We start from the raw sequence: 111311 nt of genomic DNA, 5'->3' as shown, positions 1-111311 counted from the left end.
TCATCTTCGCCGGGCTGGTCGGGGCCATCGTCTGGAACCTGGTGACCTGGCTGATCGGGCTGCCGTCGAGCTCGTCGCACGCCCTCTTCGGCGGGCTGATCGGCGCCACCTGGATCGCCTCGGGCTCCGACGCCGTCCACTTCGGGAAGGTCGTCGAGAAGGTCCTCATCCCGGCGCTCGCCTCGCCGATCGTCGCGGGCATCGTCGCGACGCTGGGCACTTTCCTCGTCTACCGGATCACCGCCCGGGCCAAGGAAGGCACCGTCGGCCGCACCTTCAAGGCCGGCCAGATCGCCTCGGCGTCGCTGGTCTCGCTCGCGCACGGCACGAACGACGCGCAGAAGACCATGGGTGTCATCACGCTGACGCTGATCGCGTCCGGCTCGCTCCCGGCCGGCTCGGGCCCGCCGATCTGGGTGATCCTGACCGCCGGCGCCGCGATCGCGCTCGGCACCTACCTCGGCGGCTGGCGGATCATCCAGACGATGGGCAAGAAGCTCACGGAAATCCAGACGCCGCAGGGCTTCGCGGCCGAGACCAGTGCCGCGGCGGTCATCCTGACCTCGGCCCACCTCGGCTTCGCGCTGTCCACCACGCACGTCTGCTCGGGCGGCATCATCGGGTCGGGCCTCGGCCGGCGGCTCGCCGAGGTCCGCTGGGGCGTCGCGGGCAAGATGGTCGTGGCCTGGGCGCTGACGCTGCCGGCCGCCGCGATCGTCGGCGCGGTCGCCGCCGAGGTCTCGACGCTCGGCAGCTGGGGCACCGTCGGAATCGGCATCGCCGGCGTGGTCATCGCGGTGGGCATCTACCTCGCGTCGCGGCGGAACCCGATCAACGCCAACTCCATCACCGAGCCCGAGCCCGGCGTGCAGGCGCCGGCCACCGCCTGAGGAGCGTCGTGAACATCGATTGGGGTTCCCTCGGTCTCGTCTTCGTGGTCGCGCTCGTCGCGGTCGTGGTGCTGACGAGCCTCTTCTCCTTCGGCGTGGTGGGCCTGTCCCAGCGCGAGTCGGCCCGCGAGGCGGGCGGCTCCGGCACCGGCCCGCTGGTCGGGTCGGTCATCTGCTTCGTCGTCTGCCTGGCGATCGTCGCCTACGGGATCTACTTGATCGTCGCCTGAGCGCGTGCGCGCAGTCCTTCCGGGAGCCCGCCGAGCAACGGCTTGACCGTCGCCCGGCGGGCTTCGTTCAGGTGGCCCAGCAGGTCCAGGGCGGGGACCCAGAGGTCCTCGTCGGCGCCGGCCGCGGTGATCAGCCGGCCGAGTCGGTGGGCCGGCAGCAGGCCGACGACGTGGTCGATGCGGCTCTTGTCGTCGAGCACGAACGCGATCCGCAGCAGGCCGGGGTCGTCGATCTCCTCAAGCGCGCGGCGCACGGTCGGGTCCGGCAGGTGCCCGACGAACCGGCCGAGGGTGATCCAGTCCGCCTTGCCCGCCAGCTCGTTCGCCACCGCGAGCACGGTGTCCAGCGGGATGCGCGAGATGATCGCGCTCGCCCGCCGCGGGTCGAGGTCCGCCGCGACCTCCGCCAGGAATCGGGGGCTCAGGCGCTTCGCGACGTCGACCCCGCGGGCGACGTCGACCACCCCGGCGATCCGGGCGCACAGCAGCGGGCCGAACACCTTCTCGGCGATCTTGGCGAGCACCCCGCCGGGCAGCAGCCGCGCCGCGAGCGCCATCCGCTGCAGCACGGCGATGTTCGCGTCGAACAGCGTGTCGGTGACCTGGTCGCGGAACGCCCGCAGGTCGACGGCGTCGACCCGGGCGAGGTACTCGAGCCGCTCCGGCTCGACGCCCAGGACGCGGGCCAGCTTGAGGATCTCGGCTTCGGCCTCGTAGTCGGTCACAGGCCGACCGCCTTCCGGACCGCGCCGCGCAGCAGCGCGGGGACGTACCGGAGGCCTTCCTCGCCCGCCTCGGCGAGCGCTTTCGCCTGCCGCCTGCGCGCGTCACGCAGGGCGTCGGCGAGGTCCTGCCGCTCGTGCTCTTCGAGGGCCTCGATGCCTTCGGGGAGGGGACCGCCCAACTGCTCGGCGAGTGTGCGCTCGGCCATGGTGGATCATGATGCATCATGCGGGGCATGAGCATCGAGACGTCCACGGTCCGTGTCGGCGACCTCTCCGCGTACCTGGCCCGCCCGGACGGCGGGTCGTCGGCCGGAATGCTGCTCCTGCCGATGATCACCGGCATCGGCGCGCAGGTCCGGGCCTGGGCCGGCGAGCTGGCGGAGCGCGGGATCACGACGTTGACCTGGGACGTCTTCCACGGCGCGAGCACCGACAACACCTCCCGTGAGGACCTGGGCGCCAAGCTCGGCGAGCTGCGCGACGAGGCCGCCCTGGCCGAGCAGACGGTGCTGCTCGACCACCTCCTCGGCGACCTCGGCTGCACGTCGGCCGGGGTCATGGGCTGGTGCCTCGGCGGCCGGTTCGCGCTCCTGCTCGGGGCGCGTGACCAGCGGCTTTCCGGGGTGGTGGCGTACCACCCGACGGTCCGCGACCCGGCGCCGCCGAACCACGACCTGGACGCGGTCGCTTTGTCGACAGAGATCACCGCGCCGGTGCTCGTCGCCTACCCGGAGGCCGACTCGGTCGTTTCGCACGAGACGTTCGCCCGGCTGCAGACGGCATTGCAGTCCCGGCCGGGCGGCGCGACGTTCACCCAGCACTTCCCGGGCGCCGAGCACGGCTTCAGCGACTCCTCCCGGCACGGGACGGCCGTCAACGCCGACGCCTTCGCGCTGTCCTGGCCGCAGACCCTGGTGTTCCTCGACACGCTCAAGGGTTGACTTTCGGCAGTGGTCCGCGCCGGTCACGGGTTGTAGCTTCGGTGCGGTGCGAGAGGTGACGAAGCGCAGGTGGCGCGTGGTGCTGGACGTGCTCCTCGGCGCGTTCCTCGCCTTCATCGTCGCCACCGACACCGTGGGCACGCAGTCCTGGTGGGAGCTGGCCGGCGGGCTCGCCGTGGTCGCCGGGTCGGTCGCGACCGCGCGGCGATACCCGGCCGTCTCGCTCGGGATCGCGCTGGCCGGGGCGCTCGCCGTGCCGTTCCCGTACCGCGACCGCGTGCCCGTGTGGGTGGTGTTCGTGCTGGTCGCGATGAGCTACCTCGCCGCGTTGCGGATGGACCGGGCGCGGCCCGGCCTGCTGATCGGCGCGGCGGTCGTGGTGGCCGGGCTGCCGCTGGCGCTGGTCGCCGGCCCGGACGGGGTCGGCGACTGGGCCACGATGGTCGCGATGCTGGTGTTCGCCGGGCTGTCGCCGTGGCTGCTCGGCCGGTACGTCCGGCTGCGCGGCGAGCTGGCCCGCACCGGCTGGCGCCGGGCCGAGGAGATGGAGAGCCGGCAACGGCTGGTCGCCGACCAGGCGCGGCTGCGCGAGCGCGCGCGGATCGCCAGCGACATGCACGACTCGCTCGGCCACGAGCTGAGCCTGATCGCCGTCCGCGCCGCGGCGCTCGAGGTCGCGGGCGGGCTCGACGACGTCCAGCGTGACGCCGCGACGCAGCTGCGGACCAGTGCCGCCGCCGCGACCGAGCGGCTGCGCGAGATCATCGGCGTGCTGCGCGAGGACGCCGCGCCCACCGAACCCGTGCAGGGTGACCTCGGCGAGCTCATCTCGCGCGCCCGGGCGTCCGGCCTGCTCATCGAGGCAGGAGTGGACATCGGCGCGGCCCCGCCGATGGTCGCCCTCGCGGCTTACCGCGTGGTGCAGGAGGGCCTGACCAACGTCGCGAAGCACGCGCCCGGCGCGGCCGTGACCGTGCGCGTGACCAGCACCGGCGCGCGGACCGACGTCAGCGTGGTCAACGAGCCGCCGCCCGCCGGGCCGCTGCCGGGCGCCGCCTCCGGGCACCGCGGGCTGATCGGCCTGCGGGAACGTGTCCGGCTGGTCGGCGGGACGCTGCAGGCCGGGCCGCGTGAAGGCGGGTTCGCCGTCACCGCGGCCCTGCCGCACGACGCCGCGCCGGTCGAGGAGAGCGCGGAGCTGCGGGAGGCCGCCGACGACGCCGTCGGGCAGTCGACGTCGGCCCGCGCGCTGGAGCTGGCCCGGCGGGACGTGCGGCGGAGCCTGATCCTCGCGGTCGCCGTGCCGCTGGCGCTGTTCGGGCTGGTCCTCGCGATCGGCGGGATCGTGTTCCTCTACCAGTGGAACTCTTCGGAGTTACCCGGTCCGGCCTACGACGCGATGCGGCTCGGGCAGGCGCGCGCCGACCTGGTGCCGCGGCTGCCGGAGAACCAGCGCCTCGCCCGGCCGACGCGCGGCGAGCCGGCGCTGCCGGCGGTGGCCGGGGTCGTGTGTGAGTACTACGGCGCCGGACGCACCTGGCTCAACGACGACTACGCCGCGTACCGGCTGTGTTTCGCCGACGGGAAGCTCGTGTCCAAGGACTGGTTCGCCGAGGGGGCAAAGTGATCAGGGTCGTGCTGGCCGACGACGAGGCGATGATGCGCGCGGGGGTGGCGGCGATCCTCGGCGCGGACACCGGGATCGAGGTGGTCGCCGAAGCCGCCGACGGCCGGGAGGCGGTCGAGAAGGTGCTCGGCACGCAGCCGGACGTCGTGCTGCTCGACATCCGGATGCCCGGGCTGGACGGCCTGGGCGCGGCGGCCGAGATCCGGCGGCTGCTGCCCGCGGTCGGCGTCATCATGCTGACGACGTTCGGCGAGGACGAGTACATCGAGCGGGCGCTCGGCCTCGGCGCGGGCGGGTTCCTGCTCAAGTCGGGGGACCCGCGGGAGCTGCTGGCCGGCGTCCACGCCGTCGCCGACGGGGCTGCGTTCCTCTCGCCGAAGGTGGCTCAGCGGGTGATCGCGCGGCTGTCCGGCGGACAGCTTTCGCGCGCCGCCGCGGCGCGCGAGCGGATCGCCGTGCTGACCCCGCGCGAGCGGGAAGTGCTGACGCTGCTGGGGTCCGGACTGTCCAATGCGGACATCGCGGCGAAGATGTTCGTCGTCGAGGGCACGGTGAAGGCGCACGTGAGCACGATCCTGACCCGGCTCGGGGTGAAGAACCGGGTGCAGGCGGCGATCACGGCGTACGAGGCGGGGCTGGTCGGGGGAGACGCGGAGGCCGCCAGCCGCTGATCGAGGCGCCGGAGCGGGCCACCAGCTTCGACGGGACGAGCCGCGCCAGCGTGGTGCGCAGGGCGATCGCGACGGGGTTGGTCAGCTGCGGCCCCACCTTGCCCGCGCGGACGGACGCCTGTGCGACGTGCTGGCTGCGCGGCCGCCGCTCGGCGTCGTAGCGCCGCAGGGCGGCCTCGGCGGAGTCCACTGTGGACACGGCGTGCGCGAGCACTATGGCGTCTTCGAGGGCCTGGCAGCCGCCCTGGCCGAGGAACGGCGGCATGGCGTGCGCGGCGTCGCCGAGCAGGGCGACCGGGCCCCGGACGTACGTCTTCAGCGGCGTGCCGAGGTGGTAGAGGTCGTGGTAGAGCAGGGCTTCCGGCGGCGTGGTGTCGATCAGCTCGGGGATCGGGTCGTGCCAGTCGCCGAAGTGCTCCTTCAGGTACGCCTTGAGATCGGCTGGGCGCGCGTCCGGCTCGGTGACGTAGGAGACCCACCAGTAGACGTCGTCGCCGGTCAGCGGGAGCACACCGATCTCGGTGCCGCGGTCGAAGCTGGTGCTCAGCCCGGGTTTCCGCGCCGGCCGCGCGATGCCGCGGAACGCCGTGCTGCCGCAGTGGACCGGCTCCGGGTGGTCCGGGAAGAGTGCGTGGCGGACCGGGCTGCGGATGCCGTCGGCGGCCACGACCAGGTCGGCCCGCAGCTCTCCGCCGGTGAAGCGGACCAGGCCGTCCTCGGTCACCTCGGTGACTTCGGCGCCGGTGCGGAGGCGGTCGGCGGGCAGCGCGTCGCGGAGCCCGGCGATGAGGTCGGCCCGGTGGATCCCGGTCAGCGGCCGTCCGTGGTAGCGCTCGAACGCGGCGGCGTCCCAGCGCGCGAGCCAGCGGCCCCGGCGGTCGCGGAGCCCGGCCTGCGTCTGGACGGCGAGGCGGTCACCGAGGTCGACGCCGAGCTCGTCCAGGCAGCGCAGGGCGTTCGGCCAGAGGGAGATCCCGGCGCCGACGTCGCCGAACTCCGGCGCCTGCTCGAGCACGGTGACCGCCCAGCCGGCCCGGTGCAGCCCGATCGCCGCGCCCAGCCCGCCGATGCCCCCGCCGACCACAACCGCGTGCATGACCCCTCCTCTACATCTGTAGAGCACTCTACACCTGTAGAGTGGTCGGGTGGAACGGGTGGACGTGATCGGCGACGCGGCGATCGAGGTGATCGCGGCGGCGGGCATGCGCGGGCTGACGCACCGGGCGGTCGACCGTGCGGCCGGGCTCCCGGTCGGCTCGACGTCGTACTACGCCCGCACGCGGGCGGCGCTGCTGGAGCTGACGATCACCCGGATCATCAAGCTGGACCGCGTCGAGGCCGCCCCGCCGCCGGGCGGGCTGGCCGAGTACATCGCGCAGTACGCGTTCGAAGCGATCACTTCGGGGCGGACGCGGATGCTGGCGCGGTACGAGTTCGCCCTGGAGGCGACCCGGCGCCCGGAGCTGCGGGCGGCGTACGACGAAGGCGGGTTGCTGCTGCGCCGCCGCGCCGCGGAGGTGCTGGCGCAGTACGGCTCGACGCAGCCGGAGCGCCACGCGACGCTCGTCATCGACTGGATGGACGGGACCATCTTCAGCGCGCTCGCCGGGGCGGGCACCGCGCCGACGCGGGAGGCGCTGGTCGAGAGCGCCCGGGAGATCCTCGCCGGCATCGGGGTCTGACGGCTACCAGGGCACCACCTCGCCATGGCGGTCCAGGAACCGCAGGCCCGGCGTGCCGGCCTGTGCCTCGAGGACGTCGACGACGGCCGGGATGCTCTCCTCGGGCGCCAGGGGCGCGTCGGGGCCGCCGAGTGCGGTCCGGTTGTGGCCGGGGTCGACGAGCAGCTGGGTCCGGCCGTCACCGGCCTGGCGGGTGGCGTAGCTGCGCATCAGCTGGTTCAGCGCGGCCTTGCTGGCCTTGTAGAGGTCGTAGCCCGGCTCGGTGTTCCGCGTCAGGCTGCCCTGCTCCGACGACATGACCGCGACGGTCCCGCCGGGGACGACGAGGTCGTGCAGCGCCTCGACGACCCGCATCGGGCTGAGCGCGTTGGTGACCATCACCTCGGTGAAGACGTCCGTGGCCACCTCGCCGATCGGCTCGTTCCCGCGGTTGACCGCCGCGTTGACGAACAGCAGGTCGAGGCGGGTGCCGGCCAGGCGTTCGCGCAGCGCGGCAATCTCTTCGCGGCTGGTCATCTCCAGCGGTTCGACCCGCTGTCCCTCCGGGACGCTTTCCGGCGGCTTGCCGTCGCGTGTCGTGACGACGACCTGCCAGCCGCGGCGGCCGAGCTCGGTGGTGAGGGCGAGACCCAGCCCCCGGGACGCTCCGACGACCAGAGCTTGCATTGGTGCTCCTCGGTTTGCCTAGACGAGACGTTGCGTCTAGACAGTAGCACGGCTCGGCGGCCTGATCACGGCCTCGGCGGCGGGTAGGGTGCCCGGCATGGCCGCCGCGAACTCCCAGCCCGCCCGCGCGCGCTCGGGGAACCGGCGCGACGAGGCCGCGCGGCTGGCCGTCCTGCACGCCGCGGACGACCTGCTCGTCGAGCACGGCTTCGGCGGGCTGACTGTCGAAGCGATCGCGCGCCGGGCCGGGGTCGCGAAGCAGACGATCTACCGCTGGTGGCCGTCGAAGGTCGAGATCCTGCTCGACACGCTCATCGAGGACAGCGAGAAGCGCCTCCCCGTGCCGGTGGAAAACCCCACGGCGGACGGCATCCGCGCCTACCTGCGCGGGTTCGCGCGGTTCCTCACCCGCGACCCGGCCGGCAAGGTCCTGCTCACGCTGATCGGCCAGGCGCAGCACGATCCCGGCACCGCCGAAAGCTTCCGCACGCGCTACCTCGGCCCGCGCCGCGAGCGGGAACGGGCAATGCTCACGCGCGCGACCGAAGCCGGCGAGATCTCACCCCAGCTCGGCCCGGACGCGACCCTCGACGCCCTCCTCGGCCCGATCGTCTACGGCGCCCTGACCGGGGCGAGCGTCCCCAAGGGACTGGTCGACACGCTGGTCGAAGACCTGCTCAGGCCGGCCTGAGCAGGTCTCCGAAGTCAGGCGTCCCGGCGGCGCAACACCGCGGTGCCCGCGAGCAGCGCGGCCGCCGCCCAGGCCGCGCAGATCAGCAGCCCGGCCCACGGCGCGTACGGCGCCGCCGCCATCGTGATCGGGTTCGGCTGCCCGGCCTCGACCATCGCGTTCACCCCGGCGATCCCCGGGAAGTACGGCACGAGGTCCGGCAGCCCCAGCGACGCCACGATCAGCGGCAGCGGCACCAGCAGCACGATCACCGTCACCAGCGTCCCGGCCGCGCTGCGCAGCGCCCACGCGACACCGGTGCACAGCAGCCCCAGCAGCGCGAAGTACCCGCCCATGCCGGTCGCCGTCGTGAAGCCGCCCGCGAAGCTCGTCGGCAGGCCGTGGCCGTCCTTGACCGCGCTCGCCAATGCCATGCCCGCGCAGGAAAGCACCACGCCGTAAGCGAAGAGCACCGGCACCAGGACCGCCGCCTTCGCGAGCACGACCCGCTCGCGGACCGGCGTCCACAGCAGGCTCGAGCGGATGCCGCCGCTCGCGTACTCGCTCGTCACGAACAACGCCGCCAGCGCGATGACTGCGAACTGTGCCAGGTAGAAGCCGCCGCCGAGGGCGATCGTGTTCGCCGCCTGCGGGTCGTCGTCGAAGCGCTGGGCGATCCCGGACAGCGTGCTGTACCCCAGCAGCAAGGCCGCCCCGCCTGCCAGGCACCACCAGGTCGCCCGGACCGACCAGAACTTCGTCCACTCCGCGGCGGCCGCGCCGGACAGCCCGCCGCCGCGCGCTTCCGTCGTCGTCATGCCGACACCCCGTATTCCACCGAAGAAGCGGTCAGTTCCAGGTAGGCCTGCTCGAGAGACGCCGTCCGCTCGGCGAGGCCGTGCACACGCACGCCCAGCTCGTGCGCGAGGTCGCCGACGCGGGTGACGTCGAGGCCGTCCACGAGCAGTTCGCCCAGCTCGCCGGACTGCGTCAGGCCGCCTTCGGCGCGCAGCCGCGCGTCGAGCTTCGCGCGTTCACCCTCGACCGGGACGCGCACCGAGACCGTCGTCCGCGAGTTGCCGGCGATGAACTCCGCGACCGGCGCGTCGGCCAGGAGCTTGCCCTTGCCGATCACCACGAGGTGGTCGGCGGTCAGCTGCATCTCGCTCATCAGGTGGCTGGAGACGAACACCGTGCGCCCCTCGGCGGCGAGCGACCGCATCAGCTGCCGCACCCAGCGGACGCCGTCCGGGTCGAGGCCGTTGACCGGCTCGTCGAACATCAGGACGCCGGGGTCGCCGAGCAGCGCGCCCGCGATGCCGAGGCGCTGTCCCATGCCGAGCGAGAACTGCCCGGCGCGCTTGCCCGCGACGTCCGAAAGCCCGACGGTCGCCAGGACTTCTTCGACGCGGCTCGTCGGGATCCCGTTGCTCTGCGCCATGGCCTTCAGGTGCTTCCCGGCGCTGCGGCCGGGGTGCAGCGCCTTGGCGTCGAGCAGCGCGCCGACCTCGCGCAGCGGGTGCCGCAGCTCGGCGTACCGCTTGCCCCCGACGAGCACCTCGCCCGCCTGCGGGTGGTCGAGCCCGACGGTCATCCGCATGGTGGTCGACTTCCCGGCGCCGTTGGGCCCGAGGAACCCGGTCACCTGGCCCGGCGCGACGTCGCAGGTCAGCGTGTCGACGACGGTCTTTTCGCCGTACCGCTTGGTCAATCCCCTGAGTGTGATCATGCGTCGGAGTCTGCGGTTTCCGGCCCTCCCGGGGCATCGGCCGACGGTCGCGGGCCGCCCCCGACTTTCGTCAGGCCCGGCGGCGGGTGTGCCGCGTCGGCGCGGCGGTGGCCGGGTCCTCCGGCCACGGGTGCTTCGGGTACCGGCCGCGCAGGTCGGCGCGCACGGCCGGGTAACCGCTGGTCCAGAACGACTTCAGGTCGGCGGTGATCGCGGCCGGGCGGCCGGCGGGGGAGAGCAGGTGCAGGACCACGGGGACGCCGGCGAGGGTGGGCGTCTCGGTCCAGCCGAAGGTCTCCTGCAGCTTGACGGCGAGCACGGGCTGGTCGGCGCGGTAGTCGACGCGGATGTGCGAGCCGGACGGGACTTCGAGGCGGTCCGGGGCCAGGTCGTCCAGCTTGGCCGCTTCCGGCCAGGGGAGGAGCGCCTTCAGGGCCTGGCCGGCGTTGATCGTCGCGAGGTCGGCCTTGCGGCGGGCGTTCGAGAGGTCCAGCCACCGGTCCACATCGGACAGCAGCGCGGTGTCGTCGACCGCGGGCCACGGCTCGCCGACGACGCGGTGGAGGAAGGCCATCCGCTCGCGCAGGTGGGTCGCGTCCTGCGTCCACTTCAGGAGGCCGAGGCCGTTCTCGCGGAGGCCGGTCACGAGGGCGTCGTGGACGTCGGCGTTCTGCAACGGCTTCGACGACAGCGTGATCGCGCCGAGCTTGCGCACCCGCCGGGCGACGACGTCTCCGTCCCAGGCGACCTCGTCCACTTCGGACACTTCGCCGACGCGGGTGGCGAGCCGCTCGTCGGCGGCCGCGGCCAGCCGGATCGTGCCGTGGACGCGGCCGGGGTCGCGGGTCGCTTCGGCGACGGCGAGCCATTCGGCGTCGAGTCCGCTGCCCGGCGGGAGCTCGGCCGCGGTGCCGCCGGCCATGAGGTAGACGGGTGCGCCGCCGGACCGTCGCCGGGCCAGCCGCTCGGGGTGCGCGAGCGCGACGACCAGCGCGGGATCCGGCTTTCCGCTCCCGGTCACGAGCTTCGCAAGCCGTTGTGCGTCACGCTTCCAGCGGCGCGCGGGTTCGTCGGTCGCGGACCGCAGCCGCCGCAGTTCGGCCTCGACGTCGGTCAGCGTGGCGCCCGCGTCGAGCAGCGCCACCACCTCCGCCGCGTTCCGCGCGCCCACCGCTTCCGCGCCGTCCAGCAGCGCCCGGGCCAGCCGGGGGTGCAGTCCCAGCTCCGCCATCCGCCGCCCGCGAGCCGTCACCGTTCCGTCGGACGCCGTCGCGCCCAGCGCCCGCAGCAACGCGCGTCCCGCCGCCAGCGCGCCCTCGCCCGGCGGGTCCCACCAGGCCAGGCCACTCCCGTCGGGGGTCGACCAGCACGCGAGCTCCAGCGCCAGCCGCGCCAGCTCGGCCGTCCGGATCTCCGGCTCGGGGTACGCCGGGAGCAGCGCCTGCTCGTGCTCCGCCCAGCAGCGGTACGCCCGGCCCGGCGCCTCGCGGCCCGCGCGCCCGGAGCGTTGCACGGCCACCGCCGACGACACCCGGACCGTCGCCAGCCCGGGCAGCCCGCGCCGGTGGTCGACGCGCGGCACGCGGGCCAGGCCCGAGTCCACCACCGCACGCACCCCCGGGACCGTCAGGCTCGACTCCGCCACCGCCGTCGCCAGCACGACCCGCCGCCGGGCGCGGGGCCGCAGGGCGTCGTCCTGGTGGGCCGCCGAAAGCCGCCCGTGCAGCGGGAGGACGTCCACATCGGACAGCGACAGCATTCCCGAAGTCCGCGCGATCTCCCCGGCGCCGGGCAGGAACGCCAGCACGTCACCTTCCCCTTCGGACAGTGCCGTCCGCACCGCACGGGCCACCGAAGCCTCGACGCGTTCGCCCCGCGCGGGCGGCAGGTACGTCATGGAGACCGGGAAGGTTCGCGCTGTCGCCGTCACCACCGGGGCGTCACCCAGGAGCGTGGCCAGCCGCCCGGCCGCGACCGTCGCCGACGTCGCCAGCAGCCGCAGGTCGTCGCGCAGCCCGGCGCGGACGTCCAGGAGCAGCGCCAGCAGCAGGTCCGCGTCCAGGTGCCGCTCGTGGCACTCGTCCAGCAGCACCGTCGACACGCCCGGCAGCTCCGGGTCGCCCTGCACCCGTCGCACCAGCAGCCCGGACGTCACGACCTCGATCCGCGTGCGCGCCGACACCTTCCGGTCGCCGCGCACCGCGTAGCCCACCGTCTCGCCGACGGGCTCACCGAGCAGGCCCGCCATCCGCGCCGCCGCGGCCCGCGCCGCCAATCGCCGGGGCTCGGCGACCACGACCCGGCCCTCGGCGCCCGAGGCGAGCGCGAGCGGCACTAGCGTCGTCTTCCCCGTCCCGGGCGGCGCGACGAGCACCGCGGTGCCGTGGGCGTCCAGCGCCGCGAGGACGTCCGGCAGCACGGCACGGACGGGCAGGTCGGGCAGCTTCACTTCTCGGTGACCTCGGGGGGAGCGGGCAGCTGGTAACCGGACGGCCCGATGTTCTCGTTGAGCGAGCGCAGCCACTCGCCGGAGGAGATCATCTTCCGGATCGCGTCGTCGACCGCGCCCACCCCCTGCGTGTCGCCCCTGCGCAGGCCGACGCCGTAGCTCTCCTTCGAGAACGGCTTCCCGACCACCTTCAGCAGCTCCGGGTCGCGCGCGACGTACCCGGCGAGGATCACCCCGTCGGTCGTCACGGCGTCGATCTGCCCGGCGAGCAGCGCGGTGACGCAGTCCGGGTAGCGCGGGTACTCGACCAGCTGCACGGCCTGGGCGAACTTGTCCTTGACCTGCTGCGCCGGCGTCGAGCCGGTGACCGAGCACAGCCGCCGCGCGTTGAGCGCCTCCGGCCCGGTGATGTCCGGGGACGTGCGCCGCACCAGCAGGTCCTGGCCGGTCGTGAAGTACGGCCCGGCGAACGCCACGACCTGCTTGCGCTTGTCCGTGATCGAGTAGGTCGCGACGACCAGGTCGACCGCGCCCGACGTGAGGTCCGTCTCGCGCGTCGCCGACGTCGTCTCGCGCCACGTGATGTCCTTCGCCGCGACACCCAGTTCCGAGGCGACGAAGGTCGCCACATCGACGTCGAACCCGACGAACCGCCCGTCGACCGTGCGCTCGGAAAGCCCCGGCGCGTCGAACCGGATGCCGATGGTCAGGTGATCCGTGGCACTGGCCCTGGTGACCAGCGAGTCGCTCGGCGAGACCTGGGCCGGACCGCACGCCGCCGCCGTGACCAGCAGCAACGCCGAGCAGAGGAGCATGCGCAGCCGCATCGCGCCCCTCCCTTCGCCGTCGCCGTGCCCTCACGTGGTTCTCAGGTCCTCCCGTTAGCCTAAGTGCGTGGTGCGACCGTCCCAACCCGTGCTGGACGCCGTCGGCACGCTCGCCCGGCTCGGGCTGGCAGCCGTCTGGCTCGTTTCCGGCGCGCTGAAACTGGCGGATCCGGGTCAGACGTTGATCGCCGTGAAGGCGTACGACGTGCTGCCGGACGCACTCGCCAACGTGGTGGCCATCGCGCTGCCGCTCGTCGAGCTCGTGCTCGGGCTGTTCCTGCTCGCCGGCCTGGCGACCCGCTGGGTCGCCGGCGCCGCGCTGGTGCTGCTCGTGGTGCTCATCGCCGGGATCGCCCAGTCGTGGGCGCGCGGGCTGAGCATCGACTGCGGGTGCTTCGGCGGCGGTGGCCAGGTGGCGGCGGGGCAGACCGAGTACCCGCAGGAGATCCTCCGCGACTCCGGCTTCGCGCTGCTGGCCGGGTGGCTGCTGGCGCGGCCGCGCACCTGGCTGTCGCTCGACGGCTGGCTCGCGCGAGGTCGCGGGAACTCCACCGAGCCCGGGAACGACTACTCGGGTATCGCGGAAGGGAACTGATACACAGTGGGTGGAGCTGAGCGGACCGCTCGGAAGCGTCGGCAGGCCGCGCAGGCGGGCGGAGCGAAGGCGGTGGCCCAGGCCAGGGGCAGCGCCGGCGACAAGCGGAAGTGGATCATCGGGATCTCCGCCGTGGTCGTCGTGGCAGCGCTCGTGATCGGCGGCGTGATCTGGACGATCTCGGACCGGAACAAGACCGAGGGCCAGGTCATCAACCCCGGCGAGACCACGAGCTCGCTGGCCGGGGACGTCACGCAGAAGCGCGACGGCGTCGTCGTCACCGTCGGCAAGGCGGGCGCGAAGGCCTCGATCGACGTCTACGCCGACTTCCTCTGCCCGATCTGCGGCCAGTTCGAGAAGACCTACAAGACCCAGATCGAGCAGGCCGTCAACGACGGCAAGCTGCAGGTGCGCTACCACATGGTGCCGCTGCTCAACGACCGCTCGAACCCGGCGGGCTACTCGCTCGACTCGGCGAACGCGGCGCTCGCCGCGGCCGACGCCGGCAAGTTCCTCCAGTTCCATGACGCGCTGTTCGCGAACCAGCCCGAGGAGGGCAAGCGCGGCTACGACAAGGCGCAGCTGGTCAAGCTCGGCCAGGACGTCGGCATCACCGACCCGAAGTTCGCCCAAACCGTCAACGCGGGCACCTACGACCAGCAGATCAACGATGCCTTCCAGCAGATCGGGAACGACCCGAAGCTGGCGCAGGACTTCGGCAACGGACAGAGCGGGTTCGGCACGCCGACGGTCACCTCGAACGGCTCGATCGTGTCGTGGCAGGACCCCGGCTGGCTCCAGAAGGTCACCGGCTGAGTCCGGGCAATTCGCCCACCCGGGCACGGACCGTGGTCTAGGCTGAATCCCGGACCAGGGGAACCGGGGGTGGCGAGCGCACGTCGCACCCTCGGTGACAGGGAGGGCCAGTGGACGGTTCGCATCAGGGGTTTCACGTCGACGACGGCGCGTACTCGCGGTACGCGCGTGAGGTCGACCCGCTCGGTGAAGACGTCAAGGGCGCGGCCGACAAGCACGTCGGCCCGCACGTGACGCTCGGCGGCCACGGCTTCTCGGAGATGGGCGGCGAGTCCGGTTTCTCCGGCGCCTACAGCGGCCGGATGCGCGGGCTGCAGGAGAAGATGCACCGCGTCGGCGGCGGCTGGCGGCAGGTCGGCGAAGCCGCCCGGCAGACCGACCGCAACTACTCGGCCGTCGAAGCCGAGCACGGTGACGTCGTCCGGCGGCTCGGCGGGGACCTCGGGGATCTCGCGTGACCGAGCACGCCGACCAGCTCGTCCGGCACGGCCTGGACGTGCCGAACCAGTTCGCGCAGAAGCTGCGCCACGACCCGGCCGCGATCGGCGGCGCGCGGGACGCGCACGTCGCGCTGCAGACGTCGGTGGGCAAGACCCGCGACGTCGCCTCGGACCAGCGCGTCAACCTCGCTTCGGCGACTTCGGGCTCGACGACCGACCGCGCGACCGCGACGTCGAAGAGCCTGGAGCAGGAGGTCCAGGACCTGCTCGACGAGAGCGCCGAGATCGAGAAGGCGGTCGCCGAGGCCGCCGAGACGCTGAACCTGGGCGAGATCAAGAACGACCAGGTCCGCGACCAGATCATCAAGGAGATCTCGGCGTCGATGAAGGCGCTGGCGGCGGTGAAGTCGATCCAGCCGCCGGAGAGCCGCGCGGCCGCGTCGCGCGACATCCTGATGAAGCTGCAGACCAAGATCAGCCAGCTCACCGGCCAGGCCGCGACCTTCAGTGAGCAGACGATCAACCAGCTCACCGACATCGGCACCCGGCTGGGCGGCGGCGAGCAGACGACGTCCTCGAGCAGCGCGGCGCCGACGAAGGTGGCGTCCTCCTTCAACTCCGATAGCGGCTACTCCGGCGGTGGGGACTCCGGCGGCGGCGGTGGTGGGGGAGGCGGCGGTGGCGGGGGCGGTGGCTCCGTCTCGAAGCCGCGGCTGCCAATCGCGATCCCGCCGCAGCCCGGCACCGGCGTAGGCATCAACCTGCCCGGCGGCAAGCAGGTCATGGCGCCGAACGAGACCGCGGCCAAGGCCGTGCGCGCGGCGCTTTCGCAGCTCGGCGTGCCGTACGTGTGGGGTGGCACCGCGCGCGGCCAGGGCCTCGACTGCAGCGGGCTGACCATGACGTCGTACCAGGACGCCGGCCTGCAGCTGCCGCGCACGGCGAAGCAGCAGACCGTGGGCGCCGAGGTGCCGTCGATCGACCAGCTGCTGCCCGGCGACCTCGTGGTGTGGTCCGGCCACGTGGCGATGGTGATCGGCGACGGCCAGATGGTCGAAGCCGGCGACCCGGTGCAGATCAGCAAAATCCGCACCACGAACGCGGGACAGCAGTTCATCGGCTTCTACCGGCCGACGGGGTAGCTTCACATCGTGGCTGAATTCGACGTGGATCTGGCGGTCGCCCGGGCCGCCGAGCAGGCGGAACGGGCCGGTTCGGATGCCGAGGCGCGCTTCGCTCGTTCGGGCCCGGTGGTGGGCAAGGCGTCGACGGACGCCATCGAGGTCCAGGTGGCGCCGGGCGGGCTGCTGACCGGGCTGACGATCCACCGGTCCGCGCTGCGGAACACCTCGGCGGTGCTCGCCGACCAGATCTTCGAGCTGGCCCAGCGTGCCACGCGCCGCGCGGGCGACAAGATGTACCACGCGCTGGCCCCGGTCGTGGACGCGTCGCAGCTGGAAGTCCTGGGCTACGAGCCGATCCCGGACGACGACCCGGACGCCGACACCTACTCGTACGGAAGGTGACCGCGGTGATCACGACCCGCCAGCTGATCGCCGAAGCCCGCGCCCGCGAAGAGGCGATGTCCCGAGTGGAGGAGCTGCTCGCCTCGGCCTCGGGCACGGCCCACGACCTCGACGGCCAGGTCGAGGTGACGGTCGACGCCCGCGGCAAGCTCCTGCGGCTGTGGCTGGCACCGTCGGCGGTGAACCTCGGCGAGCAGCTCGGCCCCCTGGTGGTAGAGATCGCCCAGGCGGCCATGCGCGAGGCGACCCAGGACGGGTACAACAAGGTCGCCCTGCTGCTGGGCGAGGACATGACGTTCATGATCGAGCAGATGACGGGCATGCCGGCGCCGGCCCGGGCGGAGGACGACGACCCGGGGATGACGGTCGAGGAGTTCCAGCGGCAGCGGGAAGAACGGCTGGGTGCTGCTGGGGAAGCGCCGGCGCCGGCTGCCTCGAGTGTTGAAGATGAAGACGCGTATTGGGATTCCTTCGACCCGGCGTCGTTGCGCTCGGACCGCTGACCTGCGTGCTACTGTGGCGTCGCCCGAAAAGGGCGGCGGTCTGCGTGAAGGACCGTGACGGCATTGGCGGAAGCGGCTCCGGCGCCACACCGCAGACAAGGCCGAGGGTGTAGTGCGCCCGCTTCACGTGATCTGAGCTTTGTCCATGACTGCCGTGACCAATTGCGGGCCGGAACGCAAGAATGGATCACGTGTGCCTCATTCTCCTCGCCGTTCGCTTCGCGAGACCCGCCGGGCCTACACGGGTGAAGACAAGACAGCTGCCGGAGCCGGAGTCGCTCGTGGCGATCTCGGCGTGACCGACTGTTCTCCTCGACAACGGCGGTTTCGTGCGATGCTGGCCGTGCATCTCTTCAACGAGAACAACGGCAGCAGCCCGTTCTCGGAAGCTGATTTGCACAGTGCTCGTGCCTTCCTTTCGTACACAATGACTGTTTCGCCGAGGTATGACGAGCTCGTTTGCATCGTCGCTCACGCACTTGAAAATGCTCTCGGTCGGTTGCTCTCCAGCTCTCCCAATCCCAGCCACTTCATACCGGGATTGCGGGTGTCGGCAAGCGCGGACTACCAGGTCTACCACCTTGTGGACCTTGTCACGGGTGGACGGCTGACTCTTGCCAGGCAGTCGGCGTACCCATCCATTGCGGCCGTCCAGGCTGGCAAGTCAGGTCGGCATTCATCCTGGATTCGCCGATTTCCCGCTGCCGACATTGCGATCTCTTCCGCCGAACGCGCCGCGCGAGCTCGAATTCCGCCGATGACGGTGGAGATCGAGTCTCTTCTCAGTGCGCTCGTCGGCTGCCTGGACGTTCGCGACCCGGCAGGCAGCTGGGCGCTCGGCCTTTGGTGGACGGATCCCTTGAGGCGGCCGTATCCGATCGACCACGGCGGCCGGATATCGCTCTGGGGCTCAGGCGGGCAATGGGAGTTGTGCTGGGCTGAGCACCCCTATCCGGACGACATCGTCGGCTGTTTGACCGATCCGAACATCGGTGTCCGCGGTGCGTCCGCCACCAGGCTCTCCGACTATGACCATGAAATCCGCCTCGGATCTTCTGTGTTGAGCCTGCGCTACGGGGTTTCTCGCGATGTCCGTGGTTGAAGTAGCCCTGCTGGTCATCGGCCTCCCCGTCGCCGCCTACCTCGGAATGGCGGTGTCGGTCGCGCTGTTTCACCCGCACGAGCGCCGTCGAGCAGATGCACTCGCTGTTCTCCGGTGCTTGATCTCCCTTCTGCGCAGGCCAAAGGCTCCGAAGTAGTCAGGCGCTCAGCTGGGCGGTGGAGTTCGCCCCGTCCAGCGACTCCCGGATGATGTCCGCGTGCCCGGCGTGCTGCGCCGTCTCGTGGATCAGGTGGAGCACTATCCTCCTGGCCGACCAGAACTGGGGCTCCGGCGGGGACCACGGCGTCATCGGCAGCTGCACCGAAACGTCCAGCGAAGGCAGCGACCGCACGTACTCGTCCGTCGAAGCGGCCGCGGCCGAGTACTCCGAAAGCCAGTACGGCAGCGTCTCGCTCATCGAGTACTGCGCCGTGTCCAGCATGCCGTCCGGAAGGGAACCGTCGGCGGACTTCAGGACCTGTAGCCACATGCGCTCGCCCGTGGCCAGGTGGCGGATCAAGCCACCCAGCGTCAGCTCGCTGACCGTCGTCCGGCGGGACGCGTCGGCGTCCGAAATGTCCCGGGCCGGGATCAGCAGGCGCTTCCGGACCTCGGTCAGCATGTCCAGCAGGTCTTCGTGTTCGCGGGTCATGGGGCGACCGTAGAGCCGAATTAGGTCAGCTACTGACCGCAGCCGCCAATCCCGCTGAGCGGAAACCGAGTTCGGTCAGAGGTCTGGACCAACGCCGAAAGCCTGTGTCTTAATTCAAGGCGTGAATTTCGGTCTCTCGACGAGGAGGACCCGGATGGGTCTCGGACGCAGACTGGGTATCGGCGCACTGGCACTGGGGTTGCTGGTGGCGTCGGAGACCCCCGCCCTCGCCGGGAACGGCCCGGCGTACAAGGATTCCTGGCGTCCGGTGAAGGTCCGGGTCGCCGACCTGATGTCCCGGATGAGCCTCGACGACAAGCTCGGCCAGATGATGCAGGCCGAACGCCTCGGGGTCACGAGCCCCCAGGACGTCACCACCGGACGGCTCGGTTCGCTACTCTCCGGCGGCAGCTCGCAGCCGACGCCGAACACGCCCGTCACCTGGGCCGACATGTACGACGGCTTCCAGAAGGCCGCGCTCGCCACCCCGCTCGGCATCCCGCTCATCTACGGGGTCGACGCCGTCCACGGCCACAACGGCCTCTACGGCGCCACTGTCTTCCCGCACAACATCGGCCTCGGCGCGACGCGGGATCCGAACCTCGTGCAACGCATCGGCCGCGCCACCGCGGAAGAGGTCTCCGGCACCGGCATCGACTGGGACTTCGCGCCCTGCCTGTGCGTCGCCCGCAACGACCGCTGGGGCCGCACCTACGAGTCCTTCGGCGAGGTTCCGCAGCTGGCCACCGAGATGACGTCGATCATCACCGGCCTGCAGGGCCGGAGTCTCGACCAGCCCGGCTCGGTCCTGGCCACCGCCAAGCACTACGTCGGCGACGGCGGCACCACCGGCGGGGTCAACGAGGGCAACACCGAGATCAGTGAGAAGGAGCTGCGCCAGATCCACCTGCCGCCGTTCAAAGCCGCCGTCCAGCGCGGGGTCGGCTCGGTGATGATCTCCTACAGCAGCTGGAACAGCGTCAAGATGCACGCCGGCTCGTACCTGATCAACGACGTCCTCAAGAAAGAACTCGGCTTCAAGGGCATCGTCGTCTCGGACTACAACGGCGTCGACAAGATCGACGGCAAGACCGGCTTCACCCCGGAAGAGGTCGAGGCCTCCATCAACGCCGGCATCGACATGGTGATGGTGCCCTTCGAGTGGCAGAAGTTCATCAACACGCTGCGCACGCTGGTGCAAGAAGGCCGTGTGCCGATGTCGCGGATCGACGACGCCAACAAGCGCATCCTCACGAAGAAGTTCGAGCTCGGCCTCTTCGAGCACCCGCTCACCGACCGGCGGTTCCTCATCACCATCGGCAGCAAGCAGCACCGCGACCTGGCACGCCAGGCCGTCCGCGAATCCCAGGTGCTGCTGAAGAACGAGCACAACGTTCTGCCGCTTTCCCAGCGGGACAAGATCTTCGTGGCCGGCAAGAGCGCGGACGACATCGGCAACCAGTCCGGCGGCTGGACCGTCGGCTGGCAGGGCACCAGCGGCCCGGTCATCCCGGGGACCACGATCCTGCAGGGCATCAAGAGCAGCTCGTCGAAGGTGACCTACGCCAAGGACGGCGAAGGGATCGACAAGAGCTACGACGTCGCCGTCGCGGTCGTGGGGGAGACGCCGTACGCCGAAGGCAAGGGTGACCGTCCACAAGGGATGGGTCTCGACGCGACCGACCTCGCGACGCTGCAGAAGCTGAAGGACTCCGGGGTGCCGACGGTCGTCGTCCTGGTGTCCGGGCGGCCGCTCGACATCTCGGCGCAGCTGCCGGACTGGGCCGGGCTGGTCGAGTCGTGGCTGCCGGGCAGTGAAGGCCAGGGTGTCGCCGACGTCCTCTTCGGCGCCTACAACCCGTCCGGCAAGCTGCCGGTGACCTGGATGCGCAGCGCCGACCAGCAGCCGATCAACGTCGGCGACGGCAAGCCCGCGCTGTTCCCCTTCGGCTACGGCCTGCACTACTCGCGCCACTGGTGACCCTTTCCCCGCCCCCACCGGAAGGAACACGCATGCCGTCCAGAACCCGCCGCCCGTTGGTCCGGATATTGGCCTTCTTCGCCGCGCTGCTGGGGCTCAGCCTCGGCAGCCCGGCGGCCCCGGTCGCGCAGGCCGCGACGCCGTTCAAGGTCCTCGCCTTCTACAGCGGCACCTACGACGCCGCGCACATCAGCTTCGAGAAGGAGGCCAATGTCTGGTTCCCGCAGCAGGCGGCGGCCAACGGCTTCACCTACACCGCGACGAACAACTGGAACCAGCTCACCAGCATCACCCCGAGCCAGTACCAGGTCGTCATGTTCCTCGACGACCAGCCGCAGTCGCAGGCGCAGTTCCAGGGCTTCCAGCGGTACATGCAGGCCGGCGGCGCGTTCTACGGCTTCCACGTCACGGCCTACAACGACAGCTCGACGCCGTCGTACGCGAACTGGTTCCACAACGACTTCCTCGGCACCGGGCGCTTCACGTCCAACACGTGGGGCCCGACGCCGGAGACACTGAAGATCGAGAACCGCACGCACCCGTCGACGGTGAACCTGCCGGCGACCATCAAGTCCTCGACGTCCGAGTGGTACGCCTGGCAGAACGACCTTCGCCAGAACAGCAACATCACCATCCTGGCGGCGATGGACCAGTCCACCTTCCCGATCGGCACCGACCCGAACCAGACCTGGTACAGCGGGTACTACCCGATCTCGTGGACCAACAAGAACTACAAGATGATCTACTCGAACTTCGGCCACAACGCGATGAACTACGACACGAACACCGCGCTGTCCTCGACGTTCGAGAGCGCCGACCAGAACCGGTTCCTGCTCGACGGCCTCAAGTGGCTGGGTGGCGGCGGCACGACCACCCCGCCGCCGGACGGCACGATCGACCCGAGCGCCTGGTACGCCGTCACGAACAAGGCGTCCGGCAAGTGCGTCGACGCGAAGGCCGCGGCCAGCGCCAACGGCACCGTGATCCAGCAGTACACCTGCAACGGCACCACGGCGCAGCAGTACCAGTTCGCCCCGACCAGCGGCGGGTACGACCGGATCAACAACCGGACCAACCCCGCCCAGGTCATCGATGTCGCGAATGTGGCAACGACCGACAACGCCGGCCTGCAGCTGTGGGCCTACAGTGGCGGGAACAACCAGCAGTGGCAGCCGGTGTCGGAAGGCAGTGGCTACTACCACTTCGCCGTCCGCCACACCGGCAAGTGCCTGACCGTGCCGGGATCGTCCACTGCGGACAGTGTCCAGCTGGTCCAGTCGACCTGCAACGGCAGCGCCGCTCAGTCGTTCAAGGTCGGCTAGCGCGCCGTCGTCCTGATCCGCACGACCAGGACGGCGAGCGTCAGGAGCAGCAGGGCGAACAGGGCGCCCGCGGAACGTGTGTTTTCGCGGGCGCCCCACGCCGTTCCGGCCGGCAGCACGACCAGCGACGTCGCCAGGTACGCCAGGTGCGTTCCGGGTTCCGCCGGGTGGTCGCCGACCGCGCTCGCGATCGCCTGCGCCAGCAGCGCGAGTTCGATCAGGACGGCGAGCGGGCGCCAGTTCGGCCAGCGGTAACGCCCGGCCGCCGTCACGACCAAGGCGGTGAGGCCGGACAGCAGGCAGACGACCGTCGTCGCGAAGGCCAGGGGCTCGATCACGCCCGGCGCGCTTTGCGGCGGCGGCGTTTGGTGCCCATGCGGAAGAGCCACGTCGAGATGCCGGTGAGCATCAGCGCCAGCGGCGCCAGGCCGAGGACGACCCAGACGAGCCGCCACCAGCCGTCGACCAGCCAGCCGAAGTGCGCGGCCTCGAAGACCTTGCTGTAGAAGCGGTTCGCCGCCGGCTCGGCTTTGGCGTCCACAGAGGACACGTGGGCGGCGTCGTGGCTGTCGACGTACACCGTGCGGTCGCCGCCGAAGAACGCGCGGGCGCCGTAGGGCTGGTAGCCGTCGTCCGCGATCGACACCGAGTAGTAGTCCGTGCCTTCGGCCGGCGGGACGAGGTAGCGGATCGTGCCGGGAGACGCCGCCAGCGCGGCCGACGACGCCTGGTCGATGCCGATCACGGGGGTGCCGGGCGCGGCCGGGTTCGCCGTGAAGCTGTACTTCGCCTCGTCCGGCGCCGAGCCGCCGGTGATCGCGAGCCACGCGTTCTCCACCGGGGGCAGGTAGAACGCGGCGCCGGTGACACCCCACATCAGCACGAACGGGACCGACACGAGCCCGATCACGTTGTGCAGGTCGTAGTCGCGGGCGAAGCGGCCCTTGCCGAGCCGGACGCGGAAGCCGTGCGAGAACTTCTTGAAGCCCGGCCACCAGACGACGATCCCGGTGATCGCCAGCAGGATCATCAGCAGCCCGAGCACAACGAGGACGAGCTCACCCCAGTTCGTCTCCGGGATCGGTGTCGGCGCGGCCAGCCACGAGACGTATCCCGGGTCGTCCTGGCAGGTGAACGCGCAGTCGTGGAGGTTGGTCAGCCAGCCCATGACACCGTCGGTGAGCTTCTGCGGCCCGGTGATCCGCCCGCTGCCGGGGTCGACCGCATACGCCTCGGTGTAGTTCGTGTCGCCGACCGCGATGATCCCGCCGTCGTTGCTGACCCAGGCCGCGGAGAACTCCGGATGGGCCTGCTTGACGAGGTCCCGCGCCTGCTGCAGGCCGATCGGGTGGGCGCTCTCGGTGTGGGCGTAGAAGTCCGCGTGCGTCGCGCGGAAGTACTCGGCGCGGTACAGCAGGATCACGCCGGCCGTGGTCTCGAGGACGAGCAGCAGCCCGAGCACGAGCGACGTCCACCGGTGCGTGACGACCAGCGCGCGGCGCACGGGCTTGCGCCGGTACCAGCGCCGGGCGGCGCGTTTTGGTGGAACAGCCCTGGTCAGGGTGGGTGCCTCTGCGGTCATGACGTCCCCCAGCTTCGTGAAGATCGAAGTGAGGTTAGCCTTGCTTAACCTTGGTTGTCTTCCGTCCTTCGGAGGATGTGCGGCGAGTCACCGCGGCGCTAACATGAAGTTCCTTCATGAATGGGGGAGCGATGCGGCGCACTTCAGTCCTCGTGGTCCTGACGGTGCTCGCGGGTCTCCTCGCGGGGACGTCGCCGGCGGTGGCCGTCACCCAGCCGTTCTTCTGGGGTGTCGCGACGTCGGGTTACCAGGCCGAGGGCTCGGCGCCCGACAGCAACTGGCGCCGCTACGAGCAGGCGAAGACGTCGTCGATCAAGGAGCCCTACCGCGAGTCCGTCGACTTCCGGCACAACTACGTCGCCGACATCGACCGCGCGAAGCAGCTCGGGGTGAACGTCTTCCGCTTCAGCGTCGAGTGGGCTCGCATCGAGCCGCGTCCGGGCCAGGTGGACCAGGCCGAGCTGGCGTACTACGACGACGTCGTCCGGCACGTCGTCGACGCCGGCATGCGGCCGATGATCACCCTCGACCACTGGGTCTACCCGGGCTGGGTCGCCGACCAGGGCGGCTGGGACAGCGACCGCACGGTTGACGCGTGGCTGGCCAACGCCCGCCGTGTCGTCGAACGCTATCGCGGTCTGGGCGTGCTGTGGATCACGATCAACGAGCCGACCGTCTACCTGCAGAACGAGACGGCCAACGGCGGGCTCGCCGGATGGAAGCTGCCGTGGGCGCAGGCTCGGCTGGTGCGCGTCCACCGTGCCGCGTACGACCTCATTCACCAGCTGGATCCGGGCGCGCTCGTCTCCAGCAACACCGCGTACGTCCCGGCGGTGCAGGGTGTGCTCGACGCGTCGTTCCTCGACCAGGTGCGTGACAAGCTCGACTTCGCCGGGCTGGACTACTACTACGGCGCGAGCCTCGACAACCTCAGCGCGATCCATGCGGCAAGCGGCGAGTTCTGGAAGGTGACACCGCAGCCGGACGGGATCTACTACGCGCTGCGGTACTACGCGCGGAAGTTCCCGGGATTGCCGCTCTACGTCGTCGAAAACGGCATGCCGACGGACAACGGCAACGCGCGTCCGGACGGCTACACGCGCTCGGACCACCTGCGTGACCACATCTACTGGGTGCAGCGCGCGAAGGCCGACGGCATGAACGTGATCGGCTACAACTACTGGAGCCTCACGGACAACTACGAGTGGGGCAGCTACCAGCCGCGGTTCGGACTGTACACAGTGGACGCTCGCTCGGACGCCACGCTGACCCGGCGGCCGACTGACGCCGTCGCGGCGTACCGGCAGCTGATCGCGGGTCACGGCGTCCCGGGCGGGTACACGCCGGTGCGGCCGCCGGGCTTCTGCTCGGTCGTCGACGGCCTCGGCAGCTGCCTCGACCCGGCTCGCTACCCGGGTCCGCTGGCTCCGCTGGGCTGAATTTTGTGCCACCGACCTGCGGGTCCGTGGTTCGGTCTTGATAAATACATGCCGGTCTGTATGTTTGTTGCATGACGAACAGGGTGTACGTCGTCGGCGTCGGGATGACGAAGTTCGAGAAGCCCGGGCGGCGCGAGAACTGGGACTACCCCCAGATGGCGCGCGAGTCCGGGACCAAGGCGCTCGAGGACGCCGGGCTGGGGTACGACGCCGTCCAGCAGGCGTACGTCGGGTACGTCTACGGCGAGTCGACGTCCGGGCAGCGTGCCGTCTACGAGCTGGGGATGACCGGGATCCCGGTCGTGAACGTCAACAACAACTGCTCCACCGGCTCGACCGCGCTGTACCTGGCCGCGGAGGCGATCCGCGGCGGGCGCGCGGACTGCGTGCTGGCGCTGGGCTTCGAGAAGATGAAGCCGGGCTCGCTCGGCTCGACGTTCGACGACCGTGAGCAGCCCATGGGCAACCACATGCAGGCGCTCGCCGAGATCTCGGAAGTCCTGTTCCCGCCCGCGCCGTGGATGTTCGGCGCCGCCGGCCGCGAGCACATGAAGCAGTACGGCACGACCGCCGAGCACTTCGCGAAGATCGGCGAGAAGAACCACCGGCACTCGGTGAACAACCCGTACGCGCAGTTCCAGGACGTCTACTCGCTCGACGACATCCTGGCGTCGCGGATGGTCTACGACCCGCTGACCAAGCTGCAGTGCTCACCGACGTCCGACGGCTCCGGCGCGGCCATTCTGGCCAGTGAGTCCTTTGTGGACGTCAATGGCCTGGCCGGGCGGGCCGTCGAGATCGTCGGGCAGGCGATGACCACGGACTTCCGCAGCACCTTCGACGGCAGCGCGAAGAACATCGTCGGGTACGACATGACGCGTCAAGCGGCCACGCAGGTCTACGAGCAGGCCGGGTTGGGGCCCACGGACTTCCAGGTCGTCGAGCTGCACGACTGCTTCTCCGCCAACGAGCTCCTGACGTACGAGGCGCTCGGGCTCTGTCGCGAAGGCGAAGGCGGGTCGCTCGTCGACGCCGGGGACACGACCTACGGCGGCCGGTGGGTCGTGAACCCGTCCGGTGGGCTCATTTCGAAGGGCCACCCGCTCGGCGCGACCGGGCTCGCCCAGTGCGCCGAACTGACCTGGCAGCTACGCGGGGACGCGGACGCGCGGCAGGTTTCGGGAGTTCAAGCCGCGTTGCAGCACAACATCGGACTCGGTGGCGCCGCCGTCGTCACCGCCTACCAGCGAGCTTAGGAGAGAACGTGGGTCAGATCAGCGCGTCCGTCGAGCTGCCCGCCGCGCCGGACAAGGTGTGGGCGGAGTTTTCCAACCCCAACAACTTCGAGAAGTGGCTGACCATCCACACCAAGTGGAAGGGTGACGTCCCGGCGGAGTTCTCGCAGGGTTCGCAGGTGTCCGAGGTTGTCACGATGCTCGGGATGGCGAACACGATCACGTGGACCGTCGACACCTATGACGCGCCTTCGCAGCTGGTCATTTCGGGCACCGGGATGGCCGGAGTGAAGATCAGCTTCTCGCTGTCGGTGGCGGCGGCCGGCGCGGGCTCGACGGCTTCGATCGACGCCGAGTTCACCGGCCAGATGATCGTCGGAGCGCTCGGGAAGGCCGTCGAGAAGGACGGCAAGAAGAACCTCGACGAGTCCCTCGAGAAGTTCAAGGCACTGGTCGCATGAAGTTCGACCCCGCCGGCCTGGACAAGTGGACGTCGCCGGTCTCGTTCGACGTCACCCGCGCAGCGTTGGCCGAGTACGCGGCGGCGACCAACGACCCGATCCCGGCGCACCGCGCGGGGGACGTCGCGAGCCCGGTGTTCGCGATCGTGCCGGTGTTCCAGTCGCTGCTCGAACCGGCGCTGGAAGTCGTGCCGACGTCGTTGTTCGGGCGGGTGCTGCACGGCGAGCAGGACTTCCGGTTCCACCGCCCGATCCGGCCCGGGGATTCGCTGGTGTCGCGGGCGAAGATGACGGGCTTCGAGGGGCTGCCGAAGGGCACGCGAGCGACGGTCTACCTGGAATGCCGTACTGCTTCGGGCGAGCTGGTCAACGAGCAGTACGTGACGTTCTTCGTGCGCGGCTTCGACACCGGCTCGAAGGAGGGTTCGCTGGGGCCTTCGCACCGGTTCGACGAGGCTTTGCGGTCGTCGGCGCCGGTGGCGAAGGTCAGCCAGCACGTCGACGACGACCAGACGTTCCGCTACGGCCCGGCCGCCGGCGACCCGATGCCGATCCACCTCGACGACGAGGTCGCACGCGCCGCGGGACTGCCGGGGATCATCGCGCACGGGCTGTGCACGATGGCGTTCACGTCGTGGGCGGTGCTGACGGAGGTCGACGCGTCGTCGGTCGAGCGCCTGCGGCGGCTGGCCGTGCGGTTCGCGTCGCCGGTGCTGCCGGGTCAGGACCTCTCGACGTCGATCTGGTCCGCCGGCGAGGGGCGCTACGCCTTCGAAACCAGGGTAGGAGACACACTCGTGATCAAAGACGGACTTGCGGAGCTGTGATGGGTGCACTCGACGGGCGCGTCGCGCTGATCACCGGCGCGGGCCGGGGGATCGGCCGCGAGCACGCGCTGCTGTTCGCGCGGGAGGGCGCTTCGGTGGTCGTCAACGACATCGAGCCGGACCCCGCGGTGGTCTCGGAAATCCGCTCGTCCGGCGGTTCGGCGGTGGCGAACACGTCGGACGTGGCGTCGTGGGCGGGCGCGGCGGAGCTGGTCGACCAGGCGGTGTCCGAGTTCGGCCGGCTGGACGTGGTGGTGAACAACGCGGGCATCCTGCGGGACGGTTTTGTCGCGGGCCTCACCGAACAGCAGTGGGACGAGGTGATCGCGGTCCACCTCAAGGGCCACGCGGCGGTCCTGCACCACGCGGCGGCGTACTGGAAGTCGCTTTCGAAGGCGGGTACCCCGGTCGCGGCCTCGGTGATCAACACGGCATCGGCATCGGGGACGACGGTGCCGAACCCGGGCCAGCTCAACTACGGCGCGGCCAAGGCGGGCATCGCGGCGATGACCCTGGTGGCGGCGGCCGAGCTGGAGCGCTACGGGGTGCGGGTCAACGCGATCGCCCCGATCGCCCGGACCCGGCTGACGTTGGCGACTCCTGGGATGGGAGCGATCTTCGCTTTGCCCGTGGAGGAAGGCGAGTTCGACGCGTTCTCCCCGGCGAACATCTCGCCGTTGGTGGCTTACCTGGCTTCTTCGAAGTGTTCCCTGACGGGCAAAGTGTTCGCGGTCCAGGGCGGAGCGATCTCGGAGCTCGGCGGCTGGCACGACGTGAAGGTGATCGAGACCGAGGGTCCGTGGGAGATCAACGACATCGCGGCGAGGCTGCCGTGATCGAGTGGTCCGAGACGGTGTCCTGAACTTTGCATTCTTCCGGATATCGGTGAGCCGGCCGATGTGGAGGTCGGATCACCGGACCACCGCGTGTTGCCTGGCGGTTAACACGCATAGTGGATGAGCTAGCCTGTCATCTATCGGCAGCGTCAGAGCCGATAGATGGGTGGCCGGGGCCCGACGTGTCGGAACCCCGGCCCGGTTTCACTTGACCAGGTGGTGCCATACCTCCTTTGCGAGGTCGTACACCGGTCGGGCAAGTGCGGCGAGGATGGGTAGCCAGTGGGCGGATGCGACCCGCTTCCACTGGCCCGCGCCGCGGCGAACCACCGCGGCGCGGACCCCATGTCTTGTCCTGCCGGCTGCGTCTGTGCAAAACGACTCCTGAGGCGCATCCGGGAAGCGGCTGCCTCCCTTCAGAGGTCTACCGAATCTTAGCGACAGATTCCTCAACCAGGGAGCGGGTGACGATTCGGCTGGTTTGCGTCGACCGGGCCATGGTATCGGTTCTGAAGTGCCATTTTGGAAGGTTGGAATTCAACTTTCGAATTTCCTGCCGAAGACGAGCTCGATGTGTTGCGACGGTATCGGGACGACGGCGCGTACGACAAAGGCCGTCATCAGAGCGCTCAGTCCCTGATGACGGCCTTCGGCGGTTGATCCGTCAGTCTCGCTCGATGAGGTGGCCCACCACGTCCGGACCCGGGTGGGCGTGACCCGACCCATCTCGGCGGACGTCGATCTCCGGGAGCTCCACCGGATCGCCGTTGCGCGCCGCACCTGCCGGGCGCGGGCCGATCCATGCCACCCGCAGCGCCGTCTCGCCCTTCAAGAACCGCTGCGCACGGACACCGCCCGTGGCCCGGCCCTTCGCCGGGTACTCGCTGAACGGCGTCACCTTCACACTCGCGCCCGTTGACGTGATCACCAACGGCTCGCCGTGCTCGTCGTCGTCCGTGCGGATTGCGCCGAAGAAGACCGCCGAACCCGCTCCTACGTTGATGCCTGCCATGCCGCCGCCCTTCAGGCCCTGGGGGCGGACCAGGGATGCCGCGTACTTCAGCAGCGACGCTTCCGACGTCACGAACGCCAGCGTTTCCGAGCCGTCGCGAAGCCACGTGGCACCGACGACCTCGTCGCCGTCCTTCAACGAGATCACTTCGAACTCGTCCGAGCGGACCGGCCACTCGGGCGAGCACACCTTGACCACGCCGGCGCGGGTTCCCAGGGCCAGGCCCGGGGAGCCCGCCGCCTGGTCGCCCAGGGGCGCGATGCCGATGACCGTCTCGCCCTTCTCCAACGGCACCAGCTCGCGAGCTGCCATGCCGCCGCGCAGCGAGACCGTGCCTGCCTGCTCTGGGAGGACCGGCAACGGCAGGACGTCCGTCTTGAACGCTCGCCCTCGGCTCGTCACCAGCAGGATCTGGCCGCGCGCCGTCGTGTGGACCACCGCCGCCACCGCGTCGTGCTTTACGCGGCCGTTGCGCCTGCGCGTCTCCGTCGACTCCTCGGACTCCGCCGCCGTGCGTGCGACCAGGCCGGTCGCCGACAGGATCACCTGGCACGGGTCGTCGGTGACCTCCAGCGGTCCGGACGGCTTCGACGCGGCCAGGACCTCCTTCAGGTCGCCGTCGATCAGGGCCGTGCGGCGCTCGGTCGGGAAGTCCTTAGCGATCTTCGCCAGCTCCGACGAGACCAGCTTCTTCAGCACCGACTCGTCGTCGAGGATCTTCGACAGCTCCGCGATCTCCTCGCGCAGCCGGTCCTGCTCCGACTCCAGCTCCAGGCGGTCGTACTTGGTCAGCCGGCGCAGCGGCGTGTCCAGGATGTACGTCGCCTGGATCTCCGACAGCTTGAAGCGCGTCATCAAGCCGTCCTTCGCGGCCTGCGCGTTTTCGCTTTCGCGGATGAGCTTGATGACCTTGTCGATGTTCAGCAGCGCGACCAGCAGGCCGTCGACGAGGTGCAGCCGCTCTTCACGCTTGCGGCGCCGGTACTTCGTGCGCCGCGTGACGACCTCGTAGCGGTGCCGGAGGAAGACCTCCAGCAGCTCCTTGAGACCCAGCGTCTGCGGCTGGCCGTCGACGAGCACCAGGTTGTTGATGCCGAACGACTGCTCCAACGGCGTCAGCCGGTACAGGTCCGCGAGCAGGGCCTGCGGGTTGACGCCGACCTTGCACTCGATGACCAGCCGCGTGCCGTTTTCGCGGTCGGTGAGGTCCTTGACGTCGGCGATGCCGGTGAGCCGCTTGGACTTGTTGACCTCGTCGGTGATCTTCTCGATCACCTTCTCCGGGCCGACGCCGTAGGGCAGCTCGGTGACGGTGATCGCCTGCCGCCCGCGGCTGCCTTCGAGGGGCCCGGTCTCGCAGTTCGCGCGCATCCGGACCACGCCGCGGCCGGTTTCGTACGCGCGGCGGACCTCGTCGAGGCCCAGCAGGCTGCCGCCGGTCGGCAGGTCGGGGCCGGGGACGAACTCCATCAGCTTGTCGAGCGTCGCCGACGGGTGCGTGATCAGCCACCGCGCCGCCGCGACGACCTCGCCGAGGTTGTGCGGGATCATGTTGGTCGCCATCCCGACCGCGATCCCGGACGTGCCGTTGACCAGCAGGTTCGGGAAGGCCGCGGGCAGGACCGAGGGCTCTTCGAGGGAACCGTCGTAGTTCGGCCGGAAGTCGACAGTGTCTTCGCCGAGCTCGCCGACCAGCTGCATCGCCTCGGGGGACATGCGGGCTTCGGTGTAACGCGAAGCAGCCGGTCCATCGTCTGGGCTACCAAAATTGCCATGCCCGTCGATCAGCGGGACGTTCAGCGAGAAGTCCTGCGCCAGCCGGACCATCGCGTCGTAGATCGCGACGTCGCCGTGTGGATGGTACTTGCCCATTACATCCCCGACCACGCGCGACGACTTCACGTACGCGTGCGTCGGGCGGTAGCCGTTCTCGTTCATCGAGTAGAGGATCCGGCGGTGCACCGGCTTCAACCCGTCCCGCGCGTCCGGCAGGGCGCGCGAGTGGATGACCGAGTACGCGTACTCCAGGTAGCTGTCTTCGATCTCGGTCTTCAGCGAGTTGTCGAAGACGTTCGCACCGGCGGAGTCGAACGCGCTGGGATCGACCTTGGTGGTGGTGCCCTTGCGGCGTGCCACGGCAGAACTCCTTGGTAGCTACGAAAACTTAAGCGTCGATGGCGTCGCGGTCGATGCGGTCCGAAGAGGCGACCAGCCAGTTCCGCCGGGGCTCGACCTTCTCGCCCATCAGCAGCTCCAGCGCGCCCTCGGCGGCTTCCGCGTCGTCCATGGTGATCCGGCGGACCGAGCGGCTGGCCGGGTTCATCGTGGTGTCCCACAGCTCGTCGGCGTCCATCTCGCCGAGACCCTTGAACCGCGGCACCGGTGTGACGATGCTCTTGCCCGCCCGCTCCAGCTCCGCGTACTTGGTTTCCATCTCCTGCTGCGTGTACGTGAAGTGCGTTTCCGGGTTGCGGCCCTTGGTGACGAGCTTGTGCAGCGGCGGCATCGCCGCGTACAGCCGACCGTCCTCGATCACCGGACGCATGTACTTCGCGAACAGCGTGATCAGCAGCGTGCGGATGTGCGAGCCGTCGACGTCCGCGTCCGCCATCAGGATGACGCGGCCGTAGCGCATGGTCGTCAGGTCGAACGTGCGCCCGGTGCCCGCGCCCAGGACCTGCACGATCGACGCGATCTCGGCGTTCTTCAGCGTGTCGCCCAGCGACGCCTTCTGGACGTTCAGGATCTTGCCTCGCAGCGGCAGCAGCGCCTGGTACTCGGACACGCGCGCCATCCGCGCCGACCCCAGCGCGCTGTCACCCTCGACCAGGAACAGCTCGCTGCGGGAGACGCCGGTGGTGCGGCAGTCGACCAGCTTCGGCGGCATCGCCGCGCCCTCGAGCGCGGTCTTGCGCCTCGCCGCGTCCTTCTGCTGCTTCTGGGTGAGCCGGACGCGCGAGGCGTCGACGACCTTCTGCAGCACGACCTTGGCCTCGGACTTCGTCTTGCGGTCCTCGGTCCAGGCCTTCACGTGCTTGTCGACGATGCCCTGGATGACCCGGGTGATGCCGGCGGTGGACAGCTCGTCCTTCGTCTGGGACGTGAACTGCGGCTCCGGCAGCCGGACGTGCACCACGGCCGTCATGCCCTCGAGGACGTCCTCGATCGTCGGCATGTCCTCCTTGGGCTTGAGCAGCCCGCGGGTCTTGGAGATCGCGTCCTGCAACGCCTTCGCCATCGCGCGGTCGAAGCCGCGGCGGTGCGTGCCGCCGTGGACGTTGCGGATCGTGTTGGTGAAGCACTCGACCGTGCGCTCGTAGCCGGTGCCCCAGCGCAGCGCCACCTCGATCTCGGCGTGACGCTCCACATTGGACTGCATGACGCCGGCCGCGTCCGCCGCGTTCTCCTTGTACGTGCCTTCGCCGGTGATCAGCAGCGTGCCGCAGACCGGCTTTTCGCCCGACGGCGTCAGGAAGTCGACCATGTCGACCAGGCCGTGCGGGAAGTGGAAGGTCTCTTCGTTGATCGTGTCTTCGATGGCCGTGCGCAGCACGTACGTGACACCCGGGACGAGGAACGCCGTGTTGCGCAGCTTCGCCCGCACGCCCTCGACGTCGAGCGCCGCGCCGGACTCGAAGTAGCGCGAGTCGTACCAGTAGCGGATCGACGTGCCGCTGCGCTCGCCGCGTTTCATCTTGCCGACGAGGTTCAGCCCGGAGTGGCGGGTGAACTTCGCCTTCGGGCCCGGTGCGTCGAAGTTGCCGGGGATGCCGTGCTTGAACGACATCTGGTGGACTTTGCCTTCTTGCTTCACCGTGACGTCGAAGCGGTGCGACAGCGCGTTGACCGCCGAAGCGCCGACGCCGTGCAGGCCGCCGGAGGTCTTGTAGCCGGAGCCGCCGAACTTGCCGCCGGCGTGCAGCCGGGTCAGCACCAGCTCGACGCCGGACAAACCGGACTTCGCGTGGGTGCCGGTCGGGATGCCGCGGCCGTCGTCGTCGACCTGGACGCTGCCGTCGGCGTGCAGGGTGACGACGATCTTCGTGGCGTGACCGGCGACACCCTCGTCGGTCGAGTTGTCGACCACCTCGGAGAAGAGGTGGTTGATGCCCCGGCTGTCGGTGGAGCCGATGTACATCCCGGGGCGTTTGCGGACGGCTTCGAGACCCTCGAGGTGGGTGAGGTCGTCGGCCCCGTACAAGGTCTCGGCAGTCACAGGGTCGTTCTCCCGGATCGTGGCTCGCGGAAAGGTGTGGTGAGGTGCGGACTCGGCCTGCACCGCAGGAGCAGGATATCCGCCCACCCCGACAACTTCCGCGCGTCCGTCCCCCGGTGTGGCGTGGAGCGCTCCCTAGCGGGGGTCGAAACCGAGGTCGGGCCACAGGCCCAGCAGTGCTTCGATCTTCCGCGGGACCTGGAAGCTGTTCCGGAAGTTCGGCTTCTCCCCGATCGTGGCGAGGCCCTTGCGGAGCTCGCCGAACGCCGGCTTCGCGGCCGTCTCCCGGGTCAGGAGGTAGCAGTACGTGCGACGCGGGTAGGCGAACTCGTCGACGTACGCCTGCAGCACGAGACCCGGCGGCTCGGTCCGCGACCCGACCAGGGCGCGGCCCTGTTTCTGGCTGTACACACGGATCACGTGCACGCCCGGGCGGAGCGTGCGCGGCGGGTCCTGGCCCTGGCCGTCGTCGGCCCAGAACAGCTCGACCCGGAACGGTGACTCGCCGTTCTCGCCCGGGTGGGTGTATTCGCGGGTCAGCTCTTCGAGCCGGTACTCGGCCTCGGCCGACGGCTCGCCGCCCTCGACGAGGCTGACGAGGTACAGCTCGGCCGGGCGCGGCCAGTTCGGGCGAGGGACGTCGGTGGCTTCGGCCGTTTCGGTTTCGGCCGGTGCCGCAACCGGTTCCGCGGCGGCGGGCGCCGGGACTTCCTCGGCCGGGCCGGGCGTGTCGGCGGCCGCGGCCGGCGCGGAGACGGGCGTCTCGGGTTCGGGTGCCGGCGCAGGCTCGGGGCGGACCGGCGACGCGGCCGGGGGAGCGGGCCGGACCGGCGACGGCGCGGGGGTGGCCGGGCGGACCGGGGACGGCGGCGGGGCGGGCGCGGCCGCGGGCCGGACCGGGGGCGCCGGGCGGCTCGTGACGACCGGCCGCGCGGGCGGGGCGGACCGGGTGGCCGCCGGGCGCGGCGCGGTGACCGGCTTGCCGGCGCCGTACTGCTCCAGGAGCGGCTCCAGGTCACCCGCGGTCAGCGCGGGCCCGGCGAGGTCGCACCATTCGAGCCAGGCTTCCTGGGCTTCTTCGACCGTGTGCTTCTCGTGCGAGACGGTGACCGCCTCGAACAGCTGACGCGGGCCCGCCGCGGTGACGTCGGCCGAGCCGACCACGACGAACGCCGGGTCGTCCTCGGCGATCACCAGCTTCGCGTTCAGCCCGCGCAGCGAGTGCACGAGCACGCCCGCCTTCACCCAGTGCAACAAGGCGTGCGGGCTCGTCGCGCCGGACAGCACCGTGTCCAGGCTCGCGTCCGTGATCACCGTGTCGCCGGGCTGCAACGGCAACAGCGCGGCCGCGCCGGGACCGACGTGACCGAAGGCGGCCACCAGGTTCCGGCGAGGCGCGAGCAGTGGGGTGATCGAGCCCCAGATGTCGCGGCCCGTGAGAAGTCGTACCGAACGTTCTGCCAGACCCAGCCGACCGAGCTCCGCGTCCATGCCCCTGACCTTACTGGGTACCCCCTGCGGCATTGACGGCCGGAATATCTCTTGCTTGGAAGTAGTTGAACGCGCATGTAAGATGGCGGTGCGAAGGGAGCAGGTCATGCAGTTCGGAATCTTCACGGTGGGCGACGTCACGACCGATCCCACGAACGGCACCACGCCGACGGAACACGAGCGGATCAAGGCGATGGTCCGCATCGCGCTCAAGGCCGAAGAGGTCGGTCTCGACGTCTTCGCGACCGGTGAGCACCACAACCCGCCGTTCGTGCCGTCGTCCCCGACGACGATGCTCGGCCACATCGCCGCGCGGACGTCCAAGCTCATCCTCTCGACGTCGACGACGCTGATCACCACGAACGACCCGGTGAAGATCGCCGAGGACTTCGCGATGCTGCAGCACCTCGCCGACGGCCGCGTCGACCTGATGATGGGCCGCGGCAACACCGGCCCGGTCTACCCGTGGTTCGGCGAGGACATCCGCCAGGGCATCCCGCTGGCCATCGAGAAGTACGCGCTGCTGCGCCGGCTCTGGCGTGAAGACGTCGTCGACTGGCAGGGCAAGTTCCGCACGCCGCTGCAGGGCTTCACGTCCACGCCGCGCCCGCTCGACGACGTCCCGCCGTTCGTCTGGCACGGCTCGATCCGCAGCCCGGAGATCGCCGAGCAGGCCGCGTTCTACGGTGACGGCTTCTTCGCCAACCACATCTTCTGGCCGAAGGAGCACTTCCAGCAGCTGATCGCCTTCTACCGCGAGCGCTTCGAGCACTACGGGCACGGCCAGGCCGACCAGGCCATCGTCGGCCTCGGCGGCCAGGCCTTCATCCGGCCTAAGTCGCAGGACGCGTGGAACGAATTCCGGCCGTACTTCGACAACGCGCCGGTGTACGGGCACGGCCCGACGCTGGAGGAGTTCACCGACCAGACGCCGCTGACCGTCGGCAGCCCGCAGGAGGTCATCGACAAGACGCTGACCTTCCGCGAGCACTTCGGCGACTACCAGCGCCAGCTGTTCCTGATGGACCACGCCGGCCTGCCGCTGAAGACCGTGCTGGAGCAGCTCGACCTGCTCGGCGAAGAGGTCGTCCCGGTGCTGCGCAAGGAGCTCGACGCGCTACGCCCGGCGCACGTGCCGGACGCGCCGACCCACGAGTCGCTCAAGGCGGCTTCGGAGAAGGTGCCGGCATGAAGCTCGCAGTGGTGACGGCCGGGTTGTCCGTGCCGTCCTCGACCCGGCTGCTGGCCGACCGGCTGGCCGCGGCGACCGTCGCCGCGGCCGGGTCGCCGGTCTCCGTCGACGTCGTGGAGCTGCGGGACATCGCGCTCGACGTCACGAAGAACCTGCTGACCGGCTTTCCCAGCCCGGAGCTGCGGGCCGCCATCGAGACGGTGACCGGCGCGGACGCGCTGATCGTCGTGACGCCGGTGTTCACCGCCGGGTACAGCGGCCTGTTCAAGTCGTTCTTCGACGTGCTCGACGCGGACTCGCTGGCCGGCAAGCCGGTGCTGCTCGGCGCGACCGGCGGCACCGAACGCCACTCGCTGGTGCTCGACTACCAGCTGCGGCCGCTGTTCGGATACCTGAAGGCGGACCCGGTCGCGACGGGTGTGTACGCGGCTTCGTCGGACTGGGGCAGCGGAGAAGGCGCGTTGCAGCGGCGGATCGAGAAGGCCGGCGCCGAGCTGGCTTCGCTCGCCGCCGGACGGCAGGCCCCGCCCGCCGAGCCGGACTTCGTGCCCTTCGACCGGCTCCTGGCGGAAGTGTCCACTCAGGACCGGTAGCGCACCCGGTAGCTCAGGTGCGTGACGCCGTCACCGGCGACGACCTCGACCCGCTCCAGCTCGGCGCGGCCGGGGTCGACGTCTTCGAAGTAGCGGACGCCCTCACGCAGGAACACGGGCACGAGATCGATCTTCAGCTCGTCGAGCAGGCCGAGCTCGAGGCACTGCCGGGCGATCGACGGGCCGGAGACGCCGACGTTGCCGTCCCCGGCCGCCTTCGCCTGTTCGATCGCGCTGCGGACGTCCGAGACGAACGTGAAGGGCGCCAGGTTCGCCTCCGGCCAGCCGGGCGGTGGGCGATGGGTGACGACGAACGCCCGGCCGCCGCCGGGCGGGTTGCCGCCCCAGCCGTGGGTGTAGTCGAAGACGGTTCGGCCGCAGACGAACGCGCTGTGCGCGGCTTGGTCCAGGTGCCGCTTCAGGTAGCCCGCGCTGGCGGGGGCGACGTGGAAGGTGATCGGGTAGCCGACCATCGGCACCTCGACGTCGCCGCCTTCGTACCAGTCGAACAGCGGCCCGACGCTGTTGTCGGGTCGCGCGACGAACCCGTCCAGGGACATGCAGAAACTGGCGACGACCGTCATGCCAGCACCGCGTCGAGGCGCTCGTAGGACTCCGTGATGCCCTTGCTCATGCCGCTTTCGACGGCCGCGTCGCGGGCTTCGACGGACGGGAAGACCGAGCGGCCCTCGATCCGCGTGCGGCCACCGAGGTCGACCAGGGTCATCGACTCGAGCGTGACCTCGCCGGGCGCGCCGTCGAACTCGAAGGTCTGGATGATCCGGTCCGCGCTCACCGTGTGGAAGACGCCGCGGAAGCGGTACTCGCCGCGGTCGTCGCGGTGGACGTAGTGGTAGCCGCCGCCCGAGCGGGCGTCGAACTCCAGGATCTCCATCTCCATGCCGTGCGGGCCCAGCCAGCGGACGACCAGCTCCGGGTCGGTGTGGGCGCGGAACACGGCGGCCGGTGACGCGGCGAACTCGCGCGTGACCTCGATGAACGGGGTGCCGGGGCGGGCGGTGATCGTGGTGCTCATTCGGTTTCCTCCAGGGCTTCCAGGACGGCGTCGAGCTGCCGGTAGCTGCGTTCGGTGGCCAGCCGGTAGGTGTCGATCCAGCCGGTGAGGGCTTCCAGCGCGGCCGGCACGAGGTGGCACGGCCGGCGCTGGCCGTCGCGGCTGCGCGTGATCAGCCCGGCCTGCTCCAGGACCTGGATGTGCCGGGAGATCGCCTGCTTGGTGATGGCGAAGGGCTCGGCCAGCTCGTTGACCGTCGCTTCCCCGCGGGACAGCCGCGCGACGATCGCCCGGCGGACCGGGTCGCCGAGCGCGGTGAACGCCCGGTCCAGCGCCGCCTCGTCAACCGTCATCTTTATCAACCAATCTCTTTATCAACTGATGTGTTGACTATGGCAGAGTGGCCCGACGGCGTCAACAACCTGCCGAAAGTAGGGGGTGCCCGACGTCGTCCGGCAGCGGTGGGCGACCCCCGGAGATCCTTACTTTTACCCGCATGACCAGGCTCTTCCTCGTGCTCGCGGCCCTGCTGCTGGGCACCGCGACGCCCGCCGCCGCCGCGGCCCCGGCACCCGACGTCGACGGATACGTCCGCGCCTACCTCGACCACACCGGCTTGCCCGGCGCCGCGGTCGCGATCACCCACGGCGCCGACGTCGTCCGCGTCGCGGGATACGGCGCGGTCAGCGCGTCGACACCGCTGCCGATCGCGTCGCTGAGCAAGTCCATGACGGCGTTCGCGGTGCTCCAGCTCGTCGAGGCCGGTCGTGTCGGGCTGGACGAGCCCGTCACGCGTTACCTGCCGGAGTTCCGGCTCGCCGATCCGCGCGCCGCCCGGATCACCGTCCGGATGCTCCTCGACCAGACGTCCGGGATGGCCGACTCGGCGTTCCCCGACCTGAAACTCGCCCAGCCGCACACCCTCGCGGAAGCGGTCGAGCGCCTGCGTGACGCGCCGCTGGCGAGCGAGCCCGGCGCCGAATTCCACTACCACAACCCGAACTACGAGGTCGCCGCCCGGATCGTCGAGGTCGTCGCCGGGCAGCCGTTCGCCGGCTACCTGAGGACCCGGCTGTTCGCGCCGCTCGGGATGACGTCGAGCACCACCGTGGACACCCCGCCGGCCGGGACCACCGGGTACGTCCGGGCGTTCGGGTTCGAGGTCCCGGTGTCCGAACCGGACTGGTTCACCGGCGGCAGCCACGGCGTCCTGAGCACCGCCGGCGACCTGGCCCGGTGGCTGCTCGCGCAGCGTGACGGCGGCGGTGTGCTGTCCCCGGCGTCGGTCCGGGCGGCGCACACCGCGGCGCCCGGGCGCGACTACGCGCTGGGCTGGAGCATCCGCGACGGCCGCGCGTCGCACACGGGCGAGTGGTTCAGCCACACCGCCGCGCAGATCCTGCTCCCGGACGGGTACGGCATCGCGGTGACGACGACCATGGGGATGGCGCTCGACAACGAGGCCGAGGTGCTGGCCCTGGGCCTCGCCGACCTGGTCGAGGGCGGTGCGCCGGAGCCCGCGCTGCCCGCCGGGGTGATCGCGGACCGGGTACTGGCCGCGCTCGCGCTGCTCGCGGTGGGACTCGCCGTTCTCGGCGTCCGGCGGGCCGGCCGCAAGCCCCGCTGGTGGCGGGTCGTGCCGCCGGTGCTGCCGCTCGTCCCGCTCGTGTTCCTGCCGCAGCTGCTCGGGGTGGTGTTCGCCGGCCGGCGGGGTACCTACAGCCAGGTGCTCTACGTCTGGCCGGGGCTCGTGGCCGCGCTCGGCGTGGTCGCGCTGGCGGGCCTGACCGTCGCGGCGGCGCGGGTCCGGGTGCTCGCGAGTGGCACGCGGCGCCGCAACCAGGAAGAATCGGGCGAAACGAGGGGAGACGCCCAGTGGGCATCGGCAAACAGGCGAAGCGGATCCTGATCATCGTGGCGGGCGCGATTCTGCTGCTGGTCGGGGTGGCGCTGCTCGTGCTGCCCGGCCCCGGGCTGCTGCTAGTGCTCGCCGGGCTGCTGCTGCTCGCGTCGGAGTTCCCGGCGCTCGAGAAGTACGTCGACCCGGTGCGCGACCGGGCGATGAAGGCGGCCGAGGACAGCGTCTCGTCCCCGCTGCGGATCGCGGGCTCGGTGCTGGCCGGGCTGGCGCTGCTGGCCGCGGGGATCGTCTGGGGCACGGTGAAGTCCCTGCCGTTCGCGGGCTGGAGCACCGGGTCGAGCCTGATCCTGTCGTCGGTGATCCTCTTCGCGCTGCTGATCTGGAGCTATCGCCGGGTCAAGTCGCGCCGGGCGGAGCCCGCCGCTCCCCAGACCTGACCGGTAATCTCGGCGCCATGAGCGCCGGATTCCAGCGCGCCCGCCGTCCCGAGCAGGTCGAGGCGCGGCGCACCGCGATCCTCGCCGCCGCGCGGGAGCTGCTCGCGGAGCGGCCGGTCGCCGAGATCAGCCTGCGTGAGCTGGCGTGCCACGTCGGGCTCGCGAAGTCCAACGTGCTCCGCTACTTCGACAGCCGCGAGGCGGTCTTCCTCGAGGTCCTCGACGGCGAGTGGACGGACTGGCTCGACCACCTCGACGGCGCTTTCGGCGAGCCGGTGGACCACGAGCGGGTCGCGGCCACCATCGCCGGGACACTCGCCGGGCGAAGGCTGCTGTGCGAACTGGTCAGCTCGATGGCCCCGGTGCTGGAGCGCAACATCTCGCTGGAGTTCGCCCGCGACTTCAAGCGCCGTGCGGCGGCGAACACCGGTCGGCTCGCCACGCTGGTCCGCAAGCAGATGCCGGAGCTGTCGGACGACGCCGCCGCGCACTTCGCGCTCGCGGTCGTGGTGCTGGTGTCCGGGGCCTGGCCGCTGGCCAACCCCACGGACGTGGTGGCGGCGGCCGCCGCCGAGCTGGGCGGCGTGCCGTCGTTCGCGGACGGGCTGGCCGAAGGCCTCACGAACCTGCTGGCCGGGCTCGTCGCGCGGCGGCGGTGACGATGTCGGTGTTCTCGAGAACGCTCTTCTCGTACCCGTTCTCGGCGACCTCCAGCATCGCCAGGCCGATCTCCTGGTTGGTCGTGACGAAGCCGGGGAACAGCCGCCGCAGCACCGGGTACAGCGGCATCGCGACGCGGTAGAGCGTGCGGTACAGCGTGGTCTTCGACGTGATCCCGTGCATCGGCTGGATGTAGCCGGGCCGGAAGGAGAACGTCTTGAGCGGCAGCTTCGCCAGCGCGTTCTCCGTGGCGCCCTTGACCCGCGCCCAGCGGACGCGGCCTCGTTCGCTGCTGTCGGTGCCCTGGCCCGAGACGTACCCGAACGTGGTGCCCGCCGGCAGCTTCCCGGCCACCGAAAGGGTGAGCTGGTAGGTGACCCGCTCGTACTCCTCCGGTTTCATGCCCACCGAAGACACCCCGAGGCAGAAGAAGCAGACGTCGTACCCGGTGATCGGCTCGAGCGCGAAGAGGTCCTTCTCGACGACCTCGGTGAGCTTCGGGTCGGTGACCCCGAGCGGCGTCCGGCCGACCGCGAGCACCGCTTCGACCCGCTGGTCGAGCAGGCATTCCCGGAGCACGCCTTGCCCGACCATGCCGGTCGCGCCGAACAGGATCACCCGCACGAGCCCACCTCAGTCCGCGGTCACCGGCAGCAGTCCCCGCTCGCCGAAGACCTTCTTGGCCGTGAAGGTCGCGTTCAGCGCCTTCGGGAATCCACAGTAGACGGCCGAGTGCAGGAGCGCTTCGACGATCTCCGCCGGGGTGAGCCCGACGTTGAGCGACGCGTTGACGTGCACCTCCAGCTGCGGCTCGCACCCGCCGAGCGCGGTGAGCATGCCGAGGGTGACCAGCTGCCGGTCGCGGGGCGCCAGCCCGGGCCGGGCGTAGATCTCGCCGAAGCCCCACGAGACGACGGCCTCGGCCAGCGCGGGGGAGACGTCGGCGAGGTTGTCGAGCACACGCTGCCCGCTGTCGCCGTCGATTTCGGTCAGGGTCTTGAGGCCGAGTTCGAAGCGCTCGTCGGTCATTTCGGGTTCCTTTCCCCAGTTCGTCGTGGCCGGAACCGACGCTAGGGGCTGGAGTGCGCTCCAGGACAACCGTGACGGCCACCACGTCCGGTGGCCGTCACGGCGCCCGGTGTCAGATCGCCAGCGAGGTTCCCCGGGCCGACGAGCCGGTGTTCACGTAGACGGAGAAGCTGGTTCCGGTCTCCTCCGTGCGGGTGCCCGCCGTGTTCGTGCTCCAGAACCGCAGCTGCACGGACGACCCGTTCGGCTGGTCGGCCGGCACGTCGAAGCCGATCGTCGCCGTGCCGTCGGGGCCGGGCGCCACCGTCGTCTCCGGGCCGGAGCCGAGCGCGTACCCGTAGGAGGCGAGGTTCGCCTGCACCGGCGTCAGGGTGCACTGGATGTGCTGCCCGGGTGACACGGACCAGCCGGGGACGTCACACGAGAACCGCGGCGCCGAGTAGTTGACGTAGAACGTGTAGCCACCCTGCTCGGACACCGAGCCGTCGGCGAACTTGGTGGTCACCCGAACGCCGTTGATGTAGGGGACCGTCGGCGCGAAGACGACGCTCGCGGTGCCGTCCGGCCCCGCGGCCACCGTCCCGGAGGGACCGTTGTCGAAGGCGTAGGTGTAGCTGACCGCGCCCGGCACGGGCGAGGAGAACACGAACGTGCCCGGGCTGCCGACCGCGCCGGTCATGTCGCCGCCCTCCGGGTACTCCGCGCTCGTCACCTTCGGCTTGTTCGAAGCGACCGAAACGCTCACGCCACCCCAGCCGGAGTTCTGGCCCGAAGCGGTGGTGGTGTAGCCGTAGAGCGAGCCCGAGAACGACGTCGTCGGCGTGATCGTGACGGTCGCGGTGCCGTCCGCGTCGAGCGGCACGGTGACCCATTCGCCGTCGTTCCAGTGGTAGGTGAACGACACGGACCCGGGCAGCACGGCGTGGGCCCGGAACTGCGCGGGCAGACCCTGGATCGGGTTAGCGGTCAGCGACTCGACCTCCGGCTCGCCCGGCTCGACCAAGACCGCTTCGGTGCTCTCCGACGTCAGGTAGCCGTCGGCGAGCTTGGCCTGCACGGACAACTGGACGTAGGTGAGCTGCGGATCGGTCGGGGTGACCTGCACGGTCGCCGTCCCGTCGGCGCCGGCGGCCACGGTGTCCTCCGGCTGGTCACCCAGGTGGTACACGTACGCCGTGACCGGGGTGCTGCCGACGGGCGTGAAGGTGCACGTCCGCGTCACACCGACGTAGTCGTCGAACGGCGCGCAGGTGACCCCGGGCTGGTTGGAAGCCACCCAGAACCGGTAGCCGGCCGAAGGCGACTGGTTGCCCGCCGCGTCGACGGACACCGCGCCGATGCTCACCGGCCCGCTGCTGCGGGGTGCGTACCGGACGGTCGCCTTGCCGCCCTTGCGGTCGGCGGCGACGTACCCGCCGTCCCACTGGAAGCCGACGACGTCCTTGTCCCCCTTGGCGTCGAACACGAACGTGCCCGGCACGCCGGTGCCGCCGGTGCCCGGGTACTCGTAGACGTAGTCGGGCGAGGTGATCACCGGGGCCGCCGCGGGCGGGGTGAAGTCCGTGGTGAACTTGCAGGTCCCGCTCCACGGTCCCCAGACACCCTGGTAGTCCTTGCCCCGCGCCTGCCAGACGTAGGTGACGCCTTCGGTGAGGAACGAGTCCGCGTCGGTCCAGATCTCGCCGTTGAAGCCGGCGCCCATGTTGCCGATCGTCTTGCGCTGGTCCGGCGCGTCGGCGGGCCAGAACGCGAACTCCCCGTTGATGATCGAGTCGTCCCCGTCGGGCACGGTGGCGCTCAGGTGCGGGCGCGAGACGACGAGCGGTTTCGCCGTGCACGCCTGGTAGTTGACGGTCAGCCCGGACGGCTTGCCCGGCACCTTGTCGAAGGTGAGCCCGAGCACCGCCTTCGGGTCGTACTCCCGGCCGAGCGCCAGGTCGTTCTGCTGGTTGTCAGGCAGCCGCACGACGAACGTCGCCGTGGTGCGGCCGGCGTCGAGCGCGGCCTGGATCGCCGCGGTGACCGTCCACGTCACCTTCGGCGACGGGCACGAGGAGTCGATGTACGGGCCGGTGGCCTTGACGAGCTCCGCCGGCTGGCTGTTCCAGGTCGGCTTCTTCGCCGGGTCGGTCAGCCAGACCTCGGTCGACCGCGGGTGGGAGCAGTCGGTGACCGCGGTTTCGCCGATGCTCACGTACGCGCGCTCGAGCGGGTTGCCCTTCAACGCGGAGATGTCGAAGGTGAAGTAGGACTTGGACACGTGGTTCGTGCCGCCGGCGTAGACGTGCGCGCCGACCGGCGCGTTCCCGCGCGGGTTGACGAAACTCGCCTTCGGCGTCGCCGAATCGACGTAGGCCCACGACGAGGCCGCGGTCTCGGTGACCGTCTGCGCCGAGGCCGGGCTCGCGGTGAGCACCGCGGCGCCGGCCGCGACCAGCGTCGTGACGAGTGTGAGGACGCCCGCTCTGGCGGGCCGGAACGATCTTCGAGAGCCCAAAAGGCTCACCCCCTGTGCGTGTGCACCCGGTGGCCGCGGACTACGGCCATACCGCTATCGCACACGCACAGGGGGTGTTACCGGTTGCCTTTACTTCCCGCTGGAGTACAACGCGCTCACGTCCGCGTCGGACAACGTCCGGTCGTAGACGTGGACCTGGTCGACCGCGCCGTTGAGGTAGTCGACCGGGCCGCCGCCGTACTTGCCGCGCCCGATCACCGTGTGGCCGGTGGACGGGTCACCGAGGCAGACGCTCTTCGTCGCGGCCAATTGGCCGTCCACGTACAGCTTGAGCGTGCCCGCGGCCGCGTCGCGGACGCCGACGACGTGGTACCAGCGGTTCGCTTCCGGAGCCGTGGGCGCCAGCGCCCGCGTGCCCACGAAGCTCATCGCGAGCCGGTGGTCCGCGCCCGAGTACTGGAGGAAGAAGGCGCTGGTGCTGTCGCCGTCCTGGCTGACGATCGTCTGGAAGCCGTCACCGACGGCGGTGAACTTGACCCAGGCCGCCGCGCTGTAGCTGCCTTCGGTGTTCACCAGGGTCGCGTTCGTGTCGGCGAACTGGCCGGAACCGTTGACGGCCAAGGCCGAACCGCTCTTGCCCTCGGTCCAGGACGCGCCGCCGACGAGCGTCGCGTCGTGGTCGCCGACGGAGTCCGCGGCCGTCGTGCCGGTGTTCTCGTCGAACCCGTACGCCGCGATGCCGTCGATGCCCGGGGTGCCCGCGGGCACCGAAGGCCCGGCCACCGGCTTGCCCGTGGCGCCCTTGATGACCGCCTCGTTGGCCGCGCGGACCGCCGCGAAGTCCATCTTCTTCACCTGCCGGTCGTAGGTGAAGAAGCCGTTGACCTCCTTCTCGACGTCGGTGGTCTGCGTGTAGACGCCGGCCGAGACACCACACCGCTGGGCGACCAGCAGCAGGCGCTGCTGGAGCTCGCCGTAGCGCCGGGTCAGCGTCGCGCTGTCGGGCTCCATCTCGTAGGCGAAGCTGCCCGCCGGGTCGAACTCGTGCCCGGCGACCTTCAGGCCGAGGCCGCCGTACTCGCCGTCGACGGCCGCGCGGGTTCCGGTCTGCACCGGCGTTCCCGGCCCGGTGTAGGTGTGGTCGTCGTAGATGTCACCTTTGCCGCTGTCCGGTTCGGACCGGCAGCAGTTGACGCCGGACTCGGCGTTGACCAGCCGGGAGGGATCCCATGACTTGACCTCGTCGGCGATCCGGCCGACCTCGTAGTCACCCCAGCCCTCGTTGAACGGCACCCACGTGACGATCGACGGGAAGCTGCGGTGCTGGTCGATCATCCGGTGCATCTCGGACTCGTAGTTGACGCGCGACGCGGGCGTCGGCTCGACGTCGTCCTTCATCGCCGGCATGTCCTGCCAGACCATCAGGCCCAGCTTGTCGGCGTAGTAGTACCAGCGGTCCGGCTCGACCTTGATGTGCTTGCGCACCATGTTGAAGCCGAGCGCCTTCTCCTGCTGCAGGTCGAACTTCAGCGCCGCGTCGGTCGGCGCGGTGTAGATGCCGTCCGGCCAGAAACCCTGGTCGAGCGGGCCGACCTGCATGACGAACTTGCCGTTGAGCAGCATCCGCTGCTTGCCGTCGGCGGTCTTGCCGACGCTGATCGACCGGAGGCCGAAGTAGGAGCCGACTTCGTCTCCTCCTGCCAGGCGCACGCGCAGGTCGTAGAGGAACGGGTCGTCCGGCGACCACAGGTGCGGCCGGTCCACCTTGAGCTTCAACGGCTTGTTCGCGTCACCGGACACCCGCCCGACCGGGCGGCCGTGGTCGTAGGCGATCGCTTCGACGCGCTGCTTGACCGGCCCGCCGACCACGGCGTTCACCGTGACCGAGCCGCTCGCGACGTCCGGTGTCACGTCGAGGCGGTCGATGTGCGCGGACGCCACCGGCTCCATCCAGACGGTTTGCCAGATGCCGGACGACGGGGTGTAGAAGATGCCGTCGCCGGGCTGGCGCTGCTTGCCGATCGGCTGCCCGCCCTGGTCGTTCGGGTCCGCGACGCCGACGACGATCTCCTGCGTCTTCTTGGTGGTCAGCGCGTCGGTGACGTCGACCGACCACGCGTCGTACCCGCCGGTGTGGCGGCCGACGGTCTTGCCGTTGACGATGACCGTCGCGTCGTAGTCGACGGCCTGGAAGTGCAGCTGCAGCCGCTGTCCCTTGCCGATCTGCCAGTTCTTCGGCACCTCGAACGTGCGGCGGTACCACATGTTCGTCTCGTGGCGCATGATCCCGGACAGCGCGGACTCCACCGGGTACGGCACGAGGATGCGCTCTCCCAGCGACTTGCCGACCGGAGCCGCTTCGCCGGGTTTGGCCGAGGCGAACTCCCAGACACCGTTGAGGTTCTGCCACTTGTCGCGGGTCAGCTGTGGTCTCGGGTAGTCGGGGAGGGCGTTGGTGGGGGAGACCTCGCCGGTCCACGGTGTGCTCAGCGGTGGGGTGAGCCGCTGCCACTGCGGTGGCGAAGCGGCCTGGGCTGTCGGGACCGTGAGTCCCGTGAGGGCCAATGCCAGGACGGCGGCCCAGCGGGCAGGGCGGAACATCGTTGAACCTCCTGGTAGGGGACAGGGGTCAGCGGGTTCGGGAGCGCGCCAAGAGGCGCTGGATCACCACGACGACGAGCAGGAAGGCCCCGCTCACCACCGTCTGGTAGTTGGAGTCGAGGGTGCCGATCTGGTTGATGACGTTCTGGATGAGCGTGCGCAGCAGCACGCCGACGAGCGTGCCGATGATCGTGCCGGCGCCGCCGGTGAGCAGCGTGCCGCCGATGACGACGACCGAGATCGCGTCCAGCTCGGTGCCGACGCCGATCACGGTGACGCCGGACTGCAGGTACGCGGCGGTGAGGATGCCGGCGAACCCGGCGAGCGCGCCGCTGAGCGTGTAGAGGCTGATCTTGGTGCGGGCCACCGGAAGGCCCATCAGCATCGCGGAGTTCTCGGCGCCGCCGATGGCGAACACGGACTGGCCGAACCGGGTGCGGCGCAGGAGAAGGCCGCCGAGGGCGAACAGGATCAGGGTGATGTAGACCGGGACGCCGATGCCGAAGATCGTGCCCTGGCCCAGCCAGAGGAACGCCGAGCCGGGCTCGACCTTGTACGTCGTCGAGCCTTCGGACGTCAAGGCCAGCAACAGTCCCCGGGCGAACAGCAGCGTCGCCAGCGTGACGATGAACGGCGCCATCCCGGTGCGGGCGATGAGCAGGCCGTTGACCAGTCCGATCGCCGAGCACACCGCCAGCGGCAGCAGGATCGCCACGACGAAGCCGTACTGCGCGCCGTACGCGGCGAGGACGCCGCCGAGCGCGTAGTTCGAGCCGACCGAGAGGTCGATGCCGCCGGAGATGATCACGAACGTCATGCCGAGGGCGATCACCGCGAGGAACGAGCCCTGCAGCACGAGGTTGCGGAGGTTGTCCGGGGAACCGAAGTGCGGGAAGGCGAACCACGAAGCGAAGATGCCGAGCACGAGGACGACGGCCGCGCCTTGGCGCTGCAGAACCCCGGCGAAGGCCGCGTTGCGGGCCTGGGTCTGGGTCGCGGTCATTTGCTGCTCCGCTCGCGTGCGACGTAGACCGCGACGACGATGATGGCCGCCTGGACCATCTGCGCGGTGGAGTCCGGCAGGTTGTGCTTGATCAGGGTGGCCTGGACGAGCTGCATGAGCAGCGCGCCGAACACGGTGCCGAGCACGCGGACCCGGCCGCCGGTCAGCGGGGTGCCGCCGACGACCACCGCGGTGATCGCGGACAGCTCCATGAGCAGGCCGACGTCGCTCGGGTCGCTGGCGGCCAGCCGCGACGTCGCCAGCACGCCGGCCACCGCGGCCAGTGCCCCGGAGATGACGTAGACGCTGATGAGCACCCGCTTCACCGGCAGGCCGGCCAGGCTGCTGGCGGCGCGGTTGCCGCCGACCGCGACCAGGTGCCGGCCGAACGTCGTGCGCTGCACGACCAGCCCGGCCAGCACCGCGAGCACGCCCGCGACGATGACCATGATCGGGACGCCGAGGAAGTCGCCGGTGCCGAGTTCCAGGAAGTCCTGGTTGTGCAGCTGGACGAGCTGGCCGTGGGCGATCACGAGCGCGAGCCCGCGCCCGCCCACCAGCAACGCCAGCGTCGCGATGATCGGCTGGATCCCCAGGTAGGCCACCAGATAGCCGCTGAAGAGGCCGGACACGATGCCCGCGATCACGGCGACGATGACGGCCATCATCGGCCCGGCCCCGAGGTAGAGCGGGATGAGCGCGGCGGCGATCGACATCACCGAGCCGACCGACAGGTCGATGCCCTCGGTGCCGATCACCAGCGCCATGCCGAGCGCGACGATGCAGACCGGCGCCGCCTGCACCAGCTGCGTGCGGAAGTTGGCCGCGGACAGGAAGTTCTCGGTGAACAGGACGTTGAACAGCAGCAGCACGACGACGGCCAGGTAGACGCCGTAGTTCTGCAGCCACGCGGTGACTTTCGCGCGGTCGGGGGTTCGGGTCAGGGTGGCGCTAGACATCGTTGTCACCCTCAGCTGCGATAGCGGTCAGGACGTTCTCCTCGGTGATGCCCTCGCCGGTCAGCTCCCCGACGACCGAGCCGTCACGCAGCACGACCACGCGGTCGGAGCCGTCGATCAGCTCCTCCAGCTCGGACGAGATGAGCAGCACGCCGAGGCCTTCCTGCGCGAGCTCGTCGATCAGCGCCTGCACTTCGGCCTTGGCGCCGACGTCGATGCCGCGCGTGGGTTCGTCGAGCAGCAGGATCTTCGGGCCGGTGGCGAGCCAGCGGGCGAGCAGCACCTTCTGCTGGTTGCCGCCGGACAGCTCGGACACCTTCTGCTCCGGGCTCGACGCCTTGATCCGCAGGCGGTCCATGAAGATCTTGACCACCTTGTCCTGCTTGGCCTTGCTGACCAGGCCGAACGGCGAGAGCGTCGGCAGCGCGGCGAGCACGATGTTCTCGCGGACCGACAGGTTCGGGATGATCCCGTCGGTCTTGCGGTCCTCGGCGAGCAGCGCGATCCCGGCTCGCATGGCGGCCTTGATCTTGCCCTTGCGCAACGGTTTCCCGGCCAGCAGCACGCTTCCGCCGTCCAGCGGGAAGGCGCCGACGATGGCCCGCGCCGTTTCGCTGCGGCCGGAGCCGAGCAGCCCGGCGAGGCCGACGACCTCGCCGGGCCGGATGCTCACCGAGACGTCGTGCAGCCGCCGCATGCCGCTCAGGTTTTCGGCTTTGAGCAGTGGCTCGCGTTCGACGTCGTGTTCCTCGCCGAACGCCGTGACGCCCTCTTCGCGGATCTGCTTGATCTCCCGGCCGAGCATCTTGGACACCAGCTCGATGCGCGGCAGGTCCTTCAACGGTCCACTGTGGACGACCCGGCCGTCGCGCAGCACGGTGACGCTCTGGCAGACCCGGTACAGCTCGTCCATCCGGTGGCTGACGTAGATGATCGCGATGCCCTCGCCGTGCAGGCGGTTCAGCACCTCGAACAGCGTCTCGACCTCACGCGGCTCGAGCGACGACGTCGGTTCGTCCATGATGACGACCTTGGCGTCGGTCGAGACCGCGCGGGCGAGCGCGACCATCTGCTGCGCGCCGACCGCCAACGTGTGCAGCGGGCGCTTGACGTCGTCGTGGATGCCGTAGCCCTTGAGCAGCTCGCGGGCGTCGGCGTACATCTTCGACCAGTCGACCAGCCCCGCCCTGGTCCGCGGCTCGCGGCCGAGGAAGACGTTGCCGGCGATGCTCATCAGCGGGACGAGGTTGACCTCCTGGTAGATCGTGGAGATCCCGGCCCGCTGCGCGTCGATCGGCTGCTTGAACGTGACGGGCGCGCCGAGGTGGCGCACCTCGCCCTCGTCCGGCTGGTAGACGCCGGTGAGCACCTTGATCAGCGTGGACTTCCCGGCGCCGTTCTCGCCGACCAGCGCGTGGACCTCGCCGGGCCGCAGCGCGAAGCTGACGTCGTCGAGCGCGAGGGTGCCGGGGAACCGCTTGGTCACCCCGGCCACCTCGAGCACCGGTGCGGTCGTCATGGCGACGTCCTCTTCGGTGGCTGCCGTCATCAGTACGCGTTCCCGACCTTCTGCGCGGCGTTGGTCTCGTCGTACTGGTCGTCGGTGATCACGATGCTGGCGGGGATGGCCTCGCCGCTCTCGAACTTCTGCAGCGTCTGGAAGGCCAGCGGGCCGAAGCGCGGGTTGGACTCGATCACGGCGTTGTAGCTGCCGTCGGCGATGAGCTGCACGGCGTTGCGGGTGCCGTCGACCGAGACGATCTTGACGTCCTTGCCCGGCGCCTTGCCCGCGGTCTTGAGCGCGTTGACCGCGCCGACGCCCATTTCGTCGTTTTCGGCGTAGACGGCGGTGATGTCCGGGTGGCTCTGGATGAGCTGCTCCATCACGGACTGGCCCTTGGAGCGGTCGAACTCGCCGGTCTGCTCGACGACCACGGACAGGCCGGGCGTCTTCGCGAGCTCGTCCTTGAAGCCCTGGGTGCGGTCGGTGGTCACGTTGTTGCCCGAGGAGCCGAGCAGGATGGCGACCTTGCCGTTGCCGCCCGTCGCCTTCGCCATGGCCTGCGCGGCGCGCTTCCCCTGCTCGACGAAGTTCGAACCGATGAAGGTCAGGTAGTCGGTGCAGGCCTGCGACGTCACCTTGCGGTCGATGGTGACGACCGGGACCTTCTTGGCCTTCGCCGCGTCGAGCGCGGGCTGGAGGCCGTCGGAGTTCAGCGGCGCGACGACGAGCAGCTGCGCGCCCCGGTCGAGCATCGACTTGATGTCGCTGATCTGCTTGTTCAGGTCGCTCTGGGCGTTGGTGACGAGCAGCTTGTCACTCGCGATGCCGAGCTTGGCGGCTTCGTCGCGAATGGACTGCGTCTCGGCGATCCGGAAGGGGTTGGCTTCCTTTTCGGACTGGGAGAAACCGACCACCGCGGTTTTCAGGTCGACCTTGGCGTAACCGGTCTTGTCGAGCGTGCAGCCGTCGGCGCTGGGGGCGGCGGACTGCGCGGACGCGGCCGGCCCGCTCCCGTTCGAGGGGGCGGCGGGCGTCTCCTCACGGGAGGTGCAGGAGGTGAGGGTGAGCGCGGCGGCGGCCGCGGTGACCAGGACCAGGCGGGGACGGGTGGACAGCGGCACGGTGACTCCTCGGGCAGCGACGGTGGGGCCCGCTCACCGGGGTGATCGGAGTCACCGCGGGAGCCTTGAGGTACTTTTTACATCGTTGGAACAACGTTGTAAACCGGCAAAATGTCGCTATGCTTCGTGCTCACCACCGGAGAAGGAGCCGCCCGTGACCGTGACGCTCAAAGACGTCGCCACGCTCGCCGGAGTGTCGGTGAAGACGGTGTCGAACGTGGTCAACGGCTATGCCTTCGTGAAGCCGGAAAACCGGCGGCGCGTCGAGGAAGCCCTGGCGGCGACCGGGTACCGGCCCAACGTCGGCGCGCGCAACCTGCGCCGCGGCCGCACGGGGTTCCTGGCGCTGATGGTGCCGGAGCTGTCGATCCCGTACTTCGGCGAGCTGGCGGGGCTGGTCATCACGGCGGCGCAGCAGCGCGGCTGGAGCGTCCTGATCGAACAGACGCAGGGAACGCGCCAGCGCGAGCGGGCGACGCTGTCGTCACTCGGCCCGCACCTGGTCGACGGGGCGCTGGTGCACCCGGAAGCCCTGGAGGCGGCGGACTTCCCGTCCCCGGGCGAGATCCCGCTGGTGATGCTGGGCGAGCACGCGGTCGACGTCCCGATCGACCACGTGGCGATCGACAACGTCCTGGCGGCGCACACGGCGGTGTCCCATCTGACGTCGCTGGGCCGCCGCCGGATAGCGGCGATCGGCCGCAACCCGGCCCGCGGGACGTCTTCCCAGCGTCTGGCGGGGTACCGGTCGGCGTTGTCCGAGGCGGGACTGTCCTATTCGGACGAGCTGGTGGCGCCGGCGGAGAAGTGGCACCGCTCGGTGGGAGCGGCGGCGATGCGTTCGCTGCTGGCGCTTCCTTCGCCGCCGGACGCGGTGTTCTGCTTCAACGACCTCCTGGCGATCGGCGCGCTGCGGGCGGTGGCGGAGCTGGGCCTGCGGGTCCCGGAGGACGTGGCGATCGTGGGCTTCGACAACAACGAAGAGAGCGCGTTCTCCCTCCCGGCGTTGACCACGATCGCCCCGGACAAAACGGCATTGGCCGAGGCGGCGATCGACCTGGTCCACCGGCGGATCACGGGGGACAAGACCCTGCCGGCGCAGGACATCCAGACTCCGTTCGCGCTGGAGATCCGGGAGAGCACCAAGGGCCGCTGAGCGTCAGCAGGGCGCGACGGCCCCGGTCGTCCCGACCGCGCACCAGCCGGGGTGGGTCGCGAGCCAGGCGTCGCGCTCCCGGTCGACGTCCTTCTGAGACAGCCCGCGGGCCGCGTTCAGGCAGCCGCCGGTCTGGCAGTCCTCGGCCTTGGGCCGGGTCGTCTTGGGCGCGGCCTTCGTCTGCGTGACCACGCTGGTCACTGTTGTGGGCACGGTTTCGGTCGTGGTGGCCGTGACGGTCACCGGCTCGGCCGTGACGGTGACCGTCACGGGCTGAGGAGCCCGCGCGGCGGGCGCGGCAGTGCAGCCACCGGCCAGCACAACGGCGGCCAGCACCCCGGCAGCGGTGACGAAGTGACGCATGGTCGGAACTTTCGGACGCGGCGGACGATCCACCCAGCATCCGCCCCGGCAGTCGAGGTCACCAGGGCCGTTGGACCCAGACGAACCAGCGAACTCACGCACCCAGCAGGACGACTCGCGTACCTGCGCGGACGACTCGCGTACCCGGATGGACGACACCCGTACCTGGATGGACGACTCGATCTGGCTGTGGTCGTCCGCCGTGTCGTCCGGGCAGGTACGCGTGTCGTCCAGTGGGGTACGCGTGTCGTCTGGCTGGGTACGGGTCAGCGGGAGGGCCAGTGCCAGGAGGGGCGGTCCAGGCGTCCCTGGCCGACCAGCTTTGTCTCCCCGGCCTCCTTCTCCAGCTCCAACTCCCCGACCTCGGCGACTTCAGCGAGAGCCCGCGTAAGCAGCGAAGCGTGGGAAACCACCACCACCTGGGTCTCCTTCGCCGCGGTAGCGATCAAAACCGCCAACGCCGGCAGCAGATCCGGGTGCAGCGACGTCTCCGGCTCGTTCAACACCAGGAGCTCCGGCGGCCGCGGAGTCAGCAAAGCCGCCACCCACAGCAGAAACCGCAACGTCCCATCCGACAGCTCCGCAGCGGAAAGCGGACGCAGCAACCCGTGCTGATGAAAACGCAGCGACAACAGACCGTCCGAAGAAACGACCTCCACTCGCGACCCCGGGAAAGCCGCGTCCACCAGCGAAGCCAGATCCGAAGCGCGGCCGATCTCCATAATCGTCTGCAACGCCGCCGCCAGGTCGGCGCCATCCTGGGACAGGACGACCGTGCGGGTTCCCACCACCGACCGGCGGGCCGGGGCCAGCGCATCCGTGCGGAAGTGGTCGTAGAAACGCCACGACCGGATCCGCTCGCGCAGCACCAGCAGCTCCGGGCACGCCCGCGGGTCCGAAAACTCGCTCAGCATGCTGTCCGTCAGCCGGATCGGGAACGTCTCGGCGCCCCAGCCGCCCGAGGCGACGCGCGTGCGGACCGAAGGGCCCGCCCGGTCCGCCAGCAGCGAAGCCGGCCGGAGGACCGGGCCCGACCACACCGCCTCGCGCTTGAACTCCGGGTCGAGGTTGAACATCGTCTCGCCCGGCACCGGGAGCCCCAGGTCGAGGGCGTAGCCGAACTCGTCACCCGCGAAGCCGAGCCGGAGCCCGACCGCCTTCGTGCGCACCGTGCCCTGGACCCGCGCGCCCGGGCGGGCGCCGTTCTCCGGGCCCGCCCACAGCGTTGACGGCAGGCCGCCTTCGCGCGCCAGGGCCGCCACCGCGCCGTTGCGGGACGCGTCCGCCAGCAGCCGCAGCGCCCGGTACAGGCTCGACTTGCCGCTGCCGTTCGGCCCGGTGACGACGGTCAGCGCGGACAGCGGCAGCACCAGGTCGCGCAGTGAGCGGTAGTTCCCGACGGCCAGCGTGGTCAGCATGCCCCGAACCTAGACAGTCCCGGATTCGTCCGATCTCTGTCCGCCCCGGCCGTTGACATCGGGCGATCCCGCCAGCCAGAATCTCCAGTCGTCGATCCTATAGGATCCACGGTTTCCGCGATGGACGCCATGGACCTCGGATGTCTGACGGAGTTCCCACCGACCTCGAAGGAGTGGTCATGGCAGCACGCGGCAGATGGGCCCCGGGGGTCCTCGCCGGCCTGATGGTGGTCGGAGGCCTGCTCACGGCCCCCGCGGCCGAAGCCCAGCCGGAGGCCCCGAAACCAGTGGCCCAGAAACCGGTCGCCCAAACGCCCTACCTGGGCTGGAGCAGCTGGAGCCTCGAGTCGACGAACTACCCCGGTGTCAACCCGACCGGCCCGGCCAGCTGGCTCACCGAAAAGCACGTGCTCCAGCAGGCCGACGTCCTCGCCGCGAAGTTCAAGCAGCACGGCTACACCTACGTCAACATCGACGCGGGCTGGTCGAACGGCTACGACCAGAACGCCCGCCCGGTCGTCAACCCCACGACCTTCCCGGACGGCATGAAGTACGTCGCCGACTACGTCCACAAGAAGGGCCTGAAGCTCGGCTCCTACCTGGCCGTGGGCCTCGACCTCAACGCCTACAACGGCGGCAACTCGCCGATCGCGGGCACCACGAACTGCCACACGCGCGACCTCGTCTACCCCGACCTGCGCAAGACCAACGGCTGGGACTCCGCCTACAAGATCGACTTCACGAACCCGTGCGCCCAGTCCTACGTGGACTCGGTGGCGCAGCTGCTGGCCGGCTGGGGTGTCGACTTCCTCAAGCTCGACGGCGTCGGCCCCGGCTCCTTCAAGGGCGGCGAGAACTACACCAACACCACCGACGTCGAGGCCTGGCACAAGGCCATCGCCAAGACCGGCCGCCCGATGGAGTTCGTCGTCTCCTGGGCGCTCAGCCACCGCCAGGCCGACGTCTGGAAGGCGAACACCAACGGCTGGCGCGTCGACACCGACGTCGAGTGTTACTGCGACACGCTCGTCACCTGGAACAACTCGGTCAAGCAGCGCTGGAACGACGTCGTGCAGTGGATCCCCGACGCCGGTCCCGGCCACTGGAACAACCTCGACTCCCTCGACGTCGGCAGCGGCAAGATGGACGGCATCACCCAGGCCGAGCGCCAGAGCTACATGACGCTCTGGGCGATCGAGGCCGCGCCGCTCTACATCGGTGACGACCTCACGCAGCTCGACGACTACGGCGTCAAGCTCCTCACCAACGACGAGGTCATCGCGGTCAACCAGGCCGGGATCCCGGCCAAGCCGGTGAGCCAGACGACCGACCAGCAGGTCTGGTACAACCGCAACGCCGACGGCAGCTACACGGTCGCGCTGTTCAACCTCGCCGCGACGCCCGCCCGCGTCACCGCGGACCTCGCGCAGCTCGGCATCACCGGCCCGGTCGAGGTCCGGGACCTCTGGGCGCACAAGGAGGCCGGCACCACCTCGGCCGACCTGCCGGTGCACGGCTCCCGCCTGTTCAAGGTCACCCCGCGCGACCGCAACGCCCTCGCGGCCCCGGCGGTCGTGCACGGCACCGCGGCGACCGGCACCAGCGTTTCGCTCGCCTGGGACGCCTCGAAGGGCGCGCAGAGCTACGACGTCTTCGCCGGCAACAAGAAGGTCGCCACGACCACCGGCACCACCGCCACGGTCACCGGCCTCAAGCCGTCGACGAACAACGAGTTCACGGTCGTCGCGAACCAGCGTTACGGCCGGCCGTCCGCACCCAGCAAGAAGATCAGCGTGACGACCACCGCGGCCGACGGCCCGAAGGCGTACGAAGCGGAGAACGGCACCCCGCAGGGCGGCGCCACGGTCTACGACTGCGCCTGCAGCAATGGCAAGAAGGTCGGTTACCTCGGCGGCAGCGGGTACGTCGTGCTGCCGACGGTCACCGTCCAGAAGGCGGGCACCTACCTGCTGCAGATGTCCTATGTGGACGGCGACTCCAGTCGCACCGGCATCGTCACGGTCAACGGGACGTCGTTCCCGCTGCCGGTCGCCGGGAGCAACGACAACGACTGGAACACCCCGCAGGCGACCACCGTCCCGGTGTACCTGCAGGCCGGGGCCAACACGGTCCAGATCGGCAACCAGGCCGGCTACGTCTACGACGTCGACAAGATCACCGTCTGAGAAGGAGGCTGCCGTGGTGGTGACCACGCAACGACCGACCCTGCGGGCCGCCACCACGGCGCCGCCGCCGAAGAACCGCCGCTCCGCCGCCCACCGGAACGACGCGCCCATCGCGTGGCTGCTCATCGCGCCCGCGCTCGCCGGGTTCGCGGTGTTCTTCGCCTACCCGACCCTGCGCGGGCTCTACCTCAGCTTCACCGAGTTCCACGTCCTCACCGCGCCGCGCTGGATCGGCCTGGGCAACTTCCAGGAGCTCGTCGGCGACGCCGAGTTCTGGCACTCGCTGCTCGTCACGATCTACTTCGTCGTGCTCTCGGTGACCCTGGGCGTGCTGGTCTCCCTGGTGACGGCGGTGATCCTGCACCGGCTCGCGGTGTCGGCCACCGTCCGCGGGCTGATGATCCTGCCGTTCCTCATCTCCGGCGTGGTCACCGCGCTGGTCTGGTCGTGGATGCTCGACCCGCAGCTCGGCATCGTCAACGTCCTGATCACGAAGCTCGGCGGCGACCCGGTGCTGTTCTTCGGCTCGCAGGGCTGGGCGGTGCCGACGCTGGCCGGGCTCAACGTCTGGAAGTCCATGGGCTACAACGCGGTGCTGATCTTCGCCGGGCTGCAGACCATTCCGTCCACTGTGTACGAAGCGGGCCGGATCGACGGCGCGAGCGAGCTGCAGATGTTCCGCCGGCTCACCGTGCCGCTGCTGCGGCCGATCCTGGTGATGGTCGTGGTGCTGACCGTGATCAGCTCGTTCCAGATCTTCGACATCGTGCAGGTGACCACCAAGGGCGGGCCGGCGAACGCGTCGAAGGTGCTGCAGATGTACATCTACGACAAGGCGTTCGGCCAGTTCGACTTCGGGTACGCCGCCACCATGTCGCTGGCGTTGTTCGTGCTGCTCGCGGCCGTCACCTTCGCCCAGCTCCGGATGGCTCGCGCCGGCGAGTCCGACACCAACTAGGAGGGATCGTGCGCACGCGTTTCTCCCCGGGCCGGGTCCTCGCCTGGGCGTACCTGGTGCTCGTCCTGGTCGTCACGATCTTCCCGTTCTACTGGATCGTGCGGACCGCGCTGTCGAACAACTACGCGATGGCCACCGACCCGTCTTCGCTGGTGCCGGTGGACCTCACGATCGGCGCGTTCAAACGCGCGCTCGGCCTGGCGACCCCGGCGGAAGCCGCGGCGCAAGGCGGCTCGGGCGCGTCGCTCGACCTGCTGCTGGCCCTGCGGAACTCGGTGGTCTACGCGGCGCTGCTGACCGTCTGCACGGTGTTCTTCTCCGCGCTGGCCGCGTTCGCCTTCGCGCGGCTGCGGTGGGCGGGCCGCAACGCCGTGTTCGCGGTGCTGCTGACCGCGCTGATGGTGCCGCAGGTGCTGACCCTGCTGCCGAACTTCGTGCTGGTCAAGGACCTCGGGCTGCTCAACAGCTTCGGCGGGATGATCCTGCCGACGGCGTTCTTCTCCGCGTTCAACATCTTCTTCCTGCGCCAGTTCATGCTCGGGCTGAGCACCGAGATCGAGGAGGCCGCGATCATCGACGGCGCGGGCCCGCTGCGCGTTTGCTTCCGGATCGTGCTCCCGATGAGCGCCGCGCCGATCGCGACGCTCGCGCTGCTGACGTTCATCAACACCTGGAACGACTACCTCTGGCCGCTGCTGGTCACCAACGACGCCACCGTCCGCCCGCTGACCCTGGCGCTCGCGGTGTTCAAGCAGTCCTCGCCGCAGGCGGCGCTGGACTGGTCCGGCCTGATGGCCGCCACGCTCGTCTCGGCGCTCCCGATGTTGCTGCTCTTCGTGGTGTTCGGCCGCCGGCTCGTCAACTCCATCGGCTTCACGGGACTCAAGTGATGGACGACCTCCTGCTCTCCTGGCCGGCCCCGGCCGCGGAATGGACCGAAGCGATGCCGGTCGGCAACGGCCGGCTCGGCGCGATGGTCTTCGGCGGCGCCGGGCGCACGCGGATCCAGGTCAACGACGCCACCGTCTGGTCCGGCACCCCGCTGGGGCCGGCGTCCGCCTTGAAGGACATCGACGCCGGTCCCGAGCGGCTCGCGGAAGTACGCGAAGCCGTGTCGGCAAAGGACTACCGGCGGGCCGAAGAACTCCTGATGGCCTTCGAAGGGCCGTACAGCCAGGAGTTCCTGCCCTATGTGGACCTCTGGCTGACGCTCCCGGAAGGGACGTCACACGGCCGGACGCTCAATCTCGACAACGGCGTCACCACCGAGCGGCTCACCATCGACGGCCACGACGTCGAGCGCACGACCTGGGTGAGCCGTCCCGCGCAGGTCCTGTGTGTCGCGCTGTCCGGCCCGGTCGAGGTCGACGTCGACCTGTCGACACCGTTGCGCGAGGTGTCGCGTGACGGCCTCGACCTCGGCATCGAGATCCCCGTCGACGGCGCACCCCGGCACGAACCGCAGGTCGAAGAGCCACTGCGGTACGGGACGGTCGAGGGGTACGACCCGTTCGCCGCGGTTTCGGTCCGGGTCGCGCGGACGGAAACCGGCGTCCTGATCGTCCTGGCCAGCTCCACCAGCGCGTACGACGCCTGGATCGGCGACCGCCAGCACACCCGCGACGAGCACCGGCGCCGCGCGGCCGTGCTCGCCGAGCAGGCCCTCAAAACCGGAGCCGCGGAGCTGCGACGGGCGCATGAGGCCGACCTGCGGCCGCTGCTCGGCGCGTCGTCGCTCAGGATCGGGGAGCGCCGCGGTGGCACCCACGACGTCGCCGAACTGCTGTCCGGAAAGGACGATCAGCTCACGGCGACCGTGCTCTTCCAGTACGGCCGGTACCTCCTGGCGAGCGCGTCCCGGCCGGGCGCGCCGCCCGCGAACCTGCAGGGCATCTGGAACGACGACCTCCGCCCGGCCTGGTCGTCGAACTACACGGTCAACATCAACACCCAGATGAACTACTGGGCCGCCGAGACGACCGGGCTCGGCGAATGCCACCTCCCGCTGTTCGACCTGCTCGGGAAGCTCGCGGTCACCGGCGCCGACGTCGCGCGGGAGCTGTACGGCGCCCGCGGCTGGGTCACCCACCACAACACCGACCCGTGGGGCTGGGCCCTGCCGGCCGGGATGGGGCACGGCAACCCGTCGTGGGCGATCTGGGCGATGGGCGGCGCGTGGCTGGTCCAGCACGCCTGGGACCACTACGACTTCACGCGCGACCATGCCTTCCTCGAGCGGACGGCGTGGCCGCTGCTGCGCGGCTGCGCCGAGTTCTGCCTGGACTGGCTGGTCGACGGCCCGGACGGCTTCCTGGAGACGTGCCCGTCGACGTCCCCGGAGAACCTCTTCCTCTCCGAGGCCGGGACGAAGGAGTCGCTGACCTCGTCGGTGACGATGGACGTCGTCCTGATCCGCGCCGTGTTCGAGCGCAGCCTGGCCGCGGCCGAGGCGCTGGGCGCGCACGACCCGCTGTGCGCCCGGATCACCACCGCGCTGCCGCGGCTGCGCCCGCTGCCGGTGCTGCCGGACGGCCGGCTGGGGGAGTGGGCGAGCGACCTCCCCGAGGAGGACCCGGCCCACCGGCACATGTCACACCTGATCGCGCTGTACCCGCTGGGCCGGATCGACGCCGTCGAGGCGCCCGGGCTCGCGGAGGCGGCCCGCCGGGTCCTCGAGCGGCGCGGACCGGGCGCGATGGGCTGGTCTTGGGCGTGGAAGATCGCGCTGCGCGCCCGGCTCGGCGACGGCGAGACGGCGCGGAAGCTGCTGAACGAGGCGGCCCAGCCGTTCACCGGCGACCGCCACCGCGACGCGCCGGTCGACGGCTCCGAGTGGGGCGGGCTGCTGCCCAACCTCTTCAGCACCCACCCGCCGTTCCAGATCGACGGCAACTACGGCTTCCCGGCCGGTCTCGCGGAACTGGTGCTGCAGAGCCGGAACGGCGTGCTTTCCCTGCTCCCCGCCCTGCCGGCGGACTGGCCGTCCGGGGAAGCGCGGGGGCTGCGCGGCCGCGGCGGGCTCGCGGTCGACGTCGAATGGCGTGACGGCCAGCTGCGCTACGCGGTCGTCCGGCGGCTGTCCGGGGACCCGGCCGCGCCGGTGCGCGTGCGTTACCGCGGCCGGGAGACCGAACTGCGGCTGCGGTCCGGCGAATCGACCGTCCTGAAAGGACTTTGATGCTCACCGACCTCGGTCTCGACGCGCTGTGGGAGTACCGCAGCGACTACGTCTCACCACCGGACTTCGACGAGTTCTGGACGTCTACTTTGGACTCCGCGCGAGCGTTCGACCTGGCTTTGGACTTGCGGCCGGTCGAGACGCCGCTGCGGACGCTCGACGTTTTCGACGTGACCTTCGCCGGTTTCGGCGGCCACCCGATCCGGGCGTGGCTGCGGCTGCCCCGGGGGGTCGAGGCGCCGTTGCCGGCGATCGTCCAGTTCCACGGGTACGGCGGCAGCCGGGGCAGCGCGCTGCAGGAGCTGACCTGGGCGTCCGCCGGGTACGCGCACCTGCAGGTCGACGTGCGCGGCCAGGGCGGGGTCACCGCCGATCCGGTCGGCAGCGGACCGGCGTACCCGGGCCACCTGACCCGCGGCATCGAGAGCCGCGAGACCTACGTCTACCGGCGGATCTTCACCGACGCGGCCCGTGCGGTGGATGCCGTGCGCGCGCTTCCGGCTGTCGACCCGGCGCGGGTGGCGGTGCTCGGCAACAGCCAGGGCGGCGGCATCGCGCTCGCCACGGCCGGGCTCGTCCCGGACGTGGCGGCCCTGCACGCGCAAGCGCCGTTCCTCTGCGACTTCCGGCGAGCGAGCCTCGTCGGCGGTGAACGGCCCTACGTCGAACTCTCCCGGTACCTGGCCGACCACCGTGACGCCGTCTCGCGGGTGTTCGACGTGCTGTCCTATTTCGACGGTGTCGGGTTCGCCTCGCGCGCGACGGCCCCGGCCTGGTTCAGCACCGGGCTGATGGACGGCATCGTGCCGCCGTCCACCGTGTTCGGCGCCTACCACGTCTACAAGGGACAGAAACAGCTCGCCGTCTGGGCGTACAACGGCCACGAAGCCGGTGGCCCCGACGACGTTCAGGCGGTACTCGAAGGATTCCGGTCCATCCTGCGTCCACAATGGAGTTGACATGAAGTTTCGCGTAGTGGCGGCCGCCGGCCTGGCGGCGACGCTGGGAGCGCTGGTGGCCGCCTGTGGTGGCGGCTCGGCGAGCGGCAGTGGGAACACCGTCACCTGGTGGACCTGGGACGACAAGCAGGCGGCGGCGTACCAGAGCTGCGCGTCGGCGTTCGAGAAGGCCAACCCGGGCACCACGGTGAAGATCACGCAGTACAATGTGGACGATTACTTCACCAAGCTGACCGCCGGGTTCGTCGGCGGCACCGCGCCGGACGCGTTCCAGAACAGCGTCCAGTACTTCCAGGCCTATGCGTCCCAGCACCAGCTGCTGCCGCTGGACGACCTGATCGCGCGGGACAAGTTCGACCTGAAGAAGTTCTCCGTCGGCGTCGACGCGTGGAAGTTCACCGACGGCAAGCAGTACGCGCTGCCGCTGGACTGGTCGGCGACCGGGCTCTACTACAGCGTCGACGCGATCACGAAGGCCGGGTACACACCCGCGGACCTCGCGAAGCTGACGTGGAACCCCGACGACGGCGGGACGTTCGAGAAGGTCGCGGCGCACCTGAGCGTCGACAAGAACGGCGTGCGCGGCGACCAGCCCGGGTTCGACAAGGACCACGTCGCGACCTACGGCACCGGGCAGCTCGCGTCACGGGACTTCATCGGCGAGTCGACGTGGAGCTCGTTCGCGATGACGACCGGCTGGCGCCTGGCGGACAAGCAGTCCTGGCCGACGAAGTTCAGCTACGACGACCCGGTGTTCGCGAAGACGATGCGCTGGGTGCGGTCGCTGGCCGACCGCGGGTTCGCGCCGAAGATCGGCACGTTCACCACCGGCGGCCAGGCCACGATCAGCGACGTCGACCTGATCGGCTCGGGCAAGGTCGCGATGGAGACGGCCGGCTCGTGGTCGGCCAGCACGTTCGCGAAGCTGCCCGGGGTGAAGGTCGGGATCGCGCCGACGGTGCTCGGGCCGACGGGGAAGCGGGCGCTGCTGTCCAACTCGAACGGCAACAACGTCTGGGCGGGCACGAAGAACCCCGACCTGACGTGGAAGTGGGTGTCGTACATGGGTTCGCCGGAGTGCCAGTCGGCGGCCGGCGCGAGCGGCACGTTCTTCCCGTCGATCCCGGCGTCGATGGACGCGGCGGCGTCGGCGATGAAAGGCCAAGGCGTCGACCTGTCGGTGTTCACCACGATGCTGAAGGACGGCTCGCTCGTCCCGGCGGTGGTCTACGGCAACGGCGCGGCGCTGCAGGACGCGGAGCGGCCGCTGTTCGAGGCGTACTTCGCCCACCAGCGCGACGACGACGTGTTCGCGGAGATGGCGTCGAAGAGCCGCGACGTGCTGGGCAAGCAGTAGCCTGTAGTCACAACACGTGAGGGGAGTCATGGTGGAGGGTCGGCGCCTCGAAGCCCTGCCGAACCGGCAGGTGCTGGCCGACGGCGTCTACGAGCAGATCCGGGCGCTGATCATGAACGACGGCATCGAGCCCGGCGCGCGGGTCAACATCGACGAGATCGCGCGCGAGCTCGGCGTCTCGGGCACCCCGGTGCGCGAAGCACTGGCGCGGCTGGAGTCCGAGGAGCTGGTCAGCAGGCTCCCGTTGCGCGGCTACCGCGTGACGGAACTGCTGAACCGCAAGGAAGTCGACGACATGTACGCGCTGCGGCTGCTGCTGGAGCCCCCGTCGGCGGCCCTGGCGGCGGCGGCGATGTCGGACGCGCACGTGGCGGCGTTGGAAGCGGAGCTGGCGACGTGCCCGACGGCGCCGATCGAGGACGCGTACAGCGACTACAAGGCGTTGACGGCGCACGACGCCCGGCTGCACGAGCTGATCCTGCGCATGGCGGGCAACGTGGCGGTGGAGCAGGCGTTCGCGCGCACCCACTGCCACCTGCACTTCTTCCGGTTGAACTACAACCAGCCGTTCGGGGAGCAGACGATCTCGGAGCACCGCGTGATCGTGGACGCCCTGGTGGCAGGCAACGCGGCCGCGGCCGGCAAGGCGATGACGGACCACCTGGAAGTGGCCCGCGACCGCCTCCTGTCCCGCCTCTGACCCCCGCCCCACGTGATCCAAGGGTCAACACGCGTGACTGAAGGGTCGACACGGCGGCGGAGTCGTGTCGACCCCTCAATCACGCGAGTTGACTGCTCAATCACGCGTGTCGACCCTTCCCGCACGTGCGAAGGCCGCACCGGGAACTCCCGGTGCGGCCTCCCCCGACGACGTCAGACGAACGTCACTTGACCGGCATGGTCACTTCGTAAACGCGGGTCGGCGCCTTGCGCGCGCCGGCGAAGCCGTTGGCCCACAGGGATTCCACCTGCGCGGACTCCTCCGCGTTCGGGTTCGCGTTGGTGCACGACGGGCCGGGGCCACCGCCGGACATCAGCTCGGAGCAGGGGCCTTCGTAGTGGTCCGGCAGACCCAGCGCGTGGCCGGTCTCGTGGGCCGTGATGCGGGTCTGGTTGTACTGCTCCGCCTGGGTGTAGTCGATGAAGATCGTGCCGCTGCCGTGGCCGTCGGTCTGGGCGTACGAGCCGCGCGGGTCGTTGCCCTCCGTGTAGTGCAGCGACGCGCCCGAGGAGCTTTCCTCGAGCTTGACGTTCGACACCGCCGCGTTCCAGTTCGCCGCGCCGGCGTTGATCACGTCGCGGAAGGTGGGGGCGTCCGAGGTGTCGTAGTAGACGACCGTGGCCGCTTCCGGAGCCGCGAAAGCCGGGCCGGCGGTGAGCGGGGTGGCGATCATCGCCAGCGCGACGGCGGCGCCGGGCAGCAGGTACTTCCTGGACATCGGGACGACTCCTTGCCGTGGGGAATTTGCCGGGTTTGCGCGCGCTGGGTGTCGAACTTACGGAACGTCCAAGCGTTTGTGACCCGACTTTCGTACTGCGCTGCGAACGGTGATTTACCAACCATTTCGTCCGGTTGACATGCGCAGCCACGCATACAAGGATGCGCCGCCCGGCTCAGGCGACCGGGTCCGCCAGGGGGATCTCCCCTTCCGACAGCCACGAGCCGCGCCACGCCAGGTCGTCCCTGACCAGCGGTTTTCCGCAGGCGTCACACGTCTCGCCCGGCCGGGTGAGCTGGCCGCACGCGGTGTGGGCGAGCTTCATCGGGCCGGACGACGTCGCCGAGTCGGTGTGCGCGTTGCCCCACGTGCCGAGCGCGTGGATGACCGGCAGGGTGTCCGAACCGGCCTGCGTCAGCCGGTACTCGTGCCGGGTCCGGCCGCCGTCGCGGTAGGGGAGCTTCGTCAGCAGCCCGCGTTCGACGAGCTTCGCCAGCCGGGTCGTGAGCACGTTGTCGGCGATGCCGAGCTCGGTGCGGAAGTCCTCGAACCGGGTGGTGCCGGCGGTCGCGTTGCGCAGGATCAGCAGCGTCCACGGCTCGGCCAGGACGTCGGCGGCGCGGGCGATCGGGCAGGAGGCGTCCTCCCAGGTGATGCGACGGCTCATGACTGTGATCCCTTCGAGCTGACTTGCTCCGAGCAAGTCTACGCCGTACAGTCGGCCGCAGCTAGCTTGCAACGAGCAAGCCAGGTGTGAGAGGAGCTCGTCATGGAGATCACGGGTGCGGTGGCGCTGGTCACCGGAGCCAACCGGGGGCTCGGCCGGCAGTTCGCCGCCGCTCTCCTGGAGCGCGGCGCGGCCAAGGTCTATGCCGCGGCGCGCAACCCCGAGTCGGTCGACCTGCCGGGAGTGGTGCCGCTGAAGCTGGACGTCACCGATCCGGCGTCGATCCGGGAAGCCGCCGCGCAGGCGGGCGACGTCACGCTGCTGGTGAACAACGCCGGGTCGTCCACCGGGGCGTCGCTGCTCGGCGGGTCCATCGAGGACATCAAGCTCGAGATGGACACGCACTACTTCGGCACCCTCGCGGTGACCCGCGAGTTCGCGCCGATCCTGGAGCGCAACGGCGGGGGCGCGGTGCTCAACGTCCTTTCGGTGCTTTCCTGGTTCACCGCGCCGCAGGTGGCCGCGTATTCGGCGGCGAAGTCGGCGGCCTGGTCGCTGACCAACGCGCTGCGCCTCGAGCTGGCGCCGCAGAAGACCCAGGTGACCGCGCTGCACGTCGGGTACATGGACACCGACATGGCCAAGCACGTCGACGAGCCGAAGACCGACCCGGCGGTGGTGGCCGGGCTCGCGCTCGACGGCGTCGAGCAGGGCCGGTTCGAGGTGCTCGCCGACGACGTCAGCCGAAACGTGCGGGCCGGACTGTCCGGAGAGGTCGCCGGGCTGTACCCAGTGTTGCTTTCTTGAGTGTTTTTGCGCCTTTCCCACCCCGGAACACCGGGGTGGGCGCCGCGGGCGTATGAATGGGCGGGTGGCGGAGAAACTCGAAGCCGGAATCGGCCGCAGGAGGAACCGCTGGGGTGAAGGCGAGCGGCTGCGCGGGGAAATCCTGGCGGCCGCCGCTCGTCTCCTCGCCGAGCTCGGCGGCGAGGACGGGCTGACGATCCGCGGGGTGGCGCGCGCGGTCGGCATCGCCCCGGCCAGCATCTACCAGCATTTCTCCGATCGTGCGGAATTGGTGCGCGGACTGCTCGACCACGAATACGCCCGGTTGCGGGAATCGATGCGCGCGGCCGAGGAGACGCTCGGCGAAACCGACGTCGTCGGACGCGTCCGGGCGCAGATTCACGCCTACTGCGCGTTCGCCATGGAGAATCCGGGGCATTACCGCCTGATGCTCGCGAACGGCGCCACCCGGCCCGCGCCCGGGGCCCGTGCGGAAGGCCCGCTGCTCGACGTGATCGACTCGCTGACCGCGGGTTTCGAACGCTGCGTCGAGGCGGGTCACCCGCTGCGCGTGACGCCGGGCCGGGCGGCCGCGATGGTCTTCGTCGGGGCGCACGGGCGGGTCGCGCTGTTCCACAGCGTGCTCAACCGGACCGGCGCCGAGCTGGTCGAGCCGTTTGTCGACGAGCTCGTGACGTTGGTCTTCGCCTGATCGGACCTGTGGCGGGATCGCCGGAAGATGCTTAGCATAGCTATGTAAATTTCCGGCGACTTCGGGAGGTACCCGGTGGACGGCGTTCCCGCGTTTCCGATGACCCGGCGGTGTCCGTTCGACCCGCCGGCCGAGCTGGGCGAGCTGCCGCCGGTGTCGCGCGTGCGGCTGTGGAACGGCAGCACACCGTGGCTGGTCCGGCGCTACGACGACGTGCGCGCGCTGCTGCGCGACTCACGGATCAGCGCCGACTCGGACCGGCCCGGGTATCCGCACCAGAGTGCCGCTTCGGCCGCGCGGCGCAAGCGCGCCAAGTCGTTCATCACCATGGACGGCGCCGAGCACGCGGCCCAGCGCCGCCTGCTCACCGGTGACTTCCTCGTGAAGAAGATGGAAGCGCTGCGCCCGGCGATCCAGCGCATCGTCGACGACCTCGTCGACGGGCTGCTGGCCGGCCCGAAGCCGGTCGACCTCGTGACGGCGTTCGCGTTGCCGGTGCCGTCGCTGGTGATCTGCGAGCTGCTCGGGGTGCCCTACGACGACCGCGTGTTCTTCCAGGACATCACCAAGGTGATGGTGTCGCGGACGGCCACGCCCGAGGAGGCGGTCAAGGCCACCGACGACCTGCTCGGGTACCTCTCCGGCCTGGTCGAGCGGAAGGCGGCGGCGCCGGGTGACGACGTCCTGAGCAAGCTGGCGACGGCGCAGTACGCGACCGGGAAGATGACCGCCGAGGACGTCGCCTCGATGGGGCAGCTGCTCCTGGTGGCCGGCCACGAGACGACGGCAAACATGATCGCCCTCGGCACCGTGGCCCTGCTGGAGCACCCGGACCAGCTCGCGCTCGTGCGGGACGGCGACGCCGACCAGCTGCGCCGTGCGGTCGAGGAGTTGTTGCGGTACTTGAACATCACGCACACCGGACGCCGTCGTGTCGCGGTCGAGGACATCGAGATCGGCGGCGAGGTCATCCGCGCGGGCGAGGGTGTCATCGCGGCCGGCGACGTCGCGAACCGCGACGAGTCGGCGTTCGCCGACCCGGACCGCCTCGACGTGACGCGCGAGGCCCGCCACCACGTCGCGTTCGGCTACGGCGTGCACCAGTGCCTCGGCCAGACGCTGGCCCGGGTGGAGCTGCAGGTGGTGTACGGCACGCTTTACCGCCGCATCCCCGGCTTGCGGCTCGCCGTGCCGCTGGAGGAGCTGGCCTTCAAGGACGACATGCTCGTCTACGGCGTGCACTGCCTGCCGGTGACCTGGTGACGGCTCACAGCTGACGGTGCACCGGTCGAGGTCCTCGCTCAACCTCGTGGTGACGAACTGCTTCCGGCCGGCGTCCGCATCCTGCCGGGGTGAACAGCCCTCGGCCGTAACCCTCCAGCAGCGGGGCGTCCAGGGTGCGGAACAACGTCAGGGACACGAACTCCGCCACCGGGTCGCCCCAGAACGCGCGCTCGGCGTCGATGATGCCGGACACGCCCGTGCCGTCGACGAGGATGTTGCCGTCCCACAGGTCGAAGTGCACCAGCACCGGGGTGGTCACCGGCGCCAGGAGCGGCTCGTGCCGGCGGACCAGGTGCGCGATCTCCGCCGCCGGGCGCGGGAGGTCGACGCCGTACCGCGCGGCGTCCGCCAGCACCGCGTCGACCATCCCGGTGAACGCCGCCGGCCACGTCGGCCGCAGCTCGTCCTGCGGGTAGCCGAACCCGTCGCCGGTGACGCCGTGCAGCCCGGCCACGATCCCGCCGAGCTGACGGCGCATCCGCGCGTGGTCGGCGACTTCCGTGCCGTGCCAGGGTCTTCCCGGCAGCTCGGTCATCAGCAGGAACCCCGGCCCGGCCCCGACCACCGACGGCAGCGGCCCCGGGACCCGGCGGTAGTACTCCGCCTCCGTCGCCAGCAGGTCGTGTTCGTACGCCAGCCCGGGCGACGACGGCGCGATCTTGAGCACCAGCCGCCGGCCGTCCGCCAGTGCCAAGCGGACGGCCGTGTTGTAGGTGCCGCCGCCGATCCGCTCGGCGGACACCACCGAGGCCGGGTCGACGCCCGATGCCGCCAGTTCCTCGTGCACCGGCCGAGTCTGGCACGCGCTCAGCGTTTGCCGGTCGAGCCCGCCCAGATCCCGTCGCCCGTGTAGGCCGCCGAGTAGCCGAGCAACGCCGCCAGGCCTTCCGACAGCCCGCCGCACGACGCGACGCCGTTGGTGTTCGTCGCCGCCGAACACAGGGTGCGGCCGCCGGCCGTGAACGTCAGCGTGCGGCCGGGCACCGGACGGCCGTACCGCGTGTCCGTCAGGGTCGCGCTCACCGCCGGGGAGCCCAGGCGGGCCGGCGCCACCACGACCGACGTCGGGTCCGGGGTCGTCGAGAACACCGACGCCGATGCGCGGAGCCCCGTGGTCCCGATCGTCGCCGGGGCGAACAAGTACTGCGCCGCCGAGTCGGGGCCGGCCGGCGCCGGGCAGCCGGCTCCGGTCGTCGCGACGTCGATCGTCGGATCCGTCCGGTAGCGCCCCGGCGCCGCGCCGACCGCGCGCGGCCAGCAGACGAACTGGATCGACTGGGGCGGGGTCGGCGGCGGGGTGATCCGGGCCGGGCCGGTGCCGGTCAGGCCGTAGGACAGGCTCGGTCCGGCGGTGTTGTCGGCCAGCGCCACGCTGTCCACACCGGACACCGTCAGCTCGCGCGTTTCCGAAGCGGTGAACGGGTTGTACGCGTGGGTCTGCAGCACCGGGCCGTCGTCGGCGCCCGCCGCGGTGTCCCACAGGTACTGGACCTGGAAGGTGTCCGCGGTCTCGCCGGTGACCGTGGTGGTCACCTCGACGCTCGAGTCGGCGACGGTGCTCCCGTGCACCACGACGTCCTGGTCGACCTGGAAGGACTTGCCGTCACCGGGGTCGTCCTCGGTGTAGTGCGACCAGTGGGTGCGAATCCCGGTCGTGCCGAGCGGCGTCTGCGTCAGGTACAGCACGCCGTCGAGCGCGACCTCGGTCGCGGTGGTCAGGTACTGGCCCTGCACGTAGTCGACCCCGGAGGTCAGGTCGCGCACGGTCATGAACGACGTGCCGGGCACACCGCCGCCGAACAGCACGTCCCGGCCCGCGCCCGCCGGGTGGTCCGGCCCGGTCTGCACGGTGAGCGAGCCGACGCCCAGGCCTTGCGCCTGCTGGACGGAGACGCGGAAGACGCCGTTGCCGAAGGTGGCGGCCGCGGCCGCCGCGCGGAAGCCCGGCTTGCCCGGCGGGGGCGCCGCGGCCGCCGGGAGCGCGCCGGCCAGCAGCAGGGCCGACGCGGCGCCGGCCGCCCACAGCAGTCTGGTGCGGTTCATCAGATCCTCCACAATGGACGGTTCAGAAGGTGAGGGCGTCGGCGTAGACGAGCCGCGCGCCGCCCTGGTTCGGCAGCTCGGACTCGGTCAGCACCAGGCGGAACGGGCGGCTGCCGCGCGCCGCGGGCAAGGTCACCGTGCCGGTCCAGCCGGTGTTCGTGGCCGTCAGGACGACCGCGGAGCCGCTGTCCTGCCAGGCGACGTTCCCGCTCAGCGCCGGGTCGGCCACCTGCAGCCGCGCGCTCAGCCCGGCCGCGGACCCCGTCACCGGCGCGTACGTCGGGCCGGTGACGGTCAGCCGCACCGACGTCGGCGAGGTGAACACCGCCGTCGCGATCCGGTCGGGGGACAGCTGCGCGAACTGGGCCTGCACCGCCGCGGACAGCTCGACGTCGGGCACCGACACCGGCTGGTAGCGGGCCAGCGCCAGCCGCACGAACGGCGTGTACGGCGAAGGCTGCGGAGCCGCGAAAGTGATGTCGCAGAACCAAAGCTTGCGCTCGGCGTCGTAAACGACGTCGTGCGGCGCGACGGCGACCGTCGAGGTGGCGCCCTCGACCAGTTTCAGGTCCGCCCGCGGGTGCACCGCCAGCGGGAAGTCCCCGCTCTGCGGCGGCCGGTGTAGCTGCGCATCACCGGGCGCTCGTCCTCCGGGATCGCGAGGAACGCCTGGTACCAGCGCATGACGTCGTTGTCGGCGGCGGACGGCAGCCGCACCGGGCGGCCCGGCGGCGGGACCAGGAGCTTGAGCTGCTGGTCCGGCCACGACTCCCACTCCTCGGCACCGGAGAAGGTGATCCGCACGGTCCGCGGGGTCGGCCGCCGCACCGCCACCACTTCGAGCAGGCCGGTCGGGTTCACGGCTTCCCCAGGTATTCACGCAGGTGGCGGGCGGTGAGCGTGGACGCGTTCTCGACGAGCGCGGCCGGTGTCCCTTCGAACACCACGCGGCCGCCGTCGTGGCCGGCGCCGGGGCCGAGGTCGATCAGCCAGTCGGCGTGGGCCATCACGGCCTGGTGGTGCTCGATGACGATCACCGTGTTGCCCGCGTCGACGATCCGGTCGAGCAGCGCCAGCAGCTGGTCGACGTCGGCGAGGTGCAGCCCGGTCGTCGGCTCGTCGAGGATGTAGGTCGAGCCCTTCTCGGCCATCCGGATCGCCAGCTTGAGCCGCTGCCGCTCACCGCCCGACAGCGTGGTCAGTGGCTGCCCGAGCGTCAGGTAGCCGAGGCCGACGTCACCGAGCCGGTCGAGCACCGTGCGCGCCGAGCCCGACGGGAAGAACTCGCGCGCCTCGGCCACGGACATCGCCAGCACCTCGCTGATGTTCTTGCCCCGCAACTGGAACAGCAGCACCTTGGGCGTGAACCGCTTGCCCTCGCACTCTTCGCAGACCGACGCGACCCCGGCCATCATCGCCAGGTCGGTGTAGATCACGCCGAGGCCCTTGCAGTGCGGGCAGGCACCCTCGGAGTTGGCGCTGAACAGGCTCGCCTTGACGCCGTTGGCCTTGGCGAACGCCGTCCGGATCGGGTCGAGCAGGCCGGTGTAGGTCGCCGGGTTGGACCGCCGGGAGCCGCGGATCGCCGACTGGTCGACCACGACGACGTCGTCCCGGCCCGCCAGCGAGCCGTGGATCAGCGACGACTTCCCGGAACCCGCCACGCCGGTGACCACGGTCAGCAGGCCGAGCGGGACGTCCACGCTGACGTCACGCAGGTTGTGCAGCTTCGCGCCGGTGATCTTCACCTGTCCGGTGGGCGTGCGTACTCGGGAGCGCAGCGTGACGCGGTGGTCGAAGTGGCGGCCGGTGAGCGTGCCGGACGCGCGCAGGCCGTCGACGCTCCCGGTGTAGCAGAGCCGCCCGCCGTCGGTGCCCGCGCCGGGGCCGAGGTCGACGACGTGGTCGGCGATCCGGATGGTCTCCGGCTTGTGCTCGACGACCAGGATCGTGTTCCCCTTGTCCCGCAGGCAAAGGAGCAGGTTGTTCATCCGCTCGATGTCGTGCGGGTGCAGCCCGACGGTCGGCTCGTCGAAGACGTACGTGACGTCGGTGAGGCTGGATCCCAGGTGCCGCACCATCTTCACGCGCTGCGCCTCGCCGCCCGAGAGCGTCGCGGACTCGCGGTCGAGGGAGAGGTAGCCGAGGCCGATCTCGACCAGCGAGTCGAGCGTGTCACGCAGGTTGCCCAGCAGCGGCCGGATCGACGGCGCGTCGAGGCTCCGGACGAACTCGGCCAGGTCGCTGATCTGCAGGGCGGCGCAGTCGGCGATGTTCTTGCCGTCGATCTTGGCCGACAGCGCGGCCCGGTTCAGCCGGGCGCCGCCGCACTCGTCACACGTCTTGAAGGTCGCGGCCTTCTCGATGAACGCGCGCAGCCGCGGCTGCAGCGACTCGGTGTCCTTCTGCAGGTAGAGCCGCCGGACCTTCACCGCGAGGCCCTCGTAGGTGATGTTCGTCTTGCCGACCTTCACCTTGCACGGGCCCTTGTGCAGCAGGTCGTCCAGCTGCTGCGGCGTGAAGTCGCGGATCGGGGTGTCCGGGTCGAAGAAGCCGCACGAGAGGTAGGTCTGCACGTACCAGTTGTCCGGGGTGAAGCCGGGGACCTGGATCGCGCCGTCGTGCAGCGAGCGGTCGAAGTCGAGCAGGGCGTGGACGTCGAGGTCCGACACCCGGCCAAGGCCCTCGCACGCCGGGCACATGCCCTCGGGCAGGTTGAAGCTGAACGCGCCGGACGTGCCGACGTGCGGTTCGCCGAGCCGCGAGAAGGCGATCCGCAGCATCGCGTAGGCGTCGGTCGCGGTGCCGACCGTGGAGCGCGAGTTGGCGCCCATCCGTTCCTGGTCGACGACGATGGCCGCGCTGAGGTTCTCCAGCAGGTCGACGTCCGGCCGCGACAGGCTGGGCATGAACGACTGGAGGAACGCGCTGTAGGTCTCGTTGATCAGCCGCTGGGACTCGGCCGCGATGGTGCCGAAGACCAGGGACGACTTGCCGGAGCCGGACACGCCCGTGAACACCGTGAGCCGGCGTTTCGGGATGTCCAGGTCGACGCCGGTCAGGTTGTTCTCCCGGGCCCCCCGGACCTCGATCACGTCGTGGGTGTCGGCGGCCCGCCTGGGTGAGGTCATGCTGTCCTTCTTGATACTTTAGGCTGTAAAGTGATTCTCGATCGTACAATACTTTAGGGTGTAAGGAGTCGGCAAGGTGGTCGTCTTCGCGGGTCAGGGCGACGCCCGCCGGTCCATGGAGCTGCTGTGGGGGCCGCGCGTGGTCGCGCCGCGCACCGGCCCGGGGCCTAAACCGGGCCTGTCCGTCGAGGCGATCGTCGCGGCCGCGATCGACATCGCCGACGCCGAGGGCATGCCGGCGCTGTCGATGCGCACGGTCGGCGAGCGGCTCGGCCGCACGGCGATGGCGCTCTACACGTACGTGCCGGGCAAGACCGAGCTGGTCGACCTCATGTACGACCGGACGCTGGGGGAGCTGCCGACGTCGTACCCGGTGACCTCGGGGTGGCGCGTCGCCGCGCTGGCGCTGGCGGACGAGCTGTGGGACCTGCACCTGCGCCACCCCTGGCTGCTGCAGGTCTCCCCGGCGCGCCCGGTGCTCGGGCCGGGGGAGTTCCACGTGCAGGAGACACTGCTGTCGGTCCTCGCCGCGACCGGGCTGCCCCTGTCCCGCGTCCGCTGGGTGGTGTCGGCGCTGTTCAACGTCGTCCGCGGCTCGGTCCAGACCGCGGCGGAGTCCCGGCAGGCCGCGCGGGAGACCGGACAGTCCGAAGAGGACTGGTGGTCCGCGCGCTCGGCGCTGCTCGGCGAGCTCGTCCCGGACCTGACGGCCCGCTTCCCGACGGTGGCGCGGATGAGCGCGCCGGTCGAGGCTTCGGACGAGCCCTACCTGGAGCGGGAGGCCCGGCTGTCGTTCGAAGCGGGCCTGGAGCTGCTGCTGGACGGCGTCGAGACGGCGATCGTCAAGGCTTCCGGGCCTCGATGAGGAACCGCGCCGTGTGCGCGACGAACGGGCCGTCGCGCTCGATCTTCTCGTGCAGCTCCCGCAGCTTGTCGAGATACTGCGCCACGGTGAACCCCGGCACCATCCAGATCACCTTGCGCAGGAAGTAGACCACCGCGCCGATGTCGGAGAACTCGGTGCGCAGCGACTCCGACCGCAGGTCGGCCACCTCGAGGCCGGCTTCTTCGGCGTTCTTCACCGCGTCGTCGGGATGACGGCCGTTGCGGACCTCCGGCGGCTGCGGGCCGAGGAAGAACTCGACCAGCTCGAACACGCTCGCCGGGCCGACCTGCTGGGAGAAGTAGCTTCCGCCGGACCGCAGGACCCGCGCTATCCCGGTCCAGTCCGTGGTGACGGGGTGGCGGCTGGACACCAGGTCGAAAACGTTGTCGCCGAAGGGAATGCCGTCGGTGGCCACGACGACGACTCCGCGCGGCCGCAGCCGGGCCGACGCCTTGGCGACGTTCGGCGGCCACGACTCCGTGGCCGCCATCAGCGGCGGCAGGGACGGGCAGCCGTCGAGCACCTCGCCGCCGCCGGTCTCCAGGTCGAGCGCCGCGTGGACCCGCCCGAGGCGTTCACCGAGCAGGCGCTGGTAACCCCAGGAAGGCCGGGCTTCGGTCGCGCGGCCGTCGAGCCAGGAGAAGTCCCAGCCGTCGACGGACACCGCGTCGGCCTCGGCCACCAGCTCGTCGAACTTCGACTTCCGCCGGGGTGGCGGTGGCACCGGCTTGGCCAGGGTGACGGCGTCGAACGCCACCACCACCGGGCCACGCCGGGTCTCCACCGTGCACGTCGTTTCGTCGCGGGCCACCAGGTCGCCGAGCGCGTCGGTGAACCCGCCCTCGATCCGGTGGCGCACCACGACCCGCGTGCCGAGCGGCAGCTCTCGCAGCAGTTTCACAGCCGCTCGCTCAGCTCCGCGTCGGACGGCTCGACCAGGAAGCTGCCGTCCTCCCAGACGATCGTCGGGATCTTGCGCGCGCCGTCCTGCAGCTCCCGCACCCGGCGCTCGGCGGCCGCGTCCGCCTCGACGTCCACATAGGAGTATTCGACGCCTTCGCGGTCGAGCAGCGCGCGGCTGCGCTTCACGTCCGGGCACCAGCTCGCGCCGTAGACCGTCAGCTTCACGAAACGACCTCCGAGATCGGGGTTTCCACGGGGGTGGGCTCGGGCTGGCCCAGGTAGGTCAGCCAGCCGCGGAACACACGATGCAGCGCCTCCGCGCCGACGACGTCACCGGGCAGGGCGAGCCCGCGCGGGTGCACGACAAAACCGTGCTGCTGCGGGCCGCCGAGACCGCCGTGCGAGCCGACGTGCGTCTCGAACGGCGACGCCTGGTCCGAGTCCGGGTCGTACCGGCTGTTGATCATGACGTCCGCGCAGTGCGGGTAGGTGTCGACCCGCCGGACGAGGTCCGCGGCGTGCGGGCCGTACGGCGGCAGCGGGTCTTCGCCGATGACCACGCCGGTCGCGAGCCGGTGCAGCCCGTCGCGGCCCAGCACCACCGGTCCGAACTCGCGGCTGCGCACCAGCAGGAACCCGACACCGGGGTGGTCCACCAGCGACGGCAGCAGGTCGGGGTGCTCCCGCTCGATCGTCTCGAGCTCGACGCGGCCCTCGTGCTCGGTGAACGAGATCATCGCGGTGTGGCCGGACACGACCACCACCACACCCGGCGCCACCCGGGTGACCGCGCCCGGCGAGCCGGACGTCGTGCGCGGCCGGTCTTCGGCGCACTCCGCGTCCTCCACCCGGGCCCGCAGCCGGCGCGCGATCAGGCCGCCGCCCTTGGTCGCCTCCGCCAGCGCGGCGTTGATCTGCCAGCTCTCGGCCTGCCGCCGCTTCCCGGCGGACGGCGACGGCTCGCCGCCGCACAGCCGTCCGACGTACGCCTCGATCGTCTCGCCGAACCGCTCCGAAAACGCCTGCCCCTGTGTCTGGCCGTGGTCCGACAGCGCCACGACGTGGTAGCGGCGCGGCGCGAGCCGGCTCGCCCGGTGCAGCCGCGCGATCTGCTGGTCGATCGAGCGCAGCACGGCGAGCGTGTCGAAGCGTTCGATGCCGGAGTGGTGCGCGACCTCGTCGTAGCCGAGGAAGTCCGCGTACACGACCGGCCGCCCGGCCAGCATGTCGCCGAGGATCGCCGACACGACGACGTCCCGCGCGATCACCGTGGTGCCCGGCCGGGCCAGCGGGTACAAGCCGCCGCGCGGGATCCGCGGCACAACACCGGCCCGGCGCTGGCGGACCGACGCGCTGATTTCGCGGAAGACGTCGGCGAGCGCGACGATGAACGTCCGCAGCGCGTTGATCGGGTTCGCGAAGTAGGCGTAGTAGCCCGCGCCGAGCCGGTCGCGCTGACGGTGGCGCAGGCCTTTCGGCACGAGGACCGGGATCGAGCTCATGGTGAGGCTGACGTGGTCGGCGTCGCCGGAGAAGAGGTTGCCGCGGCTCGCGCCGTCCCCGGAGAGCAGGCCGCGGCCGTCGGAGTGCCGCCGTTCGATCTCGGCCGCGTCGGCCGGGTGGGCGCACGCCATCACGTGGTCGCGGTCCTTTTCGTACCAGCGGAAGCCGAGGATGTCGTGGTTGGAGCCGTGCAGGATGCCGCAGACGCTCGCGCCGGTCTGGGAGCTCCAGTCGGTGTGCCAGCGCGAGAGCGTGTGGCTGTCTTCGGCGAGCCAGGCGGCGAAGGTCGGCATGTCGCCGTCGCGGATCGCGCGGCGGACGGTGTCGTACCCGAGGCCGTCGATCTGCAGGAACAGCACCCCGGGCGGCTGGTCGGCCTCACCGGGCGCGGCGGCGTGCCGGCGGCGCCTTCGGTTCGCGCGGCGGAAGAAGATCTCGTCCTCGTCGATCGCGAGCAGGCTGGAGATCAGCGCGCCGACCCCGGCCATCGCCACGGTGACGATCACCGCGGTCCGGATGTCCGCGATCTCGACCCCCGGCACGGTCCGGAACACCGCGAGCGTCCCGGCGCCCAGCAGCAGGAACCCGAAGAGGCCGAAGGTGAAGAACGCCAGCGGGTAGGCGATCCGCATGACCAGCGGCCAGACGACCCCGGCGAGCAGGCCGAGCAGCAGCGCGCAGACGGTCGGCTGCCACCAGTGGGTCATCCGGAAGCCGGAGAGCAGCACGTCGAGCAGGCGCAGCGCGCCGGTCACGGCGGCCCACACCAGCAGGACGCGGGCGACGACCCGGCCGCCCCGCAGCAGCCGGCCCTTCGGGGCGGACGCCGTCACACTCGCTCTCCCGTCTTCTCCTTGGCCTTGCGCCGCCACCGCGCGATCAGGTTCAGCAGGACGGTGACGAGCAGGACCAGGACCGTCGCCAGCACCGTCGCGATGACCGGTGAGTCGAAGATGCCCCCGCTGACGATGCCGAGCAAGGAGTAGGCGACCGCCCAGAGCACACACGCGATGAGCGAGGTGGGCAGCAGGCGTCGCCACGGGTAGCTCAGGGCGGCGGCGGCGAGCAGCACCGGGATCCGGCCGGCCGGGACGAGCCGGCCGACCACGACGATCTGCCAGCCGCGCCGGGTGAACTGGTCGCGGGCCTTCTCGAGCCGTTCGGCGGGCTGGCGCCGGCTGATCCAGCGGAAGGCGGCTTCGCTGCCCAGGCGCGGGATCCCGAACGTCACGACGTCGCCGACGTACGCGCCGAGCGTGGCGAGGACGATCACCAGCGGCAGGGACAGGTGGTCGGTGGTGGTGGCGACGGCGGCCGCGGCGCCGACGACCGCGCCGGTGGGCACGATCGGGATGATCGAGCCGAGCAGCACCCCGCCGAACAGGGCCGGATACCCGATGGCGGCCGGGTCGGTCCAGTTCACGGGCGGTCCGTGGGAGCGGGGAGGACGACGTCGGCGCCGGGTTCGGTGAACAGCACTTCGGTGGCTCCTCCGGCGGCTTGCACTTCGGCGGCGAACACGCGTGGCGGGTCGGCGAGTAGCCGCCGCATCTTGGCGGTCCGCCGCAACCCGGGCACGGCGAGCGTGCCCCAGTGCACGGGAACGGCGGCCCGGGCCTGGAGCACGGCGGCGGCCCGAGCGGCCCGGGCGGGGTTCAGGTGCCCGGGCCCCAGGTTCGGCCCCCAGCCCCAGACGGGCAATAGCGCGACGTCGACCGGGCCGAGCTCGGCCATCCCGTCGAAGAGGTCGGTGTCGCCGGCGTTGTAGATCTTGGTGCTCCCGGTCTGGATCAGGTGCCCGATGGCGGGACTCTGCGGACCGTGGGTGAGCCGCGGCCCCCACCGGTGCCCGGAGTGGACGGCCTCGGTGGCGGTGACCTCAAGCGCGCCTTCGCTGAGGGTTTCCCCGGGCGCGATCTCCTCGACGTTGCCGAAGCCCTTTTTGGCGAGCCAGCCCCCGGCCCCGCGCGGGACGACGATCCGGGTGTCCGTGCCCAGCAGCCGCAGCGACGGCAGATGCAGGTGGTCACCGTGCAGGTGGGAGAGCAGGACGAGGTCAACCCCGGCATAGCTCTCCGCCGCCGGGACGGGAACAACCCGGCTCAGCCCGCCGACGCGCGCGGTGAGCACGGGATCGGTCAGCACAACCCGGCCACTGAGCTCGAGCCGGACGGTCGAATGGCCGAGGAAACGCAGGTTGAAGCCGCTCACGCTGTCGAGTATCGCCTCCTACCCGCCCCCATGCCCGGCGGAGTGGCACGAGCAACGCTGCCCAGTGACCCGCGGCCGCGTGATCAGAGAGCCGACTCGCGTGATTAGGAAGCCGACACGCGTGATTGGGAGGTCGACACGGCTCTGGGGTTGCTCCCTGGGGCCGGACACCTTGATTCCAGACAGTGGTCTGGAGGGAGGATGTCCTGGTGTCTCGCAGGTCGAAATATCCGGAGCAGTTCCGTCGTGACGCGGTCGAGCTGGTCAACTCGAGTGACCGTCCACTACGGCAGATCGCCCGCGAACTCGGGGTCAACCACGAGACCCTGCGCTCGTGGGTGAACACCGCCACTCAGGCCGCCGACGCCGGGCCGGTGGCAGATCCAGCGGTGACCGATGAGGTGACGCGGCTACGGAAGCAGGTCGCTGAGCTGCAGAAAGAGAAGGAGATCCTGCGCAAAGCAGCCGCCTATTTTGCGCGCGAGATGGATCGATGACCTACCGCTACCGATTCATCTCCGAACACCGCACCACCTACAGCGTCCAGCGGCTATGCCGAGTCCTCGGGCTGCGCCGGCAAGGCTTCCACGAATGGGCCGCCTCCGAAGCCACCCGGACCGCACGAGCGGAGGCCGAGGCCGAGCTGGCCAGGGTGATAGCCGGGATCCACGCCGAGCATCGTGGCGCCTACGGAGTCCCGCGGATCACCGCGGAGCTGCACCGCCGCGGCCACGCGGTGAACCACAAGCGGGTCGAGCGGCTGATGCGCGAGCACGGCCTGGCCGGGATCACCCGCCGCAAACGCCGGACGTTGACCCGGCCTGCGGCCGGCCCGACCGCGCCGGTGGGTGATCTGATCCGCCGTGACTTCACCGCCACCGCCCCGGGCCTGCGCATGGTCGGGGATATCACCTGCCTGCCCACCTTCGACGGCTGGCTCTACCTGGCCACCGTCATCGACCTGCACACCCGGGAGGTCGTCGGGCATGCGATGGCCGACCATATGCGCACCAGCCTGGTCTGTGACGCGATCGACGTCGCCGCCGCCCGCGGTCTCATCGAGCCGGATGCGGTGTTTCACTCCGACCGCGGTGTTCAGTACACCTCGGGCCAGTTCCGGACCGCGCTCGCCGAGCACAAGATCCGCCCGTCGGTGGGGCGGGTCGGGTCCTGCTATGACAACGCCGTGGCTGAAGCGTTTTTCGCGACGTTGAAGACCGAGATCGGCACCACCATCTGGCAGACCCGGGCCCAGGCCCGCCAGGACGTGTTCGGCTATCTGCGCTACTACAACCACCACCGGCTGCACTCCACCGTCGGCCAGAACACCCCGGCCGACACCCGCATCAACTACGCTCAAGTCTCTGCTGCCTAACAACCCCGTGTCCGCCTCACCGGGGCAACTCCACTCCGCTGCCTGCCGCAAGCCGTGTTGACCCTCCAATCACGCGAGTCGCCCCCTCAAACACGCGTGTTGACCCTTCGGTCACACAGACGCCGCCGGGAGCAGGGACGAGATCCGCAGTGAGGACGTCCCGATCCCCGTCGGCCCGCCGAACCCGGCCCCGCCGACCGGGTGGTACCTCAGCTCCGTCTCCGTGTAGCGGCCCACGTTCTCGTGCCAGTACAGAATCCCCGACATCCAGCTGCGGAACTCCTCGACGTACGCCAGCAGCGTCTCCTGCACCTCCGGCGCCACGTCGTAGTCGCGGAAGAGCGCCGGCAGCTCGATCGACGCCGCGTGGCGGAACTCCGCCAGGCGGGCCGACATCAGGTCCGTCACCACTTCGAACGCGCGCTCCTCCGAACAGTCCAGGAAGTTCCGGACCACCAGGACGCCGTTGTTGAGCTCGCCCTCGAACTGGATCTCCTTCTGGTACGAGAACACGTCGTTGAGCAGGCACGCGTAGTCCGTCGCCGAGTGCTCGATCGCCTGGACCGGCCGCGTCCGGTACAGCTCGGGCGGGACCGTGCGGCCGTGGGACAGCCGGGACAGGCTCATCGTGAGGTCCGAGCCGAACGTCCGGCGCCGCATCTCGACGTAGTCGATCGGGTCGGCGATCCGGTTCTCCGCCTGGTTCTTCAGCTCCCACAGCCAGCTCGACGTCATCGTGTCGACCGACCGCCGCAGCGCCGACCGGGCCGCCGGATCCAGCTCCGCCGTCGTCCGCGCCCAGATGTCGGCCAGCCCGGCTTCCAGCTGGGTCGACGGCGTGGCCGTGCCCGCCATGATCCCCGACAGCCGCAGGTTGCACGCCTTCGCCGCCGCCAGGTCGCGGGTCGCGCCGAACATCAGCGGGTAGTAGTCGTCGGCGTAGGTGCCCCAGGTCAGCCAGTCGCTGGTGACGTCGAGCTCGTCGGCCGTCGCGTCCGGGTGGATGCCGGCCGCGCACAGCGGCAGGTCCGCCGCGCGCAGCTTCCGCTCGTCCCACACGACTCCGTCGAGCAGCCCGGTCCGCCGCGCCCAGTCGACGTTGCGGACCCGGCACGCGTCCAGGTGCGGGTTCAGCCGCAGCGGGAACGGCGCCTTTAGCGTCGGCCGCGGCGGCGAAACCACCCGGAACGGCGTGTGCCCGTACGCGCGCAGCCGTTGCGGCGCGGTGGCGAGCACCGAGGTGAAGATGCGCGCCGCGGACGTCCCGATGCCGGACGCGCCACCCGGCTCCGGGCCGCCGCGGCCGGCCAGTGCCCCCTCGTTCATGTAGCGGCTCGAGCGCAGGTGCCACTCGTGCCCGCCGGACTGCCAGTCCTGCAGGCCCTTGACGTAGGCGAACGTCGCCGCGCGCGCCGCCAGGTTGACGCCGTGCTCGTCGAACAGCCCCGGCACCTCGGTGAGCGCGGTGTGCTCGAACTGGTGCAGCCGCGAGGTGATCAGGCTGTTGACGGCGTCCGCCGCTTCCTGCGTGGCCAGCCCGAGGAACTTCTCGAACACGAGCACGCCGTTGGACAGCTCGCCCTCGTCCTGCACCTCACGTTGGTAGGAGAACAGGTCGTTGCGCAGGTGGACGCTGTCGGCGAAACAGTCGCGCAGGACCTCCATCGGCCTCGACGCGGCGATCTCGTCCGGCACCTCGGCGTGCACCGAGTGCTCGACCAGGTTCGCCGACCACGGCGCGCCGCCGACCTTCCGCCGCATCTCGACGTACTCGATCGGGTTGGCCAGCCGGCCTTCGTTGATGTTGGCGAGCTCCCACAGCGATTCTTCGAGCAGCGCCTTCGTGCTCTCGACGAACCGCCGCCGCCAGCCGTCGGTGCGGTGCGGGATCGTGCGGTTCCACAGGTCGGTCAGGCCGCGCTCGACCGGATTCTCCGGTGCCGCGGTGATCTCGCCTTCGGCGGGCATGAACAGGTCGATCCGGTCGAGGTACGTGCGCGCGCTCTCGATGTCGCCGGTGCGCTTGTACAGCTCGAGGAAGTGGTCGTCGAAGTAGAAGACCCAGACGTACCAGTCGGTGATCAGGTCGAGCTCGTCGGCGCCGGCGTCCGGGTGCGTGTAGGCGCAGAGCAGCGCGTAGTCGTGGGAGTCGAGGTCGTGCTCGGTCCAGATCACCTTGCCGTGCTGCGGGACGTCGATCATGTCGAACTCGCGCGCCCACGCCTTGCTGTGCGCGCGGGCGCCTTCGAGATGCGGGTTCAGCCGGGCGGGGTACGGCATGTAGAACTCGGGGAGGACGAACGGCTGCTGAGGCACCCCGTGAGGCAACCAAACCGCGCTGGTGTCCGCCAAGAGGAACAACGGCGATGCACACGAACGGGCCGACGGCGTCCCCCGGCCGGCCCAGCGGGGTGCACGGGCCGGTCAGCACCCGGCCGTCCGCCGTCGCACGATGGGGGACGACCCCGACCGAGGAGAACCCGATGACCGACCGGACCCGAGTGGCCGACAACCCCGACGAGAGCCGCTACGACCTCTGGGTGGGCGAGAAGCTGGCGGGCTCCGCCTACTACGACCTCCGTGGGGATCTCACGGTGTTCACCCACACGGAGATCGACGACGCGTTCGGCGGGCAGGGGCTCGGCAAGGTCCTGGCCGCCGCCGCGCTGGACGACGTCGTCGCGCGGGGCCGGACGATCGTGCCGGTCTGCCCCTTCATCGCCGGATATCTGAAGAAGAACCCGGGCTACGAGGACCACGTTCGCTGGCCGAAGGGGTGAGTGTTACGCCGAAGGGTGCAGCGTCACGAGGCCGTTCGGGTCTGACTTGAGAGGTATGTCCGGATCTGCTGGTTATTAACCAACCTTAGTCGGTGGTGCGTTGGTTGCCCGGCAACGAAAGTGACCGGCGCAGGCTTCGAACCGGCAAACTGGAGGAAGTTGATGACTCCCCGGAAGACCGCCCTCAAGACCTTCGCCGTCTTGTCGGCCGCCGCCCTCACGAGCGGCGTGTGCGCTTCGGCCGCCACTGCGTCCCCACTGGCCTTCTCCGAAATGCAGGCCAACGCCGTCAGCAACGCCACGCAGGTGGCGAGCACCCTCGGCGCCACCTCCGGTGGCATCTACCTGGAGAACGGCAAGGCCGTCGTCACCGTGACCGACGACGCGTCCGCGCAGAAGGTGCAGGCCGCCGGCCTGACCGCGAAGAAGGTCAAGCACACCTTCGCCGCGCTCACCGGCGTCAAGAACCAGCTGGACGCGGTCAAGAACGTCCCGCAGACCGCGTGGGGCATCGACACCAAGACCAACCAGGTCGTGGTGAAGGTCTACGACGCGGCCAGCAAGGAGACCGCCGACAAGGTGAACGCGGCCGCCGCGAAGTACGGCGACAGCGTCCGCGTCGAGCACCGCACCGGCAAACTGGAACTGCACATCGCCGACGGCGACGCGATCCAGAACGACCAGGGCCGCTGCTCGCTCGGCTTCAACGTGACGCGCGGCGGCGAGCCGTTCCTGCTCACCGCGGGCCACTGCACCAACCTCGGCGGCACCTGGGCCGGCGGCGACGTCTCCGGCGCGCAGGTCGTCGAGAGCGACTGCCCCGATGCCGACTCCGGCCTGCTGACCCGCCCGAACGGCTCCGGCCCCGGCGAGATCAACACCGGCCAGGCGATCACCAGCGCCGCGGAGCCGACTGTCGGCGAGCAGATGCAGAAGCAGGGCTCGACCACCGGTGGCGGCAGCGGCGAGATCACCTCGGTCGACGAGTCGGTCAACTTCGACGTCGGCGTCCTGAACCACGAGTTCGGCACCACCGCGCACACCGACCACGGTGACTCGGGCGGCCCGGCTTACGACGGTTCGAAGGGCCTCGGCACGCTGTCCGGCGGCGACACCGTGACCAGCTACTTCTACCCGCTCACCCTCGAGCTGCAGGCCTACGGCCTCGAGCTCGCCTGATAAAAGCCCGCAGGGCCCCTTCACACGCGTCGAGGGCGCGTGAAGGGGCCCTGCTTCCATTTCAGAGCCGCTTCGCGCGGTAGACGGCGTCGGTGTGGTGACCCTCTCCGCGCGTCTCGCACGTCTCGACGAGCCACTCCCAGGCGTCGCCGAGGTAGCTCGTGATCTCCTCCGGCTCGAAGAACAGCTCGATCGGCGGCGTCTGGCCGTCGAACTCGCGCATGGCCTTCGGCGAGTGCCCGACGACCAGCAGCGAACCGCCCGGCCGGATCGCCGCCGCGGCCGCGGTGAAGACGTCGCGGCGCAGGTCCGGCGGCAGGTGCATGTACTGCGCGGAGATCAGGTCGTACTGCTCCTCCGGCCGCCACTCCAGGATGTTCTTGTGGAGCCAGCGGACGGTCACGCCGGCTTCTTTCGCAGCCTCTTCGGCGCGGGCGAGCGCGATGGTCGAGATGTCGGCGCCGTCGACCGTCCAGCCGTGCTTCGCAAGCCAGATCGCGTCGCCGCCTTCGCCGCTGCCCAGGTCGAGGGCGTGCCCGGGGGTCAGTCCCTCGACCTCGGCGCGCAGGTTCGCGTTGACGTTCCCGCTCCAGATCCGGTGCTCGTCGCGCTGGTACATCGCTTCCCAGAAGTCCTGCTTGAGCATGTCTTCGACGATCATGGGGCCCTCGTGCGGCATGGTTCCTCCTCGGTGACGTCCCCAGCATGCGGAGAACGTCACCGAGGAGGCAAATCGTGTTGCCGATCCGGCAACTCAGGCCGTGCCGTACACCTGCATCTCGTACAGCGAGTAGCCGTACGACGTCCCGCGCGTGACGCCGTTCATCCGCACGTAGCGGCCGGTGCCGGCCAGGCCGGTGAGGTCGTCGGTGGCGCCGTTGCCCGTCGTGGTGGTGTAGATCGTCGTCCAGTTCGTGCTGTCGGCCGACGTCTGGATGGTGTAACCCTTGCCGTAAGCGGCTTCCCAGGACAGCTTGACGTGCGAAACCGTCTTCGTGGCGCCGAGGTCGACGCGCAGCCACTCGCTCGCGGAACCTTCCTTCGAAGCCCAGCGGGTGCTCGTCAGGTTGCCGTCGAAGGCCGCGCTCGCCGGGTAGGACGACGACTCGGTCGACGACGCCGTCGCCGTTTTGCCCTGGGAGAGCAGGGTTTCCTGGCCGCCGCCCCCGCCGGTGACCGTGACGCCGAGCGAAGCGGTCTTCGTCCCGCCGGTGACGGTGATCGTCGCCGATCCCGGGCTCGCGGTCGCGGCGGCGGCGACCGTGACGGTCGAGGTGCCACCGGCCGGCACCGACGTCGGCGAGAAGGACACGGTGACACCCGCGGGCGCGCCGCTCGCGGACAGCTGGACGGCGTCCGTGCTGGTGACGGTGGCCGTCGCCGACGCACCCGGCGCGACCGAAACCGCCGACGGCGTCACGCTGAAGCTGCTCGGGGCGCCGGCCGCGGTGAACGTCCAGCGCGCCTGGGTTCCGGAGCAGCTGCCCGCGGTGAGCGTCGTGCCCGAGGCGCGGAAGCACTTCTTGCTCGTCTGGATGTCCGAAATGGTGCCGTCGGGGTTGATCGACCACTGCTGGGCGGGCCCGCCGGTGCAGGTCTGCAGCACGATCGAGCTGCCGGAGATGCCCGCGCACTTGTCGTTGATCACCAGGAACGCGCCGTGGAAGGTGAACCGCTGGGCGTCGCTTTCGGCGCACGCGGCCACTTTCAGCGTCGTCCCGCTGCTCGGGGCTTCGAGACAGGTGCCGGTGGAGTTGTTCTTGTATTGGCCGACGGTCGTGTTCGGCTGCGCGCCACCCCAGCATTCACCGGTGCTGGTGTTGAAGATCGGCGTCGCGTCGTAGGGCTCGCTCGACGGCGGGTCGACGACCACCGGCTCCATGACCGGCGTGTTGTCCGCGTTGTAGTGCGTGAGCGCGTCTTCGCAGTCGATCGCGTCGAAGGCGCTGCCGCCCTTGCCGCCGAGCCAGAGGTCGATGTGGCGCAGGCCGGGGCCGCCGTTCGGGCCCTGGCTGTTCCAGTCGTCGGAACACTCGTCGCAGCCGTCCTCCATGATGAAGTACTTCTTCACCCGCGGCACCCAGACCTTGGTGCCCGGCTTGAGCTCGTCACTGCTGGTGGCGAAGGTGATCGGGTCGGCGTAGCTGCCCTTGCCGCCCGCGGTGTCGTGGATCTGCGGGTAGGCGATGTCGCCGCCGGGCGGGGTGTTGTCCCACCAGCCGTAGAAGGTGAGGAAGGTCGGCTGCGTGGTGGCCGCGCTCGCCGGGCCGGCGCCGAAGAGCGCCGAGGTCAGAGCGAGGAACAGGGTCACGACGAGCACGAGCGCGCGCCGGGTCATGCTGCCTCCGGGAGGGGGTGGGGCGGACGGTGGACGCGGCGTGCGTCCAGGTTCGCCGCGCGGGGGCCCGCCGTCAAGACTTGTTCGTAAAGTTTCCTAACTAACCCGGCTGGTGTTCCGGTCGCCGGGAAACCCGTGCGGGGGAGCGCTTTCCTCGGTGAAGATGGCGTCATGAGCGAACAGCGGGAAATCGTGGTCACCGGGGGCGGCACCGGCATCGGGCTGGCGATCGCCGCCCGGTTCGCGGCGGCGGGCGAGCGGGTGACCGTCACCGGGCGGCGCAAGGACGTGCTCGAAGCCGCGGCGGAGAAGATCGGCGCGCGGGCGGTGGCCTTCGACGCGAGCGACCCGGCGGCGGTGCGGGGGGCGCTGGCGGAGCTGCCCGCGCGGGTGGACGTGCTGGTCAACAACGCCGGCGGCAACACCGACCGGGTCCGGGAGGCCCCGGCGCCGGGCGACCTCGCCGGGCTGGCGGACGCGTGGCGCGCGAACTTCGAAGCCAACGTCGTCTCCGCCGTTCTCGTGACTACTGCCCTGAAGCCGCGCTTCGCGGACAACGTGCGGGTTGTGACTCTCGGTTCCATCGCGGCGAAGCAGGGCTCAGGCTCCTACGGCGCGGCGAAAGCGGCGATCGAGGCGTGGAACACCGACCTCGCGCGGCAGCTCGGCCCGGCCGGGGGCAGCGCCAACGTCGTGGCGCCCGGCGTCACCCTCGACACGGAGTTCTTCCACGGCACGGTCACCCAGGAGTGGGTCGACGCGCGGGTCGCCGTCGCGTTCGACCAGCGCGCCGGGCAACCGGAAGAAGTCGCGGAAACCGTGCAGTTCCTGGCATCGCCGGGAGCCGGGCACATCACCGGTCAGGTCGTGCACGTGAACGGCGGAGCGTACGGCGCCCGCTAGGCCATCCGGGTCGGAAGTGGGTCGAACGTCCCACGACGGCCCCGGTTCTCTCCATGGTGGAAGTGTCCAGACCACCGGCAGAGAGGTGTGATCCGCCGTGACGGCGACATCCGAAACCCCGGCCCTCCCGACGACGCGACCGGCCGGATGCCCGTTCGACCCGCCCGAGAACTACGCCGCGCTGCGGGAAGCCGCGCCGACGTCGCAGGTGCGCTGCCCGGCCGGCATGGACGCCTGGCTGGTGACGCGCTACAGCGACGTCCGCGCGGTGCTCGCCGACCGCACGATGAGCTCGCGCGGCGCGTCTTCGGTGCACGTGAACCCGAACGCCGACCTCGACGAGGAGGTCAGCCCGGGCTCGATCATCCAGCTCGACGGCAAGGAGCACTCGCGCATCCGCAAGATGGTGATCGCGGAGTTCACCGTGCGGCGCGTCGAGGCGATGCGCGAGTACGTCCAGGAGCTGGTGGAGAGCCACCTGGACACGATGCTCGCCCGGCCCGGCGAAGCCGATCTCGTGCGGGACTTCGCGTTGCCGATCCCGTCGCTGGTGATCTGCGAGCTGCTCGGCGTCCCGTACGCGGACCGCTCGCGGTTCCAGCGGCAGAGCGGGTTCCTCGTCAGCACCGACGCCACGCCCGAGGAGGGGAAACAGGCCTACGACGAGCTTTCCGGGTTCCTGGCGGAGCTGTTCACCGAGAAGCAGCGGAACCCGCAGGACGACCTGTTCAGCCGGCTGATCTCACGCGGTGAGGCGTCCGGCGACCCGCTCACGATGGAGGAGCTGGTGGTGCTCGGCCTCAGCCTCCTGGTGGCCGGCCACGAGACGACGGCCAACATGATCGCGTTGAGCACGTTGGTTCTGCTGGAACACCCGTCGCAGCGCGACGTCGTGCTGGCGGCGCCGGAGCGGGCGGTCGAGGAGCTGCTGCGGTACCTGTCGGTGGTCCAGTTCGGCGTGCTGCGCTACGCGACTTCCGACGTCCAGGTGGGTTCGCGGTCGGTCAAGGCGGGGGAGTGGCTGGTCGCGGCGCTCAACTCGGCGAACCGGGACGAGGAGCTGTTCCCGGGAGCGGACAAGCTCGACTTCCACCGCGAATCGCCGCGCACGCACGTGGCGTTCGGCTTCGGCGCGCACCAGTGCATCGGCCAGCAGCTGGCGCGCGTCGAGCTGCAGGAGGCGTTGACGCGGCTGTTCCGCCGGGTGCCGGACCTGCGGCTGGCGGTGCCGCGGGAGTCGTTGGCGTACAAGCACAACACGCTGGTCTACGGGGTGCGAGAGCTGCCGGTAGCCTGGGGTTCGTGACAGCGCGAGAGCTCTGGGCGGCGGTGGAGCCGCTGCACGCGGCGGTCTACTTCGCACCCGAAACGGCGGCAGCGGCGAAGGAAGCGGGCCTGCGCGGGTACTGGATGGGGTACTTCGCGGGCCGCCTGGCCCCGCTGGGCCCGATCGGTCCGGCGCTGGCGACGTCAGTGCTGTTCGGCTTCGCCCCGGCGATGGTGGCCCGCGCCCTGCCGGACGCATGGTCGTTCGCCGCGCCGGAGCAGGTTCTCCGGTCCCGGCTCGACGCGGTGGAAGCCGCGCTGAGCCGGGCCGTGGGACCGGACCACGAGGAGCTGGCCGGCCTGCTCGAGCGAGCGGTTTCGGCGTGCCGCTTCGACGGCCGCCCGCTGGCGGCAGCGTGGGCGTCGGTCCCGAAGCCGTCAAGCGCCCTGGGCCGCATCTGGCTGGCGGCAACGATCCTGCGCGAGCATCGAGGCGACGGCCACGTTCTGTCGGCGGTCCACGCGGGCCTGACGGGCCTGGAGACAACGCTCACCCACATCGGCGACGGAGTGATCACCCGGGCGGACGTCCAGCCGCACCGAGGGTGGTCGGATCTCGCGTGGGACGCGGCGATCGCGGGATTGCGCGGCCGCGGGCTTTTGGACGCCGAGGGACTTCTGACGCCTTTGGGCGCGGCGTTGCGCCGCCGCGTCGAGGAGGACACGGACCGCTTGGCGGCGGCGCCGGTCGAGGAGCTGGGCGAGGATTTGGCGCGGACGCTGGAGCTGGCGGTCCCGCTGAGCCGGACGGTGATCGACTCGGGCTTGGTCCCGGTGCCGAACCCGATGGGCGTTCCGCGCCCGTGACGTCACCCGGGCCGGCGGGCAGCCCCAGCCCGCCGGCCCGGGTCCCCGGGCTCCCCCGAGGTCACTCGTCCCCGCCGCGGCGGCGCAGCAGGTCGTACTGGCAGCTCAGCTCGTGCGCCTGGTCCTCGTACTCGCGTCTCGCCGCGAGGAAGGGCCGCACGCAGTCGCTGTAGTGGCGCAGGTCGTCCTGCTCGAGCGAGCCGTCGCGGAACGCCGTCCAGAACACCAGCGTCGCCGAAACGACCATGACCAGCGCGACCAGCACCGCCATCAGCACGGCCAGGTCGTTCATCCCCGACAGCACACCCTCGGTGTAGACGCGCACGAACATCACCACGCCCATCAGCCCGACCAGCAGCCCGACCGTGACCAGGCTCAGCTTCGAGCCGACCGACAGCTTCGGCCAGTCCAGCTGCCGCTTGGCGTTCTTGTGCTGGCGCTGGTTGTGGCCGAGGTGGTGCAACGCCGTCGCCGCGCCGCCGGTCGCCAGCACCGAGATGACGATGCTGATCGCCAGCGGCAGCCCGAGCGGGTCGCTCCAGTCGACGTTGAACACCGAACTGGCCAGCCACAGCATGATCGGCAGGTCGACGACGGTCACCGTGAGCAGCGTCAGCACCCGGGTCACCCGACCGACGCGCCGGTGGCGCAGGCTCCCGCGCATCTGCTCGAGCCCGATGAGCCGGTCGATCAGGTCGGCGCGGGCCTGCGCCTCGCCGACGGTCAGGTTCTGGCCGTGCGGGCCGACGACGTGGCCGTCCATCGCGCGGGCGGCGCGGTAGGTCAGCTCCTGGATCCGGGCCTGCAGCAGGTCGCCCGCCGGGGTCTCCGCGCGGCGCCGCGGCTGCGGCAGGGGGAGGTTTCGGGTTTCGTCGATGCTGGTCATGACTGCCTCCTGGTCTGGCTACGAGCTCGGGCCGGGGCCCTGGTACGTGATCTCCACCCGCCTCATCCGGGCCGCCGCCGCTTCGTCGAACCGCCCGCCGGTCATCGCGGTGACCCCGGGCTGCGTCCCGGTGCCGGTGGCGTCGACCCGCTGGGTCACCCCGGCCCCGGTGAGCGCGCCGGCGACGGCACGCGCTCGCTGTTCCGCCAGTTCCCGCCGCCCCGCGTCGGTCGACCCCGGTGGATCGGCCGCGAAGCCGCGGACGGTGACCGGCGCGTTGCCGCGACCGGCCGTGATGCTGCCCGCGAGCGACCGGAGGAGGTCGCGGGCCGATTCGGACAGCACCGCGGAGTCCCCGGCGAAGCCGAGCGCGGCGTCCGAAACCGTGGTGGTGACCTCGCCCCGCGGGCCGGTCACCGACGTCACCCCGGGCACCGGCACGACCGGCGTCGCCACGGTGGCCCGCGACGGCTCGGCCGGGACCCGGCTCTGGTCGACGTCGCACGACGCGGCCCCGGCCGCCCGGCAGATCGCCTGCCAGTACGCGGCCAGCCGGTCGCGAGCCGGCGCAGGCAGCGGCGGCTGCACGCCGGCCACCGAACCGAGCCCGGCGAAGAGCACCCGCCAGCCGGTCAGCCGCGGCACCTGCCCGGCGGCGGCCAGCTGCGCGGCGACGGCGGCGGGGTCGGCCGTCCAGCCGACCTGACGCAGGTCGAACGCGCCCCCGGTGCTGAGCCCGCTGCTGTCGACCACGAGCGTCCCGGCGGGCAGCCCGCGGACGGCGTCGGTGACGCCGGCGAGCAGGTCGAGCCCGCTCTTGCCGGCGGCGGTGGCGCCGATGGCGTCGACGGCACCGGCGACGTTCCGCTCGATCAGCGACGGCCGGGAGAGCCCGTGTTCCAGCGAGCCGTCGGCCCGCCGCGGCGTGAGCACGACCGACCGCCGGTCCCCGCCGTCCGCGGCCGACACCAGCACGACGCTGCTCTTGCCCGAGCCCTGCTGGGAGACGTTCCCGCTGTTCGCGGCGTCGCGGAGCACGGTGAGGACGGCATCGGTGACGGCCGGCCGAGGCTCGTTCGCCGTCCCGCTGACAACCACGACGACCCGGTCGCCCCCGCTGGGGGTCACGGCCCGCGCCGGCAGCGCGCACCCGCTGACGACGGCACTGAAAACGATCATCCCGGCAAATGACACCCGAGTGGCACGCTTGGTGGACGCTGTCGCGTTCCGCAGGTCCAGACGGGTCTTACCGGACCGGGCTCTCCGTGCCGGCTGGGTGTTCTGAGGCTGCATGACGACCTCCCGAGGGTCCATGAGCGCCTTCAGCGTGGCATTTGCCTAGTAACGATGTCAATTGACAATGCGATGACATCGAGGAGGATTTCGCTGGTCGGGGTCGCGATGCCATCCTTCATCCGACACGCGGTCGCCGAACGCAGCTGTCAAACGGGCTGAATGGAGTAACTTCCGAGCGTGCTGCCGTGCAAGTGCCGCCCGGAGAAGGGCAAGTGACAGGGAAGGGTAGGCTGGGACGATGGCGAGGTACGACGCCAACGTCGAGGGCGTCCGGAGCGTCTTCCTCAAGCTGAGGACGCGCAGCGGGCTCACTGTCGATCGCCTCGACGCCACCGAGGTCGACGTCCGGCTGCTCGCCGAGCTGCCCGTCGTCCGCCGGCACGTCCGGGAGACGGGGGTGCCCGAGGGCGAGGCGATCGTCCGCGTGGTGACCACCGCCGTCGCCGCGCTCGACCCCACCGACCTGCTGATCGCGGACGCCGCACTGGCGCTCGGTGTCCTCCGCGCGCGCGTGGGCTCGCACGCCGCGCTCGGGCAGCTGTACGCGGACGACCTGGGGGAACGTCGCCGTGCGCTGGCCGAAGGATGGGTCGCGTTGCACCACCTTCTCGGCGTCACGAGCGACTACCCGGCTCCGACGGTCCGCAGCCTGCGCGGCTCGATCGAGAACCGGACGCTGGGCGTGCTGGCCGACCGCTGCGTCCACGACGTCGAGCCGGTCGAAGAGCCGGCCGGGGAGACGGTGGGCACCGTCGTGGTCGTGGGCGGCGCGATGACCGACCACGTGGTCGTGTCCGACGAATGGCCCGATATCGGCGAGGCCGTCCAGGCCCGGTCGTTCGACGTGCACCCCGGCGGCAAGGGGCTCAACCTGGCCGTCGCGGGGCGGCGCCTCGGGCTCGAAGCCCTGCTGGTGGCCGCGATCGGCGGCGACTCCCAGGCGCGGGACCTGGTGGACTACATGCGCCATGAGGGCCTGTCCACCCAGCTGCTCAGGGAGACCTCCGGCGCCGCCAACCCGCGGGCGCTGGTGCTGGTCGGCCAGACCGGGCAGACCCGGTACCTCGGCTGGATGAACGGTCTCGAAGTCTCTCTGTCCAGAGAGGACCTTCGCGCCCCGCGCGTGCGGGAGGCGATGGCCTCGGCGGACGCGGTGCTGATCACGCTCGAGCCGCCGATGGAGACGGTCAAGTGGGCGCTGGCGGTCGCGGCCAGGCAGCCGAAGAAGCCTTTGGTGCTGCTGCAGGCTTCGCCGTCCCGCGAGGCGCCTCAGCAGCTCTACCGGCTCCTGCGCGGCGTCGACTACCTGGTCGGACGCGAGGGTGAGCTCCGCAAGCTGCTGTCCGAACCGGACACTCCGCGGACGGTCGACGACCTGGCGAGGCAGCTGCTCGCACTCGGGGTGGGCGCGGTCTGTGTCGTCGAGAGTTTCGGTTGTAAGATCCGCTCGAGCGTGATCTCCCAAGACATCGAGGGCCCGCCGGTCCCGCTCGACGATGCACCGGGCGTCCGGGAAGCCTTCTCCGCGGCGCTGATCCAAAAACTCATTCAAGAGGGTACCGGCCGGAGTCGTGAGGAAGCCCTGCACTGGGCGATCGCGGCGATGGCGACGAACCCGACGCTCGACGAGGTCACCGACTCGATGCCGGGGCTCGACGAGGTCGAGCGCACCCTCGAGACCGACCAGAGTCTGGAGATCCCGTGACCGGATCAGTGGTTCACGAACTGGAGGCGAGCGGCCGGGCGTTCCGTGCGATCGTCCTGCAGGACGGGACCGAGCGGATGAACCCACCGAGCGCGGCGGTGTACGGCGAGCCCACCGACGGCTGCTTCGTCAGGATCCACTCCCGCTGTCTGTACGGCGAGGTGTTCGAGTCCACGAACTGCGACTGCCGGTGGCAGCTGAGGCAGTCCCTACGCATCATCCGCCGGCGCGGCGGGGTGCTGGTGTACCTGGACCAGGAGGGCCGCGGCGCGGGTCTGCTGGCGAAGGCGGAGGGCTACCGGCTGTCGCAGGAAAGGGACCTGGACACGTTCGCGAGCTACTCGGCCTTGGGGTACAAGGCGGACAGCCGGTCCTATGCGGACGCCGCCGCCCTGCTCAAGCAGCTCGGCCTTTCCGCCGTCCAGCTGCTGACGAACAACCCCACCAAGATCTCCGCGCTCGAGGTGGCAGGAATCCGGGCCGAGATGCGCCAGCTGGTCCAGCGGGAGCCGAGCACCGAGACGCTGAAGTACCTGACCGCCAAGGAGTCTTACGGTCACGCGATCCTGTCGGGAGAGCGTCCGGCCTGATCCCAGTCGATCCGGCCGGGTCCCGTTCGACGCACGGGTGAAGGAACCCGGACATCGGAGGGACGCATGACGCTGCTCGACGGCAAGAACGCGATCATCTACGGCGGCGCGGGCCGGATCGGCACGGCCGTGGCCACGGCATTCGCCGAGGAAGGCGCCACGGTCTTCCTCGCCGGCCGCACGCGCACCCGGCTGGAGGAAGTCGCCTCGCGCATCCGCGCGGCGGGCGGCTCGGCCGAGACGGCGGAGGTCGACGCCCTCGACGAGCAGGCCGTCGACGCCCACGCGGACGCCGTCGCCGCCCAAGGAGGCGTCGACATCTCGTTCAATCTCATCACCCACGGCGACGTCCAGGGCATACCGCTGGTCGACATGGCGCTCGCGGACTACGAACGCCCGGTGCTGACGGCCGTCCGCACCCAGTTCCTGACCGCCCGTGCGGCGGCCCGGCACATGATGCAGAGGCGTTCCGGGGTGATCCTCCTGTTCGGCGGAGACGCCGAGCCCATGCGCGAGTTCGCCGTCGGTGGTTTGCAGGTGGCGTTCCACGCGCTCGAAGCGATGCGCCGCCAGATCGCCGCCGAGCTGGGCCCGCGGGGGATTCGTGCGGTGACGCTCCGGACAGGCGGCATCCCGGAGACGCTCTCGCGCGACTTTTCGGGCCGCGAGGCGATCGAGCAGAACATCACGGGCAAGACGATGCTCGGCCGAGCGGCCACCCTGGCCGACGTCGGCGCGGTGGCGGCGTTCGTCGCCTCGGACCGCGCCCGCACGATGACCGCGTCCACTGTCAATGTCAGCTGCGGGGCCCTGGTCGACTAGCTTCCCGAGCCGGTCGGCAAACCGTGCGTCGCCGGTTCGCCGACCGGCTCGGGCTTGTTGCCTGCTTCCGACGCCGGGCTTCGAGTGCGTCGCCGGTTTCGGGCTTTCGGCCGCTTCCGGCGCCAGGCCTCGGGTGCGTCTCCGGTGCCGGTCTCGGCCACCTCGTCGGTGCCGGACGTTCGCCACCGGCAGCGGCCGCCTTGTGCTTTGCCGTCGGGGTTCGGTGACCAGTTCGGCGCCGCTCGTCACTGCTCCGCGATCAGCCTCCTGACTGCGTCCACCACCAGCGCCCGCCGCTGGTCGCGGGGGATCGCCGTGCGGACGCCGAGCTCCGAATTGGTTGTTGTCCACGCCGTCGAGACCGACTGGATCAGCACCAGCAGCTCCATGGGTGTGTAGTGCTTGGTCAGCCTCCCGTCGTCCTGTGCTCGTTTCAGGTCGTCCAGCCGGATCTCGTTGGCCAGCACGATTTCCGTGACCCACTTGCCTTCGGGCCGCTCCAGCCGGTGCCACACCGCCAGCCGTAGCGCGTCCGGGCGCTCTTCGTACCGGTCGAAGAGCTTGCCGGCGTACTCCGGCAGGTTGCCGGCGTCGAGCGGGACGTCGATGACGAACCGCGCGACCGACTCGCCGAACACCGCGTCGAACAGCTTGTCCTTGCTGCCGAAGTAGGTGTAGATCATCGCCTTGTTGCACTCCGCGGCGGCCGCGATCCGGTCTACGCGGGCGCCCGCGATGCCCCGTTCCGCGAACTCCTCGGTGGCGGCGGCCAGCAATCGCCTCTTGGTCTCGGCCGCGTCTCTCATGTCACCACCGTACCAACTGACTGGTTAGTTGACAAACGTGGCCGCCCAGTGTTTCCTGGAGATAACCAACCGGTTGGTTGTGACCGGCCGGAGAGTGAGGAGAGGGACATCATGAGCAGGACGTGGCTGATCACCGGCAGCTCTCGCGGGTTCGGGCGCGAGCTGGCCAGGGTCGCGCTGGAGACCGGTGACCGAGTGGTCGCGACCGCGCGCCGCCCGGAGCAGCTGAAGGATCTCGTGGCCGAGCACGGGGAGGCGGTCCGCGCGTTCGCGCTGGACGTCACGGACCCCGCGGCCGCGCGCGAGGCGGTCGCGTTCGCGGTGCGAGAGTTCGGCGGGCTCGACGTCGTGGTCAACAACGCCGGGTACGCGAACAGCGCGCCGATCGAAGACATGGCGGAAGACGACTTCCGGGCGCAGGTCGAGGCGAACTTCTTCGGCGTTGTCAACGTCACCCGGGCGGCCCTGCCGGTGTTCCGCGAGCAGGGCTCGGGGCACTTCCTGCAGTTCTCGTCGGTCGGCGGCCGGGTCGGCGGCTCACCGGGGCTGGGTGCCTACCAGGCCGCCAAGTTCGCCGTGGAGGGGTTCTCCGAGGTGCTCAACGCGGAGGTGAAACCGTTCGGCGTCAAGGTCACGCTCGTCGAGCCGGGAGCGTTCCGCACGGACTGGCAGGGCGCCTCGATGGAACGCGCGACGGTCCGCCCGGAGTACGACGCATCGGTGGGGGAGATGCACCGCCTACGCGACGCGAGCGACGGCAAACAGGCCGGCGACCCGGCCAAGGCGGCCCACATCCTCACCGACCTGGTCCGCCTCGACAAACCGCCGCTCCGGCTGCTGCTCGGCGCGGACGCGGTCGAAGCCGTGCAACGGTCGGAACGCGCTCGCGGCGCCGAGGTGGCCGAATGGGCGGAGGTGAGCCGCTCGGCGGTGTTCACGACGGAGTGAGCTGCGCTCGCGGTTTGCCGAAGGAGTCGTGCGGGGCGGCCTGGGCGCAGCGAACTGTCCTCGCGCTGTCGTTGAAGGAGCTGCGTTGGCGGCTTCGGCGTAGCGAACGGGGCCGGGTCAAGAGCGCTCTGCGGAGGACCCCCGCTGCTCGACCACCAATCGCTGGTGTCGGGCCGCGCGGACCCGGTCGCCGCAGGTTGTCGAGCACCAGCGGCGGCGGGCGTGCTCGCGGAAGAAGAACCGCACGCAGCCGTGGGCTTCACACGGGCGCGCGAGCCGGCCGAGGTCGCCGCTGACCACGTTGATCGCGTCGCGGGCGAGGGCGGCTAGGGCCTCGTTGGCGCTGCCGGGGTGGGCGCTGTGCCACTCGAGGCTGGGACTGGCCGGCCACGCGAGCTGGGGTGCGGCCCGGTCGGCGCGGGCTGCCGCATTCACCGTCTCAAGGGCACCGGCGTCCGGTGAGCGGTCCTCGGCCAAGGCCGCCAGCAGTTCGCGGACCGCGGCGCGGAGACCGGTCAAGCGGCTCAGGTCGTCGGCGCCGACGGTCGCTGCCGGGAGTTCGTGCCGGCGCAACCACGTGGTGGCCTCGCGGGGCTCGGCGAGGTCGTCGACCTCCTCGCCGGCGTTGAGTCGCCGGGTGTTGACCAGCGCCAGGGCCGGCGAGCGCTCCTCGCCGGGTGCTGCAGTGACCACGTTCGCCTCCCGAGTCCAGTGTCCAGTTTCCCCGACCCGTTGACAGCCTACCTCGTCTCATGGATAAATAAAAAAGTATCCATGAGACGTGAGGAGAGACCGATGGTCACCGTGCATCACCGCTACGCCACCGTCGCCGGGCACCGGCTGTTCTACCGGGAGGCCGGGCCCGCCGGCGCACCCACGATCGTGCTGCTCCACGGCTTCCCGACCAGCTCGCACATGTACCGGCACCTGATCCCGGCGCTGGCCGACCGCTACCACGTCGTCGCGCCCGACTACCTGGGCTCGGGCGCGTCCGACGCGCCGTCGGTCGACGAGTTCACCTACACCTTCGACGCGCTCGCCGAGCTCACGACGGCCCTGCTCGACCAGCTCGGCCTCGCCCGCTTCGCGCTCTACATCCAGGACTTCGGCTCCCCGGTCGGCCTGCGCGTCGCGGCCTGGAACCCGGACCGGATCACCGCGATCGTCACGCAGAACGGCAACGCCTACGTCGAGGGCCTGGGCGCCGGGCTCCCGCAGCGGCTCGCGGCCGGCACGCTCACCGAGGAGGACCTGCGCGCCATGGTCACCCTCGAGGCGACGAAGGCGCAGTACCTGGACGGATCGCCCGACCCGGAGCTGGTCAGCCCGGACGTCTGGATCCACGACCAGGCCCTGCTCGACCGGCCTGGTGGCGCCGAGATCCAGATGGCGCTGCTCGCCGACTACCACCACAACATCGGCCTCTACCCGAAGTTCCACGAGTACTTCCGGGCCAGCCAGGTCCCGCTGCTGGCGGTCTGGGGCGGCAACGACGAGATCTTCATCGCCGACGGCGCCCGCGCGTACGCCCGTGATCTGCCCGACGCCGAGATCCACCTGCTCGACGCGGGGCACTTCGCACTGGAGACACACCTGGACACCATCGCCGGGTACATCCGGGGCTTCCTGGGGCGGGTGGTGCCGAACTGAAATCCGTTCTCCCTCAACGGTTTCACGGCCCTACCCGATGAGCGGGACGCCGGTCCGGCGCCGGTTGACCGGCCGGACGTTCCGCTCGTAGGGTTCTGACGAGATCGCCCTGCCCAGGTCGGTCCCGGTCCCGGAGAACCCCGCCGTCGTCGTCAGGCATCCGCCTCTGCCTGCGCCGACGGGTCGTTCGCCGACGGGCCCGGGCGCGCGAGCAGCAGACCGGGGCCGTGGCGGCACGACTGTGTTCCGCGGAGGCCTCGCAGTGGTCGATCCTCCGCGCCGGCTGTGTGGAGGACGGGATGACCGGACGGATTCGGGTGGGGACGATCGTGGCCGCGGTGGCCGCGCTCGTCGCCGGGACGATCAGCGTGGCGGGGCCGGCGCAAGCCGCCGATCCCTTGCTGTCGCAGGGAAAGCCGGTGACGGCGTCGTCGGCGGGTGGGTGCTGTCCGGCGCCGGACGCCGTCGACGGCGACTCGGCGACCCGCTGGGCCAGCGCGGCCGGTGTGGATCCGCAGTGGATCTACGTCGACCTCGGCGTGACCGCGCACGTCAACCGGGTCCGGCTGCAGTGGGACGCCTCTTGCGCTACCGCCTACGAAATCGACACGTCCGCCGACCACGTCACGTGGACACGGATCTACGCGACCACCACCGGAAAGGGGGGAGTGGAGGACCTGACCTCGCTCGACGGCACCGGCCGCTACGTGCGGGTGTACGGCACAAAACGCTGCCGCACCGACGCGTCGAAGGGCTACTCGCTGCAGGAGTTCGGCGTTTACGGTTCGACCGGCGACGTCGTGCCGCCGTCACCGCCCGGCACGCCGACGCTCGTCGGGGTCACGCCCACCAGCGCGACCATCGCGTGGACCGCGGCGACCGACAACGACGGTGTCGCGGGTTACGACGTCTATCGGGACGGGCAGCTCTGCGCCAGCACCACCGGCGCGCTCACCGCGTCCTGCGGCAACCTCAGCCCGAACGGCAACTACGGCTTCTACGTCAACGCGCGCGACGCGGCCGGGAACGTGTCGCAAGCCAGTGGCACGCTCGCCGTGAAGACGCCACCGTCGGATGACCACACACCGCCGTCCGTGCCGGGGAACGTGCACACGACCGCGGTCAACAGCACGTCGATCGGGCTCGGGTGGACCGCTTCGACCGACGAAGTCGGGGTCACCGGCTACCGGATCTTCAACGTCGTCGGTGGCACCGCCACTCAGATCGGCACCTCCGACACGGCGAGCACCACGCTCGGCGGGCTGACCCCGAACACCGCCTACCACCTGCAGGTGCGGGCCTTCGACGGGAACGGCAACCTGAGCGAGCCCAGCACGCCGATCTTGGACGTCACCACCACCCCCGGGTCGACCTGTTCGCCGTCGCAGGGTGTGTGCGGCGCGGCGCAGGTCGGGACCGACGACGACGTCGTGTGGGGCCTGGTCACCCTGCCGGACGGCACGATCCTCTACAACCAGCGTGACGCGCACTCGATCGTCCACCTGAACCCGAAGACCGGCGCGAAGAAGACGATCGGGACCGTGCCGAACGTCCAGAGCACCGACGGCGAAGGCGGCCTGACCGGCCTGGAGATCAACCCGGCGTCGTTCGCCTCCGACCACTGGCTCTACATCATGCACACCTCGCCGAACGACAACCGGATCGTCCGGATCAAGTACGACCCCGCCGCCGATTCGCTGTCCACGAGCACCGAGCAGATCCTCGTGACGGGGATCGCGCGCAACAAGTTCCACAACGGCGGGCGGCTGCGCTTCAGCCCGGACGGCCGGTACCTGTTCGCCGGCACAGGTGACGCGCAGAACGGCGACAACGCGTCGAACACCAGCAGCCTCAACGGAAAGGTGCTGCGGATCAACCCGGACGGCACGATCCCGGCGGACAACCCGTTCCACAACGCGGTGTGGAGCTACGGGCACCGCGACGTGCAGGGGCTGGCGTTCGACTCGCAGGGCCGGTTGTGGGAGCAGGAGTTCGGCAACAGCGTCATGGACGAGACGAACCTGATCACGAAGGGCGGCAACTACGGCTGGCCGTCGTGCGAAGGGACTTCGGGGTCATGCGGCACCGCCGGGTTCATCGCGCCGAAGAAGACGTACCCGGTGGCGCAGGGTTCGTGCAGCGGCATCACGATCATCCGCGACGCGCTGTACGTCGCCTGCCAACGCGGCACGCGGCTCTACCGCGCGGTGATCAGCGGCAGCTCGCTGACGAACTTCCAGACGTTCTTCAACGGAACGTACGGCAGGCTCCGCACGGTGGAGCCGGCCCCGGACGGCCAGATGTGGCTGGCGACCAGTGTGGACGGTGACAAGGACAGCACCCCGCACAACAGCCACAACAAGATCCTGCGGGTGTCAGTGGGGTAAGCCCCACCGAGGAGCCGGCCGGCCATGCGTCCCGGCCGGCTCCGGCACCACCGTTTTGTCGTACCCTTAAGCTAGGCTGTACATCGGGGGCACACATTCAGGTCCCCGAGGTACTTCCCTTGAGTGCCAACGATTTCTCAGCCACCCAGCAGCCGCGACAGCGCATCCCGTGCTTTCGCGTCCTTCGACGCCAGCGTCGTCAGCTCCTGGGCCAGCGCCTCGAGCCAGTCGTCGATCGCGGCTTCCTTGCGGCTGATCACCACGCCCCGCACGACCTGGCGGATCTCCGCGTCGACCCCGCCGTGCTTGCCCGCGCTCAGCACCAGCACCCGGTCCGGCGTGGTGACCTGCACCGAAACCGCCTGCCCGGCGCGGCCCGCGACGCGGTCGGCGAACGTGCGGCGACGGGACACCTCGACCATCCCCGGCGGGAGCGCGTCGCCCAATGTCTCGGACAGGACGCGGTGGTACGACTCGACGTCCGCGCGGTCCGAACGCAGCGCCGCCATCAGCAGGTGGAACTCCAGCTCGGCGCCCATCAGTCGGTGAGGGGCAGGACGAGCTGCGGTTTGGCGATGTGGTGGTCGGCGCGCAACGGCTTCACCGCGGTGCCGATCGCGAAGAACTCCGTCGTGTGACCGCCCCACCGGTGGGGCAGGGACAGCAGCTGCACCCCGACGATGCCCTCCGCCTCGAGCTGCTCGGCCTCGGTCTGCATGCGCGACATCGCCAGCTCGCGCGCGTCGTACAACGCCTCGGTGTACTGCGGGATCTCGACGTTCTGGCCGATGTTCCCCATCATCTGCCGGAACCGCTGGTGCGCGATGTGATAGACGCACGTCCCCATCACCATGCCGAGCGGCGCGTAGCCCGCCTGCACCAGCGTCCAGAAGTCCTGGCCGGACAGGTCGGAGGTGAACGGCTTCCCCGTGTTGTTGCGCCATTCGCCCGGTTCGTCGGCCTTGACCGCCGTGCCGACCGCGATGAACTCGGCCAGGTCGCTGCCGAACTCCTTGAACTCGATCTCGAGCCGGACCGCGACGATGCCGTCCGCGCCGAGGACGTCCGCCTCCGCCTCCATGCGCGACATCGCGAGCTCGCGGGCGTGGTACATGGCCTGGGAAAGCCGGTCGAGCTCCTGGTTCTTGCTCCACCGTCCCATCTGGAACCCGACGTGGTAGATGCTCGAGCCGAGCACGAGCCCCAGCGGCCGGAACCCGGCTTCGCGCACGAGGAGGAACTCGTTGACGCTCAGGTCCGAGGTGAACAGGCTGGTCTTCTGACCAGGTCGCATCTCGGCGAGCCGGCGCATCGCATCCTCGGGGATGTGCTGCGCGGCGGGATCCGCGGTGGTCACGAAGCCTCCTCAGGAACGGTTCAACGGCAGGATCTTGAGCGCGGCGGTCGGCGCGGCGGCGCCGGTGTGGAACTGGGCGATCGCGGTGCCGGTCACGGTCGCGACGCCGGCGACAGCGACCTGCTGGACCGGCCAGGACTGCAGAGTCATGGCGGAGACGATGCCGCCGTCGGCGCCGCAGTCGCGGATCGCGCGGCCGAACTCGGCACGCGCTTCGGTGACGACCTTCGTGGGCGCGTCGACCTCGATGTTCCCGGCCCACGCGACGGTCTGGTTCGGCATGTTGTAGTCGAACGCCGCGCGGCCGGCGACCCCGATCGCGACGCTCACCGGGACCCAGCCCGCCTGCATCAGCTTGCCGACGTCCTGGCCCGCCAGACCGGTGGTGAACACCCGCCGCGGCCGTTGTTTCGTTTCGGCGCGGACGGCGGTGCCGAGGGCGACGAACTCCTGCATGACGTCGTCGAGCGAGGTGATGGTGAACCCGATCCCGAGCACACCGTCGGCGCCGAGCGCGGCTGCTTCCTGGACGAGCCGGTCGAGCGCGGTCTTGTAGCCCTGGCGCAGCATGCCCGAGAGCAGCTTGACCTGGTCGGCGGCCCAGGCGCCGGGCCCGGCCCAGCCGATCTGCTGCACAACACAGCCCATGACCTCGCCGACGGCGGTGAAGCCGGCAACCTCGGCCCCGACGGCGCCGGGCACGGTGAGCAGCGAGGTCTTCAGCCCGGAGGAGGCAAAGCGTTCGACCCGCGCCCGCGCCACGGGCGGCAGGACACGACCGTCCCAGTCGGGCACTTCGGACCTCCTTCGCCGGGCTCACCTCCCATCGTGGCACGGATCCGCGCGGGGAAGAGGTGGGTGAGGGGTGATCGACGGGGTATGTCCGGAAGGTCCCCTCGGTGAGGAGTGTCGGCCGACCGGCTCGCCCGCTGGCCAGCAGCGGCGAACTTTCGGCGGCCGCGCGGCCAGGCGGCCGCCGAGCCGCGCAAGGGCAGCAGGCACCGGGTGGTTGGGCCGCGAGCCGCCACACCGACAGGCGATCGCGTAGTCGGCAGCGCCCCTCGTCAACGCCCTCCGCCCGGCAGTCCGCCATCCACCGCCACCACCGCACTAACCCCCGCCCGACCATCGCCGCACCGGGCGATCGCCGTGCCGAACACTCCCGCCACTGCCGCCGCTCCCGTCCGGCCCAGAGCCCACGCTCGCAACGTTGTCGACGACACCAACCCGCCATCCGCGCCGGACACCCGAACCGCCGCCGCGAACTCCTCGCGGGCCGCCGCCCTCACCCTCGTCACCAGCTCCGTCGGGGCCGCCGCCTCCCGACCCGGGCGGTCCGTCATCGCGATGTCGTACACCTCGCCGCCGTGGATACCTATCGCCAACCTCACCGGGACCCAACCCGACAGCAGGAGCTTCGCCACCTCCGGACCCGACAACCCCGTCGTGAACGGCTCTTCCGGACGCAGGCCACGGCTCGCGCGGACTGCCGTGCCGAGGGCGACGAACTCCTGGATCGTCCGGCGCGGGTGGGTTGCCGTGCAGCTGATCGCCAGGACGCCGTCCGCGCCGAGAGATCTGGCCTCCGTACGAAGGCGGTCCAGCGCCGTCGCGTAGCCGGTGCGCATGCTTGACGTCAGGTCCTCCGAGCGGGTCACGACGCAGCCCATCACCTCGCCGATCGGCCGGAGCCCGACCGCTTCCGCGCCCACCGCGCCGGGGACCGTCAGTAGGGAGGTCCGGAGGCCGGATGCCGTGTAGCGGTGGGCGCGCATCAGTGCCAGTTGTCCTCGCCGAAGCCCAGCGTCACCGGGCCTCGGCGGGTGATCGCCGCGATGGTCTCCGCTGGGAGGACGTCGTCGAGGAAGTCGTAGTCCGGACGGCGGTTGCGTGCGTGCCACTCCGCTATCTCGTGCCAGCCGGGCGCGGCCAGCGCGCCGCCGAAGTGCTGGACCGACAGGCTGGCCGTGAGGCACGCGAACCGCAGGCGCTCGGCCAGGGGCCAGCCCGTCAGGGTGGCCGCGACGAACCCCGCGCCGAAGACGTCGCCCGCGCCCGTCGCGTCGAGGACCTCCACCGGCAGGGCCGGGACGGCCGCCGTCTCGCCGGTGATGCCGTCCACCGCCAGGACTCCGTCGCCGCCGCGGGTGATCACCGCGATCGGGACCAGCTCAGCCAGGGCCGACAACGCCGCTTCGGGCGTGCCGGTGCGGGTGTAGCGCATCGCCTCGACGTCGTTCGGCAGGAACGCGTGGCAGCACGCCAGCTGCTCCAGCAACGCCGGCGACCAGGCCTCCGACGGGTCCCAGCCGACGTCGGCGAACACCAGGCTGCCGTTCTGGTGCGCCGCGTGGACCCACTCGGCGGTGTCGAGCCCGATGTGCGCGACCGTCGCCCGGCTCGTCGGCGGGGACCCGGCCAGCTCCGCGACGGGCACGGGCGGCGGGTGGCCGTGGGTGACCATCGCGCGGTCGCCGGCGTAGGCGAGCGACACCGTCACGGGGGAGTGCCACTCCGGGAACTGCCGTGACCGCGAAAGATCGATGCGCTCCTGCCGGGCCAGCACGTCCCAGCAATAACGCCCGTAGACGTCGGTGCCGAACGCGGCCGCCAGTGACGTCCGGAGGCCGAGCCGGCTCAGCGCCACCGCGAAGTTCGCGATGCCGCCCGGCCCCGAGCCCATGCCGCCCGTCCACACCTCCGTGCCCGGCGCCGGCGGTTGTTCGAGCCCGGTGAACACCAGGTCGAAGAACAGCAGACCGGACAGGAAGACGTCGATCTCGGGTGCGGGCTCAGCGGTCACGGGCGCCTCCACGAATCGCGCATGGGTGCGCACGAGCGTGCTTCAGATGCGCAAAATGCGCAAGACCCGCTCAAAGTCGCCCGTGAGGTGAGCGAGTTTGACTGCTATGGTCGCCGGATGCTGCCCCAGCGTCGCCACGAGCTGATCCTGCGGGCCCTCCGCGCGGACGGGCCGGTGCCCGTCGGCGCGCTCGCGGAGCGGCTCGGGGTCAGCCCGGCCACCGTGCGGCGCGACCTGGTGCAGCTCGACCGCGAAGGCCGCCTGACCCGCGTCTACGGCGGGGCGATGGCGGCGGCCGAGGACGACGAGCCGTTCGCCCGCGTGGCCGCCGAGCGCGCCGAGGAGAAGGACGCCGTCGCCCGGCGCGCGGCGAGCCTGGTCGGGGACGGCGAGACCGTGCTCCTCGACATCGGCACGACCGCGCACCGGCTGGCGCGGCACCTGCGCGACCGCGCGCTCACCGTGATCACCAGCAGCCTCGCCGTCTACGAGGAGCTGAAGGACGCCGACGACGTCCAGCTGGTCCTGCTCGGCGGTGTTGTGCGGCGCAGCTATCACTCGATGGTGGGATTCCTGACCGAGGACGCGCTGCGCCAGGTGCACGCCGACACGGTTTTCCTTGGCGCGAGCGGTGTCCGCAACGACGGACAGGTGATGGACTCGACGGTGGTCGAGGTGCCGGTGAAACGGGCGATGGTCGCCGCCGCCGACCGGGTCGTGCTGCTCGCCGACGCGGGCAAGTTCCCCGGCACCGGCCTGGCCAAGGTCTGCGGGCCGGACGCGCTCGACGTGGTCGTCACCAGCGCCGGAGCCGACGGGCCGACGTGCGCGGCGCTGGGCGAGGCCGGCGTCGAGGTGCTGCGGTGAGGCTCACGATCCTCGGTGGCGGCGGGTTCCGCGTGCCGTTGGTGCACGGCGCGCTGCTGGCCGGCGGTGACGTCACCGAGCTGGTCCTGCACGACGTCGACGCCGGACGGCTCGCCGCCATCGAGCGGGTGCTCGCCGAGCAGGCGGCCGGAGCGGCGGACGCGCCGCGCGTGCGCACGACCACCGACCTCGCCGAAGCACTGTCCGATGTGGACTTCGTGTTCTCGGCCGTCCGGGTCGGCGGGCTGCACGGCCGGCGACTCGACGAGCGGATCGCGCACGCGGAAGGCGTGCTGGGCCAGGAAACCGTCGGCGCGGGCGGCATCGCCTACGGGCTGCGGACGGTCCCGGTCGCGCTCGCCCTCGCGCGGACGATCCGGGAGCTCGCGCCCCGCGCGTGGGTCATCAACTTCACCAACCCCGCCGGGATGGTCACCGAGGCGATGGCCGCGGAGCTCGGCGGCCGCGTGATCGGCATCTGCGACTCGCCGGTCGGGCTGTGCCGCCGGGTCGCCCGCGCCCTCGGGATCGACCCGGCGACCGCGGAGTTCGACTACGCGGGCCTCAACCACCTGGGCTGGCTGCGCGCGGTCCGGGTCGCCGGGGAGGACTTCCTGCCCCGGCTGCTCGCCGACACGGTCGCGTGCGAGTCGTTCGAGGAGGGCAAGCTCTTCGGCGCGGACTGGCTGCGTGTGCTCGGCGCCTTCCCGAACGAATACCTGCACTATTACTACTTCGCCCGCGAAGGCGGCGCGGAGTCGCGCGGCGCCCAGTTGCTGGAGCAGCAACGCGGGTTCTACGCCGAACCTTCGTTGACGTCGTGGGAGCGCACGCGCCTGGAGCGCGAAGCGACGTACATGGCCGAGACGCGCGAAGGTGAGCGAGACGACCTCGAAGGCGGCGGCTACGAAAAGGTCGCGCTGGCGCTGATGCGCGCCCTCGCGCGCGGCGAACGCACCACGCTGATCCTCAACGTCCGCAATGGATCCGCGCTCCCGGGCCTGCCATCGGACGCCGTGGTCGAGGTCCCCTGCGTCGTCGGCTCGAACGGCGCCCGGCCGCTCGCCGCCGCGCCCCTGCCCGGCCACGCGCTGGGCCTGGTGACCGCGGTCAAGGCCGTCGAGCGGGCGACGATCGAAGCGGCGACCACGGGTTCGCGCGAGGCGGCGTTGCGGGCGTTCGCCCTGCACCCGCTGGTCGGCTCGGTGCCGGTGGCGCGACGGCTGCTGGCCGCCTACGCCGCCGCGCACCCGGAACTTGCTTACCTGGCTTAGGAAAGCTCGCGCAGCAGCGGCGTCAAGCGACGAGCCAGGTCGACGTCGACCAGCTCGATCTCGCCGATGAAGAGCTCCGTGACCGCCCCGAAAGGACCGCGGAGATCGTCGAGCCCGCGGACGAGGGTCGCCTCGAACGGCCGGGTGACCTCGGCCGGGAGCCGGTCGAGCCCGCGGCCCTCGACCGCGGGCAAGCCGTGGCGGACGCACGCCAGCGCCAGCGTGTGCTCCCGGACGCGGCCGATCATGTACTCGGCCTGCCAGCCACGGCCGCGTTCGATGCTCGACCGCGCGTGCAACGCGTGCAGCCAGGCCAGGTCGACCAGCCGCCGCGGGTCCGCCGGCGGCGACTGCGGGCGGTCCCGCGCGGTCCCGAACAGCAGCCGGAACTTCGGCGTGGTCGCGCCGAAGTCCGCTTCCGGCCAGAACGCCAGGTCGACCTGCAAAGTGTTCGCCAGCAGGAACACGCGGAACACCGTCCGCTCGAACACGACGTCCATGTGGTGCACGGCCTCGTGTTCGCGGTACATCCGCGTGGTGAAGTCCGCGAGCACCGGCTCGGGCTCGCCGGTGACCGCGAACGCGAGGTCGATGTCGGACCACTCGTCCTCGGCGTCGAGCGCGGCCGAGCCGGTGAGCGCGGCGCCGGTGACCCGCTCGTCGGACCGGGCCGCCTCGACGAGGGCTTCGCGGAGCAGGTGACGATCCCCCGGGGTGAACATGATCCCCAGGTTAGGCGGTGACCCCGACAAATTCCGCCTCGGCTTCGTCACGTTCGACGTGCAGGGTCCAGGCCCGCTCGGCGATCGTGTCGGGATCGAGGGTGCCGGGGACGAAACCCTGGTCCTGCTCGAGGAACATCCGGTGGATGTCCCCGCCTTCGATGAGCCCGCCGATGGTCAGCGCGCCCGCGTAGACGCCGGTCTCGCGCAGGGCCTCGTTGAGCGTCAGGACGTACATGCGCAGCGCCGCCGAGGCCGGGGCGAAGCTGCCGAGCAGCGGCATCGGGTACTTGCCGCTGAGGCCGCCGGCGAACAGGAGCGACCCGCCGCCGCGTGCCAGCATCCGGGGCAGCACGGCCTGGGTGAGCTGCGCCGCGGGCAGCACGATCGACTCGAACGGCACCCGCAGGTTCTCGACGCCGGCTTCGGGCAGGGGCGCCATGGCAGCGCCGACCGCCATGTCGGCCGGTCCGAAGTAGACGGTGTCGAGCTCGCCCGCGTCCGTCCTGATCCGGTCGAGGACCGCGTCCAGCTGGGTTTTGTCGGTGACGTCGGCCGCGTAGGTGTGCGTGGTGATCCCGGACAGCGACTCGCGGTACGCCGCGTGCCGCGAGCTGGACCGCGAGACCAGCGCCACCGTGAAGCCTTCGCGGCCGAACCGGCGGGCGATCGACAGGCCGAGCCCGGGCCCGACGCCCAGGACGGCGATCACAGGGGACAAGAGAACCTCCTCGAGAGAACTTGAGACTGAGCTCAAGTTATCCAAAAGATGAGGGAAGCGTCAACTTGCGTGGCGAACGGCGTCACGGGTTCGGACCAGTGGCCTACCGAGCTGCTCCAAGCGGGTAGAACAGGTTCCAGTTTTGCCGGGGTGCCGACACGATGTCCGCCATGGGAACCGATCTGACCCGCCGCCAGGTCCTGCGCGGCACCGCGGCGGGCGTGGGCATCGCCGTGACGTCCGGGCTCACGGCGGCGCCGTCCGCGGGCGCCGCGCCGCTGCTGGGCGAGTACGACGTCGTGGTCGTCGGCTCGGGCGCGGCCGGGATGACCGCGGCGCTGACGGCGGCCGCCCGCGGGCTGAGCGTCGTCGTGGTCGAGAAGGCGCCCACGTTCGGCGGCTCCGCGGCCCGCTCCGGCGCCGGCATCTGGATCCCGAACAACCCGGTGCTGCTCGCCGCCGGGGTGCCGGACACCCCGGCGAAGGCCGCGCAGTACCTCGCCGCCGTGGTCGGCCCGGACGTCCCCGCCGCGCGCCAGGAAGCCTTCCTGCGCAACGGCCCCGCGATGATCGCGTCCGTGATGGCGAACAGCCCGCTGCGCTTCCGCTGGATGGAGGGCTACAGCGACTACTACCCGGAGCTGCCGGGCGGCCTGCCGAACGGGCGGTCCATCGAGCCCGACCAGTTCGACGGCAACCTGCTCGGTGGCGAGCTGGCGAACCTCAACCCGGCTTACCTCGCGGCGCCGCCCGGGCTGGTCGTCTTCAGCGCCGACTACAAGTGGCTGAACCTGGCCGCGGTGAACGCCAAGGGCGCCGCGGTCGCCGCCACCTGCCTCGCGCGCGGCACGGCCGCCGCGCTCGCCGGGCAGAAGCCGCTCACCATGGGTCAGGCGCTGGCCGCGGGGCTGCGGGCCGGGCTGCAACGGGCGAACGTGCCGGTGTGGCTGAACACGCCGTTGCTCGACCTGAACGTCGAAAACGGCGCTGTCACCGGGGTTCTGGTGCCGCAGGGGCTCGTGCGCGCCCGGCGCGGGGTGATCGTCGGCTCGGGCGGCTTCGAGCACAACGCCGCGATGCGCGCGCAGTACCAACGGCAGCCGATCGGCACCGACTGGACGGTCGGGGCCAAGGAGAACACCGGTGACGGCCACCGGGCCGGCCAGCGCGCGGGCGCGGCGCTCGACCTGATGGACGATGCCTGGTGGGGCCCGGCGATCCCGACCCCGGGTGACCCGTACTTCTGCCTCGCCGAGCGCACTCTGCCCGGCGGCCTGATCGTGAACCAGGCCGGGCAGCGGTTCGTCAACGAAGCCGCGCCCTACAGCGACGTCGTGCACACGATGTACGACAAGAACGACATCCCGGCGTGGCTGGTCGTCGACCAGAACTACCGGAACAAGTACCTGTTCCGCGACATCCTGCCACTGCTGCCGTTCCCGGACGCCTGGTACGCGGCCGGCGCCGTCTTCAAGGCGTCGAGCATCCAGGACCTGGGCGCGAAGATCGGCGTGCCGGCGGCCGCGCTGAAGTCCACTGTGGACCGGTTCAACGGCTTCGCCTGGACCGGAACCGACCGCGACTACCGGCGCGGTGCGAGTGCGTACGACCACTACTACACGGACCCGTTGGTGCTGCCCAACTCCTGCCTGGCGCCGCTGTGGGCGCCGCCGTTCTACGCGTTCAAGATCGTCCCCGGCGACCTCGGCACGAAGGGCGGCATGCGGACGGACGCCCGGGCGCGCGTGCTGCGCCCGGACGGTTCGGTGATCCCCGGCCTGTACGCGGCCGGCAACGCGAGCGCGGCCGTGATGGGCCACAGCTACGCCGGCGCCGGCTCGACCATCGGCCCGGCGATGACGTTCGGCTACATCGCCGCGAACGACGTCTAGAACTCCTTTTCCACCAGCGGGAGCACCTCGGTGCCGAGCAGCTCGATGGCCCGCATGACGTCCTTGTGCGGCACGCCCGACCAGTCCATCTGCAGCGCGTACCGGTCGGCGCCGGTGAGCTTGCCGACGGTGACCAGCCGGTCGGCGATCTCCTGCGGGCTGCCGACGAACAGCGCCTGCGCGCCGTCGGTGTACTGGTCGTACTCCGCGCGGGTCGGGACCGCCCAGCCGCGGGCCTTCGCGCCGTACTTCATCGTTTCGAGCCAGTACGGGTAGAACTTCTCCTTCGCGTCCTGGGAGTTCTCGGCGAGGAACCCGATGGCGCCCATGGTGACGTGCAAGTCTTCCTTGGTGTGTTCGCCGGCTTCGCCCGCCTGGCGGTAGAGGTCGACCAGCGGGGCGAAGCGCTCGGGACGTCCACCGATCACGGCGTACACCACCGGCAGGCCCAGCAGCCCCGCGCGGATCGACGACTCGGGGTTGCCGCCGGTGCCGATCGAGATGCGCAGCCGCCGGTGGTAGGGCCGGGGCAGGATCCGCGCGTTCTCCAGCGGCGGCCGGAACTTGCCGGACCAGGTCAGCGGGTCTTCGCGGTCGATGCGCAGCAGCAGGGCGAGCTTCTCTTCGAACAGCTCGTCGTAGTCGCCGAGGTCGTTGCCGAAGAGCGGGAACGACTCGGTGAACGAGCCGCGCCCGGCGAGCAGCTCGGCGCGGCCGTGGCTGAGCTGGTCGAGCGTGGTGAACTGCTGGTAGACGCGGACGGGGTCCTCGGTGCTCAGCACGGTGACGGCGGAGCTGAGCGTGATCCGGCTGGTCAGGCTCGCGGCGGCGGCCAGCACGGTGCCCGGGTTGGAGATCGCGTACTGGTCGAGGTGGTGCTCGCCGAGGCCGTAGAAGGACAGGCCGAGCTCGTCGGCGAGCTTGATGCGTTCGAGGGTGTTGGCCAGGGTGGTGGCGACGCTGGGTTGCTCGCCGGTGCGCGGGTCCGGCGCGCGGTCGCCGAAGCTGTAGATGCCGAGTTTCATAGAGCGTTCAACTATCTCGGTCGCCGGTTCGTTCCCCGTACCGGTCCTGGATGGCTTCGAGGTTCTGCTCCGAGAGCCGCAGGGCGGCGGCCCGGAGGCTGACGTGGTCGCGAGTGGCGTGGTCGAACATGCCGCT

The 111311-nt window shown here is 70.7% G+C and carries 109 protein-coding genes and 1 pseudogene (2 of these 110 cut by a window edge); 54 read left to right on the top strand and 56 right to left on the bottom strand.

Translation table 11 applies throughout. The annotated features are described in order from the left end of the window. Together ACZ63E_RS25160 and ACZ63E_RS25155 are read left to right on the top strand one after the other, a co-directional pair. On the top strand, positions 1-890 hold the 3' portion of the coding sequence (locus ACZ63E_RS25160; RefSeq protein WP_465338546.1) for an inorganic phosphate transporter. It extends 238 nt beyond the left edge of the window; only the last 890 of its 1128 coding nucleotides appear in the window; the start codon falls outside the window, past its left edge; its stop codon occupies positions 888-890. Positions 891-898: 8 nt separating this feature from the next. Continuing rightward, positions 899-1120, top strand: coding sequence for a hypothetical protein (locus ACZ63E_RS25155; RefSeq protein WP_465338545.1), 222 nt, complete (start codon positions 899-901; stop codon positions 1118-1120). Here ACZ63E_RS25155 and ACZ63E_RS25150 read toward each other — a convergent pair. Further along, entirely contained in the window at positions 1102-1845 is a 744-nt protein-coding gene (locus ACZ63E_RS25150; RefSeq protein WP_465338544.1) for a hypothetical protein, read from the bottom strand. The two genes, ACZ63E_RS25155 and ACZ63E_RS25150, sit on opposite strands and share 19 nt — an antisense overlap. Then, positions 1842-2051, bottom strand: coding sequence for a hypothetical protein (locus ACZ63E_RS25145; protein ID WP_465311703.1), 210 nt, complete (start codon positions 2049-2051; stop codon positions 1842-1844). The genes ACZ63E_RS25150 and ACZ63E_RS25145 overlap by 4 nt, the downstream gene beginning before the upstream one ends. 27 nt (positions 2052-2078) lie before the next feature. On the opposite strand from ACZ63E_RS25145, the gene ACZ63E_RS25140 reads away from it, so the two are divergent. The 3 genes from ACZ63E_RS25140 to ACZ63E_RS25130 are packed head-to-tail and all read left to right on the top strand — an operon-like array spanning position 2079 to position 5084. Continuing rightward, the gene (locus tag ACZ63E_RS25140) at positions 2079-2786 is read left to right on the top strand and encodes a dienelactone hydrolase family protein (RefSeq protein ID WP_465338543.1); all 708 of its coding nucleotides are present in this window, start codon (positions 2079-2081) and stop codon (positions 2784-2786) included. Positions 2787-2832: 46 nt separating this feature from the next. Beyond that, positions 2833-4413 (top strand): sensor histidine kinase, encoded by a 1581-nt coding sequence (locus tag ACZ63E_RS25135; RefSeq protein ID WP_465338542.1) that lies wholly within the window; start codon positions 2833-2835, stop codon positions 4411-4413. Further along, a complete protein-coding gene (locus ACZ63E_RS25130; protein WP_465338541.1) occupies positions 4410-5084 on the top strand; it encodes a response regulator transcription factor in 675 nt (224 codons plus the stop codon). Before ACZ63E_RS25135 ends, ACZ63E_RS25130 begins: the two co-directional genes overlap by 4 nt. Here the strand turns inward: ACZ63E_RS25130 and ACZ63E_RS25125 are convergent. Then, on the bottom strand, positions 5029-6180 hold the full coding sequence (locus tag ACZ63E_RS25125) for an FAD-dependent monooxygenase (RefSeq protein WP_465338540.1): 1152 nt from the start codon (positions 6178-6180) through the stop codon (positions 5029-5031). The genes ACZ63E_RS25130 and ACZ63E_RS25125 overlap by 56 nt on opposite strands. Before the next feature lie 49 nt (positions 6181-6229). Here ACZ63E_RS25125 and ACZ63E_RS25120 point away from each other — a divergent pair, with 49 nt between their 5' ends. Next, positions 6230-6766 carry a TetR/AcrR family transcriptional regulator gene (locus ACZ63E_RS25120; RefSeq protein WP_465338539.1) on the top strand — a complete coding sequence of 179 codons (537 nt, stop codon included), beginning with the start codon at positions 6230-6232 and terminating at the stop codon, positions 6764-6766. 3 nt (positions 6767-6769) lie between these two features. Here the strand turns inward: ACZ63E_RS25120 and ACZ63E_RS25115 are convergent, their stop codons facing one another. Further along, complete coding sequence (locus ACZ63E_RS25115) at positions 6770-7432, bottom strand: SDR family NAD(P)-dependent oxidoreductase (protein WP_465338538.1); 663 nt, start codon at positions 7430-7432, stop codon at positions 6770-6772. Positions 7433-7529: 97 nt separating this feature from the next. Here ACZ63E_RS25115 and ACZ63E_RS25110 point away from each other — a divergent pair, with 97 nt between their 5' ends. After that, complete coding sequence (locus ACZ63E_RS25110) at positions 7530-8123, top strand: TetR/AcrR family transcriptional regulator (RefSeq protein WP_465338537.1); 594 nt, start codon at positions 7530-7532, stop codon at positions 8121-8123. Between the two features lie 14 nt (positions 8124-8137). Here the strand turns inward: ACZ63E_RS25110 and ACZ63E_RS25105 are convergent, their stop codons facing one another. The 4 genes from ACZ63E_RS25105 to ACZ63E_RS25090 all read right to left on the bottom strand — a co-directional run bounded on the left by ACZ63E_RS25105 (position 8138) and on the right by ACZ63E_RS25090 (position 13107). Then, positions 8138-8920, bottom strand: a complete 783-nt coding sequence (locus tag ACZ63E_RS25105; protein ID WP_465338536.1) for an ABC transporter permease — start codon at positions 8918-8920, stop codon at positions 8138-8140. Then, a complete protein-coding gene (locus tag ACZ63E_RS25100) occupies positions 8917-9831 on the bottom strand; it encodes an ATP-binding cassette domain-containing protein (protein WP_465338535.1) in 915 nt (304 codons plus the stop codon). Before ACZ63E_RS25100 ends, ACZ63E_RS25105 begins: the two co-directional genes overlap by 4 nt. A 70-nt stretch (positions 9832-9901) precedes the next feature. After that, positions 9902-12280 (bottom strand): ATP-dependent helicase HrpB, encoded by a 2379-nt coding sequence (gene hrpB, locus ACZ63E_RS25095; RefSeq protein WP_465338534.1) that lies wholly within the window; start codon positions 12278-12280, stop codon positions 9902-9904. Further along, the gene (locus ACZ63E_RS25090; RefSeq protein WP_465338533.1) at positions 12277-13107 is read right to left on the bottom strand and encodes a glutamate ABC transporter substrate-binding protein; all 831 of its coding nucleotides are present in this window, start codon (positions 13105-13107) and stop codon (positions 12277-12279) included. The genes hrpB and ACZ63E_RS25090 overlap by 4 nt, the downstream gene beginning before the upstream one ends. Positions 13108-13195: 88 nt before the next feature. On the opposite strand from ACZ63E_RS25090, the gene ACZ63E_RS25085 reads away from it, so the two are divergent. From ACZ63E_RS25085 to ACZ63E_RS25055, 7 genes are all read left to right on the top strand, one after another. Continuing rightward, a complete protein-coding gene (locus ACZ63E_RS25085; RefSeq protein WP_465338593.1) occupies positions 13196-13702 on the top strand; it encodes a MauE/DoxX family redox-associated membrane protein in 507 nt (168 codons plus the stop codon). A 72-nt stretch (positions 13703-13774) separates the two neighbouring features. Then, positions 13775-14518: a DsbA family protein gene (locus ACZ63E_RS25080; RefSeq protein WP_465338532.1), complete on the top strand. Its 744-nt coding sequence runs from the start codon at positions 13775-13777 to the stop codon at positions 14516-14518. Positions 14519-14628: 110 nt separating this feature from the next. Further along, positions 14629-14976, top strand: a complete 348-nt coding sequence (locus ACZ63E_RS25075) for a hypothetical protein (protein WP_465338531.1) — start codon at positions 14629-14631, stop codon at positions 14974-14976. Then, the gene (locus ACZ63E_RS25070) at positions 14973-16100 is read left to right on the top strand and encodes a C40 family peptidase (RefSeq protein ID WP_465338530.1); all 1128 of its coding nucleotides are present in this window, start codon (positions 14973-14975) and stop codon (positions 16098-16100) included. Before ACZ63E_RS25075 ends, ACZ63E_RS25070 begins: the two co-directional genes overlap by 4 nt. Before the next feature lie 9 nt (positions 16101-16109). Further along, positions 16110-16484 carry a YbaB/EbfC family DNA-binding protein gene (locus tag ACZ63E_RS25065; protein WP_465338529.1) on the top strand — a complete coding sequence of 125 codons (375 nt, stop codon included), beginning with the start codon at positions 16110-16112 and terminating at the stop codon, positions 16482-16484. Positions 16485-16489: 5 nt separating this feature from the next. After that, entirely contained in the window at positions 16490-16987 is a 498-nt protein-coding gene (locus tag ACZ63E_RS25060; protein ID WP_465338528.1) for a YbaB/EbfC family nucleoid-associated protein, read from the top strand. 145 nt (positions 16988-17132) lie between these two features. After that, a complete protein-coding gene (locus ACZ63E_RS25055) occupies positions 17133-18089 on the top strand; it encodes a hypothetical protein (protein WP_465338527.1) in 957 nt (318 codons plus the stop codon). Positions 18090-18246: 157 nt separating this feature from the next. Here ACZ63E_RS25055 and ACZ63E_RS25050 read toward each other — a convergent pair whose 3' ends face one another. Next, positions 18247-18741 (bottom strand): mycothiol transferase, encoded by a 495-nt coding sequence (locus tag ACZ63E_RS25050; RefSeq protein WP_465338526.1) that lies wholly within the window; start codon positions 18739-18741, stop codon positions 18247-18249. Positions 18742-18895: 154 nt separating this feature from the next. On the opposite strand from ACZ63E_RS25050, the gene ACZ63E_RS25045 reads away from it, so the two are divergent. After that, complete coding sequence (locus ACZ63E_RS25045) at positions 18896-20722, top strand: glycoside hydrolase family 3 protein (protein WP_465338525.1); 1827 nt, start codon at positions 18896-18898, stop codon at positions 20720-20722. Between the two features lie 32 nt (positions 20723-20754). Then, positions 20755-22044 (top strand): ThuA domain-containing protein, encoded by a 1290-nt coding sequence (locus tag ACZ63E_RS25040; protein WP_465338524.1) that lies wholly within the window; start codon positions 20755-20757, stop codon positions 22042-22044. Here the strand turns inward: ACZ63E_RS25040 and ACZ63E_RS25035 are convergent. Both ACZ63E_RS25035 and ACZ63E_RS25030 read right to left on the bottom strand, forming a co-directional pair. Next, a complete protein-coding gene (locus ACZ63E_RS25035) occupies positions 22041-22382 on the bottom strand; it encodes a hypothetical protein (protein ID WP_465338523.1) in 342 nt (113 codons plus the stop codon). The two genes, ACZ63E_RS25040 and ACZ63E_RS25035, sit on opposite strands and share 4 nt — an antisense overlap. Further along, positions 22379-23626: a PepSY-associated TM helix domain-containing protein gene (locus tag ACZ63E_RS25030; protein WP_465338522.1), complete on the bottom strand. Its 1248-nt coding sequence runs from the start codon at positions 23624-23626 to the stop codon at positions 22379-22381. The genes ACZ63E_RS25035 and ACZ63E_RS25030 overlap by 4 nt, the downstream gene beginning before the upstream one ends. 131 nt (positions 23627-23757) lie before the next feature. Here ACZ63E_RS25030 and ACZ63E_RS25025 point away from each other — a divergent pair, with 131 nt between their 5' ends. The 5 genes from ACZ63E_RS25025 (at position 23758) to ACZ63E_RS25005 (ending at position 28424) form a co-directional block, all read left to right on the top strand. Continuing rightward, entirely contained in the window at positions 23758-25065 is a 1308-nt protein-coding gene (locus ACZ63E_RS25025) for a family 1 glycosylhydrolase (RefSeq protein WP_465338521.1), read from the top strand. A gap of 71 nt (positions 25066-25136) precedes the next feature. Beyond that, positions 25137-26321, top strand: a complete 1185-nt coding sequence (locus ACZ63E_RS25020) for a lipid-transfer protein (RefSeq protein WP_465338520.1) — start codon at positions 25137-25139, stop codon at positions 26319-26321. A gap of 8 nt (positions 26322-26329) precedes the next feature. Further along, the gene (locus tag ACZ63E_RS25015) at positions 26330-26761 is read left to right on the top strand and encodes a type II toxin-antitoxin system Rv0910 family toxin (RefSeq protein ID WP_465311679.1); all 432 of its coding nucleotides are present in this window, start codon (positions 26330-26332) and stop codon (positions 26759-26761) included. Then, a complete protein-coding gene (locus ACZ63E_RS25010; RefSeq protein WP_465338519.1) occupies positions 26758-27588 on the top strand; it encodes a MaoC/PaaZ C-terminal domain-containing protein in 831 nt (276 codons plus the stop codon). Before ACZ63E_RS25015 ends, ACZ63E_RS25010 begins: the two co-directional genes overlap by 4 nt. Then, positions 27588-28424, top strand: a complete 837-nt coding sequence (locus tag ACZ63E_RS25005) for an SDR family oxidoreductase (RefSeq protein ID WP_465338518.1) — start codon at positions 27588-27590, stop codon at positions 28422-28424. Before ACZ63E_RS25010 ends, ACZ63E_RS25005 begins: the two co-directional genes overlap by 1 nt. Before the next feature lie 664 nt (positions 28425-29088). Here the strand turns inward: ACZ63E_RS25005 and ACZ63E_RS25000 are convergent. From ACZ63E_RS25000 to ACZ63E_RS24990, 3 genes are all read right to left on the bottom strand, one after another. Beyond that, a complete protein-coding gene (locus tag ACZ63E_RS25000; RefSeq protein ID WP_465338517.1) occupies positions 29089-31572 on the bottom strand; it encodes a DNA gyrase/topoisomerase IV subunit A in 2484 nt (827 codons plus the stop codon). A 28-nt stretch (positions 31573-31600) separates the two neighbouring features. Next, a complete protein-coding gene (locus tag ACZ63E_RS24995; RefSeq protein ID WP_465338516.1) occupies positions 31601-33652 on the bottom strand; it encodes a DNA gyrase/topoisomerase IV subunit B in 2052 nt (683 codons plus the stop codon). A 135-nt stretch (positions 33653-33787) separates the two neighbouring features. Next, positions 33788-35143 carry a phospholipase D-like domain-containing protein gene (locus ACZ63E_RS24990; protein WP_465338515.1) on the bottom strand — a complete coding sequence of 452 codons (1356 nt, stop codon included), beginning with the start codon at positions 35141-35143 and terminating at the stop codon, positions 33788-33790. 106 nt (positions 35144-35249) lie between these two features. On the opposite strand from ACZ63E_RS24990, the gene ACZ63E_RS24985 reads away from it, so the two are divergent. Both ACZ63E_RS24985 and ACZ63E_RS24980 read left to right on the top strand, forming a co-directional pair. Then, on the top strand, positions 35250-36335 hold the full coding sequence (locus tag ACZ63E_RS24985; protein WP_465338514.1) for an LLM class flavin-dependent oxidoreductase: 1086 nt from the start codon (positions 35250-35252) through the stop codon (positions 36333-36335). Next, a complete protein-coding gene (locus ACZ63E_RS24980; protein WP_465338513.1) occupies positions 36332-36928 on the top strand; it encodes an FMN reductase in 597 nt (198 codons plus the stop codon). Before ACZ63E_RS24985 ends, ACZ63E_RS24980 begins: the two co-directional genes overlap by 4 nt. Here ACZ63E_RS24980 and ACZ63E_RS24975 read toward each other — a convergent pair. From ACZ63E_RS24975 to ACZ63E_RS24965, 3 genes are read right to left on the bottom strand one after another with little or no spacing between them, the layout of a single operon-like run. Next, positions 36916-37512 carry a dihydrofolate reductase family protein gene (locus tag ACZ63E_RS24975; RefSeq protein ID WP_465338512.1) on the bottom strand — a complete coding sequence of 199 codons (597 nt, stop codon included), beginning with the start codon at positions 37510-37512 and terminating at the stop codon, positions 36916-36918. The genes ACZ63E_RS24980 and ACZ63E_RS24975 overlap by 13 nt on opposite strands. Then, positions 37509-37964 carry an SRPBCC family protein gene (locus ACZ63E_RS24970; RefSeq protein ID WP_465338511.1) on the bottom strand — a complete coding sequence of 152 codons (456 nt, stop codon included), beginning with the start codon at positions 37962-37964 and terminating at the stop codon, positions 37509-37511. The genes ACZ63E_RS24975 and ACZ63E_RS24970 overlap by 4 nt, the downstream gene beginning before the upstream one ends. Then, on the bottom strand, positions 37961-38296 hold the full coding sequence (locus ACZ63E_RS24965) for an ArsR/SmtB family transcription factor (protein ID WP_465338510.1): 336 nt from the start codon (positions 38294-38296) through the stop codon (positions 37961-37963). The genes ACZ63E_RS24970 and ACZ63E_RS24965 overlap by 4 nt, the downstream gene beginning before the upstream one ends. A gap of 143 nt (positions 38297-38439) precedes the next feature. On the opposite strand from ACZ63E_RS24965, the gene ACZ63E_RS24960 reads away from it, so the two are divergent. From ACZ63E_RS24960 to ACZ63E_RS24950, 3 genes are read left to right on the top strand one after another with little or no spacing between them, the layout of a single operon-like run. Next, positions 38440-39852: a serine hydrolase domain-containing protein gene (locus tag ACZ63E_RS24960; protein ID WP_465338509.1), complete on the top strand. Its 1413-nt coding sequence runs from the start codon at positions 38440-38442 to the stop codon at positions 39850-39852. Next, on the top strand, positions 39819-40241 hold the full coding sequence (locus tag ACZ63E_RS24955) for a PGPGW domain-containing protein (protein ID WP_465338508.1): 423 nt from the start codon (positions 39819-39821) through the stop codon (positions 40239-40241). Before ACZ63E_RS24960 ends, ACZ63E_RS24955 begins: the two co-directional genes overlap by 34 nt. Before the next feature lie 17 nt (positions 40242-40258). Beyond that, positions 40259-40900: a TetR/AcrR family transcriptional regulator gene (locus ACZ63E_RS24950; protein WP_465338507.1), complete on the top strand. Its 642-nt coding sequence runs from the start codon at positions 40259-40261 to the stop codon at positions 40898-40900. Here the strand turns inward: ACZ63E_RS24950 and ACZ63E_RS24945 are convergent. The 8 genes from ACZ63E_RS24945 to ACZ63E_RS24910 form a co-directional block, all read right to left on the bottom strand. Then, on the bottom strand, positions 40860-41525 hold the full coding sequence (locus tag ACZ63E_RS24945; protein ID WP_465338506.1) for a Rossmann-fold NAD(P)-binding domain-containing protein: 666 nt from the start codon (positions 41523-41525) through the stop codon (positions 40860-40862). The two genes, ACZ63E_RS24950 and ACZ63E_RS24945, sit on opposite strands and share 41 nt — an antisense overlap. Before the next feature lie 9 nt (positions 41526-41534). Then, positions 41535-41930 carry a carboxymuconolactone decarboxylase family protein gene (locus tag ACZ63E_RS24940; protein ID WP_465338505.1) on the bottom strand — a complete coding sequence of 132 codons (396 nt, stop codon included), beginning with the start codon at positions 41928-41930 and terminating at the stop codon, positions 41535-41537. 112 nt (positions 41931-42042) lie between these two features. Next, positions 42043-44436, bottom strand: coding sequence for a DNRLRE domain-containing protein (locus tag ACZ63E_RS24935; RefSeq protein WP_465338504.1), 2394 nt, complete (start codon positions 44434-44436; stop codon positions 42043-42045). A gap of 81 nt (positions 44437-44517) precedes the next feature. Further along, positions 44518-46989 carry a LamG-like jellyroll fold domain-containing protein gene (locus ACZ63E_RS24930; RefSeq protein WP_465338503.1) on the bottom strand — a complete coding sequence of 824 codons (2472 nt, stop codon included), beginning with the start codon at positions 46987-46989 and terminating at the stop codon, positions 44518-44520. Between the two features lie 28 nt (positions 46990-47017). Further along, the gene (locus tag ACZ63E_RS24925; protein WP_465338502.1) at positions 47018-47992 is read right to left on the bottom strand and encodes an ABC transporter permease; all 975 of its coding nucleotides are present in this window, start codon (positions 47990-47992) and stop codon (positions 47018-47020) included. Next, on the bottom strand, positions 47989-48951 hold the full coding sequence (locus ACZ63E_RS24920) for an ABC transporter permease (RefSeq protein ID WP_465338501.1): 963 nt from the start codon (positions 48949-48951) through the stop codon (positions 47989-47991). The genes ACZ63E_RS24925 and ACZ63E_RS24920 overlap by 4 nt, the downstream gene beginning before the upstream one ends. Further along, the gene (locus ACZ63E_RS24915) at positions 48944-50500 is read right to left on the bottom strand and encodes a sugar ABC transporter ATP-binding protein (protein WP_465338500.1); all 1557 of its coding nucleotides are present in this window, start codon (positions 50498-50500) and stop codon (positions 48944-48946) included. The genes ACZ63E_RS24920 and ACZ63E_RS24915 overlap by 8 nt, the downstream gene beginning before the upstream one ends. Then, entirely contained in the window at positions 50500-51576 is a 1077-nt protein-coding gene (locus ACZ63E_RS24910) for an ABC transporter substrate-binding protein (protein ID WP_465338499.1), read from the bottom strand. The genes ACZ63E_RS24915 and ACZ63E_RS24910 overlap by 1 nt, the downstream gene beginning before the upstream one ends. 154 nt (positions 51577-51730) lie before the next feature. On the opposite strand from ACZ63E_RS24910, the gene ACZ63E_RS24905 reads away from it, so the two are divergent. After that, complete coding sequence (locus ACZ63E_RS24905) at positions 51731-52732, top strand: LacI family DNA-binding transcriptional regulator (protein WP_465338498.1); 1002 nt, start codon at positions 51731-51733, stop codon at positions 52730-52732. A gap of 3 nt (positions 52733-52735) precedes the next feature. On the opposite strand, the gene ACZ63E_RS24900 is transcribed toward ACZ63E_RS24905, so the two are convergent. Continuing rightward, the gene (locus ACZ63E_RS24900) at positions 52736-53095 is read right to left on the bottom strand and encodes a hypothetical protein (RefSeq protein WP_465338497.1); all 360 of its coding nucleotides are present in this window, start codon (positions 53093-53095) and stop codon (positions 52736-52738) included. Between the two features lie 266 nt (positions 53096-53361). Further along, positions 53362-54513: an AAA family ATPase gene (locus ACZ63E_RS24895; protein WP_465338496.1), complete on the bottom strand. Its 1152-nt coding sequence runs from the start codon at positions 54511-54513 to the stop codon at positions 53362-53364. Positions 54514-54692: 179 nt separating this feature from the next. Between ACZ63E_RS24895 and ACZ63E_RS24890 the strand changes: the two genes are divergently transcribed. The 7 genes from ACZ63E_RS24890 to ACZ63E_RS24860 are packed head-to-tail and all read left to right on the top strand — an operon-like array spanning position 54693 to position 63851. Continuing rightward, a complete protein-coding gene (locus ACZ63E_RS24890; RefSeq protein ID WP_465338495.1) occupies positions 54693-56699 on the top strand; it encodes an alpha-galactosidase D in 2007 nt (668 codons plus the stop codon). Between the two features lie 13 nt (positions 56700-56712). Next, positions 56713-57657 (top strand): carbohydrate ABC transporter permease, encoded by a 945-nt coding sequence (locus ACZ63E_RS24885; protein WP_465338494.1) that lies wholly within the window; start codon positions 56713-56715, stop codon positions 57655-57657. A gap of 8 nt (positions 57658-57665) precedes the next feature. Then, positions 57666-58547 carry a carbohydrate ABC transporter permease gene (locus tag ACZ63E_RS24880; protein ID WP_465338493.1) on the top strand — a complete coding sequence of 294 codons (882 nt, stop codon included), beginning with the start codon at positions 57666-57668 and terminating at the stop codon, positions 58545-58547. Then, positions 58547-60835, top strand: a complete 2289-nt coding sequence (locus tag ACZ63E_RS24875; protein ID WP_465338492.1) for a glycosyl hydrolase family 95 catalytic domain-containing protein — start codon at positions 58547-58549, stop codon at positions 60833-60835. Before ACZ63E_RS24880 ends, ACZ63E_RS24875 begins: the two co-directional genes overlap by 1 nt. Next, on the top strand, positions 60835-61794 hold the full coding sequence (locus tag ACZ63E_RS24870; RefSeq protein ID WP_465338491.1) for an acetylxylan esterase: 960 nt from the start codon (positions 60835-60837) through the stop codon (positions 61792-61794). Before ACZ63E_RS24875 ends, ACZ63E_RS24870 begins: the two co-directional genes overlap by 1 nt. 1 nt (position 61795) lies before the next feature. After that, on the top strand, positions 61796-63151 hold the full coding sequence (locus ACZ63E_RS24865; protein WP_465338490.1) for an ABC transporter substrate-binding protein: 1356 nt from the start codon (positions 61796-61798) through the stop codon (positions 63149-63151). A gap of 31 nt (positions 63152-63182) precedes the next feature. Further along, positions 63183-63851 (top strand): GntR family transcriptional regulator, encoded by a 669-nt coding sequence (locus ACZ63E_RS24860; RefSeq protein ID WP_465338489.1) that lies wholly within the window; start codon positions 63183-63185, stop codon positions 63849-63851. A 184-nt stretch (positions 63852-64035) separates the two neighbouring features. Here the strand turns inward: ACZ63E_RS24860 and ACZ63E_RS24855 are convergent, their stop codons facing one another. Then, positions 64036-64590 (bottom strand): snapalysin family zinc-dependent metalloprotease, encoded by a 555-nt coding sequence (locus ACZ63E_RS24855; protein ID WP_465338488.1) that lies wholly within the window; start codon positions 64588-64590, stop codon positions 64036-64038. Positions 64591-64765: 175 nt separating this feature from the next. After that, positions 64766-65257 carry a winged helix-turn-helix transcriptional regulator gene (locus tag ACZ63E_RS24850; RefSeq protein WP_465338487.1) on the bottom strand — a complete coding sequence of 164 codons (492 nt, stop codon included), beginning with the start codon at positions 65255-65257 and terminating at the stop codon, positions 64766-64768. Between the two features lie 102 nt (positions 65258-65359). On the opposite strand from ACZ63E_RS24850, the gene ACZ63E_RS24845 reads away from it, so the two are divergent. The 3 genes from ACZ63E_RS24845 to ACZ63E_RS24835 all read left to right on the top strand — a co-directional run bounded on the left by ACZ63E_RS24845 (position 65360) and on the right by ACZ63E_RS24835 (position 68018). Then, positions 65360-66064 carry an SDR family oxidoreductase gene (locus ACZ63E_RS24845; RefSeq protein ID WP_465338486.1) on the top strand — a complete coding sequence of 235 codons (705 nt, stop codon included), beginning with the start codon at positions 65360-65362 and terminating at the stop codon, positions 66062-66064. 127 nt (positions 66065-66191) lie between these two features. Beyond that, the gene (locus tag ACZ63E_RS24840) at positions 66192-66755 is read left to right on the top strand and encodes a TetR/AcrR family transcriptional regulator (RefSeq protein ID WP_465338592.1); all 564 of its coding nucleotides are present in this window, start codon (positions 66192-66194) and stop codon (positions 66753-66755) included. A 99-nt stretch (positions 66756-66854) separates the two neighbouring features. Beyond that, the gene (locus tag ACZ63E_RS24835; protein ID WP_465338591.1) at positions 66855-68018 is read left to right on the top strand and encodes a cytochrome P450; all 1164 of its coding nucleotides are present in this window, start codon (positions 66855-66857) and stop codon (positions 68016-68018) included. Positions 68019-68022: 4 nt separating this feature from the next. On the opposite strand, the gene ACZ63E_RS24830 is transcribed toward ACZ63E_RS24835, so the two are convergent. The 5 genes from ACZ63E_RS24830 to ACZ63E_RS24810 are packed head-to-tail and all read right to left on the bottom strand — an operon-like array spanning position 68023 to position 73213. Beyond that, positions 68023-68826 (bottom strand): phosphotransferase family protein, encoded by an 804-nt coding sequence (locus ACZ63E_RS24830; RefSeq protein WP_465338485.1) that lies wholly within the window; start codon positions 68824-68826, stop codon positions 68023-68025. A gap of 20 nt (positions 68827-68846) precedes the next feature. Beyond that, positions 68847-70082: a hypothetical protein gene (locus ACZ63E_RS24825; RefSeq protein ID WP_465338484.1), complete on the bottom strand. Its 1236-nt coding sequence runs from the start codon at positions 70080-70082 to the stop codon at positions 68847-68849. A gap of 22 nt (positions 70083-70104) precedes the next feature. After that, positions 70105-70668 carry a hypothetical protein gene (locus ACZ63E_RS24820; protein WP_465338483.1) on the bottom strand — a complete coding sequence of 188 codons (564 nt, stop codon included), beginning with the start codon at positions 70666-70668 and terminating at the stop codon, positions 70105-70107. Next, complete coding sequence (locus ACZ63E_RS24815; protein WP_465338482.1) at positions 70647-70943, bottom strand: siderophore-interacting protein; 297 nt, start codon at positions 70941-70943, stop codon at positions 70647-70649. The genes ACZ63E_RS24820 and ACZ63E_RS24815 overlap by 22 nt, the downstream gene beginning before the upstream one ends. Next, positions 70940-73213, bottom strand: a complete 2274-nt coding sequence (locus ACZ63E_RS24810; RefSeq protein WP_465338481.1) for an ATP-binding cassette domain-containing protein — start codon at positions 73211-73213, stop codon at positions 70940-70942. The genes ACZ63E_RS24815 and ACZ63E_RS24810 overlap by 4 nt, the downstream gene beginning before the upstream one ends. 76 nt (positions 73214-73289) lie before the next feature. Between ACZ63E_RS24810 and ACZ63E_RS24805 the strand changes: the two genes are divergently transcribed. After that, complete coding sequence (locus ACZ63E_RS24805; protein ID WP_465338480.1) at positions 73290-74078, top strand: TetR/AcrR family transcriptional regulator C-terminal domain-containing protein; 789 nt, start codon at positions 73290-73292, stop codon at positions 74076-74078. On the opposite strand, the gene ACZ63E_RS24800 is transcribed toward ACZ63E_RS24805, so the two are convergent. The 6 genes and pseudogenes from ACZ63E_RS24800 to ACZ63E_RS24775 all read right to left on the bottom strand — a co-directional run bounded on the left by ACZ63E_RS24800 (position 74056) and on the right by ACZ63E_RS24775 (position 78716). Beyond that, positions 74056-74823 carry an SAM-dependent methyltransferase gene (locus ACZ63E_RS24800; RefSeq protein ID WP_465338590.1) on the bottom strand — a complete coding sequence of 256 codons (768 nt, stop codon included), beginning with the start codon at positions 74821-74823 and terminating at the stop codon, positions 74056-74058. The two genes, ACZ63E_RS24805 and ACZ63E_RS24800, sit on opposite strands and share 23 nt — an antisense overlap. Beyond that, a pseudogene (locus ACZ63E_RS24795) lies at positions 74797-75000 on the bottom strand (putative acetyltransferase); the annotation flags it as partial. The pseudogene ACZ63E_RS24795 and the gene ACZ63E_RS24800, both read right to left, overlap by 27 nt. Continuing rightward, positions 74997-75227 carry a glutaredoxin domain-containing protein gene (locus ACZ63E_RS24790; RefSeq protein ID WP_465311637.1) on the bottom strand — a complete coding sequence of 77 codons (231 nt, stop codon included), beginning with the start codon at positions 75225-75227 and terminating at the stop codon, positions 74997-74999. The gene ACZ63E_RS24790 and the pseudogene ACZ63E_RS24795, both read right to left, overlap by 4 nt. After that, a complete protein-coding gene (locus tag ACZ63E_RS24785; RefSeq protein WP_465338479.1) occupies positions 75224-77338 on the bottom strand; it encodes a phage holin family protein in 2115 nt (704 codons plus the stop codon). Before ACZ63E_RS24785 ends, ACZ63E_RS24790 begins: the two co-directional genes overlap by 4 nt. Further along, a complete protein-coding gene (locus tag ACZ63E_RS24780) occupies positions 77335-77928 on the bottom strand; it encodes a DedA family protein (protein ID WP_465311635.1) in 594 nt (197 codons plus the stop codon). Before ACZ63E_RS24780 ends, ACZ63E_RS24785 begins: the two co-directional genes overlap by 4 nt. Then, on the bottom strand, positions 77925-78716 hold the full coding sequence (locus ACZ63E_RS24775) for an MBL fold metallo-hydrolase (RefSeq protein WP_465338478.1): 792 nt from the start codon (positions 78714-78716) through the stop codon (positions 77925-77927). The genes ACZ63E_RS24780 and ACZ63E_RS24775 overlap by 4 nt, the downstream gene beginning before the upstream one ends. A gap of 209 nt (positions 78717-78925) precedes the next feature. Here ACZ63E_RS24775 and ACZ63E_RS24770 point away from each other — a divergent pair, with 209 nt between their 5' ends. Both ACZ63E_RS24770 and ACZ63E_RS24765 read left to right on the top strand, forming a co-directional pair. Further along, a complete protein-coding gene (locus ACZ63E_RS24770) occupies positions 78926-79213 on the top strand; it encodes a transposase (protein WP_465338477.1) in 288 nt (95 codons plus the stop codon). Continuing rightward, on the top strand, positions 79210-80091 hold the full coding sequence (locus tag ACZ63E_RS24765; protein ID WP_465338476.1) for an IS3 family transposase: 882 nt from the start codon (positions 79210-79212) through the stop codon (positions 80089-80091). The genes ACZ63E_RS24770 and ACZ63E_RS24765 overlap by 4 nt, the downstream gene beginning before the upstream one ends. Before the next feature lie 111 nt (positions 80092-80202). Here ACZ63E_RS24765 and ACZ63E_RS24760 read toward each other — a convergent pair whose 3' ends face one another. Next, a complete protein-coding gene (locus ACZ63E_RS24760) occupies positions 80203-82371 on the bottom strand; it encodes a terpene synthase family protein (RefSeq protein ID WP_465338589.1) in 2169 nt (722 codons plus the stop codon). Positions 82372-82574: 203 nt separating this feature from the next. On the opposite strand from ACZ63E_RS24760, the gene ACZ63E_RS24755 reads away from it, so the two are divergent. Both ACZ63E_RS24755 and ACZ63E_RS24750 read left to right on the top strand, forming a co-directional pair. Continuing rightward, positions 82575-82871: a GNAT family N-acetyltransferase gene (locus tag ACZ63E_RS24755; protein ID WP_465338475.1), complete on the top strand. Its 297-nt coding sequence runs from the start codon at positions 82575-82577 to the stop codon at positions 82869-82871. A 162-nt stretch (positions 82872-83033) separates the two neighbouring features. Next, positions 83034-84050 carry a S1 family peptidase gene (locus ACZ63E_RS24750; RefSeq protein ID WP_465338474.1) on the top strand — a complete coding sequence of 339 codons (1017 nt, stop codon included), beginning with the start codon at positions 83034-83036 and terminating at the stop codon, positions 84048-84050. Between the two features lie 61 nt (positions 84051-84111). Here the strand turns inward: ACZ63E_RS24750 and ACZ63E_RS24745 are convergent, their stop codons facing one another. Both ACZ63E_RS24745 and ACZ63E_RS24740 read right to left on the bottom strand, forming a co-directional pair. Beyond that, positions 84112-84729 carry an SAM-dependent methyltransferase gene (locus ACZ63E_RS24745; RefSeq protein WP_465338473.1) on the bottom strand — a complete coding sequence of 206 codons (618 nt, stop codon included), beginning with the start codon at positions 84727-84729 and terminating at the stop codon, positions 84112-84114. 75 nt (positions 84730-84804) lie between these two features. Beyond that, the gene (locus ACZ63E_RS24740) at positions 84805-86388 is read right to left on the bottom strand and encodes a discoidin domain-containing protein (protein WP_465338472.1); all 1584 of its coding nucleotides are present in this window, start codon (positions 86386-86388) and stop codon (positions 84805-84807) included. A gap of 171 nt (positions 86389-86559) precedes the next feature. Between ACZ63E_RS24740 and ACZ63E_RS24735 the strand changes: the two genes are divergently transcribed. The 3 genes from ACZ63E_RS24735 (at position 86560) to ACZ63E_RS24725 (ending at position 89424) form a co-directional block, all read left to right on the top strand. Next, positions 86560-87291 carry an SDR family oxidoreductase gene (locus ACZ63E_RS24735; protein ID WP_465338471.1) on the top strand — a complete coding sequence of 244 codons (732 nt, stop codon included), beginning with the start codon at positions 86560-86562 and terminating at the stop codon, positions 87289-87291. A gap of 97 nt (positions 87292-87388) precedes the next feature. After that, positions 87389-88597 carry a cytochrome P450 gene (locus ACZ63E_RS24730; protein WP_465338470.1) on the top strand — a complete coding sequence of 403 codons (1209 nt, stop codon included), beginning with the start codon at positions 87389-87391 and terminating at the stop codon, positions 88595-88597. Continuing rightward, positions 88594-89424, top strand: coding sequence for an SCO6745 family protein (locus tag ACZ63E_RS24725; RefSeq protein ID WP_465338469.1), 831 nt, complete (start codon positions 88594-88596; stop codon positions 89422-89424). Before ACZ63E_RS24730 ends, ACZ63E_RS24725 begins: the two co-directional genes overlap by 4 nt. Positions 89425-89485: 61 nt before the next feature. Here ACZ63E_RS24725 and ACZ63E_RS24720 read toward each other — a convergent pair whose 3' ends face one another. Further along, positions 89486-90310 carry a hypothetical protein gene (locus ACZ63E_RS24720; RefSeq protein WP_465338468.1) on the bottom strand — a complete coding sequence of 275 codons (825 nt, stop codon included), beginning with the start codon at positions 90308-90310 and terminating at the stop codon, positions 89486-89488. An 18-nt stretch (positions 90311-90328) separates the two neighbouring features. After that, positions 90329-91489: an OmpA family protein gene (locus ACZ63E_RS24715; protein ID WP_465338467.1), complete on the bottom strand. Its 1161-nt coding sequence runs from the start codon at positions 91487-91489 to the stop codon at positions 90329-90331. Between the two features lie 355 nt (positions 91490-91844). On the opposite strand from ACZ63E_RS24715, the gene ACZ63E_RS24710 reads away from it, so the two are divergent. The 3 genes from ACZ63E_RS24710 (at position 91845) to ACZ63E_RS24700 (ending at position 94723) form a co-directional block, all read left to right on the top strand. Continuing rightward, on the top strand, positions 91845-93311 hold the full coding sequence (locus ACZ63E_RS24710; RefSeq protein ID WP_465338466.1) for a PfkB family carbohydrate kinase: 1467 nt from the start codon (positions 91845-91847) through the stop codon (positions 93309-93311). Next, entirely contained in the window at positions 93308-93901 is a 594-nt protein-coding gene (gene ribA, locus ACZ63E_RS24705; RefSeq protein ID WP_465338465.1) for a GTP cyclohydrolase II RibA, read from the top strand. Before ACZ63E_RS24710 ends, ribA begins: the two co-directional genes overlap by 4 nt. A gap of 66 nt (positions 93902-93967) precedes the next feature. Then, positions 93968-94723, top strand: a complete 756-nt coding sequence (locus tag ACZ63E_RS24700) for an SDR family NAD(P)-dependent oxidoreductase (protein ID WP_465338464.1) — start codon at positions 93968-93970, stop codon at positions 94721-94723. A gap of 245 nt (positions 94724-94968) precedes the next feature. On the opposite strand, the gene ACZ63E_RS24695 is transcribed toward ACZ63E_RS24700, so the two are convergent. After that, on the bottom strand, positions 94969-95529 hold the full coding sequence (locus tag ACZ63E_RS24695) for a TetR/AcrR family transcriptional regulator (RefSeq protein WP_465338463.1): 561 nt from the start codon (positions 95527-95529) through the stop codon (positions 94969-94971). Positions 95530-95640: 111 nt separating this feature from the next. Here ACZ63E_RS24695 and ACZ63E_RS24690 point away from each other — a divergent pair, with 111 nt between their 5' ends. Beyond that, complete coding sequence (locus ACZ63E_RS24690; RefSeq protein ID WP_465338462.1) at positions 95641-96477, top strand: oxidoreductase; 837 nt, start codon at positions 95641-95643, stop codon at positions 96475-96477. Positions 96478-96594: 117 nt separating this feature from the next. On the opposite strand, the gene ACZ63E_RS24685 is transcribed toward ACZ63E_RS24690, so the two are convergent. Beyond that, a complete protein-coding gene (locus ACZ63E_RS24685) occupies positions 96595-97170 on the bottom strand; it encodes a CGNR zinc finger domain-containing protein (RefSeq protein ID WP_465338461.1) in 576 nt (191 codons plus the stop codon). Between the two features lie 102 nt (positions 97171-97272). On the opposite strand from ACZ63E_RS24685, the gene ACZ63E_RS24680 reads away from it, so the two are divergent. Both ACZ63E_RS24680 and ACZ63E_RS24675 read left to right on the top strand, forming a co-directional pair. After that, complete coding sequence (locus ACZ63E_RS24680; protein ID WP_465338460.1) at positions 97273-98127, top strand: alpha/beta fold hydrolase; 855 nt, start codon at positions 97273-97275, stop codon at positions 98125-98127. A 299-nt stretch (positions 98128-98426) separates the two neighbouring features. After that, positions 98427-100514, top strand: a complete 2088-nt coding sequence (locus tag ACZ63E_RS24675; RefSeq protein WP_465338459.1) for a PQQ-dependent sugar dehydrogenase — start codon at positions 98427-98429, stop codon at positions 100512-100514. A 137-nt stretch (positions 100515-100651) separates the two neighbouring features. Here ACZ63E_RS24675 and ACZ63E_RS24670 read toward each other — a convergent pair whose 3' ends face one another. The 5 genes from ACZ63E_RS24670 to ACZ63E_RS24650 all read right to left on the bottom strand — a co-directional run bounded on the left by ACZ63E_RS24670 (position 100652) and on the right by ACZ63E_RS24650 (position 104674). Next, positions 100652-101053 carry a hypothetical protein gene (locus ACZ63E_RS24670; RefSeq protein ID WP_465338458.1) on the bottom strand — a complete coding sequence of 134 codons (402 nt, stop codon included), beginning with the start codon at positions 101051-101053 and terminating at the stop codon, positions 100652-100654. Beyond that, positions 101053-101871: a heavy metal-binding domain-containing protein gene (locus ACZ63E_RS24665; protein WP_364520978.1), complete on the bottom strand. Its 819-nt coding sequence runs from the start codon at positions 101869-101871 to the stop codon at positions 101053-101055. Before ACZ63E_RS24665 ends, ACZ63E_RS24670 begins: the two co-directional genes overlap by 1 nt. Before the next feature lie 9 nt (positions 101872-101880). Next, a complete protein-coding gene (locus ACZ63E_RS24660; RefSeq protein WP_465338457.1) occupies positions 101881-102666 on the bottom strand; it encodes a heavy metal-binding domain-containing protein in 786 nt (261 codons plus the stop codon). A 269-nt stretch (positions 102667-102935) separates the two neighbouring features. Next, a complete protein-coding gene (locus tag ACZ63E_RS24655) occupies positions 102936-103646 on the bottom strand; it encodes a heavy metal-binding domain-containing protein (RefSeq protein ID WP_465338456.1) in 711 nt (236 codons plus the stop codon). Further along, positions 103646-104674, bottom strand: a complete 1029-nt coding sequence (locus tag ACZ63E_RS24650; RefSeq protein ID WP_465338455.1) for a carbohydrate kinase family protein — start codon at positions 104672-104674, stop codon at positions 103646-103648. Before ACZ63E_RS24650 ends, ACZ63E_RS24655 begins: the two co-directional genes overlap by 1 nt. A 117-nt stretch (positions 104675-104791) precedes the next feature. On the opposite strand from ACZ63E_RS24650, the gene ACZ63E_RS24645 reads away from it, so the two are divergent. Beyond that, positions 104792-105541 (top strand): DeoR/GlpR family DNA-binding transcription regulator, encoded by a 750-nt coding sequence (locus ACZ63E_RS24645; protein WP_465338454.1) that lies wholly within the window; start codon positions 104792-104794, stop codon positions 105539-105541. Next, positions 105538-106815: a 6-phospho-beta-glucosidase gene (locus ACZ63E_RS24640; protein WP_465338453.1), complete on the top strand. Its 1278-nt coding sequence runs from the start codon at positions 105538-105540 to the stop codon at positions 106813-106815. The genes ACZ63E_RS24645 and ACZ63E_RS24640 overlap by 4 nt, the downstream gene beginning before the upstream one ends. Here the strand turns inward: ACZ63E_RS24640 and ACZ63E_RS24635 are convergent. Further along, positions 106812-107537, bottom strand: coding sequence for a nucleotidyltransferase domain-containing protein (locus tag ACZ63E_RS24635; protein WP_465338452.1), 726 nt, complete (start codon positions 107535-107537; stop codon positions 106812-106814). The two genes, ACZ63E_RS24640 and ACZ63E_RS24635, sit on opposite strands and share 4 nt — an antisense overlap. Positions 107538-107547: 10 nt before the next feature. Then, the gene (locus ACZ63E_RS24630) at positions 107548-108249 is read right to left on the bottom strand and encodes an SDR family oxidoreductase (RefSeq protein ID WP_465338588.1); all 702 of its coding nucleotides are present in this window, start codon (positions 108247-108249) and stop codon (positions 107548-107550) included. A gap of 179 nt (positions 108250-108428) precedes the next feature. Here ACZ63E_RS24630 and kstD point away from each other — a divergent pair, with 179 nt between their 5' ends. Beyond that, a complete protein-coding gene (gene kstD / locus ACZ63E_RS24625; protein WP_465338451.1) occupies positions 108429-110150 on the top strand; it encodes a 3-oxosteroid 1-dehydrogenase in 1722 nt (573 codons plus the stop codon). On the opposite strand, the gene ACZ63E_RS24620 is transcribed toward kstD, so the two are convergent. Both ACZ63E_RS24620 and ACZ63E_RS24615 read right to left on the bottom strand, forming a co-directional pair. After that, positions 110147-111175 (bottom strand): LLM class flavin-dependent oxidoreductase, encoded by a 1029-nt coding sequence (locus ACZ63E_RS24620; RefSeq protein WP_465338450.1) that lies wholly within the window; start codon positions 111173-111175, stop codon positions 110147-110149. The two genes, kstD and ACZ63E_RS24620, sit on opposite strands and share 4 nt — an antisense overlap. Positions 111176-111182: 7 nt before the next feature. Next, on the bottom strand, positions 111183-111311 hold the end of the coding sequence (locus ACZ63E_RS24615) for a Glu/Leu/Phe/Val family dehydrogenase (RefSeq protein WP_465338449.1). 1065 nt of this gene lie beyond the right edge of the window; the window shows 129 of its 1194 coding nt (coding positions 1066-1194); its start codon lies off the right edge, out of view; it ends in the stop codon at positions 111183-111185.

This window comes from Amycolatopsis sp. NPDC104819, assembly GCF_055583145.1.
The sequence above is the reverse complement of the archived record's forward strand: the minus strand, read 5'-3'. Positions and strand labels throughout refer to the sequence as shown.

What these genes read in the sequence shown, in the direction of transcription:
- ACZ63E_RS24680 (WP_465338460.1), top strand. Translation starts at nt 97,273, where the DNA reads ATGGTCACCGTGCATCACCGCTACGCCACCGTCGCCGGGCACCGGCTG.
- ACZ63E_RS24745 (WP_465338473.1), bottom strand. Translation starts at nt 84,729, where the DNA reads ATGCCGCACGAGGGCCCCATGATCGTCGAAGACATGCTCAAGCAGGAC.
- ACZ63E_RS24895 (WP_465338496.1), bottom strand. Translation starts at nt 54,513, where the DNA reads ATGCTGACCACGCTGGCCGTCGGGAACTACCGCTCACTGCGCGACCTG.
- ACZ63E_RS25045 (WP_465338525.1), top strand. Translation starts at nt 18,896, where the DNA reads ATGGGTCTCGGACGCAGACTGGGTATCGGCGCACTGGCACTGGGGTTG.
- ACZ63E_RS24750 (WP_465338474.1), top strand. Translation starts at nt 83,034, where the DNA reads ATGACTCCCCGGAAGACCGCCCTCAAGACCTTCGCCGTCTTGTCGGCC.
- ACZ63E_RS24865 (WP_465338490.1), top strand. Translation starts at nt 61,796, where the DNA reads ATGAAGTTTCGCGTAGTGGCGGCCGCCGGCCTGGCGGCGACGCTGGGA.
- ACZ63E_RS25010 (WP_465338519.1), top strand. Translation starts at nt 26,758, where the DNA reads ATGAAGTTCGACCCCGCCGGCCTGGACAAGTGGACGTCGCCGGTCTCG.
- ACZ63E_RS24835 (WP_465338591.1), top strand. Translation starts at nt 66,855, where the DNA reads ATGACCCGGCGGTGTCCGTTCGACCCGCCGGCCGAGCTGGGCGAGCTG.
- ACZ63E_RS24915 (WP_465338500.1), bottom strand. Translation starts at nt 50,500, where the DNA reads ATGACGGCAGCCACCGAAGAGGACGTCGCCATGACGACCGCACCGGTG.
- ACZ63E_RS24940 (WP_465338505.1), bottom strand. Translation starts at nt 41,930, where the DNA reads ATGACCGACGAGCGCTTCGAACTCGGCCTCAAGACCCTGACCGAAATC.
- ACZ63E_RS24965 (WP_465338510.1), bottom strand. Translation starts at nt 38,296, where the DNA reads ATGACGGTTGACGAGGCGGCGCTGGACCGGGCGTTCACCGCGCTCGGC.
- ACZ63E_RS25110 (WP_465338537.1), top strand. Translation starts at nt 7,530, where the DNA reads ATGGCCGCCGCGAACTCCCAGCCCGCCCGCGCGCGCTCGGGGAACCGG.
- ACZ63E_RS24675 (WP_465338459.1), top strand. Translation starts at nt 98,427, where the DNA reads ATGACCGGACGGATTCGGGTGGGGACGATCGTGGCCGCGGTGGCCGCG.
- ACZ63E_RS24810 (WP_465338481.1), bottom strand. Translation starts at nt 73,213, where the DNA reads ATGACCTCACCCAGGCGGGCCGCCGACACCCACGACGTGATCGAGGTC.
- ACZ63E_RS24670 (WP_465338458.1), bottom strand. Translation starts at nt 101,053, where the DNA reads ATGGGCGCCGAGCTGGAGTTCCACCTGCTGATGGCGGCGCTGCGTTCG.
- ACZ63E_RS24855 (WP_465338488.1), bottom strand. Translation starts at nt 64,590, where the DNA reads ATGTCCAGGAAGTACCTGCTGCCCGGCGCCGCCGTCGCGCTGGCGATG.
- ACZ63E_RS25005 (WP_465338518.1), top strand. Translation starts at nt 27,588, where the DNA reads ATGGGTGCACTCGACGGGCGCGTCGCGCTGATCACCGGCGCGGGCCGG.
- ACZ63E_RS24635 (WP_465338452.1), bottom strand. Translation starts at nt 107,537, where the DNA reads ATGTTCACCCCGGGGGATCGTCACCTGCTCCGCGAAGCCCTCGTCGAG.
- ACZ63E_RS25125 (WP_465338540.1), bottom strand. Translation starts at nt 6,180, where the DNA reads ATGCACGCGGTTGTGGTCGGCGGGGGCATCGGCGGGCTGGGCGCGGCG.
- ACZ63E_RS25040 (WP_465338524.1), top strand. Translation starts at nt 20,755, where the DNA reads ATGCCGTCCAGAACCCGCCGCCCGTTGGTCCGGATATTGGCCTTCTTC.
- ACZ63E_RS24655 (WP_465338456.1), bottom strand. Translation starts at nt 103,646, where the DNA reads ATGCGCGCCCACCGCTACACGGCATCCGGCCTCCGGACCTCCCTACTG.
- ACZ63E_RS24695 (WP_465338463.1), bottom strand. Translation starts at nt 95,529, where the DNA reads ATGAGAGACGCGGCCGAGACCAAGAGGCGATTGCTGGCCGCCGCCACC.
- ACZ63E_RS24760 (WP_465338589.1), bottom strand. Translation starts at nt 82,371, where the DNA reads ATGCCGTACCCCGCCCGGCTGAACCCGCATCTCGAAGGCGCCCGCGCG.
- ACZ63E_RS24970 (WP_465338511.1), bottom strand. Translation starts at nt 37,964, where the DNA reads ATGAGCACCACGATCACCGCCCGCCCCGGCACCCCGTTCATCGAGGTC.
- ACZ63E_RS24825 (WP_465338484.1), bottom strand. Translation starts at nt 70,082, where the DNA reads ATGAACCGCACCAGACTGCTGTGGGCGGCCGGCGCCGCGTCGGCCCTG.
- ACZ63E_RS25030 (WP_465338522.1), bottom strand. Translation starts at nt 23,626, where the DNA reads ATGACCGCAGAGGCACCCACCCTGACCAGGGCTGTTCCACCAAAACGC.
- ACZ63E_RS24850 (WP_465338487.1), bottom strand. Translation starts at nt 65,257, where the DNA reads ATGAGCCGTCGCATCACCTGGGAGGACGCCTCCTGCCCGATCGCCCGC.
- ACZ63E_RS24950 (WP_465338507.1), top strand. Translation starts at nt 40,259, where the DNA reads ATGAGCGCCGGATTCCAGCGCGCCCGCCGTCCCGAGCAGGTCGAGGCG.
- ACZ63E_RS24740 (WP_465338472.1), bottom strand. Translation starts at nt 86,388, where the DNA reads ATGACCCGGCGCGCGCTCGTGCTCGTCGTGACCCTGTTCCTCGCTCTG.
- ACZ63E_RS24710 (WP_465338466.1), top strand. Translation starts at nt 91,845, where the DNA reads ATGGCGAGGTACGACGCCAACGTCGAGGGCGTCCGGAGCGTCTTCCTC.
- ACZ63E_RS24890 (WP_465338495.1), top strand. Translation starts at nt 54,693, where the DNA reads ATGGCAGCACGCGGCAGATGGGCCCCGGGGGTCCTCGCCGGCCTGATG.
- ACZ63E_RS24870 (WP_465338491.1), top strand. Translation starts at nt 60,835, where the DNA reads ATGCTCACCGACCTCGGTCTCGACGCGCTGTGGGAGTACCGCAGCGAC.
- ACZ63E_RS25025 (WP_465338521.1), top strand. Translation starts at nt 23,758, where the DNA reads ATGCGGCGCACTTCAGTCCTCGTGGTCCTGACGGTGCTCGCGGGTCTC.
- ACZ63E_RS24875 (WP_465338492.1), top strand. Translation starts at nt 58,547, where the DNA reads ATGGACGACCTCCTGCTCTCCTGGCCGGCCCCGGCCGCGGAATGGACC.
- ACZ63E_RS24980 (WP_465338513.1), top strand. Translation starts at nt 36,332, where the DNA reads ATGAAGCTCGCAGTGGTGACGGCCGGGTTGTCCGTGCCGTCCTCGACC.
- ACZ63E_RS24900 (WP_465338497.1), bottom strand. Translation starts at nt 53,095, where the DNA reads ATGCGTCACTTCGTCACCGCTGCCGGGGTGCTGGCCGCCGTTGTGCTG.
- ACZ63E_RS24620 (WP_465338450.1), bottom strand. Translation starts at nt 111,175, where the DNA reads ATGAAACTCGGCATCTACAGCTTCGGCGACCGCGCGCCGGACCCGCGC.
- ACZ63E_RS24700 (WP_465338464.1), top strand. Translation starts at nt 93,968, where the DNA reads ATGACGCTGCTCGACGGCAAGAACGCGATCATCTACGGCGGCGCGGGC.
- ACZ63E_RS24990 (WP_465338515.1), bottom strand. Translation starts at nt 35,143, where the DNA reads ATGGACGCGGAGCTCGGTCGGCTGGGTCTGGCAGAACGTTCGGTACGA.
- ACZ63E_RS24715 (WP_465338467.1), bottom strand. Translation starts at nt 91,489, where the DNA reads ATGATCGTTTTCAGTGCCGTCGTCAGCGGGTGCGCGCTGCCGGCGCGG.
- ACZ63E_RS25115 (WP_465338538.1), bottom strand. Translation starts at nt 7,432, where the DNA reads ATGCAAGCTCTGGTCGTCGGAGCGTCCCGGGGGCTGGGTCTCGCCCTC.
- ACZ63E_RS24690 (WP_465338462.1), top strand. Translation starts at nt 95,641, where the DNA reads ATGAGCAGGACGTGGCTGATCACCGGCAGCTCTCGCGGGTTCGGGCGC.
- ACZ63E_RS24920 (WP_465338501.1), bottom strand. Translation starts at nt 48,951, where the DNA reads ATGTCTAGCGCCACCCTGACCCGAACCCCCGACCGCGCGAAAGTCACC.
- ACZ63E_RS24975 (WP_465338512.1), bottom strand. Translation starts at nt 37,512, where the DNA reads ATGACGGTCGTCGCCAGTTTCTGCATGTCCCTGGACGGGTTCGTCGCG.
- ACZ63E_RS25090 (WP_465338533.1), bottom strand. Translation starts at nt 13,107, where the DNA reads ATGCGGCTGCGCATGCTCCTCTGCTCGGCGTTGCTGCTGGTCACGGCG.
- ACZ63E_RS24720 (WP_465338468.1), bottom strand. Translation starts at nt 90,310, where the DNA reads ATGACCAGCATCGACGAAACCCGAAACCTCCCCCTGCCGCAGCCGCGG.
- ACZ63E_RS25140 (WP_465338543.1), top strand. Translation starts at nt 2,079, where the DNA reads ATGAGCATCGAGACGTCCACGGTCCGTGTCGGCGACCTCTCCGCGTAC.
- ACZ63E_RS25050 (WP_465338526.1), bottom strand. Translation starts at nt 18,741, where the DNA reads ATGACCCGCGAACACGAAGACCTGCTGGACATGCTGACCGAGGTCCGG.
- ACZ63E_RS25100 (WP_465338535.1), bottom strand. Translation starts at nt 9,831, where the DNA reads ATGATCACACTCAGGGGATTGACCAAGCGGTACGGCGAAAAGACCGTC.
- ACZ63E_RS24985 (WP_465338514.1), top strand. Translation starts at nt 35,250, where the DNA reads ATGCAGTTCGGAATCTTCACGGTGGGCGACGTCACGACCGATCCCACG.
- ACZ63E_RS24765 (WP_465338476.1), top strand. Translation starts at nt 79,210, where the DNA reads ATGACCTACCGCTACCGATTCATCTCCGAACACCGCACCACCTACAGC.
- ACZ63E_RS24735 (WP_465338471.1), top strand. Translation starts at nt 86,560, where the DNA reads ATGAGCGAACAGCGGGAAATCGTGGTCACCGGGGGCGGCACCGGCATC.
- ACZ63E_RS25055 (WP_465338527.1), top strand. Translation starts at nt 17,133, where the DNA reads ATGACTGCCGTGACCAATTGCGGGCCGGAACGCAAGAATGGATCACGT.
- ACZ63E_RS24930 (WP_465338503.1), bottom strand. Translation starts at nt 46,989, where the DNA reads ATGTTCCGCCCTGCCCGCTGGGCCGCCGTCCTGGCATTGGCCCTCACG.
- ACZ63E_RS24645 (WP_465338454.1), top strand. Translation starts at nt 104,792, where the DNA reads ATGCTGCCCCAGCGTCGCCACGAGCTGATCCTGCGGGCCCTCCGCGCG.
- ACZ63E_RS24755 (WP_465338475.1), top strand. Translation starts at nt 82,575, where the DNA reads ATGACCGACCGGACCCGAGTGGCCGACAACCCCGACGAGAGCCGCTAC.
- ACZ63E_RS25020 (WP_465338520.1), top strand. Translation starts at nt 25,137, where the DNA reads ATGACGAACAGGGTGTACGTCGTCGGCGTCGGGATGACGAAGTTCGAG.
- ACZ63E_RS24845 (WP_465338486.1), top strand. Translation starts at nt 65,360, where the DNA reads ATGGAGATCACGGGTGCGGTGGCGCTGGTCACCGGAGCCAACCGGGGG.
- kstD (WP_465338451.1), top strand. Translation starts at nt 108,429, where the DNA reads ATGGGAACCGATCTGACCCGCCGCCAGGTCCTGCGCGGCACCGCGGCG.
- ACZ63E_RS25105 (WP_465338536.1), bottom strand. Translation starts at nt 8,920, where the DNA reads ATGACGACGACGGAAGCGCGCGGCGGCGGGCTGTCCGGCGCGGCCGCC.
- ACZ63E_RS24925 (WP_465338502.1), bottom strand. Translation starts at nt 47,992, where the DNA reads ATGACCGCGACCCAGACCCAGGCCCGCAACGCGGCCTTCGCCGGGGTT.
- ACZ63E_RS24960 (WP_465338509.1), top strand. Translation starts at nt 38,440, where the DNA reads ATGACCAGGCTCTTCCTCGTGCTCGCGGCCCTGCTGCTGGGCACCGCG.
- ACZ63E_RS25145 (WP_465311703.1), bottom strand. Translation starts at nt 2,051, where the DNA reads ATGGCCGAGCGCACACTCGCCGAGCAGTTGGGCGGTCCCCTCCCCGAA.